Annotated in this window: 98 protein-coding genes, 1 tRNA gene, 1 pseudogene and 1 riboswitch (2 of these 101 only partly in view); of the genes and pseudogenes, 50 read left to right on the plus strand and 50 right to left on the minus strand. The window is 64.6% G+C overall.

Annotated features, from left to right (window positions below; all coding sequences use genetic code 11):
- Both GCT19_RS01800 and GCT19_RS01805 read left to right on the plus strand, forming a co-directional pair.
- Nucleotides 1–379, plus strand: partial view of a 2-hydroxychromene-2-carboxylate isomerase gene (locus GCT19_RS01800; protein WP_013088569.1) — the 3' portion only. 281 nt of this gene lie to the left of the window's left edge; 379 of the gene's 660 nt are visible here — the last part of the coding sequence; the start codon falls outside the window, past its left edge; the stop codon is at nt 377–379.
- Nucleotides 380–581: 202 nt separating this feature from the next.
- Nucleotides 582–1,520 (plus strand): LysR substrate-binding domain-containing protein, encoded by a 939-nt coding sequence (locus tag GCT19_RS01805; RefSeq protein ID WP_018431819.1) that lies wholly within the window; start codon nt 582–584, stop codon nt 1,518–1,520.
- A gap of 251 nt (nt 1,521–1,771) precedes the next feature.
- Here the strand turns inward: GCT19_RS01805 and GCT19_RS01810 are convergent, their stop codons facing one another.
- The 5 genes from GCT19_RS01810 to xdhA form a co-directional block, all read right to left on the minus strand.
- Nucleotides 1,772–2,194, minus strand: a complete 423-nt coding sequence (locus tag GCT19_RS01810) for a hypothetical protein (RefSeq protein WP_084598237.1) — start codon at nt 2,192–2,194, stop codon at nt 1,772–1,774.
- Nucleotides 2,187–2,879 (minus strand): M35 family metallo-endopeptidase, encoded by a 693-nt coding sequence (locus GCT19_RS01815; protein ID WP_152850866.1) that lies wholly within the window; start codon nt 2,877–2,879, stop codon nt 2,187–2,189. The genes GCT19_RS01810 and GCT19_RS01815 overlap by 8 nt, the downstream gene beginning before the upstream one ends.
- Nucleotides 2,880–4,136: 1,257 nt before the next feature.
- A complete protein-coding gene (gene xdhC, locus GCT19_RS01825) occupies nt 4,137–4,748 on the minus strand; it encodes a xanthine dehydrogenase accessory protein XdhC (protein WP_152850931.1) in 612 nt (203 codons plus the stop codon).
- A gap of 30 nt (nt 4,749–4,778) precedes the next feature.
- Complete coding sequence (xdhB, locus tag GCT19_RS01830) at nt 4,779–7,142, minus strand: xanthine dehydrogenase molybdopterin binding subunit (protein ID WP_152850867.1); 2,364 nt, start codon at nt 7,140–7,142, stop codon at nt 4,779–4,781.
- 34 nt (nt 7,143–7,176) lie between these two features.
- Nucleotides 7,177–8,694 (minus strand): xanthine dehydrogenase small subunit, encoded by a 1,518-nt coding sequence (gene xdhA, locus GCT19_RS01835; RefSeq protein ID WP_152850868.1) that lies wholly within the window; start codon nt 8,692–8,694, stop codon nt 7,177–7,179.
- Between the two features lie 387 nt (nt 8,695–9,081).
- Here xdhA and GCT19_RS01840 point away from each other — a divergent pair, with 387 nt between their 5' ends.
- Nucleotides 9,082–10,293: an MFS transporter gene (locus tag GCT19_RS01840; protein WP_018431824.1), complete on the plus strand. Its 1,212-nt coding sequence runs from the start codon at nt 9,082–9,084 to the stop codon at nt 10,291–10,293.
- A 19-nt stretch (nt 10,294–10,312) separates the two neighbouring features.
- On the opposite strand, the gene GCT19_RS01845 is transcribed toward GCT19_RS01840, so the two are convergent.
- The 6 genes from GCT19_RS01845 to GCT19_RS01870 all read right to left on the minus strand — a co-directional run bounded on the left by GCT19_RS01845 (nt 10,313) and on the right by GCT19_RS01870 (nt 19,168).
- Nucleotides 10,313–11,602: an oligosaccharide flippase family protein gene (locus GCT19_RS01845; RefSeq protein ID WP_018431825.1), complete on the minus strand. Its 1,290-nt coding sequence runs from the start codon at nt 11,600–11,602 to the stop codon at nt 10,313–10,315.
- A gap of 24 nt (nt 11,603–11,626) precedes the next feature.
- A complete protein-coding gene (locus tag GCT19_RS01850; RefSeq protein WP_018431826.1) occupies nt 11,627–13,363 on the minus strand; it encodes a hypothetical protein in 1,737 nt (578 codons plus the stop codon).
- A 57-nt stretch (nt 13,364–13,420) separates the two neighbouring features.
- The gene (locus GCT19_RS01855; protein WP_018431827.1) at nt 13,421–14,338 is read right to left on the minus strand and encodes a glycosyltransferase family 2 protein; all 918 of its coding nucleotides are present in this window, start codon (nt 14,336–14,338) and stop codon (nt 13,421–13,423) included.
- Nucleotides 14,339–14,495: 157 nt separating this feature from the next.
- On the minus strand, nt 14,496–15,701 hold the full coding sequence (locus GCT19_RS01860) for a hypothetical protein (protein ID WP_018431828.1): 1,206 nt from the start codon (nt 15,699–15,701) through the stop codon (nt 14,496–14,498).
- Between the two features lie 4 nt (nt 15,702–15,705).
- Nucleotides 15,706–16,806: a glycosyltransferase gene (locus tag GCT19_RS01865; protein ID WP_018431829.1), complete on the minus strand. Its 1,101-nt coding sequence runs from the start codon at nt 16,804–16,806 to the stop codon at nt 15,706–15,708.
- Nucleotides 16,807–16,948: 142 nt separating this feature from the next.
- On the minus strand, nt 16,949–19,168 hold the full coding sequence (locus GCT19_RS01870) for a GNVR domain-containing protein (protein ID WP_013088557.1): 2,220 nt from the start codon (nt 19,166–19,168) through the stop codon (nt 16,949–16,951).
- Nucleotides 19,169–19,388: 220 nt separating this feature from the next.
- On the opposite strand from GCT19_RS01870, the gene GCT19_RS01875 reads away from it, so the two are divergent.
- Nucleotides 19,389–19,772 carry a hypothetical protein gene (locus tag GCT19_RS01875; RefSeq protein WP_013088556.1) on the plus strand — a complete coding sequence of 128 codons (384 nt, stop codon included), beginning with the start codon at nt 19,389–19,391 and terminating at the stop codon, nt 19,770–19,772.
- Nucleotides 19,773–20,221: 449 nt separating this feature from the next.
- Here GCT19_RS01875 and GCT19_RS01880 read toward each other — a convergent pair whose 3' ends face one another.
- The 8 genes from GCT19_RS01880 to aspT (GCT19_RS01915) all read right to left on the minus strand — a co-directional run bounded on the left by GCT19_RS01880 (nt 20,222) and on the right by aspT (GCT19_RS01915) (nt 32,173).
- Entirely contained in the window at nt 20,222–21,466 is a 1,245-nt protein-coding gene (locus GCT19_RS01880; RefSeq protein WP_018431830.1) for a glycosyltransferase, read from the minus strand.
- 92 nt (nt 21,467–21,558) lie between these two features.
- Nucleotides 21,559–22,443 (minus strand): polysaccharide deacetylase family protein, encoded by an 885-nt coding sequence (locus tag GCT19_RS01885; protein WP_018431831.1) that lies wholly within the window; start codon nt 22,441–22,443, stop codon nt 21,559–21,561.
- Between the two features lie 61 nt (nt 22,444–22,504).
- Nucleotides 22,505–23,758: an FAD-dependent oxidoreductase gene (locus GCT19_RS01890; protein ID WP_018431832.1), complete on the minus strand. Its 1,254-nt coding sequence runs from the start codon at nt 23,756–23,758 to the stop codon at nt 22,505–22,507.
- 36 nt (nt 23,759–23,794) lie between these two features.
- Nucleotides 23,795–24,784, minus strand: a complete 990-nt coding sequence (locus GCT19_RS01895) for a carboxylate--amine ligase (protein WP_018431833.1) — start codon at nt 24,782–24,784, stop codon at nt 23,795–23,797.
- Nucleotides 24,785–25,503: 719 nt separating this feature from the next.
- Nucleotides 25,504–26,727, minus strand: coding sequence for a pyridoxal-phosphate-dependent aminotransferase family protein (locus tag GCT19_RS01900; RefSeq protein ID WP_152850869.1), 1,224 nt, complete (start codon nt 26,725–26,727; stop codon nt 25,504–25,506).
- A 159-nt stretch (nt 26,728–26,886) separates the two neighbouring features.
- Nucleotides 26,887–28,551, minus strand: coding sequence for a bifunctional aspartate transaminase/aspartate 4-decarboxylase (locus GCT19_RS01905; RefSeq protein ID WP_018431835.1), 1,665 nt, complete (start codon nt 28,549–28,551; stop codon nt 26,887–26,889).
- Between the two features lie 122 nt (nt 28,552–28,673).
- Entirely contained in the window at nt 28,674–30,356 is a 1,683-nt protein-coding gene (gene aspT, locus GCT19_RS01910; RefSeq protein ID WP_018431836.1) for an aspartate-alanine antiporter, read from the minus strand.
- Nucleotides 30,357–30,490: 134 nt separating this feature from the next.
- On the minus strand, nt 30,491–32,173 hold the full coding sequence (gene aspT, locus GCT19_RS01915) for an aspartate-alanine antiporter (RefSeq protein WP_018431837.1): 1,683 nt from the start codon (nt 32,171–32,173) through the stop codon (nt 30,491–30,493).
- 484 nt (nt 32,174–32,657) lie between these two features.
- Here aspT (GCT19_RS01915) and GCT19_RS01920 point away from each other — a divergent pair, with 484 nt between their 5' ends.
- Nucleotides 32,658–33,653 (plus strand): 2-hydroxyacid dehydrogenase, encoded by a 996-nt coding sequence (locus GCT19_RS01920; protein WP_152850870.1) that lies wholly within the window; start codon nt 32,658–32,660, stop codon nt 33,651–33,653.
- Between the two features lie 44 nt (nt 33,654–33,697).
- On the opposite strand, the gene GCT19_RS01925 is transcribed toward GCT19_RS01920, so the two are convergent.
- On the minus strand, nt 33,698–34,279 hold the full coding sequence (locus tag GCT19_RS01925; RefSeq protein ID WP_176135105.1) for a plasmid fertility inhibition factor family protein: 582 nt from the start codon (nt 34,277–34,279) through the stop codon (nt 33,698–33,700).
- 142 nt (nt 34,280–34,421) lie between these two features.
- Here GCT19_RS01925 and GCT19_RS01930 point away from each other — a divergent pair, with 142 nt between their 5' ends.
- The 5 genes and pseudogenes from GCT19_RS01930 (at nt 34,422) to GCT19_RS01955 (ending at nt 39,762) form a co-directional block, all read left to right on the plus strand.
- Entirely contained in the window at nt 34,422–35,255 is an 834-nt protein-coding gene (locus GCT19_RS01930; RefSeq protein WP_152850872.1) for a crotonase/enoyl-CoA hydratase family protein, read from the plus strand.
- 34 nt (nt 35,256–35,289) lie between these two features.
- Nucleotides 35,290–35,682 carry an SRPBCC family protein gene (locus tag GCT19_RS01935; RefSeq protein WP_018431841.1) on the plus strand — a complete coding sequence of 131 codons (393 nt, stop codon included), beginning with the start codon at nt 35,290–35,292 and terminating at the stop codon, nt 35,680–35,682.
- A gap of 171 nt (nt 35,683–35,853) precedes the next feature.
- On the plus strand, nt 35,854–37,011 hold the full coding sequence (locus GCT19_RS01940) for an MFS transporter (protein WP_152850873.1): 1,158 nt from the start codon (nt 35,854–35,856) through the stop codon (nt 37,009–37,011).
- Nucleotides 37,012–37,453: 442 nt separating this feature from the next.
- Nucleotides 37,454–37,843 (plus strand): annotated as a pseudogene (locus GCT19_RS01950) (MFS transporter); the annotation flags it as partial.
- Between the two features lie 125 nt (nt 37,844–37,968).
- The gene (locus GCT19_RS01955; protein WP_152850874.1) at nt 37,969–39,762 is read left to right on the plus strand and encodes an outer membrane protein assembly factor BamB family protein; all 1,794 of its coding nucleotides are present in this window, start codon (nt 37,969–37,971) and stop codon (nt 39,760–39,762) included.
- A gap of 107 nt (nt 39,763–39,869) precedes the next feature.
- Here GCT19_RS01955 and fahA read toward each other — a convergent pair whose 3' ends face one another.
- From fahA to GCT19_RS01970, 3 genes are all read right to left on the minus strand, one after another.
- A complete protein-coding gene (gene fahA / locus GCT19_RS01960; protein ID WP_152850875.1) occupies nt 39,870–41,168 on the minus strand; it encodes a fumarylacetoacetase in 1,299 nt (432 codons plus the stop codon).
- The gene (gene hmgA, locus GCT19_RS01965; protein WP_152850876.1) at nt 41,165–42,511 is read right to left on the minus strand and encodes a homogentisate 1,2-dioxygenase; all 1,347 of its coding nucleotides are present in this window, start codon (nt 42,509–42,511) and stop codon (nt 41,165–41,167) included. The genes fahA and hmgA overlap by 4 nt, the downstream gene beginning before the upstream one ends.
- Nucleotides 42,512–42,573: 62 nt before the next feature.
- On the minus strand, nt 42,574–43,929 hold the full coding sequence (locus GCT19_RS01970; RefSeq protein ID WP_152850877.1) for an MFS transporter: 1,356 nt from the start codon (nt 43,927–43,929) through the stop codon (nt 42,574–42,576).
- Between the two features lie 264 nt (nt 43,930–44,193).
- Between GCT19_RS01970 and GCT19_RS01975 the strand changes: the two genes are divergently transcribed.
- Nucleotides 44,194–45,027 (plus strand): EAL domain-containing protein, encoded by an 834-nt coding sequence (locus GCT19_RS01975; protein ID WP_013088538.1) that lies wholly within the window; start codon nt 44,194–44,196, stop codon nt 45,025–45,027.
- Nucleotides 45,028–45,069: 42 nt separating this feature from the next.
- Here the strand turns inward: GCT19_RS01975 and GCT19_RS01980 are convergent, their stop codons facing one another.
- Entirely contained in the window at nt 45,070–45,855 is a 786-nt protein-coding gene (locus GCT19_RS01980; protein WP_152850878.1) for an IclR family transcriptional regulator, read from the minus strand.
- 95 nt (nt 45,856–45,950) lie between these two features.
- On the opposite strand from GCT19_RS01980, the gene GCT19_RS01985 reads away from it, so the two are divergent.
- Nucleotides 45,951–47,141 (plus strand): acyl-CoA dehydrogenase, encoded by a 1,191-nt coding sequence (locus GCT19_RS01985; RefSeq protein ID WP_152850879.1) that lies wholly within the window; start codon nt 45,951–45,953, stop codon nt 47,139–47,141.
- Between the two features lie 76 nt (nt 47,142–47,217).
- Here the strand turns inward: GCT19_RS01985 and GCT19_RS01990 are convergent, their stop codons facing one another.
- Nucleotides 47,218–47,856 carry a peroxiredoxin gene (locus GCT19_RS01990; RefSeq protein ID WP_013088535.1) on the minus strand — a complete coding sequence of 213 codons (639 nt, stop codon included), beginning with the start codon at nt 47,854–47,856 and terminating at the stop codon, nt 47,218–47,220.
- A 342-nt stretch (nt 47,857–48,198) separates the two neighbouring features.
- Here GCT19_RS01990 and GCT19_RS01995 point away from each other — a divergent pair, with 342 nt between their 5' ends.
- From GCT19_RS01995 to GCT19_RS02005, 3 genes are all read left to right on the plus strand, one after another.
- On the plus strand, nt 48,199–48,501 hold the full coding sequence (locus GCT19_RS01995; protein ID WP_013088534.1) for a DUF883 family protein: 303 nt from the start codon (nt 48,199–48,201) through the stop codon (nt 48,499–48,501).
- A 133-nt stretch (nt 48,502–48,634) separates the two neighbouring features.
- Complete coding sequence (locus GCT19_RS02000; protein ID WP_013088533.1) at nt 48,635–49,024, plus strand: phage holin family protein; 390 nt, start codon at nt 48,635–48,637, stop codon at nt 49,022–49,024.
- Between the two features lie 57 nt (nt 49,025–49,081).
- Nucleotides 49,082–49,594: a DUF3318 domain-containing protein gene (locus GCT19_RS02005; RefSeq protein WP_018431852.1), complete on the plus strand. Its 513-nt coding sequence runs from the start codon at nt 49,082–49,084 to the stop codon at nt 49,592–49,594.
- Between the two features lie 92 nt (nt 49,595–49,686).
- Here the strand turns inward: GCT19_RS02005 and GCT19_RS02010 are convergent, their stop codons facing one another.
- From GCT19_RS02010 to glyA, 7 genes are all read right to left on the minus strand, one after another.
- Nucleotides 49,687–50,118, minus strand: a complete 432-nt coding sequence (locus tag GCT19_RS02010; protein ID WP_152850880.1) for a type IV pilin protein — start codon at nt 50,116–50,118, stop codon at nt 49,687–49,689.
- Nucleotides 50,119–50,140: 22 nt separating this feature from the next.
- Nucleotides 50,141–50,611: a pilus assembly PilX family protein gene (locus GCT19_RS02015; protein ID WP_018431854.1), complete on the minus strand. Its 471-nt coding sequence runs from the start codon at nt 50,609–50,611 to the stop codon at nt 50,141–50,143.
- Nucleotides 50,612–50,739: 128 nt separating this feature from the next.
- On the minus strand, nt 50,740–51,546 hold the full coding sequence (locus GCT19_RS02020) for a PilW family protein (RefSeq protein WP_152850881.1): 807 nt from the start codon (nt 51,544–51,546) through the stop codon (nt 50,740–50,742).
- Nucleotides 51,543–51,992, minus strand: coding sequence for a type IV pilus modification PilV family protein (locus GCT19_RS02025; protein ID WP_152850882.1), 450 nt, complete (start codon nt 51,990–51,992; stop codon nt 51,543–51,545). Before GCT19_RS02025 ends, GCT19_RS02020 begins: the two co-directional genes overlap by 4 nt.
- Complete coding sequence (locus tag GCT19_RS02030) at nt 51,989–52,549, minus strand: GspH/FimT family pseudopilin (RefSeq protein WP_152850883.1); 561 nt, start codon at nt 52,547–52,549, stop codon at nt 51,989–51,991. Before GCT19_RS02030 ends, GCT19_RS02025 begins: the two co-directional genes overlap by 4 nt.
- A 219-nt stretch (nt 52,550–52,768) precedes the next feature.
- On the minus strand, nt 52,769–53,251 hold the full coding sequence (nrdR, locus tag GCT19_RS02035; RefSeq protein ID WP_008919734.1) for a transcriptional regulator NrdR: 483 nt from the start codon (nt 53,249–53,251) through the stop codon (nt 52,769–52,771).
- A 6-nt stretch (nt 53,252–53,257) separates the two neighbouring features.
- Nucleotides 53,258–54,505 (minus strand): serine hydroxymethyltransferase, encoded by a 1,248-nt coding sequence (gene glyA, locus GCT19_RS02040; RefSeq protein WP_013088526.1) that lies wholly within the window; start codon nt 54,503–54,505, stop codon nt 53,258–53,260.
- A 178-nt stretch (nt 54,506–54,683) separates the two neighbouring features.
- A riboswitch (ZMP/ZTP riboswitch) is annotated at nt 54,684–54,810 on the minus strand.
- A gap of 247 nt (nt 54,811–55,057) precedes the next feature.
- Between glyA and ydfG the strand changes: the two genes are divergently transcribed.
- From ydfG to GCT19_RS02090, 9 genes are all read left to right on the plus strand, one after another.
- Complete coding sequence (gene ydfG, locus GCT19_RS02050) at nt 55,058–55,804, plus strand: bifunctional NADP-dependent 3-hydroxy acid dehydrogenase/3-hydroxypropionate dehydrogenase YdfG (RefSeq protein WP_018431858.1); 747 nt, start codon at nt 55,058–55,060, stop codon at nt 55,802–55,804.
- A 200-nt stretch (nt 55,805–56,004) separates the two neighbouring features.
- Nucleotides 56,005–56,469, plus strand: coding sequence for a tol-pal system-associated acyl-CoA thioesterase (gene ybgC / locus GCT19_RS02055; RefSeq protein WP_152850884.1), 465 nt, complete (start codon nt 56,005–56,007; stop codon nt 56,467–56,469).
- A 187-nt stretch (nt 56,470–56,656) separates the two neighbouring features.
- A complete protein-coding gene (gene tolQ, locus GCT19_RS02060; RefSeq protein ID WP_006047860.1) occupies nt 56,657–57,334 on the plus strand; it encodes a protein TolQ in 678 nt (225 codons plus the stop codon).
- 10 nt (nt 57,335–57,344) lie between these two features.
- The gene (gene tolR, locus GCT19_RS02065) at nt 57,345–57,791 is read left to right on the plus strand and encodes a protein TolR (RefSeq protein ID WP_013088523.1); all 447 of its coding nucleotides are present in this window, start codon (nt 57,345–57,347) and stop codon (nt 57,789–57,791) included.
- Nucleotides 57,788–58,831 carry a cell envelope integrity protein TolA gene (tolA, locus tag GCT19_RS02070; RefSeq protein ID WP_152850885.1) on the plus strand — a complete coding sequence of 348 codons (1,044 nt, stop codon included), beginning with the start codon at nt 57,788–57,790 and terminating at the stop codon, nt 58,829–58,831. Before tolR ends, tolA begins: the two co-directional genes overlap by 4 nt.
- A gap of 137 nt (nt 58,832–58,968) precedes the next feature.
- Nucleotides 58,969–60,261: a Tol-Pal system beta propeller repeat protein TolB gene (gene tolB, locus GCT19_RS02075; RefSeq protein WP_152850886.1), complete on the plus strand. Its 1,293-nt coding sequence runs from the start codon at nt 58,969–58,971 to the stop codon at nt 60,259–60,261.
- Between the two features lie 32 nt (nt 60,262–60,293).
- The gene (gene pal, locus GCT19_RS02080) at nt 60,294–60,800 is read left to right on the plus strand and encodes a peptidoglycan-associated lipoprotein Pal (RefSeq protein WP_013088520.1); all 507 of its coding nucleotides are present in this window, start codon (nt 60,294–60,296) and stop codon (nt 60,798–60,800) included.
- Between the two features lie 20 nt (nt 60,801–60,820).
- On the plus strand, nt 60,821–61,570 hold the full coding sequence (gene ybgF, locus GCT19_RS02085) for a tol-pal system protein YbgF (RefSeq protein ID WP_013088519.1): 750 nt from the start codon (nt 60,821–60,823) through the stop codon (nt 61,568–61,570).
- 187 nt (nt 61,571–61,757) lie between these two features.
- Nucleotides 61,758–61,833 (plus strand) — tRNA-Lys (locus GCT19_RS02090).
- Between the two features lie 163 nt (nt 61,834–61,996).
- Here GCT19_RS02090 and GCT19_RS02095 read toward each other — a convergent pair.
- Nucleotides 61,997–62,320: a hypothetical protein gene (locus GCT19_RS02095; protein ID WP_152850887.1), complete on the minus strand. Its 324-nt coding sequence runs from the start codon at nt 62,318–62,320 to the stop codon at nt 61,997–61,999.
- 403 nt (nt 62,321–62,723) lie between these two features.
- Between GCT19_RS02095 and GCT19_RS02100 the strand changes: the two genes are divergently transcribed.
- The 3 genes from GCT19_RS02100 to GCT19_RS02110 all read left to right on the plus strand — a co-directional run bounded on the left by GCT19_RS02100 (nt 62,724) and on the right by GCT19_RS02110 (nt 64,987).
- The gene (locus GCT19_RS02100; RefSeq protein WP_026227989.1) at nt 62,724–63,383 is read left to right on the plus strand and encodes a hypothetical protein; all 660 of its coding nucleotides are present in this window, start codon (nt 62,724–62,726) and stop codon (nt 63,381–63,383) included.
- 234 nt (nt 63,384–63,617) lie between these two features.
- Nucleotides 63,618–63,992 (plus strand): hypothetical protein, encoded by a 375-nt coding sequence (locus GCT19_RS02105; RefSeq protein ID WP_152850888.1) that lies wholly within the window; start codon nt 63,618–63,620, stop codon nt 63,990–63,992.
- 176 nt (nt 63,993–64,168) lie between these two features.
- On the plus strand, nt 64,169–64,987 hold the full coding sequence (locus GCT19_RS02110) for a mechanosensitive ion channel family protein (RefSeq protein ID WP_018431865.1): 819 nt from the start codon (nt 64,169–64,171) through the stop codon (nt 64,985–64,987).
- Nucleotides 64,988–65,108: 121 nt separating this feature from the next.
- On the opposite strand, the gene GCT19_RS02115 is transcribed toward GCT19_RS02110, so the two are convergent.
- Complete coding sequence (locus tag GCT19_RS02115) at nt 65,109–65,780, minus strand: VTT domain-containing protein (RefSeq protein WP_013088514.1); 672 nt, start codon at nt 65,778–65,780, stop codon at nt 65,109–65,111.
- A gap of 192 nt (nt 65,781–65,972) precedes the next feature.
- Between GCT19_RS02115 and mutL the strand changes: the two genes are divergently transcribed.
- Nucleotides 65,973–68,069, plus strand: coding sequence for a DNA mismatch repair endonuclease MutL (mutL, locus tag GCT19_RS02120; RefSeq protein WP_152850889.1), 2,097 nt, complete (start codon nt 65,973–65,975; stop codon nt 68,067–68,069).
- Nucleotides 68,070–68,114: 45 nt separating this feature from the next.
- A complete protein-coding gene (miaA, locus tag GCT19_RS02125; protein ID WP_152850890.1) occupies nt 68,115–69,059 on the plus strand; it encodes a tRNA (adenosine(37)-N6)-dimethylallyltransferase MiaA in 945 nt (314 codons plus the stop codon).
- A 127-nt stretch (nt 69,060–69,186) separates the two neighbouring features.
- On the opposite strand, the gene purM is transcribed toward miaA, so the two are convergent.
- Entirely contained in the window at nt 69,187–70,254 is a 1,068-nt protein-coding gene (purM, locus tag GCT19_RS02130; protein WP_018431868.1) for a phosphoribosylformylglycinamidine cyclo-ligase, read from the minus strand.
- 276 nt (nt 70,255–70,530) lie between these two features.
- Here purM and hda point away from each other — a divergent pair, with 276 nt between their 5' ends.
- Genes hda through panB form a run of 6 tightly spaced genes read left to right on the plus strand, consistent with a single transcriptional unit; the run spans nt 70,531 to nt 75,678 of the window.
- Nucleotides 70,531–71,283, plus strand: a complete 753-nt coding sequence (gene hda / locus GCT19_RS02135; protein ID WP_018431870.1) for a DnaA regulatory inactivator Hda — start codon at nt 70,531–70,533, stop codon at nt 71,281–71,283.
- Nucleotides 71,276–71,962, plus strand: coding sequence for a histidinol-phosphatase (locus GCT19_RS02140; RefSeq protein WP_152850891.1), 687 nt, complete (start codon nt 71,276–71,278; stop codon nt 71,960–71,962). The genes hda and GCT19_RS02140 overlap by 8 nt, the downstream gene beginning before the upstream one ends.
- Nucleotides 71,959–73,554, plus strand: a complete 1,596-nt coding sequence (pcnB, locus tag GCT19_RS02145) for a polynucleotide adenylyltransferase PcnB (RefSeq protein WP_321576736.1) — start codon at nt 71,959–71,961, stop codon at nt 73,552–73,554. Before GCT19_RS02140 ends, pcnB begins: the two co-directional genes overlap by 4 nt.
- Nucleotides 73,555–73,605: 51 nt before the next feature.
- Nucleotides 73,606–74,148, plus strand: coding sequence for a 2-amino-4-hydroxy-6-hydroxymethyldihydropteridine diphosphokinase (gene folK, locus GCT19_RS02150; RefSeq protein ID WP_013088507.1), 543 nt, complete (start codon nt 73,606–73,608; stop codon nt 74,146–74,148).
- Complete coding sequence (locus GCT19_RS02155) at nt 74,145–74,825, plus strand: deoxynucleoside kinase (protein ID WP_018431873.1); 681 nt, start codon at nt 74,145–74,147, stop codon at nt 74,823–74,825. The genes folK and GCT19_RS02155 overlap by 4 nt, the downstream gene beginning before the upstream one ends.
- 37 nt (nt 74,826–74,862) lie before the next feature.
- Nucleotides 74,863–75,678, plus strand: coding sequence for a 3-methyl-2-oxobutanoate hydroxymethyltransferase (gene panB / locus GCT19_RS02160; RefSeq protein WP_152850893.1), 816 nt, complete (start codon nt 74,863–74,865; stop codon nt 75,676–75,678).
- 50 nt (nt 75,679–75,728) lie between these two features.
- Here panB and pabB read toward each other — a convergent pair whose 3' ends face one another.
- From pabB to grpE, 4 genes are all read right to left on the minus strand, one after another.
- Nucleotides 75,729–77,615 (minus strand): aminodeoxychorismate synthase component I, encoded by a 1,887-nt coding sequence (gene pabB, locus GCT19_RS02165; protein WP_152850894.1) that lies wholly within the window; start codon nt 77,613–77,615, stop codon nt 75,729–75,731.
- Between the two features lie 18 nt (nt 77,616–77,633).
- Nucleotides 77,634–78,773 carry a molecular chaperone DnaJ gene (dnaJ, locus tag GCT19_RS02170; protein WP_018431876.1) on the minus strand — a complete coding sequence of 380 codons (1,140 nt, stop codon included), beginning with the start codon at nt 78,771–78,773 and terminating at the stop codon, nt 77,634–77,636.
- Nucleotides 78,774–79,041: 268 nt separating this feature from the next.
- A complete protein-coding gene (gene dnaK / locus GCT19_RS02175; RefSeq protein ID WP_013088502.1) occupies nt 79,042–80,991 on the minus strand; it encodes a molecular chaperone DnaK in 1,950 nt (649 codons plus the stop codon).
- Between the two features lie 332 nt (nt 80,992–81,323).
- Nucleotides 81,324–81,911, minus strand: coding sequence for a nucleotide exchange factor GrpE (gene grpE / locus GCT19_RS02180; protein ID WP_018431877.1), 588 nt, complete (start codon nt 81,909–81,911; stop codon nt 81,324–81,326).
- A gap of 363 nt (nt 81,912–82,274) precedes the next feature.
- Between grpE and GCT19_RS42545 the strand changes: the two genes are divergently transcribed.
- A complete protein-coding gene (locus GCT19_RS42545; RefSeq protein WP_176109498.1) occupies nt 82,275–82,436 on the plus strand; it encodes a hypothetical protein in 162 nt (53 codons plus the stop codon).
- Here the strand turns inward: GCT19_RS42545 and GCT19_RS02185 are convergent.
- From GCT19_RS02185 to hrcA, 3 genes are all read right to left on the minus strand, one after another.
- Nucleotides 82,408–82,815, minus strand: coding sequence for an RNA-binding S4 domain-containing protein (locus GCT19_RS02185; protein ID WP_152850935.1), 408 nt, complete (start codon nt 82,813–82,815; stop codon nt 82,408–82,410). The two genes, GCT19_RS42545 and GCT19_RS02185, sit on opposite strands and share 29 nt — an antisense overlap.
- A gap of 8 nt (nt 82,816–82,823) precedes the next feature.
- Complete coding sequence (gene hemH, locus GCT19_RS02190; protein WP_018431879.1) at nt 82,824–83,894, minus strand: ferrochelatase; 1,071 nt, start codon at nt 83,892–83,894, stop codon at nt 82,824–82,826.
- Between the two features lie 178 nt (nt 83,895–84,072).
- On the minus strand, nt 84,073–85,092 hold the full coding sequence (gene hrcA / locus GCT19_RS02195; RefSeq protein ID WP_026227992.1) for a heat-inducible transcriptional repressor HrcA: 1,020 nt from the start codon (nt 85,090–85,092) through the stop codon (nt 84,073–84,075).
- Nucleotides 85,093–85,302: 210 nt separating this feature from the next.
- Here hrcA and GCT19_RS02200 point away from each other — a divergent pair, with 210 nt between their 5' ends.
- Together GCT19_RS02200 and recN are read left to right on the plus strand one after the other, a co-directional pair.
- The gene (locus GCT19_RS02200; RefSeq protein ID WP_013088497.1) at nt 85,303–86,217 is read left to right on the plus strand and encodes an NAD kinase; all 915 of its coding nucleotides are present in this window, start codon (nt 85,303–85,305) and stop codon (nt 86,215–86,217) included.
- Nucleotides 86,218–86,271: 54 nt separating this feature from the next.
- The gene (gene recN, locus GCT19_RS02205) at nt 86,272–87,939 is read left to right on the plus strand and encodes a DNA repair protein RecN (RefSeq protein WP_152850895.1); all 1,668 of its coding nucleotides are present in this window, start codon (nt 86,272–86,274) and stop codon (nt 87,937–87,939) included.
- A 112-nt stretch (nt 87,940–88,051) separates the two neighbouring features.
- On the opposite strand, the gene glnE is transcribed toward recN, so the two are convergent.
- Nucleotides 88,052–90,847, minus strand: a complete 2,796-nt coding sequence (gene glnE / locus GCT19_RS02210) for a bifunctional [glutamate--ammonia ligase]-adenylyl-L-tyrosine phosphorylase/[glutamate--ammonia-ligase] adenylyltransferase (RefSeq protein ID WP_018431882.1) — start codon at nt 90,845–90,847, stop codon at nt 88,052–88,054.
- A gap of 265 nt (nt 90,848–91,112) precedes the next feature.
- On the opposite strand from glnE, the gene GCT19_RS02215 reads away from it, so the two are divergent.
- The 6 genes from GCT19_RS02215 to GCT19_RS02240 all read left to right on the plus strand — a co-directional run bounded on the left by GCT19_RS02215 (nt 91,113) and on the right by GCT19_RS02240 (nt 100,237).
- Complete coding sequence (locus tag GCT19_RS02215; protein WP_152850896.1) at nt 91,113–95,381, plus strand: YhdP family phospholipid transporter; 4,269 nt, start codon at nt 91,113–91,115, stop codon at nt 95,379–95,381.
- 149 nt (nt 95,382–95,530) lie between these two features.
- Complete coding sequence (locus GCT19_RS02220) at nt 95,531–96,394, plus strand: carbon-nitrogen hydrolase family protein (RefSeq protein WP_026227993.1); 864 nt, start codon at nt 95,531–95,533, stop codon at nt 96,392–96,394.
- Between the two features lie 87 nt (nt 96,395–96,481).
- The gene (tldD, locus tag GCT19_RS02225; RefSeq protein WP_018431885.1) at nt 96,482–97,948 is read left to right on the plus strand and encodes a metalloprotease TldD; all 1,467 of its coding nucleotides are present in this window, start codon (nt 96,482–96,484) and stop codon (nt 97,946–97,948) included.
- 340 nt (nt 97,949–98,288) lie between these two features.
- Nucleotides 98,289–99,362, plus strand: coding sequence for a 3-deoxy-7-phosphoheptulonate synthase AroG (aroG, locus tag GCT19_RS02230; protein ID WP_018431886.1), 1,074 nt, complete (start codon nt 98,289–98,291; stop codon nt 99,360–99,362).
- Nucleotides 99,363–99,563: 201 nt separating this feature from the next.
- On the plus strand, nt 99,564–99,908 hold the full coding sequence (locus GCT19_RS02235; RefSeq protein WP_152850897.1) for a type II toxin-antitoxin system RelE/ParE family toxin: 345 nt from the start codon (nt 99,564–99,566) through the stop codon (nt 99,906–99,908).
- The gene (locus GCT19_RS02240) at nt 99,905–100,237 is read left to right on the plus strand and encodes a helix-turn-helix domain-containing protein (protein ID WP_008923434.1); all 333 of its coding nucleotides are present in this window, start codon (nt 99,905–99,907) and stop codon (nt 100,235–100,237) included. Before GCT19_RS02235 ends, GCT19_RS02240 begins: the two co-directional genes overlap by 4 nt.
- A 54-nt stretch (nt 100,238–100,291) precedes the next feature.
- Here GCT19_RS02240 and GCT19_RS02245 read toward each other — a convergent pair whose 3' ends face one another.
- Nucleotides 100,292–100,846 (minus strand): cob(I)yrinic acid a,c-diamide adenosyltransferase, encoded by a 555-nt coding sequence (locus GCT19_RS02245; protein WP_026227994.1) that lies wholly within the window; start codon nt 100,844–100,846, stop codon nt 100,292–100,294.
- Between the two features lie 225 nt (nt 100,847–101,071).
- On the opposite strand from GCT19_RS02245, the gene GCT19_RS02250 reads away from it, so the two are divergent.
- The 6 genes from GCT19_RS02250 (at nt 101,072) to proC (ending at nt 108,266) form a co-directional block, all read left to right on the plus strand.
- Complete coding sequence (locus tag GCT19_RS02250; protein ID WP_321576737.1) at nt 101,072–102,490, plus strand: FAD-linked oxidase C-terminal domain-containing protein; 1,419 nt, start codon at nt 101,072–101,074, stop codon at nt 102,488–102,490.
- 132 nt (nt 102,491–102,622) lie between these two features.
- Nucleotides 102,623–104,116, plus strand: coding sequence for an FAD-linked oxidase C-terminal domain-containing protein (locus GCT19_RS02255; RefSeq protein ID WP_013088487.1), 1,494 nt, complete (start codon nt 102,623–102,625; stop codon nt 104,114–104,116).
- A 175-nt stretch (nt 104,117–104,291) separates the two neighbouring features.
- Nucleotides 104,292–105,380 (plus strand): glycolate oxidase subunit GlcE, encoded by a 1,089-nt coding sequence (glcE, locus tag GCT19_RS02260; protein WP_018431890.1) that lies wholly within the window; start codon nt 104,292–104,294, stop codon nt 105,378–105,380.
- 8 nt (nt 105,381–105,388) lie between these two features.
- Complete coding sequence (gene glcF / locus GCT19_RS02265; RefSeq protein WP_013088485.1) at nt 105,389–106,615, plus strand: glycolate oxidase subunit GlcF; 1,227 nt, start codon at nt 105,389–105,391, stop codon at nt 106,613–106,615.
- 36 nt (nt 106,616–106,651) lie between these two features.
- Complete coding sequence (locus tag GCT19_RS02270; protein WP_152850898.1) at nt 106,652–107,374, plus strand: YggS family pyridoxal phosphate-dependent enzyme; 723 nt, start codon at nt 106,652–106,654, stop codon at nt 107,372–107,374.
- Between the two features lie 76 nt (nt 107,375–107,450).
- On the plus strand, nt 107,451–108,266 hold the full coding sequence (gene proC, locus GCT19_RS02275; RefSeq protein WP_152850899.1) for a pyrroline-5-carboxylate reductase: 816 nt from the start codon (nt 107,451–107,453) through the stop codon (nt 108,264–108,266).
- A 131-nt stretch (nt 108,267–108,397) separates the two neighbouring features.
- On the opposite strand, the gene ubiA is transcribed toward proC, so the two are convergent.
- The 6 genes from ubiA to recG all read right to left on the minus strand — a co-directional run.
- Nucleotides 108,398–109,261: a 4-hydroxybenzoate octaprenyltransferase gene (gene ubiA, locus GCT19_RS02280; RefSeq protein ID WP_152850900.1), complete on the minus strand. Its 864-nt coding sequence runs from the start codon at nt 109,259–109,261 to the stop codon at nt 108,398–108,400.
- Nucleotides 109,262–109,498: 237 nt separating this feature from the next.
- The gene (locus GCT19_RS02285) at nt 109,499–109,996 is read right to left on the minus strand and encodes a Dps family protein (RefSeq protein WP_018431894.1); all 498 of its coding nucleotides are present in this window, start codon (nt 109,994–109,996) and stop codon (nt 109,499–109,501) included.
- 155 nt (nt 109,997–110,151) lie between these two features.
- Nucleotides 110,152–110,316 carry a hypothetical protein gene (locus GCT19_RS42550; RefSeq protein ID WP_184131500.1) on the minus strand — a complete coding sequence of 55 codons (165 nt, stop codon included), beginning with the start codon at nt 110,314–110,316 and terminating at the stop codon, nt 110,152–110,154.
- 95 nt (nt 110,317–110,411) lie between these two features.
- Nucleotides 110,412–111,866 (minus strand): catalase, encoded by a 1,455-nt coding sequence (locus GCT19_RS02290; protein WP_018431896.1) that lies wholly within the window; start codon nt 111,864–111,866, stop codon nt 110,412–110,414.
- Between the two features lie 411 nt (nt 111,867–112,277).
- Nucleotides 112,278–113,237, minus strand: coding sequence for a LysR substrate-binding domain-containing protein (locus GCT19_RS02295; protein ID WP_018431898.1), 960 nt, complete (start codon nt 113,235–113,237; stop codon nt 112,278–112,280).
- Nucleotides 113,238–113,341: 104 nt separating this feature from the next.
- Nucleotides 113,342–115,343 carry the 3' portion of an ATP-dependent DNA helicase RecG gene (gene recG / locus GCT19_RS02300; protein ID WP_152850901.1) on the minus strand. 287 nt of this gene lie beyond the right edge of the window, so the window shows 2,002 of its 2,289 coding nt (coding positions 288–2,289); the start codon falls outside the window, past its right edge; its stop codon occupies nt 113,342–113,344.

The raw sequence follows: 115,343 nt of genomic DNA on the forward strand, positions 1-115,343 counted from the left end.
GCTGCTCGCGACCGCCGCGAACGGCGACGTGCAATTCGTGCGCGAGATTTTCCGCTTCATCTGGCGCGATGGGCGCGACCCATCGAGCGACGAAGCGTTCGCCGAGCTGTGCGAGCGCGTCGGCAGGCCGGACGGCCCGGAGCTGATCCAGGACGAAGCGGTGAAGGCGCAACTGCAGCGCAATACCGCCGATGCGATCGACCTCGGCGTCTATGGCGTGCCGACGTTTCGTCTGAACGATCAGCTGTTCTGGGGCGAGGACGCGCTACCGATGGTGCTGTACTGCGCGCGCACGCCGAACTGGCTCGAATCGCGCGAAGTGAAGCGGATCAGTTCGCTGCCATGGGGTCTGGCGGACAAGCCGGCATCGGCGCCATAACACGGCGGCGGCAGCGCGCCGCGCCTGGGAGGCGGCGTCGGCCCGAACGAAGCGACGCCGGCACGCGCCGCGCTGATGCCGGCCATACCGCGCCCGCTATGCCGCCGAAGCGCAAACGGGCCTAAGGTTATAAGCTTTCGCACCCCACGCGCGCACCGCGCGGCGAGCCGATCGGCTGCGCCCGCGTCACCACGCTTCGACCATGGACGACACCGCCGCCTCACTCGATATCTGGCTCGTGCGCGTGCTGCGCACGCTGCTCGTCGAGCGCAGCGTCACGCAGACCGCGATGCGGCTGAACCAGACCCAGCCCGCGATCAGCACCGCGCTGCGCAAGCTGCGCGAAACGCTCGGCGATCCGATCCTGGTGCGCGGCAAGTCGGGCATGGTGCCGACCGAATACGGCGAGTCGCTGCTCGCCGCCGCGCAGCGCGTGCTGCGCGATGTCGATTTCGTCGCGACGCCGCACGGCGATTTCGACCCGGGCCGCTCGCGCCGCACGTTTCGCGTCGCCGCGCCCGACTATCTGAACGACTTCTTCATGCCGACCGTGATCGCGCGATTTCGCGAAGCGGCGCCGCATGCGCGGCTCGAAATCGAATCGCTGGGGCCGCTGCTCGATCATTCGGCCGCACTCGACGCCGGTGAACTCGATCTCGTGATCGGCAACTGGCCGAAGCCCGATCCGCGCTTCGAGCGCAGCGACCTGTTCGCCGATACGGTCGTCTGCATGATGCGCGCGGACCATCCGCTGACGCGCGAACCGCTGACGCGCGACGCCTATCTGGCCGCGCCGCATCTGGCGCCGACACCGTACAGCGGCACGCGCGGCGGCGCCATCGACACCGGCTTCGCGCGTGCGAAGGCAAGCCGGCGCATCGTCGCGACGCTGCCCTACTTCGGGCTCGTCGCGCAGACGCTTTTGCAATCCGATCTGATCTTCACGACCACGCGGCGCTTCGCGATGCACTACGCGAGCATGTTGCCGCTCGCGGTCGTCGACGTGCCGATCGCGTTTCCGCGCATCCGCTGCTATCAGTTGTGGCATCCGCAGCCGGATCGGCCGAGTGATATCGGTTGGCTGAGGACGTTGATGTCCGAGGTGTCGGATGAGTTGGTGGCGCGCAAGCGCCGCGCGTGAAAGGGCAATGGCGGACACCTCATCGATGGAATTGAAAGTATCCGTGAAATGGGTGCATTCGTGAATCAACGTCGTGATCTTGCACTCACGAAACAATTCGCCATGTGAAATACTGCAAAACTTCGAATAGATAGCGATAACGCCCTGTTGGAATCGGGCTTACCCATTCCGTGTCGCGCATGAAAATGCCCCGCCGAAGCGGGGCAAACCTCATGCGGACAGAATCGACTCAATCACGACTTGTCGCAGGTTTAATGTAGCGTCTCCTGCCCCGTACAGCACTTGTTAGGACAATCAGGCTCAAACGATATTTCGACACGGCGACCGTTTTCGACATCGTTCTTCGAGTAGACACGTGAACTTGTTTTTACCGCTCCACGCAAGAAATCAAATTGCTCCAACACCGCTTCACCCGCCATTAGGCGAGCTCGAGCCAATTCGGTTGGATTCTGCTCGCTTTCCTCTGCATGTCCGCTTACTAGCGTTGTCTCTTTAGTTTTGTGGTGCGCGTAGGTAATCTTTTGGTCAGCTACCCAGTTGGCGAGTCGCAAGACCTCATCAACGGGGATAGCCGCACTATTTGGTGGAAAGTAGATGTCGAAATCCTCTCCAGGCATACATGCGAAAACATGTCCTGATATCAGAATCGAAACGATGGCATAGAACTTACGCATTGTAGATGACGTATCCGGCGATGCTATCAGCGTTATCGATTGCCTGTTCGGAGTTCGTCTTGCCCCACGACAGGCACTCGTCCATAAAGTATTTCCAGTCCTTGGTTCCCATGGTGTCCTGAAAGTGACTTGCCTCATGAATGAGCGTGGAAACAATGGAATCCTTGTCCCATGAGAAATCACGCATTGAACAGAAATCTACGTGAATAGCGATCGTGTGCGTTTTAGTGTCCGGCGCGCATACTTCGGCGACCACGCCGGATTTTACGGGGTTGGGTACGCATCCCAGGTATCTTGCCGTACCCGGTTCCCATCGGACGAAATTGTCACCGGTCAGCCCTCGCAACACACGACAAATTGACGCTAAGCCACTCGCGAGCCGGCTTCTTACCGACTCGTCGCAATAGCCAAACCATGCTAGTACCCGTTCCTGATCTGACGCAGACCAGCGTGCCAAATCCTTTAAGCGTGTCTCCAGGAATCCTACGGCACGATCCCTGCACTTCAAAACCATCGCGCGAAAGTCTTTGTTTGACATGTTCGGGCATATCTTGTCCGTGTTGATTACGACATCTACCATTGACGCCGGGTTTGTATTAGTGACTGCGCCAGAATGAACCAAGAACCACTCTTCATTTTCTTTCACCTGAAAACTGTATTTATTCTTTTCGCCAAAATCATTCATTTTCGATTGCTCATGAAGTGTAAATTTTCAGACCCGATGCAACGTAGCTCCGTACACGCAGAGTCCTTCCTACCGCGTCGGTTGTGCCGGTAATAAACCTGCCTTCGCCTGTGTCGATCCGGTAATGGACGTTTGCGAGCGCGCGCCCGTTGCGGTCCTTCAGCCTGAATTGTTCATCGAAACGCTTCTGCGGGCGTCCGCGTCAGTTGCACGCCCATTCGTAGCCCAAGGCTTCGGCCATGGCATAACCGGATTTCAGCTTACGAACCTCTCAAACGGAAAAAACTCGCCGGTTTCGACATTCAAGGCTTGTACCGACGGCATCGGCGGGAACTTTGAATAAATCGAATAGGTAATGCGGCAAAGTACGCACACTTCCTCAACTGTCCAGTCCGTCCCTCTGTTTTCCTGCCTCTGCTGTTCCATTGAACTCAAGAGTTGTTTGGCAATGCCACGATAATTGACCATCAACACGGACCGCGGTCAACCGCTTTAAATCGAGATAAGGCCGTTTTGACAAAACATGACGATGATGTCGCACATCTCAATTTCTATTGCATATTCTTGCTGGCGCTGGATGAAAGAAATGGCAATGACCCGCCGGGATTTATCGTGGAAACTGATGTCGGTTAGTGGCTGTGCCTATTCGATGTACGTTTGCACTGAACAACAGCACGACTTAACCTCGTACTGCTCTGGCTTTGGCACGGTCACGGCCTATTCGGGCCAGATGTGGGAAGCGACAATCCAACGGCACCGGCGATCCCGGATATTCGCTCGCATAAGGCTGGCTTGCCGGTCCCGGGTTCCGCGTTGCGCGCCTATGGAACGGTGGGTGTTCGATGAAAGGACGACTTCGGCGCATTGCGTGCATGCTCGCGTATATCGCTGCATCGCTTATCGGCGGTTGGTTCCTCGGGGCGTGTATCTCTCGCACGTCGCTTTCGATTCCAGGTTCGCTATGGAACGCGATGCGTGCCGCCGTTCGGACAAGTGGCATCGTCGCTATCTACAACGAAGACGACGCTGAAACGCCTGGTCTCTTGCCCTAACAATCGCGTCCTGAGTACTGGTCGCGCTTGCGTTGGACGTCGCATGGTTTGCTGTTATCCGTATCCTTCGAAAGCGGCGGGCATAACAACGCGTTGAGCGAGACAAGGCCGTGCAGAGATGTGAACTGCCTCTTCCAACAGAGAGTGGCCGGCGCATGAGCCCCACGCCCTCGAACACTCGCGCACGCCCTTCGCGCCGTGTGGCCTAAACCGTGATCTGCTCCGTTGCGCGGGCAAGGCTCGCGGCCTGCCGTGTCCTCAATCGCAGCAGTTGCGCGCACACCGCAATCGCGATCGCGGCGGGCGCCTTGTCGACGATGCCTTCGACGCCGATCGGGCAGGTCATCTCGGCGAGCCGCTCCAGTTCCACGCCTCGTTCGAGCAGACGCCGTTCGAACTTCACGCGCTTCGTCTTCGAGCCGATCATGCCGAAGTAGCTGAAATCACGCCGTCGCATGATGCGCGCGGCTAGCGAAAAATCGAGCGCATGGTTGTGCGTCATGACCAGAAACCACGCGCCGGGCGGCGCCGCGTCGACGATCGCGTCCGGTGTGTCGGTCGCTTCGACCTGCACGTTGGGCGGCGTTTCGTCGGGAAACAGTTCGTCGCGTTCATCGACCCACTGGACCACGCACGGCAGACTGCCGAGCAGATGCACGAGCGCATGGCCGACATGCCCCGCGCCGAACAGCACGAGATGCATCGGCGCCGGCCGCGGTGCCAGTTCGGACGCGGCGCTACGCCGGCCGATCCGCACCGGCGCGCCATCGTCAATGGCGCTAACGCCGTTCAGACAATTGTTCAGGCGTGCTTCCATATCGCGCTCCCACTCGTCCGTCATTCGCCATCACGCCTGCCGCGCTGTCGCGGCCCGCACCGCTCCGACCGCCTTCAGGATTTCCTCGCTGGTCGCGGGCGCATTGAGCGGCGGATTGACCTGGTGGCCGCCCACCGCCGACACCGCGTCGCGCACCGCGAAGAACACCGAGAACGGCAGCAGCAGCGGCGGCTCGCCGGTCGCCTTCGAACGGTGGATGCTGTCCTCGACATTGCGGTTCTTGAACAGCTTCACGTTGAACACCGGCGGCACGTCGTTGACGGTCGGGATCTTGTACGTCGACGGCGCGTGCGTCATCAGCTTGCCGCCCGCGTTCCACCACAGTTCCTCGGTGGTGAGCCAGCCCATGCCCTGGATGAACGCGCCCTCCACCTGGCCGACGTCGAGCGCCGGATTCAGCGAGGCGCCCACGTCGTGCAGCGCATCGGCGCGCAGCACGCGCATTTCGCCGGTCAGCGTGTCGATCACGACTTCCGATACCGCCGCGCCATACGAGTAGTAATAGAACGGCCGCCCTTGCAGCTTCGACTGATCCCAGTAGAGCTTCGGCGTCGCGTAGAAACCGTCGGACCATAGCTGGATACGCGCGAGATAAGCCTTCGCGATCACTTCCTCGAACGGCACTGCGACGTCGCCGACCACCACGCGATCATGCGCGAAGCGTACGTCCCGCGCGGTCACGCTGCCCGCGCCGTAGCGCTCGGCCGCGAAAGCGGCGAGCCGCTCGCGCAACTGGCGCGCGGCGTCCTGCGCCGCTTTGCCGTTCAGATCGGAGCCGGTCGAGGCGGCCGTCGCCGACGTATTGGCGACCTTGCTGGTATCGGTCGCGGTCACGCGAATGCGCTTGAAGCCGACGCCGAGTTCATGCGCGACGACCTGCGCGACCTTCGTGTTCAGCCCCTGGCCCATTTCGGTACCGCCATGATTCACGAGCACCGAACCGTCGGTGTAGATATGCACGAGCGCGCCGGCCTGGTTGAAGTGCGTGACGTTGAACGCGATGCCGAACTTGACCGGCGTCAGCGCGAGGCCCTTCTTCAGGATCTCGTTGTTCGCGTTGAATGCGTCGATCTCCTTGCGGCGCGCGCGATAGTCGCTGGTCGCTTCGAGTTCGTCGATCAGCTCGTGAATCACGTTGTCTTCGACCACCTGGCCGTACGGTGTCTGGTTGCGCTCGGTCTTGCCGTACAGATTGCGGCGGCGCACGTCGAGCGCATCGATGCCGCACGAGCGCGCGACGTTGTCGAGGATGTACTCGATCGCGAACGCGCCCTGCGGGCCGCCGAAGCCGCGAAACGCGGTGTTCGACTGCGTGTTGGTCTTGCCGCAGAAGCCGTCGATCGATACGTCCGACAGCCAGTAGGCGTTGTCGAAGTGGCACAGCGCGCGCGTCATCACCGGGCCCGACAGGTCCGCGGAAAAGCCGCAGCGCGAGGTCATGTCGACGGCGACGCCTTCGATCACGCCTTCTTCGTCGTAGCCGACTTCATACGTGTAGTGAAAATCGTGGCGCTTGCCCGTCACCATCATGTCGTCGTCGCGATCCGGGCGCAGCTTCACCGGGCACAGCAGCTTCCATGCCGCGAGCGCGGCGCAGCAGGCGAACAGCGCCGACTGCGATTCCTTGCCGCCGAACCCACCGCCCATGCGACGACATTCGATCAACACGTTATGCGACGCAACGCCGAGCGTGTGCGCGACGAGGTGCTGCATTTCGGTCGGATGCTGGGTCGAGCAGTAGACGTGCATGCCGTCGTCATCCTTCGGCACCGCGTACGAGATCTGCCCTTCCAGATAGAACTGCTCCTGGCCGCCGAGCAGCATTTCGCCGGCCTCGCGATGCGCGGCGCGCGCGATCTTCGTGCCGGCGTCGCCGCGCGCGAGCTTCAACGGCGGCAGCACGTACTGGTTCGCGGCGCGCGCCTGCTGCGCGGTCAATACCGCCGGCAGTTCCTCATAGACGACCTCGGCGCGCCGCGCGCCGAGCCGCGCCGCTTCGTGCGAGCTCGCGACCACGATGAACATCGGCTGGCCGACGTATTGCACGACGCCGTCGGCGAGGATCGGATCGTCGCCATGAACGATCGGGCCGACGTCGTTGACGCCGGGGATGTCGTCGGCGGTGAAGACCGCGACCACGCCAGGCGTCGCGCGCACCTGGTCGAGCCCGATCGACACGATCTTCGCGTGCGCCTTCGACGACAGCCCCAGCGCCGCGTGCAGCGTGCCGGCGAGTTCGGGGATGTCGTCGGTGTAGGTCGCGCGGCCGCTTACGTGCAGATGCGCGGACTCGTGCGGACGCGACACGTGCACCTGGGTGAAGTCGTCGAGATCCTGAAGCTCTTTCAGGAACGGTTCGGCTTGCTGGTTCATTGTTGGGTTCTCCGTATCCGTGGACGCGCGACGCTCAAACGCTCGCGCCGGCCGGCGCGACCGCGCGCACGTCGAGCGCGCTCTTCGGCAGCGGCTCCCGCGCGCGCGTTTCGAGCCAGAAGCGGTACAGCGTGTTCTTCGCCGCTTCGAGGCGGTAATCGCTGGTCGCGCGCATGTCGGTGAGCGGCGCGTAGTCGTTGCCGAGCGCGAGCATCGCGGCCTGCGCGGTCGCCTCGTGCCAATCGGCGTCGCGCAGCACGGCTTCGGCATGGATCGCGCGCTTCGGCGTCGCGGCCATGCCGCCGAAGGCGATGCGCGGCTCGCGGATCACGTCGCCGTCGGCGATGAACGAGAACGCGGCGCAGACGGCCGAGATATCCGAATCGAAGCGCTTCGACAGCTTGTAGGTGCGAAAGCGCAGGTTCTTGCGCGCGCCGCCGCGCGCGGGCACCTTCAGGCCGACGACGAACTCGTGCTCGGCCATGTCCTTCTTCTGATACGCGAGGTACAGGTCTTCGAGCGGCATCTCGCGCTCGATGTCGCCGCCGCGCACGATCACCCGCGCGCCGAGCGCGATCAGCCCCGGCATCGAATCGCCGATCGGCGAGCCGTTCGCGATATTGCCGCCGAGCGTGCCGGCGTTGCGGATCGGCAGCGATGCGAAGCGCTGCCACATTTCGGTCAGCTCCGGGTACTGCTTCGCGATCTCGGCATACGCTCTCTCGACGCTGACGCCGGCGCCGATCTCGATCCAGTCGTCACTGGCTTCTAGCATTTGCAACTCGGCGATCTGCCCGACATAGACGAGGTTGCCGAGTTCGCGCATCTGCTTGGTGACCCACAGGCCGATATCGGTGCTGCCCGCGAGGATGCGCGCGGCCGGTTCCTGCTCCTTGATCTGCGCGAGCGCCGCGACCGTGCGCGGCGCGGCGAAGCGCTGGCCGCCGTGCTCGTACTGGAACGTGTCCCCGCGTTCGAGCGTCGCGAGCGTGTCGGCCAGCGCCTTCACGTCGAGCGGTGCTTGCGGCGCGGGCGCGTCGAACATGCGCTCGGCCGCATCGACGATCGGCCGGTAGCCGGTGCAGCGGCACAGGTTGCCGGTCAGCGCATTGCCGATCGCCTCGCGCGACGGCACCGTGCGGTTCGCGCAGCCATGCTCGTGGCCGTGCTTCTCGTAGAGCGCCCACATCGACATGATGAAGCCCGGCGTGCAGAAGCCGCACTGCGAGCCGTGGCAATCGACCATCGCCTGCTGCACCGGATGCAGCGAGCCGCCCGGCTGGCGCAGGTCTTCGACCGTGAAGAGCGCGCGGCCGTCGAGGGTCGGCACGAACTGGATGCAGGCGTTGACCGCCTTGAAGTCGACACCGCCCGCCGCGTTGCGCTCGCCGATCACGACGGTGCAGGCGCCGCAGTCGCCCTCGGCGCAGCCTTCCTTGGTACCGGTGCAATGCGCGTCCTCGCGCAGATACTGCAGCACCGTGCGGGTGACGGGCGCGTCCTGAATCTCGCGGATCGCGTTGCGGTGATAGAAGCGAATCGGCTCGGTCATGTTTCGGTGCTCTCGTCTGTTCTGTGTTCGCGCGGACCCGCCGCGTCGATGGTTTGAAAGCTATCACCGTCAATAAACGCAACCCATAGCCTGAATCGCATGGGGGACATATTCGTCGCGCGATATAGAGATGGATTTGCGCGTCGCAACGCTTATGTTGATCGGACGCTTTTGCCGTTTTTTTAGATGTTTTGCAGGTGGAATGACATACGCTACCTCGGCAGCCCCGTCGTCTCGCCAGAAATCACGCGGTCAGGGCGCGAAAACGGATCTTTATCGAGTCCCGGCCCGCCATTTATTCGTCCCATTTTTTAAGCAAGCCCTGCAAGGGAATCGGTTCCATGGGAGAATCACGCCTCCTCGCCGATTTCAAGTCTCGTTTTCCCGATGTCCACCGACTCCGCGCCCGCCCGCAGCGAATTTGCGACGACCCTGCAGATCATTCCAGTCGTCTTTTTCACCTTTCTTTGCTACCTCGCGATCGGTATTCCGCTCGCGGTGCTGCCCGGCTACGTGCACGGCGACCTCGGCTACAGCGCGGTGCTGGCCGGCGCCGCGATCAGCGTGCAGTACCTCGCGACGCTCGCGTCGCGGCCGCTCGCGGGCCGCTCCGCCGATACGCTCGGGCCGAAGCGCACGGTATCGATCGGTCTGCTCGGCTGCGGCGCGAGTGGCGTGCTGCTGCTGCTCGCCGCGCTGACCGGCCACTGGCCGGTGCTGAGCCTCGCGCTGCTGGTGTGCAGCCGCCTCGTGCTCGGTTTCGGCGAGAGTCTGTGCGGCACCGGCGCGATCCTGTGGGGGATCGGCCGGGTCGGCACGTCGAACAACGCAAGGGTCATTTCGTGGAACGGCATCGCAACCTACGGCGCGCTCGCGATCGGCGCGCCGCTCGGCGTGATGATCTCGCGCTCGATCGGCTTTACCGCGCTCGGCATCCTGGTGATCGCGCTGGCGGGGCTCGGCTATTACCTCGCGCGTCTGATCGCGCCGGTGCCGGTCGTGCACGGCGAGCGGATGTCGTATCGCAGCGTGTTTACGCGCGTGCTGCCGCACGGCATGGGTCTCGCGCTCGGCTCGGCCGGCTTCGGCTCGATCGCGACCTTCATCACGCTGTTCTATGCGGCGAAGCACTGGCCGAACGCGGCGCTGTCGCTGACGCTGTTCGGCACGCTATTCATCGGCGCACGCTTGCTGTTCGCGAACACGATCAAGACTTACGGCGGCTTTCGCGTCGCGATCGCGTCGTTCTCGTTCGAATGCGCGGGTCTGTTGATGCTGTGGCTCGCGCCCGAACCGCATATCGCGCTCGCGGGCGCCGCGCTGACCGGCTTCGGCTTCGCGCTGGTGTTTCCGGCGCTCGGCGTCGAGGCGGTCGGGCTGGTGCCGCCGGCGAGCCGCGGCGCGGCACTGTCCGCGTACTCGGTGTTTCTCGATCTGTCGCTGGGTATTACCGGGCCGCTGGCGGGGTACATCGCCGGCGAGTTCGGTTACGGCTCGGTGTTCCTGTTTGCCGCGCTCGCGGCTGCCGCGGCAGTCGTGCTGTCGACGGTGCTGTATCTGCGCAACGCGAAAGTGGCCAATCTGTCCACCGCGCAGTAAGCACCGCCCGCCCGGGCGGCTAATCCCGCTCCGCCGCCATCTCCTGCTTGATCGTCGTTTGCGAGCGCACCGCGATCTGGCCGTGATTGATCCGGCTCGCCACGTTGTACACGCCGATCAGCATGAACAGTTCGGTCGCGGCCACCGAGCACGCGGTGCCGACACCGCCCCAGAAGTAGATGCTGATCGGTGCCTGCACCAGATGGAACAGCGCGCCGTAGATATAGATCCGCTTCAGCAACGACTGATTGCCCGACGCGATCACCGTCAGCATCACCTGGGTCGTCGTCATGCCGACGATCGCCGGCACGAACACGAGGATGCGCAATATGCGGAACGTCTCGCCGAACGCCTCGCCGAGAAAACGTCCGACGAACCATTCGCCGAGCACCGTGAAGCCGACCAGGATCAGCACCGCCGACGCCGCGAACGCGAGCATGAAGCCGCGGTTGACCTTGTGGATATAGCCGAAGTCGTTGCGCTCGTATGCGACGCAGATCTTCGGAAAGAACGCCTGGATGGCCGGCGCCGTGCACGCGCGTAGCGCGTTGGTGAGTCGCTCGGCCGCCACGTAATAGCCGACCGCGCCCGGCCCGCTGATCATGCGCAGCATGATCACGTTCGCGTACATGTACACGGACGTCAGCGCCGAGCCGAGAAAGATGTGATACGCCTCTTTCGCCTCGGCCATCACGTCGGCCCAACTGACCCGCACCGTCAGCAGAATCTCGCGCTTCCAGATCAGCGCGCCCATCAGGATCAAACCGCACACGAAGGTCGGCGCATATTGCAGCGCGGCCGCGAGCATCACGTCGTCGCGAGTATTCACGAACAGGAACAGTGGAATCAGCAGACCCACGCGCGTGGCGAGCAGCGTGCCCGCGAGCACCGGCAGGCGCTGCGTGCCTTCGTAGAAGCAGCCGGGCGTCAGCACGCCGCCCCAGATCACGAGCGAGCCGAGCAGCGTCGCACCGCGCTCCTGCGGCGACATGTGCGCGGCGAACGCCCAGACGACCAGCACCAGCGAGCACAGCAACGCGAGAATCGCGCGGCCGATCGTGGTCGACCAGTAGATGCGGTTCACGACTTGCGGATTGCCAATGTGCACCGCCACCTTGCGCGCGCTCGACAGGCCGAAGCCGAAGTCGACGATGACGAGAAGAATCTGCGAAATCGATTGCGCGTAACCGATCACACCCAACCCGGCCGGCCCAAGTACGTGCGACAGATACGGCAACGTAACGAGCGGCAGCACGTAGTTCAGCGCGTACACCGAATACAGCGCGATGATGACGTTTCTCGTCGACACAATCGTCCTGTTTGCAGTTGAAACTCAAGTCGAAAAAACAGAATACGACACGAAAGCAGGTTCACTTAGTGCGATATCGATCTTGTTGTAGCGATCGTCTTCACTATTGGCGTTCAACACCGCGCTCTTCACCGCATTGCCGATCAGATTGCTTACCACGGTCTTGTAGTTGGCATCGCTTGCGTCGGTTGCGAACAGGATTTCGGCGAGTAGAGCATGGCCGCGTGTGGCCGCACGCAACACCACGCGGCCCGAGGTCGAGCGCAGCACGTTGATCGAGATGCGCGTCGTCTCCTGCGATACCGTCTGGTTTCCGCAATGCAGTGCCGCCGCGACGCCGCCGCGTTCATAGCCGACGCCGAGATTCAGCGCATGCACGAGGCTCGCGTCCTTGCCGCCCGCGATCGCGCCGCCGCCCGGATACGCCTTCGCGTAACCGACGATCGAATCGCCGGCGCGATCGCCGAAATTGCCCTGAATCGTGATGCCGTCGAGCGGCGTGCTGCCGGGCGCGGTCGAACTGCCGTACACGAACTGCGGGCCGTCACAGCCGGCGTTCTCGTCATCCTGGCCGGGACGGTAGCGATTGCCGACGATCGTCGCGCCCTGCTGGTAGTCGATCTGGATGTGGCAGCTCTGACCGGGCGGCACATCGAGGTACGACGGATGACCGCGCGTCGAGAACTTCCAGCGGCCGATCTTGCCGTCGCCGCCGCAACCGTTGCGCGAGAAGTAGTTGCCGTTCACCACCTTGCCCCAGTTGCCGCTCTTCATATAGACGCCGGCAAAGCCATTGCGATCGAACACCGCGCCGACGATCAGCGACTCCGCGCCGAGAATCACGCCGTGACGCGCGTTCCATTCCCAGCGTCCGCCGATCACCTGCCAGAAGTTGTCGACGATATCCGCGCCGGCCGTATGGCAGAACATGCCGATGCAGTTGATCAGCGAGCCGTCGGTGTGCTCGGTCGCGTAGAAGCCGCGCTCGCACATGTACGCATAGCAGCGCTCGAGCGTCGACGTGACGCCGAGTTCGTAGCCCGCGCGCGAAAAACCGATCGCCGTGCAACGACTCGCTCCGGCCGACGTGCCGAAGTGGATGCCGATTGCCGTGTTGCCGGTGTGCGCCGGATAGTTGGCGAGGTAGTAGATGACCTTGTCGTAATGCGCGGGCCGCACCTGCACATGCTCGACGAACGCCGAATCGCCGAGCTTCAGCGCCGCCGACGTCGGGCCGCCAGCATCCTGTCTCTCCAGCACGGTCGCCCCCATCGCGATGTCGGTGATCACCACGTATTCGCCGCCGCCGTCGCCGCGCAGTCTCGAACCGTTCGCGGTGGTCAAGTCGCCGGTGTAACGCCAGATGCCGCGCGGCAGATACAACCCGCGCGCGCCGCTCGCGAACGCTTCCCGGAGTTCGGCGCCGACATCGTAGCCGGACGCGCCGCGCTGGATCGCCGCCAGCCTGCGCGGATCGACGAAGCGCGCGACGCTCACCTCGAGTCCCGCGACGATGTCGCTGAGCGTCTTCAAGTAGCTCGGCGCCACCGGTTCCGATGCGGCGCGCTCGGGCACGGACGCGGCGACGCGCAGGATGCCGCCCGCGCCGTCGTCCGCGCCGTTACCCAGAGTCGCGAAGGCGTCGGGCGCGCGCGGCGCGTGCCCCGTCGCGCGCGCGATGCCGAGATCGGCTGCGCTTGCACTGGCCCCGGCCAGGCCACCGAGCAGGAACGTCTTGAGCGCCTGTCGCCGGGTTTTCATCTACCCCTCCCCCATTGCGTTACTCCTTCTTTTTTCACGTCGATACGGCGCGAGGCGTCACTCGACCGTGATGCTTTGCGCCTGCTCCGCGGCCGCCGGACGCGCGCTTACGGCGGGCACGGGGACCGGCAGCGCACGCGCCTTCGCGCCGCGCATCAGCCCCTGCACGCCTGGCGGTCTGAACAGCGGCACACGGTACTTGCGGCTGAAGCGCCACAAGCTGTTCATATGCCGGCGTCCCGCCTTGCTGAGGAAGCCCGCTGCCGACGCACGCTGATGCTCGTGCGTGAGTCGCGCGCCCGGCACGCACAGCACGCGGTAGCCCGCCTGCCAGATGCGCGCGCAAAAATCGACGTCCTCCATATAGAGGAAGAAGTGCTCGTCCATGCCGCCGAGTTCGCCGAATAACGAACGCCGCACGATAAAGCCCGTGCCCAGCACCCAGTCGGCTTCGAACGGCGTGCCCGCGGCCCACGCTTCGCGCATCATGTGGATGTCGATGCGGCGCTTGAATACGCCGAGCCGCCCGAGCGGCGAACGCCGGCCGAGTATGTCGAGCACCGAATAGAAGCGCCGCGCGGAAAACTGCCGCTCGCCATCCGGATAGACCAGATCGAGACCGACGAGGCCGACATCCTTCTCCGTCTTGAACAACTGCACCGCGTTTTCGAGCGATGTATCGACGAAATAGGTGTCCGGGTTCAGCACGAGCACGAGTTCGCGCAGACAACCGACCATGCCGAAATTGACGCCGGCTCCGAAGCCGCGATTGATCGACGTTTTGACGAGTCTCACTCCTGTCGGAAGCGTCTCCCTCAGATAGGAAAATGAATTGTCAGGTGAAGCGTTGTCCACTACGACGATGTCCTCCTTATCCGCAATCGAAAGTTCCAGCACGGAGCGCACGCAATTTCCGACCAGTTTCGGCGTGTTGTAATTGACGATCACCACGCTAAACATTCCCTTCAGGTTCATCCCCACCTCCTGCTTTGCATCAGGTGTTCGTGGAATTACCCCCAAACACGGCTTTCCAGCTCCTCCACCATGCTTCGCGCTCGTCGCGCGCACTATCGACTACCCACTACTCGTCCGCGCGATGCGGACGATCTGGCATGCACTGCCTTCCGGTTCGCTACGCGCTGTTTCGACGCGGTCCGTCCACGTAATCGAACACCGGCAATGTCATCAGGATGAAGACAAACGGAATCACTTCGATCGATTGATAGAAGAGCGTTTGAAATAAAGCGGCCCATATACACAGCGAAATCCGGCTTGCGCTGCTCACGAGTTTCGTCACCGAGATCAGCACGCCGTAATAGAAGATCGCGCCCAACAGGCCGATATTCAGAATCTGCTGCAGCACGCTCGATTCGACGACGCCGAACTCCTGTTTCACCGGTTCGGGTGCCGAGTTCGTGACGAGCCCGAAGTAGGTGCCGGCGATCACGTTGACAGGCAATGCGAGCGACTCGGCCTTGTCCCATGCTTCGGTGCGGCCATCGTTGCCCTCGGACTGCAGATCGGTCGCACCCATCATCCGTTCAGTGCCGACGTTGACGACACTATCGTTCTGACTGCTCACCGCGACGCCAAAGATCATGATCGCCATCGTCGCAAACACGGTGGCGACGATCAGTTTCGCGTTTCTCGTGACGAACTGGATCGGCGCCTGCACGAACGCGAGCCCGAACGTGCCGAGAATGATCAGCATGCCGCTGCGCGACAGCGCGGAGAAAATTGCGAAGCTGAGTACCGCGCACGCGAGGCCCGACAGCACGTTCTTGCGCACCAGATAATCGAGGCCGCACAGCGACGCGCCAATCGCGACGAACAGCGGGTAGTGCAGATAGCTGCCGGTCAGCGACGGCGCGCGCAGATTGTCGAAGCCGTAAGTCGCGCCGGGCAAATCGATCGGAAACACGTTCTGCTGCTGCGCGAGCGCGACGCCCGCCTCGATCAGCGCGATCAGCACCAGTCCCACATAGGCGACGCGCGGCCGCACGAAGCGCTTCTGATAGTTCGAGATCGCGTAGAAATAGATGAACAGCGTGAAGATGAAGACGAACAGATAGGACAGCCCGAGCTGATCGGTGACCGCGAGCGTCGCGACGAGCGACAGCCCGATCGAGAACAGCATGCCCACGAGGAAGCCGAATGACAGGCGTCCTTCGTCGCGGAAGTAAGCGGCGATCGCGGTCGGCGAGATGTACCACACCAGCAGCCCGACGATGCCGCCGACCTGGATCAGATAGGCGGCGTCCTTGCCGATCAGGTACTCCAGCACGCCGCGCGACGCGCACAGCACGACGGCCAGCAGATAGGCGATGGTGGCGATCATGGCGTCAGGCCTGATACGCCACGGAGGCGTTGAGGTTGACCGGTTCCCCGCGGTAGATGCGCTCGATCACGTGCTGGAACTCATCGATTTCGCAGACGTTGAGCAAGGTGCCGTCGTGCTCGACGCCTTCCGCGCCGAGCGGCGTCGACACGACCGGCAGTTTCGCCGCGAGCATTTCGAGCGTCTTCAGCTTGACGCCGGCGCCCGACAGCAGCGGCACGACGCCGATATCGGCGGACTCGAAGTACTTGCCCGGATTTTCGACGAAGCCGGTCACGCAGATATCGTCGCTATTCAAGCGCTTCACGCGCTCGCTCGGATCGGAGCCGACCACGAACAGCTTCAGTTGCAGACCGCGCCGGCGCAGCGGCAGAAAAATCGTGTCGATGAAATTGAGTAGCGCCTCTTCGTTTTCGCGGCGCTGCATCGCCCCCCAGAACAGGATGTTGCCTTTCTCGATCGTGTCTTTCGTGCGCCGTACTTCCTTCAGGAATGCCGGCAGTGAGATCGGCACGACCTGCAACGTGCCGACCCCGGGGTACAGGCCGTTGATCAGCTGCGCGTCCTTGCTCGACAGCACGAGCACCTTGTCGGCCAGCTTCAGCAGACGCTGCTCGAGCATGAAGGTCTGCCGCGTAAACAGCCATCCTTCGATGGACTTGATGCGCAGCATGACCTGGATCTGCACGTCATGCGCGCACATCACGATCTTCACGCCGTCGCGGAAACGCTCGCGCAGATTCTGTGCATATGTGAAGCATTGCGAGAACTCGAGCCGCACCGTGTCGTAACGGTGCCTGTCGACGAGCTCGCAGAGGAACTTGCCGATCGCGGGTTTATAGCGCGAGAACAGCCGCGGTGAAAATGTCAGCGGATTCGCGAGGAACGACGGAATCAGGTCGAACCGGCTCACGTACTGGATGTAGACGTTGCGCACGTTCGCGCGAAACTCGATGTCTTTTTCGTCGACCGGCACGCGCGACACGATCAGCACGTCGAGTTCCGATTCCGCGCTCAGTTTGATCAGGTAGTCGTAGGCCAACCGGTGGCCAGCTTGCGGCGCGTTTTTCTGAGGCAGAAAAGGCGTGACAAATAGCTGTTTCATCCGAGTAGTCCCTTGCCTGTACGGTGTGCGCTCGGCAAGCGCGGCCGTAAGATCCCTTCGCATTGCTATGTTGGTTTTCTGATCGGTCCATTCGGGCGCTACGCCCCGCACCGCGGCAGCGTCGCGAATCACGCGCCCGGGCTTATCGGTCGTACGGTTTGTAGATGTAGGCCGCGTAGCGATAGCGTCCGTAGCCGTAGCTGTAGCGCCCCGGCCGCATCCGCAGTCCGTTCATGATCACGCCGCGCACCGGCAGGCCGACCTTCTGCATCTGGCGAACCGACTCACGCAGCTCGCCGATGCCCGTGACACCCTGACGTGCGACGAAGAACGTCGTACCTGCCACGCAGGCGAGCCGCACCGCATCGGCGGCGAGCAGCACCGGCGGTCCGTCGAGCAGCACGACGTCGTAGCCGGTCGCGACCTGGCGCAGCACCGACTCGAGCCGGACGTTCGACAGCACGTCGCTCGGGCTCGCAACCTGGCGGCCGCTCGCGATGAAATCGACACCCTGGAAGCGGGTCGCACGAATCAGCTCTTCGGGGCGGTACGCGCCCTGGATCAGATCGGACAGGCCGGGACCGCGATCGCCGCCGAGATGCCGATGCAGAAAGCCGCGGCGCAGGTCGCCGTCGACCAGCAGCACGCGCTTGCCGGTCGCACCGATGACCGCGGCCAGATTCAGCGACACGAACGACTTGCCGATGCCCGGCGTCGGGCCCGTGATCAGCACGATGTGGTTGCGCGCCTTGGTCATCGTGAATTCGAGCGCGGTGCGAAAGCCACGCAGACTTTCGATCGCCGGATCGATCACCGCTTCGCCGGCGAGCACGAGCGCCTTCGATTCCGGCCGGCGACGGCTGTGCGCGAACCGCTCTTCCTGACGGCTGAACGGCACGCTCGCGTAGACCGGCAGACCGGTGCGCAGCTCGACTTCGTACGGATCGTCGATCGCGTCGAACAAGCGCTGACGCACGAGCGCGATCACCGAGCCGACGAACACGCCGAGCATCAGCGCGCCGATGATGATCAGGAGCGGCTTGGGCCGCACCGGCGTATCAGGCGCGACGGCGCCGTCGACGATGCGCACGTTGCCGGCCTTGCCCGCCTTGATCAGCTTCAGTTGTTCGAGCGTATTGCGCAGCGACGTGTCGAGTTCGGTGCCGACCTGCACGTCGCGCTGCAGGCGCAGCACGTTCTGTTCGAGCGGCGGCAGCGATTGCGTCCGGCTCGCGAGATCCTTCGCTTCCTGTTGCGCCGCACGCAACTGCGCGTTGATCGACTGCACGGCCGGATGCTGGTCGGTGAAGCGCGACAGCAGTTCATTGCGCTTCTGTTGCAGTTCCGCGAGCCGCGTCTGCGCCTGAACCGACAGCTGCAGCAGGTTGGTCGCTTCCTCGCCGAGATCGACGGTGCCATGCTTCGCGCGGAAGTCGTTGAAGCGCGTTTCCGAATCGGAAAGCTGCTGGCGCATTTCCGGAAGCTGCATTTCGAGGAAACGGATCGAACGCTCCGCTTCCTCGGACTTGCGCTTCAGATTCTGGCTCACGTATTCGCCCGCGATGGTCGCCAGAATCGCGCTGATCTTCTTCGGATCGCTGCCTTCCAGCGACACGCCGAGGATGTCCGATTCCTTGCCCTTCTCGGAGATCGACAACTCCTTGCGCAGCTTTTCGGTCGTCGTCAGCGCGGACTGGCGCCGCACTTCGAAGGTCGCGCCGGGCTTCGCGTCGATCCGGTCGACGACGAGCGTGAGCGGCCCGTAGTTGGTCGTCGCGTTCAGCGGTTGGCCGACCGTGCCGTCGAGCTTCAGCTTGCCGTATTGCAGCTCGTAGCTCGATCCCTCGCCCATTCTCAGCACGAACGGACGGTCGAACAGCTCTTCCGGCACGTCGAATTTCGACACCGTGATGCGCTCGTTGCCGTACACGTAGCCGTGCGGTCCCGGCGTCGACAGATGATCGGAATGACGGCCGAGCCAGCGGCCGAACAGCGGGAAGTAGCGCGGCGCCGCTTCGATGTCGAGATTGAGTTTGTCCACCGCGCGGCCCACCACCATGCGCGAGCCGATCACCTGGGCCTCGCCGGACGTGGCGGTCTTCACGTCGAACATCGCGGACACGTCGCCGATCACGCTCTTGGACGAGGTACCTGCGTTCTCCTCGACCTGCACCAGAATGTCCGCGCGATAGACGGGTTGGGAGAACACCGAATAACCGATGCCGAGCGCGACCGCGATGGCCGTCGTGAGGGCAATCAGCTTGCGGTTGTCATACAGCGCATCCAGATAATTCGCGAAGCCCGCCGGCGGATGTTCGCTGTTGTTGTTCCGGCTATCGAATGGTGCACTGCTTTGGTTCATGCGAGTTCTCCCAAAGTCTCGACGGTTTGCCACTTCTTCCCGGCGCCCGGACCGGCACGTCGCCGCATCCAGTCACGCCTGTGTCCGTCGAGCTGAGCGCCTCGAATCGGACGGGGTAGCTGATTTGCGCCACATCGGCTACCTTTGTGTGTAACAGCACCTATGCGAGCTCGGCTCTTTTCCCTAACATCGCACCACCCCTTTTCTTACGGTGACCGAAATGAAAAAACTTCTTGCCGCCGTATTACCGGTATTACTGACTGCCCAGGCGGGATACGCGCAGAGCATCGTGTCCGCCTCCTCTTCCGCTTATGCGCCGCGTTATGTCGCCAAGCACTCGCAACTCGAAGCGATGACGCCTCATGCGGCCAGTTCCACGACGCTCTACGGCTCCCCGTCGGATTTCGCGTACGCTAAAAAGAACCGCTATGTCGCGCCCAACGTGTACACCCAAACGAAAAACAGCCTTCCAAAGCAGAAACGTACAAGCGTTGCACAGCCTGTCCGCGGCAAGAACTCAGCGGACCCCTACGGCAGCGATTTATGGAATTCAGACCAGACCTACGCGTCTCCCGAGACCTCCGATCCGTACAGCGTGCGCTGAGCTGTAGCGCATCACCGTCTGGATCCCCCGTATCGCTGATGTGGTCGCTTGCGGCCACATTCCTGTTTGGGTTGAGCTGACTGCCGGGCCCGGTAGCGATATTTCCCCGATTAGCCGCGTCTCGTCCGCCGTTTTTCCACGCAAACGCTCACGACATGCACATGCTCTTGTTCTGATGAGTCTGGCGTTTCGTCGGCCCTTGAGCCGATCACCGCCAGCTCCGCGCCCTCGTTTACCCTGTCGAGCCGCGCGCTTCAACGCTCGATAAAAGCCTTTCCTTGGCAATCATAATATTCAGAGAGCCCGTCCTTACAACGTTCGGCAGCGCACACAAAAGCCGATTGCTACAGGATTGCTTCAGACCAATCGCGCAATAAAATCCGGGTGTTTAAAACGACGATAACCGCGCGGATATACACGCCGTTTGCCACAATCAGCGCCGACTATTTTCAGGGTGCTGGACGCGGATTATCTGCATAGCGCGCGCGCCGGCGCGAAGGCGCGATGGGCGCCGAACTTTCGCCGATATGCATGATTTCGGCCAGACGCTGCGCATAATGCTCGGGCAGATATTCTCCGACGTCGTACTTTCTGTGCTCATCGGCCAGATGAACGGCCAACTCGGCGAGCGCCTGTTTCAGACTGCCCGGATCGAATTTGAACTTGATCTTGTTGCCGACCGATTCCGCGGTCACCGCCATGCTGCCGCCATCGCGAATCAGCACCGGCAGGCCGAGCATCGCCGCCTCGACCACCACAAGGGGTGCGTTCTCCGCGCCCACCGACGGCACGACCACCGCATCGGCGAACTCGCGCATCGCGGGAAACAGCTGCTGCTGCGGCATCGTGCCGAACAGGATCAGCTTGCGCTGGGCGATCAGCGACGCGTAGCGCTGTTCGATCGCCGCGCGGTCCGGGCCGTCGCCGTACACGCCGATGCTATTGATGCGCTCGAAGCCCGCCGCCTCGCAGAGCGTCAGAAATTGCAGCAAGCCTTTCTCCGGCGAGATCCTTCCGACGAACGCGATGTTGAAGCGCTCCTTGTTACGCACCGTGACGATCGGCATCGCGCTCGGCACCGCCGACGGGTTGTGCACGATGACCGTGTTCTCGATGCCCACGCGATGCAGTGCCTGCTGCATGAACAGGCTCGGGCACAAGATCCTGTCGAACACGCGCGCGGGTTGATAGGCCGCGCGGACCGCGTGCCACCACGCCTTCGTCATCAGATCGTGCACGAGGCCCTTCGGCGTCGGCCGCAACGTGAGGACCGCGCGGGTGCGCAGCACGTCGAGCGGCAGAATGATCGGCCGCTTGTCCTTGTCGAAGTACTGCAGCGACGGGTTGTAGTAGACGAGGTGATAGTCGTGGCAGGTGTGATATGCGCGGTAACCGAACTGACGCTGGTTGCGCGCGATCACGCTGAGAATCGAAGGCGACAGCACGTTGTGGTAGTTGTGCACCATCAGCCGATGCGGCCGGAAACGGTGCAGCGTCTTTTCGAGCGCGCGCGCGGCGGTCGTGTTCCAGGAGCGCGTCAGCATCGTCGAGCGGCCGGAAAACTGGCTATCGTCGAAACGCTCGACCTCGACGCCGCGCAGCGTGCCCAATAGCTCGGCCGATTGTTGATAGACCACTTCCGCGCCGCCCATGTGCGCGTAATCGTTGATCACCAGTACCCTGCAGCGCTGCATGTTCCCCTCCTGTTGTCTGCCTGTCGTGCCGTCTCGCGAAGAACCCGGACGGCTTGCCCGGACCAATCGCCTGGTCCGGGCGCTCCCCCTGTTCAAAACTGCGGAAACTTGCCGCGCCAGCCGCCCCCCTCGCGCAGGTAGCGCAGAAACAGCGCAATGCCGCTCAATTGCGCCGCGAAGCGCAGCGTCGACGCCGCATCGTCGATGATGATCGTGCGCAGCCGGTACGGATCGGTATGCTGATCGTTCCAGCCGATGTCGCAGGTACGCGCGGTTTTGAAGCCCGCCGCGCGCACGAACTCCACTTCGCGCTCGCCGTAATTGCCGTTCGGATACGCGAAGTGCTCGCACGGCTGTTGCAGCAGCGTCGCGATCTCATGGCGGCTGTCGCTGATTTCGGCCTTGCTTTCAGCGTCGCTGCAATGCGTGAGGATCGGATGGAAGCGCGTATGCGCCTGGAAGTCGACGTGCTCGCGCATCGCCTGCATCTGTTCGATCGACAGGCCGGTCGGCCGGTCGTCGCCGTCCTGCTGGTAGCCTTGGGCGGCCAGTGCGGCGAGGCGTTCGTCGTTCGTCATGCGCTTCAGACGTTCATGGCCGACCCGTAGCGAACCCGGATGCAGCCACCAGTGACTGCGCGGCCGTCCGACGATGCGGCTGCACAGGAAGATCGTCGGGCGCACCTTGTGCTTGATGAACACCGGCAATAGCTTCGCGTTGCCCGCGTGGCCGTCGTCGAGCGTGATCGCCACGCGTGGCCGGCCGCGGCCGGGCGCGCTGACGTCGGTCAAAGGCACGAACTCGCACAGCTTGCCCAGATAAGTCAGATGACGGTCGAGCGTGTCCGGATCGGGATCGTGATAAAGCAGCACGGCCACGCGATCGCGCCACAGCAGCTTGCGCGTGCACCACGCGAGACCCGACATCAACACGAAGCCCGCGAGCATCTCCTTCACGAGCGCCTTGTAGCGCTTCATGCGGGGCCCGCGGTAGCTGTCTGACAGGCGCGAGCGCATCGACGCGCCCGTTGTTTGGGTCTTATTCACCTGAGCGCTCCGGCATGGGTGCATGGGTGACCGGCCACGCGCGTTGCCGCGAACCCGCTTTCAACGAGCCGATAAGATGCCGCGCCACGGTCGGCGACGCGTGCTTGGTTCCATAGACGAAGCGCATCACCGGCCCGAAGCTATGCGCGGACGCGGGTCCGATCACATAGAGGCCGCGCACGCGCGTTTCGTAGTGCGAGTTCAGGTCGGGCATGCCGCCCTGATTCGAAATCGCGTCGGCCAGATCTTTAGACAGGAACGCGTGCTGCCGCATGTCGGTCTTGAAACCGGTCGCGGCGATCACGTGATCGGCGCTCACGCGCGCTTCCTTGCCGTCGGTCAGCACGTTGAGGACGACGCGGTCGTTTTCGATCGCCGCGGAACGCACCACGGTTCGATGCGAAATCTGTACCTTGCCCACCACGCGATCGTGCAGCCACCACGCGCCGGACGCGCCATAGGTGTGCTCCATGATCAGCTTGCGGCGTCGCGGGTCGAGCATGTGGAACACGCCGGGAAACTCGGACAGGAACAGCGAGCGCCAGCCGCGCCCGAGCCCCGCGTCGGGCCCCTTGATGCGCGACAGGATGTTGCGCCCGCCGTGCGGCCGCTCGTGCCACACCACGCTGCTCTCGCGCATCAGCACGTGCGCGCGTGCGCCGAGTTCGTTGAGCAGCGCGGACAGTCCGAGCGCCGACTGCCCGCCACCGACGATCGCAATGTCCTTGCCGCGCGCCCACTCGAGGTTCCCGTACAACTCCGAATGCGACGCATACTGCGGCGGCAACTCCTGCAGCGCCGTCGGAGTTTGCGCGAAGCCTTTCAGGCCGAGCGCGATCACGACCCGGCGGGCGGCGAGCGAACGGCCGTCGCTCAGCGACAGCTGGAACTGATCGCCGACGCGGCGCAATGCGAGCACGTCGACCGGCTGGATTTCGCCGACCAGATTCTTCTGGAACCACAGCCCGTACTCGACGAAGGTTTCGAGCGGCAGCGCCATGCCGAGCGGCCGGTATGGCAGCCCTTTCAGGCGGCAGTAGTCTTCGACGGTAAAGCCGCTGCGCGGCGCATGCATGCTCGACGCGAAAGCCTCCGAGCGCAGCAGCATGCCGGGCGGCATGTAGTTGCGCCACGCTCCCATCGGTTCCCCGAGGATCTGGTGATCCACGCCGGCGGCCTTCAGATGCGCGGCAAGAGACGACCCGTAGGGCCCCGCGCCAATGATGATGGTATCGGTCAAAGACATTGCTGGTCTCCTGGGGAGGGGCTGTCGTCGCCAGCGTCAGGCTTTGGCCTGACGCGACTCGGGCGCCCTGATCGCTTTTTTCCAGCTGCGCTTCATGCGTCGGAGCGGATTCATCACCACGTAGTGCTGCAACGCTGGGAACGGATCGTTCCAGCGGAAATAGCCATCGAAAATTTTGGTGCGCTCGCTCAGCAGTTCGGGCGGCGGCCGGTCGGAAAACGTCGCGCGCCACGCAACCGGTAGCCGGCTCAGGCGCTCGACGGGCAACGGCAGGCCGAGTTCATGGCGGTACGCGGCAAGGGGAATGTTGACGCCGCACAGCGTCGCGATCTCCTCCTGCCAGTCCGTGCGGCCGACCGTCGGCTCGACCATCACGAACTCGTTGTAGTTGTCGTCCCATTTGTACTCGATGCTGCCCATGCCGTCGAAACCGGCCGCCTCGGCGAAGCGCCGCGTCAGCGGTTCGAGTGTGCCCCGCGCTTCGGGCGCGGCGACGCAGATCGCGGTGTTGCCGACGCCCGGCGGCGAGCTCAACACCTTGCGGCCGGTGAACATGCTGACCATGTTGCCGTCGGCGCCGCGATAGAACAGCGTGAAGTGAATGTTGCTGTCGGGCCCCTCGATCCACTCCTGCGCGATGATGCCGCCCGGCGTCGCGAGCATCGCGATCGCGCGATCGCGTGCCTGCTGCAGCGTGTCGACGCGCACCGCGCGTTCTTTCTCGCCGCGCAGCACGTTGCGCTTGTCGTCTGGTTTCAGCACGCACGGGTAGCGCAATTCGGCCAGCCGTTCGACGTCGGCAAGCTTGTCGAGCACGACCGAGCGTGGCACCGGAAAGCCATGACTCTGCGCGAATTCGTGAAAGCGTGCCTTGCTCGACAACATCTTGACGGTGTCGTCGGCCGGCAAACGGAATCGATACCAGTGCGCCAAAGCCAGCCGATTTTCCGATACCGCATGCACTGCGTCTTCGTCGGTCAGAATCAGAACCGGCAGACGATCGAACCGTTTGCCGAGTTCGATCATGTCGTCAACGAATATTTTTCCAACAAAACTTTTTACCTGATGCGCATGAACGTGTCGGCACCACGTCGCCGCGCGGCTCCTCGTATCGACTGCGACAACCGGAACGCGGGCCTGCGCGAGCGATCGCGCTACCCCTAGTCCGTTCAGCTCTGCTCCAACAATAACCCCTGCCGATTGACCTGAGTCGTATGCGCTCGCCATAGTGTCGATTTCCTTGCTTCGTACGTGCATGGGCCCTCGAAGACATGCTTCGAGACTCCACGCGATCGAACTATCGAATCGGATAGACATCCTTTTTTATCGCCTCGCGGGGGCGCTTCGGCGTTAAAGCTATGTTTCGGCGGAAAGCATGCATGAGCGCGGCAGGCGCGTCCTGGCACGCGCCGTGTGTCGAATCATGGTCTAGCGATTTACCGCAGCGAGAGCATTGCGCTGCGCTCGCCGTGACCTACTTTACGTTTCCGCCTGATCTCGATACGTGCGCCGGCGCACAGAGGACAATAGAAAGTAAGAAGAGAAAAAAACCCTTTCGAAAGGCGCGGAGCCTTATTCCGTAAGGGTCTCAGCGATGTCGCAATTGTTATGTAAAAACGTTGCGAAGCATTAATTTAATGCAACGCGATAATGGCGGAAAACAACTTTGTAATGGGACTATAAAGTGCTGGATCAAACAAAAAATACGCGCTACGAATGCTGTTCGCAGCGCGTCCCAAAATTCATTATTTACCTTCGCTCAATCCGCGCTCGAGCGCCGCGACACCCGCCGGCAAATCGACCTTGACGCCGAGCTCGACCATCGTGCGGCCGAGCGCATGCACGGTGCGAAACAGGTTGTGCTCGCGGCACTGCTCGCCCATCTGGCCGATCCGTACGATCGGCAAACCGAACGAGCCGGCGATCTCCACCTGATGCTGCCGCGAGATATGCGCGCAGACGTCGGCGGGACTCAGGCCGTCCGGCACCTCGATACCGATCACCGAATTGAGCCGGCAATTCTCCGGCGCATACAGCTGCAGGCCCATCGCGGTGACGCCCTGCTGCAACGCGAGCGAGCATTTCAAATGGCGCGCGAAGCGCTTCTCCAGCGTTTCCGCGCAGACGAGCCGCAGCGCCTCGTGCAGCGCGAGTACGCCCGACACCGGCGCCGTATAGTGATAGCCGGCGTTGTGCCAGAAGTTTTCCGCCAGCGACGCATCGAGGCACCAGTGCGTGTTGGGCACCGTGCGGCCCTTGACGCGCGCCCACGCCGCGTCTGAGAACGCGATCAGCGACACGCCCGGAATCGACGACAAGCCCTTCTGGCCGCCGGTAATCACTGCATCGATGCCCCAGTTGTCCATTTCGAGCGGCATCGTGCTCAGCGTGCAGACGGCGTCGACGATCACGAGCGCACCCGCTTCCTTCGCGAGCGCGACGATGTCTTTCAGATGATGGTTCCACACGGTGTTCGAGGTCTCGCCCTGCACGACCGTGACGACTTCCGGACGCTCGCGGCGCAGCGCGTCGGCGATCTGATCGAGACTCGCGACCGTGCGATCCGCGACTTCGAGCACGCTCACGCGCGCGCCGACGCGGCGGCCCATTTCGCCCATGCGGTCGCTGAAGAAGCCGTTCTTGATGCACAGCATGCGCGTGCCTTCCCACGCGAGATTGGAGACCGCCATCTCCATCGCGCCCGATCCCGGTCCCGCGACCCCCAGCACCCACTTCGACTGCGTCTGGAACACATAGCGCGCCATCGTCTTCACCTGGTTCACCACCTTCGCCATCGTGCCGCCCAGATGGTTGATCACGATGGCATTGGCCTTCGCGACCGCGGCGGGAATCGGCACGGGGCCGGCGCCCATCATCAGCAGCGGTTCTTCGGGAAGGATGGCGTCGAGCGATTCGACAACCGGACAGGGGACGGACGAAGCAACGGTAGTAGGGGTTGAAGTCGGCATGATCGGTGTGTGAATGTGAAGCGCAAAGGAACGAACGGCCTCGCCGCAGATACGCCGCTCGAGGCCGTTCGTCCGATCATTCACCGAACCGCGCGATTGCGCAAGTTTTTTGGCCGGGGTAGCGGGCCGCGAAGCGCGCGTCCGGTACACCCGCGCGAGTCACTTCATCACCTTGCTCTTGTCGAGCTTGCTGCCGGTTGCCGCGTTATAGCGCTCGACATACTCCTCGATCAGCTTGCGCATCGCGCGACCGATCTTGCGATAGTCGGACTCGTTCAGATTGGCGAGCGACACGCGCCCCGACGGATGCTGGGTGCCGAAGCCGCGGCCAGGCAGCAGCACCACGCGCGCCTCGCGCGCGAGCCGGAACAGCAGCTCGGACGGCTCGGTGTTCTTCAGCAGCCAGTCGACGAACTCGCGCCCGTAGGCTCTTTCACCGAGGAACTCGATGTCGACGATCGTGTAGTAGTCGACCTGGTTCGGATCGTCGTCCTCGAACGCGATGCCCACTTCCTCGTACAGCGCCTGCTTGCGCTTGCGGATCAGGCGCTTGAGCGCGTTCTTGTACGCGTCGGGCGTGTCCATCAAAGAGAACAGCGAGAACAGCACCATCTGCACCTGCTGCGGCGTCGACAACCCGGCCGTGTGATTGAGCGCGACGGTGCGGCTGTCGGCCACCAGCCGGTCGATAAACTTTAGCTTGTCGGGCTCGGTCGTGATCGACTCGTAGCGACGATGCAGTTCCTTCTTCACATCGGCCGGCAGTTTGCCGATCAGCTTGTCGAGCACGTTGTCGCGATGCGTGGCCACCGCGCCGAGACGCCAGCCGGTCGCGCCGAAATACTTCGAGTACGAGTAGACGAGGATCGTGTTCTTTGGCGCGAGCGCGAACAGCGACACGAAGTTGTCGGCGAACGTGCCGTACACGTCGTCGGTCAGCAGGATCAGATCGGGCCGATCCTTGACGATGTCCGCGACGTGCTCGAGGCTCGCATCGTCGATCTTCACCGACGGCGGATTGCTCGGGTTGACGAGGAAGAACGCCTTCACTTTCGGATCGCGCAGCTTGTCGAGCTCCTGCTTCGAGTACTGCCAGCCGTGCGCGACGTCGGCATTGATATGCACGACTTTGAGCTGATAGTCGTTTAGCGCCGGGATTTCGATGTAGGGCGTAAAGATCGGCATGCCGAGCGCGATCGAGTCGCCCGCCTCGATCAGATGGTTCTCGCGCATCGTGTTGAAGATGTAGGTCATCGCCGCGGTGCCCCCTTCGACCGCGAAGATGTCGAACTCGCCGATGAACGGATGCTTGCCGATCATCTCGCGGCGCAGATACTGGCCGACGATGATTTCCGACAGCTTCAGCATGCGGTCGGGCACCGGGTAGTTCGACGCGAGAATGCCCTCGCACATCTCATACAGAAAGTCGGTCCCGGACAGCCCGAGCTGATCGCGCACGTACGACACGGCGCCGCGTAGAAAGTCGATGCCGGGCACGCCGCGGTTCTCGCGTATGAACAGGTCGAAGCGCTCCGCGAGTCCGTCGCGGCGCGGAAAACCGCCGACGCCTTCCGGCATGTACGCGAACGAGCGCTCGGACTCGCGCATCGCGAACAGGCCGAGTTGCCAGAAGCCGTGGCGGGGGATCGTCGCGAGAAAGTTCGGGTTGCCACGGCCGGCGTTGAGCATCGCGATGTTGGCGGCCCGCTCGACCGCGCCGCCGCCGGCGGCCTTGATCAGTTCGTCCTTCAGTTCGAACGGGCTCAGCGCGGCAAGACCCGCGTCCACGCCCGAGCGTTTCTTGTCGCCCTTCTCTTTAGCCATGATGCGTTCTCCAGTGAAGAGATGAAACACGCCGGCGTGGCGAGGAGTCCCGGTTGCGGCCGGCTACAGGGATCGATACGCAACGGCGTTCGATAACCGTGCGATCAACGTTGGTGAGCGCGCTACACGAGCCCGACCACCAGCGGCCCGAGCAGCGTCAGCGCGACGTTCGCGATCGCATAGGTGATCGCGAACGGCACGGTCGGCACCGCGCTTTCGGCCTTGTCGAGCACGCCGCCGAACGCCGGGTTGGCGCTGCGCGAACCGGACAGCGCGCCGGCCAGAATTGCCGCGTTGTTGTAGCGCAGCACGTAGCGGCCGAACAGCATCGTCAGCAGCAGTGGGAACAGCGTGACGAACACACCGAGCAGGAAGATGGTCACGCCGCTTTGCTTGACCGTGACGACCGCCTGCAGGCCCGAGTTCAGACCGACCACCGCGACGAACGCGGCGAGCCCGAAGTCCTTCAGCAGTTGCGAGGCGGCCGACGGCATCACGCCGTACATCGGATGCTTGCCGCGCATCCAGCCGAACAGCAGGCCCGCCAGCAGACAGCCGCCGCCCGAGCCGAGCGTAAGCGGCACACCGCCCACGTTGATGACGATCAGCCCGATCAGCAGACCGATCACGAGGCCGACGCCCATGTAGATGAAGTCGGTCTTGTTGCTGTACGGCAACTCGTAGCCGGCGGCTTCGACCGCGCGCTTGGTATCTTTCGGCGAGCCGTAGAAGGTGATCACGTCGCCGTGCTGCAGCTCGGTTTCGGGCAGCACCGGCAGCGGCTGCCCGACGCGCGTGATGCTCTGGACGTAGACGCCGTGCCGCATGTCGCGATCGATCATCTGGCGCGCGGCCGCGATCGTCGTGTGATTCATGCCCTTGCGCGTGAACACGCCTTCGCGCGTCTGCATCACGACGCCGATGTCCTCGGCGTCGCCGACCTCGTTGCCTTTCGCGCCGAACGCGACGACCGCCTCGCGGCGGCCCACGACGAGCACGATGTCGTCGGGTTGCAGCACGAAGTCGGGCTTCGGCTCGATCTGCTGATTGCCGCGCTTGACGCGCTCGATCGTCAGGCCTTCGCCGTGCAGCGACTCGACCGCCTGCACGCTCTTGCCGGCGCTGAAGTCGATCCGGTATGCGCGCCCAACCAGTTCGGGCAGCGCCGCCACCTGCCCCGGTCCGCGCGTCGGCGCGCCCGACGACAGCTCGCGTTCCGCCTCGATCGACGCTTCGCGCAGGCCCTGGCCCATGAACTTCGGCAGGATGTTCACGCACACGATGATCGCGCCGAGCGAGCCGAACACGTACGTGACCGCGTACGCGATCGCGACGTCCGATTGCAGCGATCTGACCTGATCGGCGGGCAGGCCGAGCCGCGCGATTGCGTCGCCCGCGGTGCCGATGATCGCCGACTGCGTGAGCGCGCCGCCCGCCAGTCCGGCCGCGAGCCCCTTGTTCAGATGGAACAGCTTCGCGCACACCACCACCGTGATCAGCGCGGTGACCGCGAGAAACACGGCCATCGCGATCTCGCGCAGCGTCTTGCGGTTCAGCGAGTTGAAGAAGCCGGGCCCGGAGTCGTAGCCGACCGCGTAGATGAACACCGCGAACATCACTGCCTTGACGCCGTTGTCGACCGTCACGCCCGCCTGGCTGATCACGACCGCCGCCAGCAGCGAGCCGCCCACGCCGCCCAGCTGGAATTTGCCGAAATTGATCTGACCGATGAAATAGCCGACCGCGAGCGACAGGAACAGCGCCATCTCCGGTGACTTGTGAAAGATGTTGTGTAACCAGTCCATCGCGCCCTCGCTGAGTAGTTGTCGGGTTCGTTGGCGATACCCGCCACGGGTGCGGCGCGCGCCTGTGCCGCGCGAGCGCCTGATTCGCCGCGCAGTGCGAAGCGCCGCGCGGCATGCGGCTTCGGCAAGTCCGGCTAGCCGAGCTTGCCGGCGAGGCCCACCACCACGGGCCCCATCAAAGGCAACAGGATGTTGGAGAGCGCATAGGTGATCGTGTAGCCGATCACCGGCGTCGAATTACCGGTCACGCCGACGAGCGCGCTGATCGCCGGCGTACTGCACTGCTGGCCCGCGATCGCGCCGAGCAGCATCGGCGCTTCGAGCTTCAACAGCGCATGGCCGACCCACAGCGACAGCAGGCCCGGCACCAGCACCATCAGGATGCCGGCGAGCGGCAGCGCGAGCCCGTATTCGCGCACGAGCTTGATCGCGTCGGGACCGGCCGACAGCCCGACCGCGGCGATGAACGTCGCGAGTCCGAAGTCCTTGAGGATCTGCGCGGCCGCCGACGGCAGCGAGCCGACCAGCGGATGGCGCGAGCGGACCCAGCCAAACAGCAGCCCGGACAGCAGACAGCCGCCGCCCGTGCCGAGCGCGAGCGTCACGCCGCCGATCGTGCCGCCGAGCCGCCCGATCGCCATCCCGACCAGCACGCCGAGGCCGAGATAGACAAAGTCGGTCTTTTCGGTCGGCGGCAATACGTAGCCGAGCCGCTTCGCGCCGCGCTCGACGTCGGCTTTCGCGCCGACCAGCGTCAGCACGTCGCCGCGATGCAGCTCGGTGCCGGGCAGTGCGGGAATCGTCGATTCGAGCCGCGTGATAGCCGCGATATAAACGCCGCGCGCGTTTTCCGGCTTCGCCTGCGCGCGCAGCTGCGCGACCGTCATCCCATCGACGTCGGGTCGCGTCAGCACCACGTTGAGCCGTTGCCCGAACACCTGGCCGAAATCGGCGCCCGACACCTCCTCGCCGAGGCCGGCCGACGCCGCGACGACCGCGGCGCGCCGTCCGGCGACGAGCACGACATCGCCGGTCGCGAGCCGCGTTTCCATGGCGACCGGCAAGTCCGCGCCATGGCGCTCGATCTGCTCGACGGTCAGGTTGTAGCCGTGTTGCTCCTCGAGCGCGCGCACGGTGACGCCGGCCGCGTTGCCGATTCGAAACGCGCGGCCGACGAGCGCCGGCGCGGCCGCGCTCTGTCCTTCGCTGAAAGCGCCCGCGCCGCCGAGCTTGCGCCACACGCGCTCGGCTTCTTCGCGCAGATTGACGCGCAGCAGCAGCGGCGCGAACTGGCTTGTAAACAGCACGATCGTGATCAGGCCGAACAGGTAGCTGACGCTGTAAGCGGTCACGATATTGGCCTGCAGACGCTGCGTTGCCGCGTCGCCGAGACCGAGCCTCGCGATCGCCTCGGACGCGGTGCCGATCACCGCCGACTCGGTCGCCGCGCCCGCGAGCAGCCCAGACGCGGTGCCGACGTCGAGCCGCATCACGCTGACCGCGATCATGATCAGCACCAGCACGGAGACGATTTCGATCAGCGACAGCAGCCCATAGCGCCAGCCGCGCCCGATGTTCGCGAAGAACTGCGGCCCGCCGGTAAAGCCGAGCGCGAAGATGAACAGTGCGAACGCGATGTTCTTCAGGTCGGGCGCGATGCGCGCACCGCTCTGCCCGAGCACGAGCGCGACGATCAGCGTGCCGCACACGCCGCCGAGCTGGATCGGGCCGATATGAAACGAGCCAATGAAATAACCAATCGCGAGACATGCGAAAAGCGCGATCTCTGGTTGCGATCTGAGCAATTCACCGATCATGTTGGCTCGCCGATCTAGAGTTGATTAACGAAACACGGAACACCAACCGTCTGAAAATCGAATCGAACCGTCTGACAAAGGTGACGCAATGGTGACGTCGCGCGGGTCACGGGCGCGATGCACGGCACATCAAATGGCCGATAGCTGGAAGCAGAAAAACGCTGTGATGACAGGAGAACGACGCAATGGATGCCGGAAGCGCCGCACAGCGGGCAACCGCACACCTGGACGAACGCACCGCCTGGCCATGCCGGCGGTGAAACGATTTCCCGAACGCCCGACAGTTACTCTTTCATCGCGAAGTCGCCTAACATCGTGAAAAAGATAATCTGCTGTTTGGCCAGTTTCTTGCCGCATGTTTGTACATGCTTTGTTCGGAATGCTCGTTATTTGATATTGCAGTTCGGCACCCCTGTCAACGTTATTTTTTACGAAAAACCGACTTCGCAAATCACGTCTAAAGCACGCTTCTTCGGAGCCTGATATGCGCACGATCCTGTTCAGCAGTCGTCAATACGACGTCGATACATTCACCGAAGCCAATGCGGCGCATGGCTATGAGCTGCATTTCCAGGAATCGCCTCTCGACACAGAGACCGCGATCCTCGCCCATGGCTACGACGTGGTGTGCCCGTTCGTCAACGACAACGTCGACGCCGCCACGCTCGAGCGGCTCCATGCGGGCGGCACGCGGATGATCGCGCTGCGCTCGGCGGGCTTCAATCACGTCGACCTCGCGGCGGCAGAGCGGCTCGGCATGCCGGTCGCACGTGTGCCGGCCTACTCGCCGTATGCGGTCGCCGAACATGCGGTCGGGCTGATTCTCGCGCTGAACCGGCGCCTGCCGCGCGCGGTCGCGCGCACGCGCGAAGGCGACTTCTCGCTGCATGGGCTGCTCGGCTTCGATCTGCACGGCAAGACGGTCGGCGTGATCGGCACCGGCATCATCGGCCGGGTATTCGGGCGCATCATGGCGGGCTTCGGCATGCAGGTACTCGCCTACGACCCGGGGCCGCACGCCGACGAACTGATCGCGCTCGGCGCGCGCTACGTGCCACTCGATACCTTGCTCGCCGAATCGGACATCGTCAGTCTGCATTGCCCGCTGCTGCCCGACACCTATCATCTGATCAACCGCGCCGCGCTCGCGAAGATGAAGCGCGGCGCGATGCTGATCAACACCGGGCGCGGCGGGCTCGTCGAGGCGAACGCCCTGATCGGCGCGTTGAAGGACGGCCAGCTAGGCCATCTCGGGCTCGATGTGTACGAGGAAGAAGGCGGCATCTTCTTCGAGGATCATTCGAATCTGCCGTTGCAGGATGACGTGCTCGCGCGTCTGTTGATGTTCCCGAACGTGATCGTCACCGCGCACCAGGCATTCTTCACGCGCGAGGCGATGACCGAGATCGCGCAGACCACGCTCGCGAACATCGCGGCGTGGCAAGCGGGCACGCCGCGCAACGTCGTGCAGGCGGGGTAGCGGTGATAACCGGGGCGTATGCGAATTGCCGCGGACCGCGAAAGTTAGACGTCGCTGTCGCCGCCCAGGTGGGTCGCGCGAATCTCGGTGCGGGCATCATCGGCCGCACCGCACAGCTCACGCAGCAATGCCGCCTCGCGCTCGTGCACTTCGACCGGACACCAGCGCGCGCCCGCCTCGGCCAGGTAGCGCGCGCGATGCTGGCCGTTGCGAAACGCCACCACCCCCTCGCGCTCGATGCCTATCCAGCCGAGCAGTCCCGGCGCGCGACGCGTGGAGATCGTGACGTAGGGCATCTGCGGAATGCGCGCGCTGTCGGGATCGAGAAACTCGCGAATGCCGCGGACCTTGCCCGCGTGCCATTCGGCGACCGGCTTCAGCACGTAATCGGTGTTGTCGCGATTCGCGCACACGAGCAGCTTGCGCAGATCGACGAGCACCACCTGGTGACGTGTGCCGTCGGTGACGAATACGCGTTTCAGACGCACGTGGTCGTACCACGAGTGCTCGCGCAACGGCACGATCCAGACTGTTTCGGCGCTGGTCGGCGCGGCGGCCGGCGATGAATTGGGCAAAGGCAGGGACAAAGGCACACTCGGCAAGCTGGCGGCAGGACGCCAGCGCATTAATAGAGCGCTAACGCTACGAGCCGGATGTGACGGAAACATGACGGCCTACCGGATTAACTACGCTGCATGAACGGTTGGCAACATTGCCTGATCAACAGGCGAGCACGGCGCTTCAGATACCCTTCAGGTATACATAACGATGATAGCCACCGAATATTTCAATAACCATGTTCGAATCGAGTCGGATGACGTCGCCGGCGTCGCGACGATCGTGCTGGACCGGCCCGCGCGGCGCAACGCGGTCGATCGGCAGGTGGCCGACGCGTTGAGCGCCGCGTTCAGCCGCTTCGAGGCCGAGCCCGCATGGCGTGCGGCCGTGCTGTTCGGCGCCGGCGGCACGTTTTGCGCGGGCGCCGACCTGACCGCGCTCGCCGATGACACCCGCCGCAACGAGCTGCACGCCGACGGCAGCGGCCCGGGTCCGATGGGACCGACACGCACACGCTTCAGCAAGCCGGTGATCGCCGCGATCGCCGGCTATGCGGTCGCGGGTGGACTCGAGCTTGCCGCGATGTGCGATCTGCGCGTCGTCGAGGAAGACGCGGTGCTCGGCGTGTTCTGCCGGCGCGTCGGCATTCCGCTGATCGACGGCGGCACGATCCGGCTGCCGCGACTGATCGGTTTGTCGCGCGCGCTCGATCTGATCCTGACCGGCCGCGCGGTCGATGCGCGCGAGGCGCTCGCGTTCGGGCTCGCCAACCGCGTGGTGCCGAAGGGCGAAGCGCGCGCGGCCGCCGAGCAACTGGCCGCGGAACTTGCCGCGTTTCCGCAGGCAGCGCTGCTCGCCGATCGCCGTTCCGTGCTCGAGAACAGCATGCTGGACGATCTCGCCGAGGCGTTGCGGCGCGAAGGCGCGGGCGGCTACGCGGCGGTGTTCGCCGAGGGCGTGGCGGGCGCGGCGCGCTTTGCGTCGGGTGCGGGCCGCCATGGCGACACGTTGGACGCGGACCAGCCGGCGCCACCCAGCAGTTGAGACGCGCTCACCTGAAACGAAAAGAGGAACTGCGATGGCTACGATCTACCGGGAAATCGCCGTGGAAATCGCCGCGGCCGATGCATGGGCGGCGCTGCGCGATCCCGCCGACGTCGCTCGCGTGTTCGCGGGTGTGCTGACCGAGGCGCGCATGGACGGCGAACTGCGCTGGGTCACGTTCGCCGACGGCACCGTGGTCGAGGAACGCGTGATCGCCGTCGACGATGCGCACCTGCGGCTCGCCTACTCGGTAGGCGGCGGACGCTTCGAGCATCATCACTCGACGTTGCAGGTCGTCGCCGACACGCCCGCGCGCTGCCGCGTGATCTGGATCAGCGACTTCAAGCCCGACGAGCGCGCCAACGTGGTCGAAATGCTGGTGGATGCGGGCTGCGCGGCGCTGCAGCGCAACCTCGCGCGACACTGAGCGCCGCCTTCCACAAAAACAACAGCTTTCCCGACGGCCTGCAAGGCAGATTTGACTTAGGTAGAATCCCCTACTGTTTTCCCCTATCCGGCGACAGCGTTTCCGCCTTCGGAAACGCCCGCCCGGCGCCCGATTTTCGCGCCGCTTCACGTATCACACCCCATCGTCGCCATGCCTTTGCCCCTGCTTGCTCTTGCCGTTGCCGCGTTTGGAATCGGTACCACCGAGTTCGTCATCATGGGGCTGTTGCCCGACGTCGCGCGCGATCTGTCGGTGTCGATTCCGGCGGCTGGCATGCTGGTGTCCGCGTATGCGCTCGGCGTGACGATCGGCGCGCCGATCGTCGCGATCGCGGTCGCCAACATGCCGCGCAAGAAAGCGTTGATGAGCCTGATCGGCGTGTTCATCGTCGGCAATCTGCTGTGTGCGATCGCGCCGGGTTACGCGGTGCTGATGGCCGCGCGCATCGTCACCGCGTTCTGCCACGGCGCGTTTTTCGGCATCGGCTCGGTGGTCGCGGCCGGGCTCGTCGCGCCGAATCGCCGCGCGCAGGCGATCGCGCTGATGTTCACCGGCCTCACGCTCGCCAATGTGCTGGGCGTGCCGCTCGGCACCGCGCTCGGCCAGGCGGTCGGCTGGCGCGCCACATTCTGGGCCGTGACCGGCATCGGCGTGCTGGCGGCGGCCGCCCTCGCGGTGTGCCTGCCCGCGAAGATCGAGATGCACAAGGCGAGCCTCGTGCGCGAATTCAGCGTGCTGAAGAACCCGCAGGTGCTGATGGTGCTCGGCATCAGCGTGCTCGCGTCGGCGAGCCTGTTTTCGACCTTCACCTACATCACGCCGATTCTCGAAGACGTGACCGGTTTCACGCCGCACGCAGTCACGCTGGTGCTGCTGCTGTTCGGCCTCGGGCTGACGGTCGGCAGCACGCTCGGCGGCAAGCTCGCGGACTGGCGGCTGATGCCGTCGCTGGTCGCGTTCCTGATGGCGATCGTCGTGATCCTGTGCGTATTCGCGGGCACGATGCACGCGCGCATTCCGGCGATGCTGACCGTGTTCGTGTGGGGTGTGCTCGCATTCGCGATCGTGCCGCCGCTGCAGATGCTGATCGTCGATCGTGCTAGCCACGCGCCGAATCTTGCGTCGACGCTGAATCAGGGCGCGTTCAACCTCGGCAATGCGACCGGTGCGTGGCTCGGCGGCATGGCGATCGGCGCCGGCGCGCCGCTGACGACGCTGCCGTGGGTCGGCGTCGCGACCGCGTTGGGTGCGCTGTTGTTGACGTTGTGGTCGGTGTCGATCGAGCGGCGGGTGGCGGTGGCGGGGTGAGCTTGCCGGCCGAACTCGTGGTTCGAGAACGCGATCACACCGTTCTGCACTTTGCCTATAAACCTCTTCGATGAAGCATCCCACCGTCTACACGACTACCCCTGCCACTGGCGTTTCCGCCGTCGTGCGGTGGGATGAACAAACGATGCTTGTCGATCAGCATCACCGGTTGACCGGATTGGACTTTTACACCAATCCCGAGCGATGGACCGTCCGCACGTCCGCATTCGCAGACCCAAGCGAAGAAATTCCGCACATCGATTCAGAATTCGACGCACACGGACATGCAGACGACATGGGCGCGCCGGAGGTCTTTACGAGCCTCGCGACGGCACCCTTTATCTGTCGTGGGGTGACGTGTCTCACTGGTACGGTCTTGCGCCAACGCTCGCGATCGGCGTCGATGACGACAAGCGTCTCACGCAAATCCGTCTGAGCGGTCTGGCTCGCCGACCGGCTCGGCCGCGAACGCGTGCATATCGGCTGCGGCATCGTGGTCGTCGCGTTGTTGCCGCTGCTGCCGTGGGCAGTCGGCTCGCCGTGGCTGCGCTGGCCGCTGCTGTACGTGCTCGGCGCGGCCGCGGGAGCGATCTACACGCTGTCGCTGGTGGCCTGCGGCGAGCGCTTTCGCGGGGTCGCGCTGGTGTCGGCGAGTTCGCTGGTCGGCGCGTCGTGGAGCGCGGCGAGCTTCGGCGGCCCGCTCGTCGCCGGCGCGTTGATGAAAACGGTCGGTCACGATGCGGTGGTCGGCGTGCTGTTGTGCGCGGCGCTCGCGTTTCTGGTGGCGGCGTGGTGGGAGCGTCGGCGGATCACGCTGCGGGTGGCGAGTTGACGATTAGACGCTAGTTGCTGGCTTTTACGATCTATACGCCGGGTGATAATCTTCAACCCACGTTGCGCGGGCACTCGACACGGCCCATATTTTGTGGTGCCACCGCAAGCAACGGGGAGTCCGCCATGGTCTCGATGCGCCTGTTGCTCCGTGCCACCCTGTTGGGCACGGCGATCGCGGTAGCCGCGGTCGTCGCCGCAAACTGTGGAGGCGGCGGAGGCGGAAACAGCAGTGCCCCGACGGGCACGAGCGCCGGCGGCAGCGCCGCATCGGGCGCATCGACGCCAGCCGCGGCAAGCGGCGGCAGCACCACCACTGGTGGCACCACGAGCGGCGGCACCGGCACCGGTAGCGCCGGCACCTCGGGCAGCGGTTCGGGCACGTCGATGGGCGGCACCTCGGCGGCAGCCGTGCAGGACGTGCTCACCTATCACAACGACATCGCGCGCACCGGCCAGAACCTCGGCGAAACCACGCTGACGCCCGCCAACGTGACGGCCGCGACGTTCGGCAAAGTCGGCTTCTTTAGTGTCGACGGCAAGGTCGACGCGCAACCGCTATTCGTCACTTCGCTGGCGATCGAGGGCGGCACGCACAACGTGCTGTACGTCGCGACCGAGAACGATAGCGTCTACGCATTCGATGCCGACACCGGCGCGACCCTGTGGCAGGTGCGCACGCTCGGCAGCGGCGAAACCCCGAGTGACGACCTCGGCTGCAGCCAGATCGTGAACACGATCGGCATCACCTCGACACCGGTGATTGACCGTTCGCGCGGCACGCACGGCACGATCTATGTCGTCGCGATGTCGAAGGACGCGGCCGGTGGCTACCATCATCGCATTCACGCGCTCGACCTCGCGACCGGCGCCGAACTGCTGAACGGCCCCACCGAAGTCGCCGTCGCCTCTTACCCGGGCACCGGCGCGGGCAATACGAACGGCGTCCTGCCGTTCACCACGCCGTTGTACGCGGAGCGCGCGGGGCTGCTATTGCTCGGCAGCACGCTTTACACGTCATGGACCTCGCACTGCGACCACGGCGGCTACACGGGCTGGATCATGGGCTACGGCGCCGACACGTTGCAGCAGACCACCGTGCTCAACGTGACACCTAACGGCATCGGCGGCGCGATCTGGATGAGCGGCGCGGGACCGGCGTCGGACGGCTCGTCGATCTATCTGCTCGATGCCAACGGCACCTTCGAAACGACGATGACCTCGAGCGGCTTTCCGGCCAACAACGATTTCGGCAATACGTTCCTGAAGCTCGGCACGTCGGGCGGCCTGTCGGTCGCGGACTATTTCGCGATGACGAACGTCGTGCAGGAGGCCAACGACGACATCGACCTCGGCTCCGGCGGCGCACTGGTGCTGCCGGACCTGACCGACGCGAACGGCGTCGTGCAGCATCTGACGCTCGGCGCGGGCAAGGACAGCACCATCTACGTGCTGAATCGCGATTCGATGGGCAAGTTCAACCCGACGACCAACAACATCTATCAGGAGATTCCCGCGCAGCTGGCCGGCGGCGAGTTCGGCATGCCCGCCTATTTCAACGGGCGCGTGTATTTCGGCTCGGTCGGCGATCATCTGAAGGCGTTCACCGTGACCAACGCGAAGCTGTCGATCACACCGACCGCGCAAAGCGCGATGACGTTCGCCTATCCCGGCACGACGCCGAGCATCTCGGCGAATGGCACGACGAATGGCATCGTATGGGCCGCCGAAAACGGCAACGTCGCGGCACTGCATGCATTCGACCCGGCCACGCTCAACGAGCTGTACAACAGCAACCAGATGGGCACGCGCGATCAGTTCGGCACCGGCAACAAGTTCATCACACCGATGATCGCGAACGGCAAGGTGTATGTCGGCACGACGAATGGCGTGGCCGTGTTCGGGCTGCTGGGCGGCTGAACCGGACGACGCGCCGAGTCATTGCGACGCGACACGCCCGTGGTCTCGCACCAACGACGAGGGCCGGCATTCGCTGCCGGCCCTCGCTGATCGTGACTGCCGCGCGCTCACTCTCGCGCCGGCAGAAGCTCTCCGGCACACGCGCCGAACCCCACGCGATACCCGTCGCCCTGGCACCAGCCGACCAGCGTCAACTCATCGCCGTCCTCGATGAACGTGCGCGTACCGCCCTCCTGCAACTCCAGCGGCTTCTTGCCGTTCCACGTCAGTTCGAGCAGGCTGCCGTACGAATCCTCGGTCGGACCGCTGATCGTCCCGGAGCCCATCAGGTCGCCCACCCGCGTATTGCAGCCCGCCACCGTGTGATGCGCGAGCTGCTGCGCCATCGTCCAGTACATGTATTTGAAGTTGGTCCGCGCGATCGTGCTCGCTTGCCGCGCGTGTGGCGCGCGCAAGCTCACTTCGAGATGAATGTCGAATGCATGCTTCCCTTGATGCCGCAGATACGCGAGCGGCTCCGGCTCCTGCACCGGCTGCGCGACGCGGAATGGTTCGAGCGCATCGAGCGTGACGACCCACGGCGAGATTGTCGTCGCGAAGGTCTTAGCGTTGAACGGGCCGAGCGGCACGTATTCCCATTGCTGGATGTCGCGCGCGCTCCAGTCGTTCAGCAGCACCATGCCGAAGATGTGCGCCTCCGCGTCCTCGCACGCGATCGGCTCGCCCAGCGCATTGCCGCCGCCGATAATGAAACCCGTCTCCAGTTCGATATCGAGCTTGCGGCACGCGCCGAACACCGGGCGCTCCTGATCGGGCAGCTTGAGTTGACCATTGGGGCGACGCACCGGCGTACCGCTCACGACGACCGACGACGCCCGTCCGTTGTAACCGATCGGCATCTCCGACCAGTTCGGCAGCAGCGCATTCTTCGGATCGCGGAACATCGCGCCGACATTGGTCGCGTGTTCCTTCGATGAATAGAAATCCGTGTAGCCCGGAATCTGCACCGGCAGATGCAAACGCGCGTCGGCCGCACGCACGAGCACCTTCGCGCGCAACGCGGCAGCGTCGCGCAGCGTCGCGGTGTCGCGCGCGAGCAGTTGGCTCAACTGGATTCGAACGCCGCGCCATGCGTCGCGGCCGAGCGCGATGAAATCGTTCAGCGCATCGCGCGCGAACACATTCTGCGGCGGCGCGTTCAGCAGACCTGCTTCCTGCAACGCGGCGAGATCGACGATCTGATCGCCGATCGCGACGCCCACGCGCCGCGCGTCGTTGCCACGGTCGCTGAAAATGCCGAACGGCAGATTCTGGATCGGGAAGTCGCTGGCCGGCTCGTTGGCCGACTCGATCCAGCTCTTGCGCGACGCATCGAGCGTCGCCTGGAGATCGTTCACCGCGTTCATCGTTGCTCCGGATTGAAGTGTTTCTCGAGGCCTTGCCAGCACTCGTAGTAATGCGCCTGCAGTTGCGTGGATTCGAGCGCGAAGCGCGTCGGCCTGATCAGCGTGCGCGTCTCGAACATGAAGGCCATCGTGTCGTCGACCTTCTTCGGCACCGAGGTATCGATATGCGACGCTTTCTCGAACGTGTCCGCGTCCGGGCCGTGACCGGTCATGCAGTTGTGCAGGCTCGCGCCGCCTGGCACGAAGCCCTCGGCCTTCGCGTCGTAGACGCCATGCACGAGCCCCATGAACTCGCTCGCGACGTTGCGATGGAACCAGGGCGGGCGGAATGTATCTTCGGCGGCGAGCCAGCGCGGCGGGAAGATCACGAAGTCGAGCGTATCGACGCCCGGCGTGTCGCTTTGCGATTGCAGCACGAGGAAGATCGACGGGTCCGGATGGTCGAAGCTGATCGAGCCGATCGTGTTGAAGCGGCGCAGGTCGTACTTGTACGGCGCGTAGTTGCCGTGCCATGCGACCACGTCGAGCGGCGAATGGCCGATGTCGGCGCGCCACAGCTTGCCGTTCATCTTTGCGACGAGTTCGAATGCACCTTCACGGTCTTCGTACGCGGCGTGCGGCGTCAGGAAATCGCGCGGATTCGCGAGACCGTTGGAGCCGATCGGCCCCAGCTCCGGCAGACGCAGCAGCGCGCCGAAGTTCTCGCAGATATAGCCGCGCGCGCTGCCGTCCGGCAGGCTGACCGCGAAGCGCACGCCGCGCGGAATCACCGCGATCTCGAACGGCTCGATATCGATGCGGCCCATTTCGGTCGCGATGTGCAGGCGGCCTTGTTGCGGCACGATCAATAGTTCACCGTCGGCGCTGTAGAAGAAGCGCTCGTGCATCGAACGGTTCGCCGCATATAGATGGATCGCGCAACCGCTCATTGCTTCGGCCGAGCCGTTGCCCGCCATCGTGGCCCAGCCGTCGATGAAATCGGTCGGTTCGGACGGCATCGGCAGCGGGTCCCAGCGCAGCTGGTTCGGCGGCGTCGGCGGCACCTCGGCGAAGTTCGCGACGAGGCGCTCCGACGGCATCAACGTGAACGGCTTGTGCATGGCCGCCGGGCGAATCCGGTACAGCCACGAGCGACGGTTGTGACCGCGTGGCGCCGTAAATGCCGTGCCCGAAATCTGCTCGGCATACAAACCATAGGCCGCGCGCTGCGGCGAGTTGCGGCCGGTCGGCAGCGCGCCCGGCAACGCCTCGGTCGCAAATTCGTTCCCGAAACCCGACTGATAGCCGGGCTCGATTTCAGGCCGCAGACGTTGGTCGGCCGGCGTACGTGTTGAGGTATCCATACAAGGTTCTCCGCGAGTTGCTCGATTCTTTCCCGGGTGATACGTGATCTTTGCCGTCAGGCTCAGGCCGGCTCCGCTTCGGACGCGCGGTTGGGTTGCCGCGTTGCGCCCGCGAGCACGACCACCAGCAGCGCCGAGCACAGCACCGGCACCGCCGCCGCATGAAACAGCGCGGCATTCGACCAGTTCAGCGCGATCAGCTGTCCGCCGACGAGCGGTCCGATCACCGAACCGATCCGGCCGATGCCGAGACTCCAGCCGATGCCGGTCGAGCGCAGCGCGGTCGGATAGAAATGCCCGGCGAGCGCATTGACCGCCGGCTGTCCGCCGACCACGCAGAAGCCGCCCGCGAACACGACGATGAGCAGCCACGGCAGGACATGCGCGACCGCGCCAATCGTGGCGACCGCGACCGTGGCTACCGCGAAGCACGCGAACAGCACGCGCACGAAGCCCATGCGCTCGATAAACCAGCCGAGCAGCAGCGTGCCGATCACGCCCCCCGTCTGCAGCACCGTGCCGACGATCACCGCTGTGCCCGGCGTGTAGCCGGCGTCGCGCATCACGGTGGGCAGCCAGTTCGACAGAAAGTACAGCACGATCAGGTTCATGAAGCTGATCGCCCACAGGATCAGCGTGACCGGAGTGCGTCCCGCGCGGAACAACTCGGCGACCGGCGCGCCGTCGCTGCGTTTTTCGCTGACGACGAGGCGCGTGTTCGCGTCGATCCGCAAAGCCGGGTCGAATTTCGCCAGCCAACTCATCGCGCGCTCGCTGCGCCCTTTCAGCACCAGAAATTGCAGCGACTCCGGCAGCGTCGCCAGCATCGCGAACGCGAGCAGCAACGGCACCGCGCCACCGACCCAGAACACCGCGCGCCAGCCGTAGGCCGGAATCAGCGCGGCGCTGACGAAGCCGCCGACCGCCGCGCCGAGCGTGAAGCCGCACGACACCAACATCATGCGCTTGACGCGATGCGCGGGCGTCGAGAATTCGCCGACCAGCGCCATCGCGTTCGGCATGATGCAGCCGAGCCCGAGACCCGTGATGAAGCGCAGCGCGATCAGCGCGGGAATCGTCGCGACGAACGGCGTGGCGAGCATCGACAGCGAGAAGAAGAACGTCGCGCCGATCAGCACCGGCCGGCGGCCGATGCGGTCGGCCAGCACCGACAGCCCGAGCGCGCCCAGCAGCATGCCGAACAGGCTTGCGCTGAAGACGGGGCCGAGCGCGGTTTTCGCGACGTGCCATTCGGCGATCACGCTGGGCGCGACATAGCCCATCGCCTGCGCGTCGAAGCCGTCGATCAGCAGACACAGTCCGCACAGCGCGAGCAGCATCGCCTGAAAAGTCGGGCGATGCGTTTCGGCGAGCACGCGCTCGACTTCGATCACATTGGCGGCGGGTTGGTCACTCATAGGGCGTCCCTCGAACTCGGTGAAATCGCGTTTTACGGATAGTAAAACTAATTACGAATAGTGAAACTAACGTATACCCCTGGAAACGCGCGCGTCAAGCTCGCCATTCCGCGCTGAGCCCCGGCCAATAAGCTTGAGGCCCATAACGTTATGAGCATTTTGTTAATCTGCGCAGGGCGCGTACTGCTACCATCAATGGATGCGGCCATCGCGTCGCGCTGCCACGCGCCCGGTGCGCGTTCATCGTCGCCTTTCATTCCCTTCATGATTTCGCCAACCATCCCCGATCTGATCGCCCGCGCCGCTCATCACCCGTTTCTCGGCGAGCATCTGGCAATGGGACAAGGCGCGCACGCCGGCATCGCGCTCGCGCATTTCGACGGCATCGAGCTCACCAGCGCCTACGAGCCGATCTTCGACATCAGCGTGCATGGGCTCGCGCAGTCGCTGTCATGCGGCGCGGAAGGGGTGGACCGCTTCGGTGACGAGCTCGGCTTTCAGGCGGTCACGCACCGGCTCGGCGCACCGCCGTTCGACGTGTTCGATCCGTTCGACAACATCGCCGACGATCAGCAGCTGGTCGCGCTGGATCGCATGTCGCGCGCGCTGCATGCAATCAACTTCTTCGGCCCGCAGCGGCATGGGCTGCTGTTTCTGCGCGTGCACGAGAGGTTGTTGAAGAGTGTGAAGTACGACCACGGCCTACATTTTTCGAACGTGCTGACGTCGTTCAATCTGAGTCCGGCGCGCATCGTCATCGAGCTGCCGGCGGCGGCAGTCGCGCACAAGACGTTTCTGGGCTATCTGACGCGCAGCTATCAGCACTACGGCTTCAAGGTGGCGGGCAATCTGTCGAACGCGGGGCAGATCCTGTCGGTATCGGAAACCGCGCGGCTCGACTTCATCAAGATGGATGCGTCGGTCGCATTGCGCGACGCGACCGTGAAGCCGCTCGTCGGCTACGCGGGCCGGCTAAAGGTGCCGCTGATTTTCAATCGCGTGATGGACGAGACGCAGTTCTCCGCACTACAGCAGTACGACGTGCGGTTCGTGCAAGGACCATTGTTCAACGCGCATTATCACGACCGGGCGGCGTGACACGGTGTGGGCCCGATTGGCCGGGGCGCCCCGGCATGACCTTCAGCCCGGCTCTCCCAGCCGCGCGGCGAGCGCCTTCAGACGCGGCGCGACGTTCTCGCGAAACACCTCCTCCCCCATCGACGACGCCGGCCCGCTGCAGCTGAGCACGAGCCAGCGGTTTTCGCGCGGCTCGCGAAACGGCACCGCGACCGCGTTCACGTCGTCATGCCACGCACGAAACGAGTAGCAGCACCGCTCGGTCGCGAACGCGGCGATCTCCTGTTCGGCTTCGGCGACCAGCATCGCCCCCGCCCTGCCAGCCGCTTTTTTCAGTTCCGCGAGTAACGCGGTTCGCGCGTCGGGCGGCTGCACGGCGAGATAGGCGCGGCCCATCGAACTCGTCAGCATCGACAGTTTCGAGCCGGAGGCGAGGCCGAGCGTCAGCGCTGTTTCGCTGCGGATCGTCTCCAGATACACCATGTCGAGCCCGTCCCGGCACCCGAGCGAGACCGCCGCGCCGACCTCGCGCGCCAGGCTGCGCAGGTGCGGGCGAGCAAGCTCGAGCATGTCGCTGCCCGACAGCAGCGCGAAGCCGAGCGACAGCACCCCCGCGTCGAGCGCATATTTGCCGTGTCTTTCGTCGAGCCGCAGATAGCCGAGCACCGTCAGCGTGTAGGCGAGCCGGTTCACGGTTGCCTTCGGCAAACCCGTGCGTTCGACGAAATCGCGATTGCCGAGCATCGTGTCGCCCGGCTGGAAAGCGCGCAACAGGTCCAGCCCGCGAGCAAGGGCGACGACGAATTTGCGTTCGTCGAGCGGAGCGGAGAAAGTGGATGGCAGCGTCATAGGGTGCTAAACTCGGGCGTCGTTTGCAAAACATTGTTTCGCAAGGCGGAACTCAAGTCAAGCTCGTTCTGAGCGTGAAATCAGGGAGATACGTCATGGCCGTAGCCGCGCAGTTTCATTGGGAAGACCCGTTGCTGCTGGATCAGCAGTTGACCGAAGACGAACGCATGGTGCGCGACGCCGCCGCGGCATACTCGCAGGACAAGCTGCTGCCGCGCGTGCTGGAGGCGTTCCGCCATGAAAAGACCGATCTCGGCATCTTTCGCGAAATGGGCGAGCTCGGCCTGCTCGGCCCGACGATTCCCGAACAGTACGGCGGCCCCGGTCTGAACTATGTCGCGTACGGGCTGATCGCGCGTGAAGTCGAACGCGTCGACTCCGGCTATCGCTCGATGATGTCGGTGCAGTCATCATTGGTGATGGTGCCGATCTACGAATTCGGCTCGGACGCGCAGAAGGAAAAATATCTGCCGAAGCTCGCGCGCGGCGAGTGGATCGGCTGCTTTGGCCTGACCGAGCCGAACCACGGCTCCGATCCGGGCAGCATGGTCACGCGCGCGAAGAAGGTCGATGGCGGCTATTCACTGTCGGGCTCGAAGATGTGGATCACCAATTCGCCGATCGCCGACGTGTTCGTCGTGTGGGCAAAGCTCGAGGAAAACGGCAAGGACCACATCCGCGGCTTTATTCTCGAGAAGGGCTGGAAGGGTCTGTCGGCGCCGGCGATCCACGGCAAGGTGGGTCTGCGGGCGTCGATCACCGGTGAAATCGTGCTCGACGAAGTGTTCGTGCCGGAAGAGAACATCATGCCGGGCGTCAGCGGCCTGCGCGGTCCGTTCACGTGTCTGAACTCGGCGCGCTACGGCATCGCCTGGGGCGCGCTCGGCGCGGCGGAAGCATGCTGGCACATCGCGCGTCAGTACGTGCTCGACCGCAAGCAGTTCGGCCGGCCGCTCGCTGCGAACCAGCTGATCCAGAAGAAGCTCGCCGACATGCAGACCGAAATCACGCTCGGGCTGCAAGGCGTACTGCGCCTCGGCCGCATGAAGGACGAAGGCACGGCCGCCACCGAAATCACGTCGATCATGAAGCGCAATTCGTGCGGCAAAGCGCTCGACATCGCCCGCCTCGCGCGCGACATGCTCGGTGGCAACGGCATTTCGGACGAGTTCGGCGTGGCCCGCCATCTGGTGAACCTCGAGGTCGTCAACACCTACGAGGGCACCCACGACGTTCATGCGCTGATCCTCGGCCGCGCGCAGACGGGTATTCAGGCGTTCTTCTGATGCCGATGCTGGTGTTCTGCTAGTGCAAAAAAAGCCGGTTCATTCGAACCGGCTTTTCTGTTTGATGCCGCGCAGCTTACCGGTTCGGCTGCGGCGTCATGCGAAGGTACGGACGCAGCGCCTTGTAGCCCTTCGGGAATTTCTGCTTGATCACTTCTTCGTCCTTCAGCGACGGCACGATCACGACGTCATCGCCCTGCTTCCAGTTGCCCGGCGTCGCGACCGAGTGACTGTCGGTCAGTTGCAGCGAATCGATCACGCGCAGCACTTCGTCGAAGTTGCGGCCGGTACTCGCCGGATACGTGATGATCAGACGCACCTTCTTGTTCGGATCGATGATGAACAGCGAACGCACGGTGAACGTTTCGTTCGCGTTCGGATGAATCATGTCGTAAAGCTGGGAGACCTTGCGATCGCCGTCCGCGAGAATCGGAAAACCCACGCTGGCGGCCTGCGTCTCATTGATGTCCTTGATCCACTCCTTGTGCGACTCCGCGCTGTCGACCGACAACGCGATCGTCTTCACGTTGCGCTTTTCGAACTCGCTTGCAAGCTTCGCGGTCAAGCCAAGCTCAGTCGTGCAGACCGGCGTGAAGTCGGCGGGATGCGAGAACAGCACGCCCCAGCTATTGCCGAGCCAGTCGTGAAAACTGATACGGCCAATGCTCGACTCCTGTTCGAAATCCGGCGCAATGTCGCCAAGACGTAGACTCATAGTGCATCTCCTGTAGGTATTCGGAACGTATCCAGATAAGGTCGCGGGCGTGTGCCCGCGACGGCCCGTCACGATAAAGCATAAGGCCGCCGTGGTACATCGCGAACCAACATCGCGTCAGTACTTTATGCGTTTTTGTAATTTTCTCCCGTTTGATGGAAACTTTGCGGGACAGATCAACTCAATCCGATACCGGTCTGGAGCAAAGTGCCCTCAAGCGGCTGTCTCCACGCGCTGCCGGGAACGGATCGTGCGTCGGCGGCCTGCAACCGGCACTAGGCTCGCCAGCGACCGTTTCTTTGGTTACGATTCACGCGTAGCGTGAGACAAAGGGAGCTGTCAATGTCGGAAGTCAACAAGGAGAGATTGATGTCGGATATCAAAACCGTCCTCGCGGACGCTGAAGACCTGCTGAAACAGGCCGCGAGCGCTACCGGCGAACGCGCGTCCGAACTGCGCGAGACTGCGCTGACGCGACTGAAGCAGGCGAAAGAAAAAGCAGCCGACGTTCAGGTCGTGGTCGTCGAAAAAGGCAAGAAGGCCGCCCGTGCTACCGACGACTACGTGCACGAACATCCGTGGGCGTCCATCGGCATCGCCGCCGGCATCGGCGTGATGGTCGGTCTGCTGATCAATCGCAAGTAAAGGCCGGTGAGGCCGCCGGAGCAGGCACGTCCGGCGCACCGGCGATACGGGCGGACCGGCGCGAGCCTCGCCGGTCCCCTTCTGCTGGCGTGCGTGCGCGCCGGCCAGGCCCTCACGCGCAACGCCCACAGCCATGACGACCGAAACACACTCGCAGCGCGCAGGACACAGCCCGTTGCGCCGTATTCTCAGTTCCGTGTTTGCAATCCTGCAGACGCGGCTCGAACTGGTGGGCATCGAACTCGCCGAGGAAAAAGACCGCCTGCTCGGCGTGCTGTTTCTCGGTCTTGCCGCGATGATGCTCGCCACGATGGCCTTGATCGCATTAACCGCACTCGTCGCCATTGCCTTCTGGGACACTTATCGATGGCAGGCGCTTGCCGGCATCACCGCGGTCTACGCGATTGCCGGGCTCGCCTGCGCGCTGAAGGCGCGCAGCGGTTTGCGCAACGCGCCGCTGGTATTCGAAGCGACCATCGCCGAATTCGAAAAGGATCGCGAAGCGTTTCGCAGCCGCGACTGATGGGCAACTTTGTCTGCATCCGACCCATCGCCTCACCTCCATTCCCGCCGACACGCCATGAGCCCATCCCGTCCCGATACAGCCTTTCGTAACAAGCGCCATCCGTCGAAGGATCTGAGCGCGCCGCATCTGCGGGCGCTACGCAAGGAATTGCTGCTCGTGCGCGCGGACGTCGAACGCGTGGAGCTCGCGCAGGCCGCGTTCGAACTGCGCCAGGCCGTCACGCATTTCAGCTGGCTCAAGTTCGTGATTCCCGGCTTCGGCGGCGTGCGCGTCGGCAAAGGGTCGAAGGCGCGCGTGCTCAACGCGGGCACGATCGGCGCATTGCTCAAGCAGTACCCGTTCATCAGCTCGGTCGTTTCGCTGTTGCTCGCCAAACCGCTGCGCGCAACGGTCGTCAGGAGCGCGAGGCCCGCGCTCAAGTGGGGCAGCCTTGCGCTCGGCGCGTGGGAAGCGTTCCGGATCTGGCAACAGATGAAGAACGAGTCGGCGGCGGCACGGGCGGCGGCGGCTTCCGCTACTGCGCAGTCGGCAGCTGAGCAGGCTGACTCGACGCGAAGCGGCTATTGAAGTCGTGGCCGCTGCGAGGGGCTGCAATCCGCGATCTATCGGATGTCGCGATCACATGGCCGCGCCCGTCGGTTTCGATTGACCCGCTCCCGCTAGCCCGTATTCCAGCATTCGTTGCTCGTGGGCGTCGCGCCGCTCGCGTCGTTTCTATTGCCCCGCTGGCCTGTCGCATCTAGCGTGAACGTGCCGCAGGGGTCATCGCGCATCGGGCCCGCTTCCGCGGGTGCCGCTTCGATCGAATAGCCGCCGTTCGTGTCGTCCGCGGGCAGCACCCGCACGCGATACACCGGCGCGCCGAACTGCGGCGCCTGATCGATGCCCGGTGGCAAGGCCGGCACGCCATCGCTCGCCGCGGCCTCGACGAATTGCGCAGCCCGATATAGCGCCGACGCCGCGTCGATGCGATGAGTGCGCGCGATGTGGCTTCGATACGAAGGGATCGCAAACGCGGCGAGCGTGGCGGCAATCGCGAGCGCGATCACGAGTTCGAGCAGCGTGAATGCGGTTGTGTTCGGGCTTTTCATACGTGTCCAGTCGGTGCGTTCGTCAGAATGGTCTCGCGGCAACGCGCCGCCAATGACGCTCGATCGCGCCATCCTCGGTCACCAGCTCCAGCTGCAACCAGACCTGTGACTCGCTGCTCTGCCCGAAGCCGCGCGCGCTCAGCAGATAAGCGCTGGCGTTGGGCCGACTCGCGAGACGCCAGCGCTCGATCAGGCATTGCGGCGCACGCGACGATCCCGGCCATTGAGGCACAGGTGTGAGGGCGCCTGCGTCGAACGCAGTTTCAAGCCTCCATTGAGCCGGCTCGCCGGATGTGAGCGGCGGATTTGGCGCGTCGCCAGTTGCCGATAGCACGTTGCGCTCGCACAAGCCGAGCGCCGAATCCGCCGCGTGGAAAGCCTGCAGATAGTCGCGCGCATTGGTCGCCGCGCGAGCGGCCGCGAGCGATGTTTCGAACCATATCGCGGAAGTGGCGAGCATCATGGCCGCGATCAACAGCACGATGGCTAGCACGACACCGCGTTGATGTGCGCGTCGGGCACCGTCCCGACAACTTCGCCTAACCAGGTGTTTCGCTTTTGCGCCCACTCCGCCGCACATGTCGAACGTGCGGCAGCGTTTCGTTGCTGCGTCGCGGTCCATCACGACGACGCCCCAGCGCGATTGCGCAGCGCAACCCTGCGCGAAAATACCTGTCGAGGTCGCAAGTCTGTGCCGAGCGTACTCACGCCATCGCAATCGATGTACTTCGAGCGTCGTCCTTGCGGCGCGCCGCGCACGAGCACGCAGACATCTACGGCGACGACGTTCATCCATTGATCCGCCGCGACGGCCGACGCATTCACCGCATCGGCCGCACCGTCCAGCCAGTAGCGCAACCGCACACGCTCGACGCCCTCGACCAGCGGCTGCGCGGACCCCGCATTGCCGCTGCCGACGCAGTAGAGTTCCGGCTCGCCGGTCGAGCCGCTGATGTTGGCAAAGTACCGATTGACCACCGGCGCGCCCTGATCGCCAAGGACTGCGTCGCTGCTCTTGACTGCCTGGCCGACACAATCGGTGGCCTGCCCACTCGACGATGGCCATGTCGATACGAGGTCTGCGACGTAACGGATCGCGACGCCGTCGGAGCCGGTGCTCAACGTGGTGCAAGCCAGGCTGTCGTCGGCACCGGTCGGGCGACCGCCCGAGCAGCCGAACAGCGCAGGCGCCGCGTTATAGCCCACGACGTCGGCAGGGACGAAGCCCGCCATCTGCAATTGCTGGCCGATCAGCATCAGCGCGGTCAAGCCGGCTTCGCGAATCCGGTTCGCGTTGCTCGCCTGCACGAATACGTTGCGCTGTGCCGTGTAAAGGGACACGGCGCCCGCGGTCACGATCAGCCCGAGCGCCATCGCGATCAGGAATTCGACCAGGGTGTGACCGCGTGGGCAATGTGGCCGCTTCATTTCGCGAACGCCAACGCGACACACGACGATCCGGCCGGTGCATCGACGTCGCCGCAAGGCTCCGCCGGCGGGCCGATCCCATCGCCCGCAGCGGGCCTGTCCCGCACGGACGCCCACGTCACGCGCGCCGCCGCGACCGCGCCGCTCCCGCCGATCGATGCGTCGCCGTGCGGCAGCAGAACGCTCGCCCATGCGTTCCATTGATTGACTGCGGCATCGCCCGCGGAAGGCGTGCGCGTCGCTTCGGCGATCGAGTCGGCTATCCACGCGGCGCTCTCGCGCAGCGACATCGCGCGCGCTTCGCGTGCGGCCCACACCTGAGCCGCGATCAACCCCAGCGCGCTCACCGCGACCAACGCGACCGCCAGCATCACCTCGATCAACGAGCTGCCGCCACACGCCGACGCACGCACACGCACACCGGTGTCGAATGTGTGCCGTCTCATGACGCCGCTCCACACGCACCCTCCGTGATCCGCGCGCGACCTCCTGCCGCGACACTGATGCAGCGCCGCCACGGGTTCCCCTGCACCGACTTCGATGGGCTCCGCGGGGCGATATCGAAACTTCGAAACGCGCCGATTAGTTGCCCTGCGGGCGGCGTGAACGTCATATCCGTCTGCACGCCGGTGATGCTCACCGCCGCGAGCGCCGGCTGCGCGCGCAACAACGACGGCTTGCCGCCGCGTTCGGCGAATACGGCCCAGCCGCACGCCCAGTCGGCGATGCCGTCGGCGCAAGCTTGGCCCGACGCGAGACAGACGCGCGCGGCGTCGACGCGACACACCGTGATGCGCGCGCCGCGCCGCAGCGCCTCGCTGCGCGCGTAGGCGAACGTGGACAGCAGCGCCTTCGAGCGCGCGTCGATCTGATCGCGCATATGCCATGCCGTGAACGACGGCATCGCCATCACGGCCATCAGCATCACGAGCGCTATCACCGCCAGCGTTTCGACGAGCGTGAAACCGGCGCGCGATGGCCGGCGAGTTCCCTTGATTTCCATCTGTATCCCTGAGCGAATCGAACGGATGCAGCCAATCTAGCGATTCGCGAGCGCGCCGACCATCGTCCGAATGGCCAGGTGGCATTCAGACGTCAGCGCGCGCAACAATGCACGTGACGATCCATCAAGGAGGCGGGAGAAGCGATGCGTGAAGAAAAGCGCGAAATGCGCGAGGCGATGGATGCGAATGACCGCAGCACAGGTGCGGCGTGCGTGCGCTCAGCGCTTGCGGGAAGGCTTGGGCGGGGAAGAGGCGCGGCGGAATTCCTCGATCACGTCCTCGAATTCGGAGACGTCTTCGAAGCGCCGGTACACGGAGGCGAAGCGGACATAGGCAATCGTGTCGAGCGCGCGCAACTCGTTCATCACGAGTTCGCCGAGGCGCTCGCTACGCACCTCGCGCTCGCCGCTACCGAGCAGCTGGTACTCGATGCGGGCGACCGCCGCTTCGATCGCGTCCACCGCAACCGGGCGCTTGCGCAGCGCCAGTTGCATGCTCGCGACGATCTTGCGGCGATCGAATTCCGTGCGCGTGCCGTCCTTCTTGACGACCGACGGCAACGCCAGTTCGACCCGCTCATACGTCGTGAAACGCTTGTCGCAGGCCGGGCAGCGGCGGCGCCGGCGAATCGTCGCGCCGTCTTCGGATACGCGCGAGTCGACGACCTGCGTATCGGCGTGGCGGCAGAAGGGGCAATGCATGACGGCTTAGCCGTAAACCGGGAAGCGCTGGGTCAGCTCGGCGACTTGCGCGCGCACGCGCTCGATCGTCGCGGCGTCTTCCGGGTTGTCCAGCACGTCGGCGATCAGGTTGCCGACTTGCTCGGCTTCCTTCACGCCGAAGCCGCGCGTGGTCATCGCCGGCGAACCCAGACGGATGCCCGAGGTCACGAACGGCTTTTCCGGATCGTTCGGGATCGCGTTCTTGTTGACCGTGATGTGCGCCGCGCCGAGTGCCGCTTCCGCAGCCTTGCCGGTGATCTTCTTCGCACGCAGGTCGACCAGCATCACGTGGCTTTCCGTGCGGCCCGACACGATGCGCAGACCGCGCTTGACCAGCGTTTCAGCGAGCACGCGCGCGTTCTCGACGACCTGCTGCTGATACGCCTTGAATTCCGGCGACAACGCTTCCTTGAACGCGACGGCCTTCGCGGCGATCACGTGCATCAGCGGACCGCCCTGGATGCCCGGGAAAATCGCCGAGTTGATCGGCTTCTCGTACTCGGCCTTCATCAGGATCACGCCGCCGCGCGGGCCGCGCAGGCTCTTGTGCGTGGTGGTGGTGACGAAGTCGGCGTGCGGCACCGGGTTCGGATAAACGCCCGCGGCGACGAGACCCGCGTAGTGCGCCATGTCGACCATGAAGTAGGCGCCAACCGACTTCGCGATCTTCGACAGGCGTTCGAAGTCGATGCGCAGCGCAAACGCGGATGCGCCCGCCACGATCAGCTTCGGCTTGTGTTCTTGCGCGAGCTTTTCAGCCGCGTCGTAGTCGATGTCTTCGGCTTCGTTCAGACCGTAGCTGACCACGTTGAACCACTTGCCCGACATGTTGACCGGCGAGCCGTGCGTGAGGTGGCCGCCGTGCGCGAGGCTCATGCCCATGATCGTGTCGCCCGGCTTGAGCATCGCGAAGAACACGCCCTGGTTCGCCTGCGAGCCCGAGTTCGGCTGCACGTTCGCGGCTTCGGCGCCGAACAGCTGCTTCACGCGGTCGATCGCCAGCTGCTCGGCGACGTCGACGTATTCGCAGCCGCCGTAATAGCGCTTGCCCGGATAACCTTCGGCGTACTTGTTCGTGAGTTGCGAGCCTTGCGCGGCCATCACGGCCGGGCTCGTGTAGTTTTCCGACGCGATCAGTTCGATGTGCTCTTCCTGACGGCGGTTTTCCTGCTCGATAACCTTCCAGAGTTCAGGGTCGACGTTGGCGATGGTGCTTTGGGCTCTGTCAAACATACGGGTTCCGTTGAGTGTTTTCAGGTTGACCGGATCGTGCGCCGAATCCTGCGTAGAGGGTACACAGCGGGGTACGCAGCGCTGTGGGCGGCGAGGCTTGCCCTGACGTGGCGAGTGGAGAGTCGCCGCACACGCGAGGCACGCCAGCCACCGTCAGCGCAGATTAATGCGCGCGGTTCACGGCTGCCCAGGCGAACGGCAAAACGGCACCCTGCGCTTCACGGTGGGTTGTTCCACCTTGAACCCGATTGGTTGAATCGGCTGAGTCGGACGACTCGGTTCTATCGCCAGTCACGCAGGGTCGAGCGCGTTAGTGTATTGGAAGAGGCCCGAATAGGCAACCGACTTCCGGGCGCTCCGACGCCCGCTGGCGGGGCCTGCCGGCGGTCCGGTGACCCCGCGGCGCAACCATCCGACGAAAGCGCGCCGGCCGCGCCGCGCACCCGTTGCGCGCCGCTGCGGCAGACCCCGATCCGGCTCGTGCATCCTTGCCGCAGCGCGGCATTGGAAGTAGGCTTGGGGCCTTTGTCTCTTACCGACCAGGGAACTGCAATGATCGTGTTTGTCACAGGAGCGTCGGCCGGCTTCGGCGCTGCCATCGCCCGCTCGTTCGTCAAGGGCGGCCATCGTGTCGTCGCCACTGCTCGCCGCAAGGACCGCCTTCAGGCACTCGCCGACGAACTCGGCGACGCGCTGCTGCCGTACGAACTCGACGTGCGCGACCGCGCCGCCGTCGATGCAGTGCCGGCCTCGTTGCCGGCCGACTTCGCCGCGATCGACGTGCTCGTCAACAACGCCGGCCTCGCGCTCGGCACCGAGCCGGCGCACAAGGCAAGCCTCGACGAATGGAACACCATGATCGAGACCAATTGCACGGGTCTCGTGCAGGTCACGCATGCGCTGCTGCCCGGCATGGTCGAGCGCAATCGCGGACATATCTTCAATCTGGGTTCGGTGGCCGGCCGCTGGCCGTACGCGGGCGGTAACGTGTACGGCGCGACCAAGGCGTTCGTGCGCCAGTTCAGCCTGAACCTGCGCGCCGACCTCGCCGGTACCGCGCTGCGCGTGACCGACATCGAGCCGGGTCTGTGCGGCGGCACCGAGTTCTCGAACGTGCGCTATCGCGGCGATGACGACAAGGCCGCCAAGGTCTACGAAAACGTGCAACCGCTGACGGCCGAAGACATTGCCGATTCCATCTATTGGATCGCCACGCGCCCGGCCCATGTCAACATCAACACGATCGAGCTGATGCCGGTCGCGCAGTCGTTCGCCGGTCTGTCCGTGCATCGCGGCTGAGTTTGAAGGCGGCCGGCGACGGCCACTGCTACCATTGGTCGCGCCGCCGCCCACCACCATGCCGGCTTTTTCTCGCGGCGCGCCGATAACCCGCTCCCCCGGTCCCGGCGCGGCCGACAAAGCCGGCCTTCATCGCCGCCGACACCCGCCCCACGCAACTCACACTTCGAAACAGACCCCGAAGTTTGCGTTCCGGTAGAATGCGCCGCATGAATATGTCGACCAGCCAGCCAGGCACGGAAATCGGCTATACGTGGTCCATCCGCGTGTATTACGAAGATACCGACGCCGGCGGCATCGTGTTTTACGCCAATTACCTGAAGTTTTTCGAACGGGCTCGCACCGAATGGCTACGCGCGTGCGGCGTCGACCAGCATCGGCTTGCGGAAGAAAACGACGCGATTTTCATCGTGCGCAGTACCGCGGTCGATTACCGGGCTCCGGCCCGGCTCGACGATCTCGTGAAAATTATCAGCCGGATCGAGCGTCTTGGCCGAGCTTCGGTAGACTTCGTGCAGGAAGCCTGGCGCGAAGGCACGTTGCTTGCTACCGGGTCGGTCCGGGTTGGCTGTGTGGACCGCGCGACGCTGCGGCCAGCCGCGATCCCGCCTTCGGTTCTCGCCGCGCTGCGGCAGGGACCCGGCGTCGGCGACAGCGCGGACTGAACAACGGCGGCATGTCAACGGACGATACCTGAGCCTCGTTGTTACGAGGCCAGTGAACTCATACCGGTCAGGTAGCACAAAGCATGGTTCGGCTTCGATATCGCCGATGCTTCCGTTTTGTCCACGGCAAGCTTGAAGCGGCTTTGCAGCCGGACGCCCCCTTCCCGGGACGTTAAAACGAACCTTTATGAACACTACACAAGATCTGTCGATCGTTTCACTCGTACTCAACGCGAGCCTGCTGGCCCAGGCCGTCATGGCTCTGCTGCTGTTGCTGTCGCTACTCTCCTGGACTTTCATCTTCCGCAAGTGGTTTGCGATTCGCCGGGCGCGCGCGCAAACTGAACGCTTCGAGCGCGATTTCTGGTCGGGCGGCGACCTGCAGGCGCTGTATCAGAGCGCCGCGAACAACCGCCACACGATCGGCGCGCTGGAGCGGATTTTCGAGTCCGGCATGCGTGAATTCCTGAAAGGCAAAGAGAAACGCCTGAACGATCCCGGCGCGATTCTCGACGGCGCCCGGCGCGCGATGCGCGCGGCATTCCAGCGTGAAATGGACGTGCTCGAAGCGAACCTCGCGTTTCTCGCGTCGGTCGGTTCGGTCAGCCCGTATATCGGTCTGTTCGGCACGGTGTGGGGGATCATGAATGCGTTCCGTGGCCTCGCCAACGTGCAGCAGGCCACCCTCGCGAACGTCGCTCCGGGCATCGCCGAGGCGCTGACCGCCACCGCGATCGGCCTGTTCGCCGCGATTCCGGCCGTGGTCGCCTACAACCGCTACGCGCACGACATCGATCGTCTGGCGATCCGCTTCGAAACCTTCATCGAAGAGTTCTCGAACATCCTGCAGCGCCAGGCACACTAAGGAGGCCCCGATGGCAGGCTCCCGCTCCTCCAGCATGCGCGGCTCGCGCTCGCGTCGCGCGATGGCCGACATCAACGTCGTGCCGTACATCGACGTGATGCTCGTGCTGCTCGTGATCTTCATGGTCACGGCGCCGCTCGTCGCACCGTCGATCGTCAATCTGCCGACCGTCGGCGGCGCCGCCCCGCAGCAGCAGACGCCGCCCGTGATCGTCAATATCCGCGCTGACGGCAACATGAGCGTCAAGTACAAGGACGACTCCGGCACGCAGCAGCAGGAAGACATGACGAAAGCTGGCCTCAAAGGTTTCATCGCCGATCGGGCACAATCGCACCCGGATCAGCCCGTCGTGATCGCCGCCGACAAAACCGTGAAGTACGAAGTCGTGATGAATGTGATGTCCGAGTTGAAGGCTCAGGGCGTCAAGCGCGTTGGATTGCTTGTCAAATCGCAATGATCCGCAAGAACACCGAATATCCGCTTCAGCCACCGCGTGAACGCGGCACCGGGCGAGCTTTTCTGTTCGCGCTGGTGATGCATGCGCTGCTCGGATTCTTTCTTTATCACGGCATCCAGTGGCAAAACAGCACGCCCGAGGGCGAGCAGGCGGAACTATGGACCGAGGTGCCGGACTCGGCGATCCCGCATCCCGTCGTCACGCCGCCGCCCGCGCCGGTCGCCCCTGCCCCGCCCGTGCGCGACGAGCAGGCCGACATCGCGCTGCAGGAAAAGAAGCGTCAGCAGCAGGAAGCGGCTCGCGCCGCGCAACTGGCCGAGCAACAGCGCCAGCAGAAGCTGAAAGAGCAGCAGGAAGCGGAAGCGAAGCGTCAGCAGCAACTGGCGGCCGAACAGGCGGCCCAGCTCGCGGCGCAGAAGGCCGCGAAGCTCAAGCAGCAACAGGCGCAGCAGCAACAACAGCAACAGCAGCAGGCCGAGAAGCTCAAGCAACAGCAACTCGCCGAGCAGCAAAAGCAGCAGCAACTGAAAGAACAGCAGGAGCAGCAGCAAAAACAGGCACAGGCGGAAGCGCAAAAGAAGGCTGATGCCGAGAAAGCGGCGAAGGCGAAGGCGCAAGCCGAAGCGGCCGCGCAGGCGAAGAAGCAGCTCGACAACGAACGTCGCGCGCGGCTCGCGCAGATGCAGGGTCTTGCTGGCGGCGTGGGCGGCAGCAGTTCGAGCAGCAACGGACTGGGCAAGAGCGGAACGGGTAGCGGCTCCGGAGGCACGGCCGCGTCGCCGGGCTACGCGGACAAGGTGCGACGGCTGGTGCTTCAGCATGTGAACTGGGGCGGCGAAACGGAAGGTCTCGAAACCGTGATCGCCGTGCGGTGTTCGCCGGACGGCAATCAGCTGAGCGCAAACATTACCCACAGCAGCGGCAACGCCGCGTGGGACGCCGCCGCGTTGCGAGCGGTGAAAGCCTCCGATCCGATGCCGCGGGACGTGAATGGCAAGACGCCTGACTACTTCACTATCACGCTGCGTCCGGCAGCTTGATGTGCAGGCTGACAGCCGACTGACATCCAACGCCGTGCCCCACCAGGCCGGCGTTGCGCGGGAACGAAATAGCCGTTTACCGGTCTGTCTGCTGTCTTCGAGTATTAAGTAAAACCGTTTTGAGGAACCCATACAGCATGAGTTTGATGACCAAGCTAGGCCTGCGAACACTCGTGGCAACGTGCCTGATCGCCGTCGGCGGCGCCGCCAACGCACAACTCAACGTCCTCGTGACGGGCGTCGGATCCACCCAGTTTCCGATCGCAACGGCGAATTTCGCCAATGAAGCGAACTCCCCGCAGCAGGTCAGCACGATCGTGCGTCAGGATCTGCAACGCAGCGGCAAATTCACGAATGTCGACGCAGGCGCGACGCCGGTGTCCGAGACCGATTCCGTCGACCTCGGCGCATGGAAGGCGAAGGGCGCCAACGCGTTCGTCGCGGGCAGCGTGAACCGCCTGCCGAACGGCCAGTACGAAGTGCGTTTCAAGCTGTACGACACGGTCAAGGGCGAAAGCCTCGGCGGCCTCGTGCTGGTGAGCCCGGAAAGCGGTCTGCGCATGAGCGCGCACAAGGTCGCGGACTACATTTACGCCAAGCTGATGGGCAACCGCGGCGTGTTCGCGACGCGCCTGTCGTACGTGATCAAGTCGGGCAACCGCTACCAGCTGCAGATCTCGGATTCGGACGGCCAGGACGCGCATATCGCGCTGTCGAGCCCCGAGCCGATCATCTCGCCGGCCTGGTCGCCGGACGGCACCAAGGTCGCGTACGTGTCGTTCGAGAAGAAGAAGCCGATCGTCTATATCCACGATCTGCCCACGGGCCGGCGCATCGTCGTATCGGACCAGAAGGGCAACAACAGCGCGCCGGCGTGGTCGCCGGATGGCCGCACGCTCGCCGTCGCGCTGTCGCGTACCGGCAATACGCAGATTTTCGCGGTCAACGCGGACGGCAGCGGTCTGCGTCGTCTGACGCAGGGCAGCTCGATCGACACCGAGCCGACCTACTCTCCTGACGGTCAGTGGATCTATTTCACGAGCGACCGCGGCGGCGCTCCGCAGATCTACAAGATGCCGGCGCAAGGTGAAAGCGCGGGCAACGCGCAACGCGTCACGTTTACGGGCAGCTACAACACCAGCCCGCGTGTGAGTCCTGACGGCAAGGAGCTTGCCTACATCTCGCGCGTCGGTGGTGGATTCAAGCTGTACATCCAGGACCTGCAAGGCGGAACCGCCACGGGCCTGACGGACACCTCACATGACGAATCGCCGAGCTTCGCGGCGAACGGTCAGTACATTCTTTACGCCACTCAGGTGAACGGCCGTGGCGTGTTGGCCGCAGTATCGACCGATGGTCGCACTCGGCAGGTCCTGTCCGTTCAGGGGGGCAGCGTACGCGAGCCATCCTGGGGCCCGTTTATGCAATAACGTTGATGCAATAACACAAGGAGAGTAATCAAATGATGTCCAAACTTCGTTTCGCATTCGCCGTCGTGATGGTCGGTGCATTGGCCGCATGTCACTCTGGCGTCAAGCTCGACGAAAACGCCGGCAAGGGCGCAGGCTCGGGTCAACCGAATCCGAACGACGTCGCGACGGTCAACGTCGACCCGCTGAACGATCCGAACAGCCCGCTCGCAAAGCGCAGCATCTACTTCGACTTCGACAGCTACTCGGTCAAGGACGACTATCAACCGCTGCTGCAACAACACGCGCAATATCTGAAGGGTCACCCGCAGCGTCACGTGCTGATCCAGGGCAACACCGACGAGCGCGGCACCAGCGAATACAACCTCGCACTCGGCCAGAAGCGTGCTGAAGCGGTGCGTCGTTCGCTGTCGCTGATGGGCGTGTCGGATTCGCAAATGGAAGCCGTGAGCCTCGGCAAGGAAAAGCCGCTGGCAACGGGTCATGACGAAGCGTCGTGGGCACAGAACCGCCGCGCCGACCTCGCGTATCAACAGTAAGTCAACGGGTGATAAGCCGAATGACGCATCGTTTCTCCTGGCTGCGGGTTGCCGCAGCGGCCTGCGTCGCAGGCACGGCCCTCGCGGCCGTGCCCGCCCATGCGGGCATGTTCGACGACGATCAGGCCCGCCAGGCCATTCTCGACCTGCGCTCGAAGACCGATAGTCTGTCGAGCCAGCTGTCGGCGGCGCAACGCACGATCCTCGATCAGTCCAACCGTCTCGACCAGCTGAACCAGCAGGTCGCGACGCTGCGCGGACAGAACGAGGACATGGCGAACCAGCTCACGACGCTGCAAAAGCAGCAGAAGGACTACTACACCGATCTCGACACGCGCCTGAAGAAATTCGAGCCGCAGCAGCAGACGGTGGATGGCGTCCAGGGCGAGGTGCAGCCGGGTGAAACCGAGGCGTTCAACGCGGCTTCACAGCAGTTCCGCAGCGGAGATTTCAAGAGCGCGGCGGCATCGTTCCGCAGCTTCATCTCGAAATATCCGAGCAGCCCCTATCAGCCGACCGCGCAGTACTGGCTCGGCAACGCGCTGTATGCACTGCGCGACTACAAGGGTTCGACGGCGGTCTGGCAAGGTATCGTGGCCAAGTACCCGCAGCATCCGCGCGCGCCGGAAGCGCTGCTCGCAATCGCGAACAATCAGCTCGAACAAGGCCAGAAGGCCGCGGCGAAAAAGACGCTCGAGCAGATCGTCGCGCAATACGCCGGCTCGGACGTCGCGCAGTCGGCACAGAGCAAGCTGTCGCAGATCAAGTAGTTCGTGGTGACGGATTGATCACGTTTTGATGGAGTTGTCGGCAGTAACGCGCAGTGTCCGAAGTGATAGCCACGCGCGCCTCTCGCTGGAAAGCCCGGGTAGTGATGCCCGGGCTTTTCATCTTGGTCCGATGGCATTGCAGTGTTGACAGGCCATCGGCTCGCCGATATAATTTCGCTTCTCTTTTGGGTCGTTAGCTCAGCTGGTAGAGCAGCGGACTTTTAATCCGTTGGTCACAGGTTCGAATCCCGTACGGCCTACCAAAAGATTCGAGGGCTGACATGCGAATGCATGTCGGCCCTTTTCTTTTTCTGCCCGCGCGTGCCATCGACGAAAGCGATGGTGCTCGGCGCGCAGCAGCATCGGATCTATCTGGTGTCATCGAAGTTCGGCACGGACGAAGCAGTTACCGCCGCCAATCCTCGCCTAGATAAGCCCATGCGCGATGCCGCTCGGCCTCGCCCAACGCTCGCTGTCGTTCGACACGCCGAAATCGGCGGGTTGTAATGAAACGGTTGTCGAGCTAGCTGTCGCACGCTTTGCGCTGGCGCGCGCGAGAATGCGCTGCTCGTGCACATAGAAGAATTCGAGTTGGCGTGCGTCGGACGCTTTTCGCTCGAGTTCGAACACATCCTCGAGCACGCGCCGCGACACGTGAAAGCGCTGAAGTCCGCGGCCAAGTTGGATCTGAAAGACAACACCGTCGCTGTTATGCGGCACCGCTGCCCAGATAAGCGGAATGCTACTCATGGAGCCCCCGTAACTGGATCTTCACGTCAGGAACATTGACATTTGATCCTCGCACGGAAAAACGCGTGGCGCGACCTGTCAAAATTTAAACAACGTTGATTTGGTGTTTTCGCCACAGTGCCGGTCCCGAGTTTGCAACGCATCATTGATTGCACATGCACCGGTCTGGAGCGAATCGTTACGCTCCCCGAGCTTAAAGACTTCTTCTGCTTCATCACCCCTCCGACCCTATTCATTGGATCGCATGGTTCGGCACCTCACAGACCGTCTACGCCTTCCGCTCGCATGATCGCTTCACGACGCCTTCGAGCGTTCGACAACGAAGAAAGCAACAAAGAAGAGACGACGAAACGGCGCGCGTGTCCTGCAACGATCGGACTGCCCCGCCGCTCAGGGGGTGCCCATGAAAGCTGGAAAGGTAATCTGGGTATTGGCTTTGCCGTGTCTGATCGAAACGTCGCATGCGCAGGAGGTCTATCTGCAAGGCGGCACGCTGGGCATCGGGGTCGGTGCGGCGTGGAGCGTCACGTCGTGGTTCGGCGTACATGCGGACTTCAACGCGATCAATCTGTCGCACAACTTCGAGGTCGGCGGCAATCGCTACGAAGATGACATACGGCTACGACAGGGCGGTCTCTACGGCGATTTCTTTCCGTGGGCCGGCACCGGCTTTCGCGTGACCGCGGGCCTGCGTCTGACCGACAACGAAGTCAGCGGCAACTCGGTTCCGACCAACGGCATGTACGTATTCGAGGGCAAAGCCTCGCCGGCCTTTCCCGGCGAATACGCGACGGCGACCGCCCGATACCCGACTGCGATGCCCTATCTCGGCATCGGCTACGGCTTACACCCGAGAGGAAAAGGCTGGGGGCTCGTGGTCGATGTCGGTGTCGCCTATGGCATTCCGAAGACCTCGTACACGCTGTCGCCGGCACTATCGCAGGCGGCGGGACCGGAGATGAGTCAGCGGATCATCAACACTGGATTGCAGCAACTACGCGATAAGGTCTCGCCTTATCGATGGTATCCGACGTTGCAGATCGGCATTTCTTATCGCTTCTGACGCGCGGCGCTCGGAGTCCGTCGCAGCACCATAAATTTGCAAAGAACTTTTCACATTCCAATTGCCAATAAAAGCGCTTGGAAGAAAGAGCGACATGACTCTCGCTTTTTCTGGTTATTTATCGAGATGAAAAGATATGCAATGATCGCCGCCAAATCAGCGGGGCATGTGTGAACCCTGCGTGAGCATACGTTCCGGCAACCCACGGCGCATTGCTTTTTCATTGAACCGATAATGACCAACTTTCTGTTCGATCTGCTATCGAACCTCGCCTTGCTCGCCATCGTATCGATGACCTGTCGACTGTATAACCGGCTCGGGTCGGGCGCCACGTTGAGCGGCCCGGTGATTTTCATCGTGCTCGCGCTGGTCGCGAGCGTGCTCGACGGCTCGTTGACGTTTGTCGTATTCGCCGACGCGCAGCGTCGCTATGGACAATTCGTCCGGCCGACATTATTTTTTCAGCGCGCTGGCGCATATGCACTCGCAATCGTGATCGCGTTCTCGTGGCATCGCATGTTAAAGCGCAGGCGAGCCGTAAAAAGCGACCTGGACGACGCGGTTGTCATCCGAACGTCACCGTATTCCGAATCGCGGCTGCGCATGTAGTCCCGGTCCACTCCGATCGGCCATTTTTCGTCTCTCAATTGCCGCCCGCGAGCAGTGCAGGAACGGTCCTTGCGAATGCGGGCGCCGTCGGCTATAACTCCCGAAGACCGCGCGTTGTGGGTCATGGCACCACCGTCGTTCAATCCGTTGATGACAACTTATAACGAGGAAACATCTTGGATATCGAAACCGCACGTGCATTCATCATGACCCGGGGCATCGACATCGGCACCAAGGTGATCGGCGCAATCGTGCTGTGGATCGTCGGCCGCTGGGTCATCGGGCTGATCTCCAACCTGTTGCGCAAGGTGCTCGCACGCAACGGCAAGGTCGATCCGACGCTCGCGCACTACCTCGCGTCGATTCTCGGCGCGTTGCTGAACCTGCTGCTGGTCCTTGCGATCCTGCAAATCTTCGGTGTGCAGACAACGTCGTTCGCCGCGTTGCTCGCCGGTCTCGGCCTCGCCATCGGTACGGCGTGGGGCGGCTTGCTCGCGCACTTCGCGGCCGGCGTGTTCATGCAGGTGCTGCGACCGTTCAAGGTCGGCGATTTCGTCACGGCCGCGGGAGTCACAGGCACCGTCACCGAGTTGGGCCTGTTCGGCACGACGATCGTCACACCGGACAACGTGATGACCATCGTCGGCAACAACAAGATTTTTTCCGACACGATCTCGAACTACAGCGTGCTGCCGTTCCGGCGCGTCGAGCTGACCGCGAAGATCGCCAACGGCGTCGATCCGACCGATGCGATCGCGCGTCTGAAAGCCGCCGTCGCGAAGATTCCGAACGTGTCCGAAAACCCCGCGCCGGACATCGAGGTCTTGAGCTTCACGCCGGAAGGACCGTTGCTGTGCGTGCGCCCTTACTCGTCCAACCAGAACTACTGGCAGGTCTACTTCGATACCAATCGCGCGATCGTGCAGACCTTTAAGGAAGCCGGCTATCCGACGCCGGAAACGCCGCTCGCACCGCGCGCGATCACGCGCGATTGATGTGATCTAACGTGCTCGCGAAGCCCGCACGCGTCGTCGGCACCGCGGATGAAAAAAGGCGTCGCGAGATTCGCGACGCCTTCTGGTTTTCCAAGCCCGAACTACAGCCGGCAACAGTCCGTCAACGCGTACTCGCGTTCGCGTCATTCTTGCGCAGCATCTTCCACAACGCGGCGAGCACGACCGGCACGATTGCCGCGCCGATACCGACCAGCACGATCACATTCAGATACTGACGGATGAACGGGATGTTGCCGAAGAAATAGCCGAGCAGCACGAGCAGCAGCACCCATGACAGCGCGCCGACGACGTTGAACATCTGGAAGCGGCTCCAGGTCATCGACGACGCACCGGCGACGAACGGCGCAAAGGTCCGCACGACCGGGATGAAACGCGCGAGTACGATCGTCTTGCCGCCGTGTTTCTCATAGAAATCGTGAGTCTTCTGCAGCGCGGCACGATCGAGAAAGCGCTCGAGCACCGGAATGTGGGAATTGAACACGCGCGGTCCGATCGCACGGCCGATCAGATAGTTGACCGTATTGCCGCCGATCGCCGCCACCAGCAGCAACAGGATCAGCAGCCCGAGATGCATCTGCCCGGCCGCGCAGAACGCGCCGCCGATGAACAGCAGCGAGTCGCCCGGCAGAAACGGCAGAACCACGAGCCCAGTTTCTGCGAACACGATTGCGAATAGCACCGCGTACACCCACGTGCCATACACCTGGATGAAGTCCCCGAGGAACTTGTCGATGTGTAGGACAAGGTTGGCGAAATGTAGCAACGTATCCAAGGAGTGTCCTTATAAGCCATTGTTTGCGTAGAGGGAAACGGCCAACGCGCGACCCAATAACAGGTCAGCAAGCGGCGGGCCGACCGCTGCGAATTGACCGCGACATGATACAGAAAGTGCCTCGGGTCGATTAAAAAACTGCGGATTGGGCACAGGCGCGGGCGGCATGCGCCGAGTCGCTATAATTTCGCCATGTCCGAATTCTCCGAAACGCCTGCGGGCACCGCGGCCGCGGCCGCACCCTCCGACGCCTCCCGCGCGGCGCCCGCGCCGCGTCCGCTGCGCGCGATCCAGCCGCTCCCCGATCAACTGATCAGCCAGATCGCCGCCGGCGAAGTGGTCGAGCGGCCGGCGTCGGTGGTCAAGGAGCTGCTCGAGAATGCGCTCGACGCGGGCGCGCAAACGCTGCGCATCCTGCTCGACGAAGGCGGAGTCAAACGCATCTCCATCACCGACGACGGCTGCGGCATCCCCGAGAACGAACTCGTGCTCGCACTGACGCGCCACGCGACCAGCAAGATCCGCTCGCTTGCCGAGCTCGAAGCGGTCGCGACGCTCGGATTCCGAGGTGAGGCGCTCGCGTCGATTGCGTCGGTCGCGCAGATGAGCATCACGAGCCGCACCGCCGACGTGCCGCACGCGGTGCGCATCGATGCGGAAACCGGCGTGCTGAGTCCCGCCGCCGGCACGCAAGGCACGACGATCGAAGTCCGCGAGCTGTACTTCAACACGCCCGCGCGCCGCAAATTCCTGAAAAGCGAACAGACCGAACTCGGCCACTGTCTCGAACAGATCCGCCGCGCCGCTCTCGCGCGGCCGGACGTCGCGATCTCGGTGCTGCACAACGGCAAGGCCGTCGAACACTGGAACGCGAGCGAGCCGCCCGCACGCGTCGCGAAGATTCTCGGCGATACGTTCGCGACCGCCCATCTGCCGCTCGACGAATCCGCTGGTCCGCTCGCGATCTACGGCTGCGCCGGTCTGCCGACCGCGAGCCGCGGCCGCGCCGATCAACAGTATTTCTTCGTCAACGGCCGCTTCGTGCGGGACAAGCTGCTCACGCACGCGGTACGCGCCGCGTATGAAGACGTGCTGCACGGTGAGCGTTATCCGTCGTACGTTCTGTTCCTCGATCTGCCGCCCGAGGGCGTCGACGTGAACGTGCATCCGTCGAAAATCGAGGTGCGTTTCCGTGATTCGCGCTCGATCCACCAGTTCGTGTTCCATGCGGTGCAGCGCGCGCTCGCGCGGCACGCGGGCGCGTCGCCGGAAACGACGGCGGGCGGGCATGCGGCGCATCTGGAGCCGTCGGCCGGTGGACCGGCTTCATTTGGTTCGACGCCGCTGGGTAGCACAAGCGGCGTAGGCGACGGCATTGGCGCGGGCGCCGGTGTTTCGAGTGGCGCGGGCTTCGACGCCGGAAGCCGTGGCAGCTTTGGCGGCGGCAGCGGCTTCAGCAGCTTCGGCGCCTCGCAGCCCGGCAACACGTGGATGCGCCAGGCGCGCATGACGCAAGGCACGCTGCCGGTCGCGCAACCGCTCGCCGGTTACGACGCGCTGTTCGGCCGCAAAGACCCGCTCGCGGGCCGGGTCGAAGGCGCGTCGCTGTTCGAAGCGCGCGACTCGGCGAGCGAAACGACGTCGCCGTACGACGCGGCATCGTTCGCGTCGCGTCCGGCTTCTCCCGCATTCGACGCCACCGACGACCAGCCGCTCGGCTTCGCGCTCGGCCAGATCCACGGCATCTACGTGCTGGCGCAGAACCGCCACGGGCTCGTGATCGTCGACATGCATGCCGCGCACGAGCGCATCCTGTACGAGCAGTTCAAGAACGCGCTCGCCGACCACGCGATCGCCGTGCAGCCGCTGCTGATTCCGCAGACGATGCAGGCCGATCCGGTCGAAATCGGCACGGTCGAGGAAGAGCGCGACACACTCGATGCGCTCGGCTTCGACCTCGCGGTGCTGTCACCGACCACGCTCGCGATCCGCGCGGTCCCGGCGTTGCTGAAGGACGCCGACCTGCAAGCGCTCGCGCGTGCGGTGCTGTCCGACCTGCACGCGTTCGGCGGCTCGCGGGTGCTGACCGAGCGTCAGCACGAACTACTCGGCACGCTCGCGTGCCATCACGCGGTGCGCGCGAACCGGCGTCTGACGCTCGACGAAATGAACGCGCTGTTGCGCCAGATGGAAGCGACCGAGCGCGCCGACCAGTGCAACCACGGGCGTCCGACCTGGTATCAGCTGACGCTGGCCGATCTCGATCGGCTGTTCATGCGCGGCCAGTAACGCGCCGCGTTCGATCACACCGTTGCGCCGCGCGCCCGCTTTCCCATGACGTCACGCCCTACCCTCATCCCGTGCCTGCTCGGCCCGACCGCGTCCGGCAAGACTGCAGCGGCGCTCGCCCTCGCCGCGCGGCGGCCGGTCGAAATCATCAGCGTGGATTCGGCACTCGTCTATCGCGAGATGGACATCGGCACCGCGAAACCGACCGCGGAAGAACGCGCGGTCGCGCCGCATCATCTGATCGATATCGTCGATCCGGCCGACTCGTACTCTGCCGCGCAGTTTCGCGCCGATACGCTGCGGCTCGTCGGTGAGATTCACGCGCGCGGGCGGCTGCCGCTGCTGGTCGGCGGCACGATGCTGTACTACAAGGCGCTCACGCAGGGGCTCAACGACCTGCCCGGAGCCAATGCCGAAGTACGCGCGACGCTCGACGCCGACGCCGCCCGTGACGGCTGGCCCGCGCTTCACGCGCGGCTCGCCGCGCTCGACCCGGTCACGGCCGCGCGCCTCGCGCCGAACGACTCGCAGCGCATCCAGCGCGCGCTGGAGGTGTTCATGCTGACCGGCCAGCCGATGTCGGCGCTGCTGGCCGCGCCTGCGCGCACCGACGACGCCGCGTCGGCATGGCGCTTCGTGCCGGTCGCGCTGGAGCCGTCCGAGCGTGGCGTGCTGCACGCGCGCATCGAGCAGCGCTTCGATGCGATGCTCTCGCACGGGTTCATCGATGAAGTGGTGAAGCTGCGCGCGCGCGGCGACCTGCTGCCCGAGATGTCGTCGATGCGCTGCGTCGGCTATCGGCAGGTGTGGGAATACCTCGATGGCGCGGTCGATTATCGGACCATGCGCGACAAGGGCATCTTCGCGACGCGGCAACTCTGCAAGCGGCAACTCACGTGGCTGCGCAGCATGCCGGAGAGACAGGTGGTGGATTGCTGCGATCCGCACGCGACGGCGCGGGTGGTGGAGTTGATCGAGACGCTGGTTTGAGGCGACGATCAGCGTGAGGGAAGCGGAGGGATGTAAAGCGGGGATTTGAAGTGGAAGTTGTGAAGCAAAGGATTCGAAGCCCGCGCGGCGCGCCGTTGCGGCACGCCACGCGAACCCGCGTCAATCGTTAGACCACGACCGTCTGCGCTTCACCTGCCGCGCTTTCACGGACCGTGCCGATCTTCCAGACCTGCTCGCCCGCCGCGGACAGCAGACCGATCGCCGCTTGGGCATCCGCCGCCGACACGATCACCGCCATCCCGATACCGCAGTTGAATACGCGGTGCATTTCCGCATCGGCGACACCGCCGTGCTTCTGCAGCCACGAGAACAGCGGCGGCAGCGGCCACGCGCGATGATCGAGCTCGGCCGTCAGACCCTCGCGCAGCACGCGCGGAATGTTCTCGACCAAGCCGCCGCCCGTGATGTGCGCCATGCCCTTCACCTCGAGCTGCTGCATCAGCGCGAGCAGCGGCTTCACGTAGATGCGCGTCGGCGCCATCAGCGCGTCGGCGAGCGAGCGGCCGTCGAAGTCCGCGTTCAGATCGGGATTGGCGCGCTCGATGATCTTGCGCACCAGCGAAAAGCCGTTCGAATGGATGCCGCTCGACGCGAGCCCGAGCACCACGTCGCCCGGGGCGATCTTGCTGCCGTCGATGATCTTGCTCTTTTCGACCGCGCCGACCGCGAAACCAGCCAGATCGTATTCGCCGTCCGGATACATGCCCGGCATCTCCGCGGTTTCGCCGCCGATCAACGCGCAGCCCGACAGCTCGCAGCCCTGCGCAATGCCCTTCACGACGGTCGCCGCCGTGCCGACATCGAGCTTGCCGCACGCGAAATAGTCGAGGAAGAACAGCGGCTCGGCGCCTTGCACGAGGATGTCGTTGACGCTCATCGCGACCAGATCCTGGCCTACCGTGTCGTGCTTGTTCAGCTGGAACGCGAGACGCAGCTTGGTGCCGACGCCGTCGGTGCCGGACACGAGCACCGGTTCCTTGTACTTCTTCGGCACTTCGAACAGCGCGCCGAATCCACCGATGCCGCCCAGCACGCCGTCGCGCAGGGTCTTCTTGGCAAAGGGCTTGATGGCGTCGACGAGGGCGTCGCCCGCATCGATGTCCACGCCGGCGTCGCGATACGACAAACCTTGGGCCGAATCGGTTGAAGGCTGGGCGGATTTCGGTTGATTCATGGGGAAAAGCTCGAAGGTCGGTAAAATGCGATTTTACCCGATGCTGGCCGCCTGGCTGGAATTCGCGCGTTCCGACGAAATCCTGGAAACGACTTTGCCACACGACACCCCGATTCCAGCGCTGCCGCCCCGCGCAATTCCGTCCGCCGCGCTTCGCGACGCTCGGCCTCACGACCCGGCGAGCACGCTTCACGACAACTAAGCGCCTGGCAACGTTCCAGGCCCCGAGGTCCGGGCCACTCGCGGCTCGAGCCTCATTTTCGGCATTAACCTACTGTGCTTCGTCAACTGACGCTCGATCTCGGCACCCCGCCGCCATCGACATTCGACAATTTCTTCGCCGGCGCGAACGCCGAGCTGGTCACGCGTCTGCGTGAGCTCGACGACGCGCTCGCCTCCGGACCGGTCGCCGATCGCACCTTCTACATCTGGGGCGAAGCGGGCAGCGGCCGCACGCACCTGCTGCAGGCGCTCGTGCACGAAGCGCCGCCGGGACATGCGCGCTTCGCCGGTCCGCAAAGCAGCCTCGCCGCCTTCAGCTTCGATCCGCGCGTCGCGCTCTACGCGATCGACGACTGCGACGCGCTGTCGGCCGCACAGCAGATCGCCGTGTTCAACCTGTTCAACGAAGTGCGCGCGCATCCGACCAGCGCGCTCGTCGCCGCGGGCAACGCGGCGCCGATCGGCATGACGGTGCGCGAGGATTTGCGCACGCGGCTCGGCTGGGGTCTCGTGTTTCACCTCGCGCCGCTGCCCGACGACGCGAAGGCCGCGGTACTGAAACGCGCGGCGCGCGAGCGCGGCATCATGCTCGCCGACGACGTGCCGGCCTACCTGCTCACGCACTTTCGCCGCGACATGCCGAGCCTGATGGCGCTGCTCGACGCGCTCGACCGCTTCTCGCTCGAACAGAAACGCGCGGTCACGCTGCCGCTGTTGCGCACGATGCTCGCGTCGCCCGACCCCGCCACCACGCCGGGTTCACACGCCGCTCTTCCGGCTTCAAGTAAAATAGGCCCCCATGGCTAATCTCGCACTCTTCGATCTCGACCACACGCTCATTCCCACCGACAGCGACCACGAATGGGGCCGCTTCATGGTGAAAAAAGGTATGGTCGACGCCGAAAATTTCGCCCGTGAAAACGACCGCTTCTACGCCGACTACAAGACCGGCAAGCTCGACATTCACGCTTATCTGATCGCCATGCTGACGCCGCTCGCGAAGTACACGCGCGCGCAGCTCGCCGACTTTCACGCGCAGTACATGCACGAAGTCATCACGCCGGCCATTCAGCCGGTGGCGATCGAGCTCGTGAAACAGCATCGCGAAGCGGGCGACCTGTGCTGCGTCGTCACGGCGACCAACGAATTCATCACGCGTCCCATCGCCCAGGCGTTCGGCGTCGATACGCTGATCGCGTGCGAGGCGGAGACCGTCGGCGGCGATCCGCACGGCGCGTACACCGGCCGCCCGACCGGTACGCCGAGCTACAAGGAAGGCAAGATCGTGCGCACCGAAATGTGGCTCGCGTCGCTCGGCAAGACGTGGAGCGACTTCGAGCACAGCTATTTCTATAGCGACTCGCACAACGACATCCCGCTGCTCGAAAAAGTCACCGATCCCATCGCGACCAATCCGGACGACACGTTGCGCGCCCATGCGCAGGCCAAAGGCTGGCGCATCCTCGAACTCTTCCAACCCTCGTGATCAAGAAACTCATCCGCAAGCTCTTCGGCCAGGACGCGGCGAGCGCTGACGACACGCTCTCCGCCGCCAGCGTCGACGGCAACGCCAATGACAAGCCGCCGGCGCGCGGCAAGTCCGCTTCCGGCACGGCCGCGCGGCCGCGTCGCAAATCCACCGCCGCTGCCGCCGCACAAGCGCCGCGCGAACCGGACGTACCCGTCATCATTCCGCACGACGTGCATGGCATCGACCCCACGCTGATCTCGCGCAATGCGATCCGCGTGACCGAGGGCTTGCAACAGGCGGGCTTTCGCGCGTTCATCGTCGGCGGAGCGGTGCGCGACCTGCTGCTCGGCGTGAAGCCGAAAGACTTCGACGTCGCGACCGACGCGACGCCCGAACAGGTGCAGAAGCTGTTCCGCCGCGCGCGCATCATCGGCCGGCGCTTCCAGATCGTGCACGTGCAGTTCGGCCAGGAAATCATCGAGACCTCGACGTTCCGCGCGCTGGTCGATCCGCCCGCGGCCGACGCGGCGCCGCCGAAGCGTCTTAAGCGCGACGAGCTCGACCGCCGCACCCACGCAGTGGACGCGAGCGGCCGCGTGCTGCGCGACAACGTGTGGGGCGAACAGCACGAGGACGCCACCCGCCGCGACTTCACGATCAACGCGATGTACTACGATCCGGCCACGCAAACCGTGCTGGATTACCACAACGGCATGGCCGACATGCGCACGCGCCTGTTGCGCATGATCGGCGACCCGGCCACGCGCTATCGCGAGGACCCGGTGCGCATGCTGCGCGTTGTGCGCTTCGCTGCCAAGCTCGACTTCGACATCGACGACGCCACGCGCGCGCCGATCGAGAAGATGGCCGATCTGATCAACAACGTGCCCGCCGCGCGTCTGTTCGACGAAATGCTGAAGCTGATGCTGTCGGGTCACGCGCTCGCGTGCCTGAAGCGGCTGCGCCAGGAAGGCCTGCATCACGGGCTGCTGCCGCTGCTCGACGTGGTGCTCGAACAGCCGACCGGCGAAAAATTCATTTCTCTGGCACTCTCTAATACAGATGCACGCGTGCTGGCCGGCAAGCCGGTGTCGCCGGGCTTCCTGTTCGCGACACTGTTGTGGCACGACGTGCAGCAGCGCTGGCAGAAGTTCGAGGCCGAAGGCGAGTATCCGGTGCCCGCGCTGCATCGCGCGATGGACGAAGTGCTCGACATGCAGACCGAAAAGCTCGCGATCCACAAGCGCTTCTCGGCCGACATGCGCGAGATCTGGGGTCTGCAGCTGCGCCTCGAAAAGCGCTCGGGCCGCAGCGCGCTGAAGCTGCTGGAACACCAAAGATTTAGAGCGGGGTATGATTTCCTCCTGTTGCGCTGCGCATCGGGCGAACTCGACGAGTCGGTTGGTGCGTGGTGGACGGAGTTCATCGAAGGAGACTCCGCCGCGCGCGAGGCATTGCTCACGCAAGGCGGGAAGGACCGGAGCCCCAGAAAACGACGGCGGCGCGGTGGCGCCAGAAACCGCAAATCGGGTGACGGGGTGGAGGGCGGCTCGTCCGCCGAACGCACGGACAACGACGCAGGCCGCGAAGGCTCGCACGAAGACTGACGCGGCGTTCGCGGAAGAGCCGTCGAAACGATAGTTGCAGGAAGTTATGCCATGACGGTTGCTTATCTTGGCCTCGGCGCGAATCTCGGGGACGCGCGCCAGACCCTGAAAGACGCGGTGGTGTGCCTCGCACAACAGCACACCATCACCGTGCTCGCCAAATCGAGCCTATATCGCACTGCCCCGATCGACGCGGGCGGCGACGACTATTTCAATTGCGTCGTGAAGCTGGAAACGACGCTCCCCGTGCGGCATCTGCTCGCGCTGTGTCACAAGATCGAGCATCAGTTCGGCCGTGAACGGCCGTTCCGCAATGCGCCGCGCACGCTCGATCTCGACATCCTGCTGTACGGCGATCAATCGATCGACGAAGCCGATCTGATCGTGCCGCATCCACGCCTCGTCGAGCGCGCGTTTGCGCTGGTGCCGCTAGTCGAGATCGACGCGGCAATCGTGATTCCGCAACATGGCCGGGCCGCCGCGCTGCTCGACAGCGTCAGCGATCAGCGCATCGAGAAGGTGAAGGGGCCCTGCCAGTGTCCGATGCTCAATGCACTCGCCGGTAATTCCGCCGAGAAAGGCCGTTGCGAATGAGTTCGCCGCCGCTCACGGTCACCGCGCCGCAGCTGCGCCCGCCGTTCGGCTATATCGCGATCGAGGGGCCGATCGGCGTCGGTAAAACCTCACTCGCGCGGCGCCTCGCGCAACGCTGGTCGATGCACGAACTGTTCGAGCGCTCGCAAGACAATCCGTTTCTTGAACGCTTCTATCGCGACACCGCGCGCTACGCACTGCCGGTGCAGCTGCACTTCGCGCTGCAACGCGCGCAGCAGGCGCAGGAAGTGAGCGCCGCGCAGGCGAGCGGCACGCCGCTGATTGCCGACTTCATCACGCAGCGAAACGACATCTTCGCGCGTCTGACCTTGCAGGAAGACGAGTGGCAGCTGTACCGCGCGCTTGCCGCGCGGCTCGACGTCAGTGCACCGGAGCCGGACTTCGTCGTCTATCTGCAGGCGAGCCCCGAGGTGCTGTTCGCGCGCATCCAGAAGCGCGCGGTGCCGATGGAGCTACAGATTTCCGATGCGTATCTGCGCGCGCTGTGCGACGCGTACAACGACTTCTTCTACCACTACGACCGCACGCCCGTGCTGACGGTCAACGCCGAACACCTGAATCCGCTCGACTCCGACGCGGACCTTGCGCTGCTCGCCGAACGCATCGAGACGATGCGCGGACGCAAGGAATTCTTTGTCAAAGCCACGTCGCTGTAAGCGGCGCGGCTAGTTCATTTCTCTCACTGGATTGACCATGACTTATTTGCAGGAAGCGAGCCGGAGCGCGATCACCGTGCCGAAACTGCAGGCAATGCGCGACGCCGGCGAAAAGATCGCGATGCTCACCTGCTACGACGCGAGCTTCGCCGCGCTGCTCGATCGCGCGGGCGTCGACGTGCTGCTGATCGGCGACTCGCTCGGCAACGTGCTGCAAGGCCAGGCGACCACGCTGCCGGTGACGCTTGCGGACATCGCGTATCACACGGCGAGCGTCGCGCGTGCTCGGCCGTCGGCGTTGATCATGGCTGACCTGCCGTTCGGCACCTACGGCACGCGGGAAGATGCGTTCAGGAGTTCGGTCGAACTGATGCGCGCGGGCGCGCAGATGGTCAAGCTCGAAGGCGGCGAATGGCTCGCGGACACGGTGCGGTTTCTGGTCGAACGCTCGATTCCAGTATGCGCGCACGTGGGTCTGACGCCGCAGTCGGTACATGCATTCGGCGGCTTCAAGGTGCAGGGCAAGACCGAAGCGGGCGCGAGCCAGCTGCTGCGAGATTCGCTCGCGATGCAGGCCGCCGGCGCGCAATCATTGTTGATGGAAGCGATCCCCGCTCAACTCGCGGGCGAGGTCACGAGGCAACTGCGCATTCCGACGATCGGCATCGGCGCGGGCCTCGACTGCTCGGGTCAGGTGCTCGTGCTGCACGACATGCTCGGGATTTTCCCCGGCAAGCGGCCGCGCTTCGTGAAAGATTTCATGCAGGGGCAGCCGAACATTCAGGCGGCCGTCGAGGCCTATGTGCGGGCGGTGAAAGACGGCACGTTTCCGGGCGCCGAGCACACGTTCTGATGCTTGTTGGCCGCGCGGGCGCGCGGCATTTTCCGGTTTCTGTCAGCGCTCTAAGCAACAACCCGTGCGGGAATCGCGCCGCGCAACGCGTTGCACACGAGCAGCGCTTCGGCGTTCAGCACATCCTCCTGCGTCAGCACTTTCTCACCTGCCTGCAGACCCGACGCCCCTTCGAGCAACACGCTTCGCATCACGCCAGGAAGCACGCCCGACGCGAGCGGCGGGGTCCACCATCGTCCCGCGAGCTTCACGAACACGTTCGATCTGCCGCCTTCGGTCAGTTCGCCCCGTTCGTTGAAGAACAGCGTATCGAAGGCGCCGTTCGCCTCGGCTTCGCGCCAGCCGCGGTCGTAGTCGGCGCGGCGCGTGGTCTTGTGGCGCAGCAGCGGATCGGCGGCTTGGGTCGGCGCGAACTTAGCTTCGGGGCCGAGCAGAACCCCAACGATCGCATCCGCCAACGGCGTAAGCATCGCAGCGGTGATCTGGGTCACACCGCTTTTGCTCAAAGCAAGCCGCATACGATGCGGCGTCTGTGCCGGCAGCGTGGCGCACCGCGCTGAGATCTCCGCGCGAACGCGCGCTTCATCGAACTCGAAGCCAAGCGTCGCGGCGCTCGACGACAAGCGCCGCAAATGCCGCTCGACATGCCGCACGCCATCTTCCCGCGTCGCGTACATCGTTTCAAACAGTTCGAAGCCCGGCTCGGCGCCGGTCAGAAAACGTGCTTTCAATCGACACTCCTCGTGCTCATCGGCGGCCACACTGTCGAGCACTATGCCCGCGCCGATGCCCATGCTGCCGCGCAGACAGTCCGTGCCGCCCACTTGCGCCGTCGACGAAGTCAATGTCAGCGTGCGGATCGCGACCGACATGCAGAAGTCGCCGCAATCGTGATCACCGTCCGGCGCATCGAGCCAGCCGATCGCGCCGGTATAAAGTCCGCGCGGCGTGCTTTCCAGTTCGTCGATCAACTGCATCGTGCGATGCTTCGGCGCACCGGTAATCGATCCGCAGGGAAACAGCGCGCGCAGGATCGCCGCGAACGAGGTGCGGTCGAGCAACGTCGCCTCCACTGTCGACGTCATCTGCCACACCGACGCATACGGTTCGACCGTAAAAAGCGCCGGCACGTTGACCGAGCCGATCCGCGCGACCCGCGACAGATCGTTGCGCAACAGATCGACGATCATCACGTTCTCCGCGCGGTTCTTCAGATCGGTGGCGAGGAACTCGGCGTTGCCGCGGTCGATGGCAGGATCTTGCGAGCGCGGCGCCGTGCCCTTCATCGGCCGCGCGCGCAACGTCGGGCCGTGCTTCTCGACGAACAGTTCGGGCGAACACGACAGCACCCATGCATCGTCGGGCAACGCGATCAGCGCGCCGAACGACACCGGCTGGCGCGCGCGCAAACGCCGATAGAACGCGAGCGGCGAGCCGAACACGTCGAAGCCGAGGCGGTACGTGTAGTTGACCTGATAGGAATCGCCCGCGCGCAGCGCGGCGTGAATCGCGTCGATCGCCGCGTCGAACTCGGCGCGATCGACGCTCTCGCGCACGTTCGCCGTGCCCGCGACCGACGGCTCCGGCGCACCGTTGTCCCGCGTCATCAGCCACGCGTCGACCTCGTCGCGCGAAAGCTTCGCACAGCGTTCGAACAATAAAAAACGCAGCGTGGCATTGCCACGCTGCGTTTCAGTGGACCGGAGCTTGTCGATACCGACGAGCGCACGGCCAAATTCATAGTCGGCCAGCACGACGGCGTGCAGACCGTTGCGGGTATCGGCCGCGACGCTGTCGCACACGGCTTCGAGCTGCGCCGCCTCGGTGCAGACCCGCTCGAGCACGAAACCCGTGTACAAGCGGCTCGACGGACGCGCCGCCGTTGCACCGCAATCGTCAAGCAGCGCGAACACCGCGCCGCGCCTGTCCACCGTCATGCTGACCGCCAAATCAGATCAATCGAAAAAGCTCTTCACCCGATCGAACCAGCTCTTGCTTTGCGGACTATGCCGCGCACCGCCTTCCACGAGCGCCTTTTCGAACTGCTTGAGCAGATCGCGCTGCGCTTCGGTGAGCTTGACCGGCGTTTCGACCTGCACATGCACGTACAGATCACCGGCGATGCTCGAACGCAGTCCCTTGATGCCCTTGCCGCGCAAGCGGAACGTCTTGCCCGACTGTGTGCCTTCCGGCACGGTGAAGGTCGCGCGACCGGCGAGCGTCGGCACTTCGATATCGCCGCCAAGCGCCGCGGTGGTGAACGGGATCGGCATCTGGCAATGCAGATCGTCGCCGTCACGCTCGAACACCGAGTGCTGCTTGATATGAATCTCGACGTACAGATCGCCCGACGGACCGCCGTTGATGCCCGGCTCGCCGTTGCCGGCCGAGCGGATACGCATGCCGTCGTCGATACCGGCCGGGATCTTCACTTCGAGCGTCTTGGTTTCCTTCACCTTGCCCGCGCCGTGGCAGTGATTGCACGGATCGGGGATGTAGGTGCCGCTGCCGTGGCACTTCGGGCAAGTCTGCTGGATGCTGAAGAAGCCCTGCGACATGCGCACCGAACCCGAGCCGCTACAGGTCGGGCAGGTTTCCGGCTTGGTGCCCGGCTTCGCGCCCGAGCCATGGCAGACTTCGCACGAAACCCAGCTCGGCACGCGGATCTGCGTGTCATAGCCGTGCGCGGCCTGCTCGAGCGTGATTTCCATGCTGTAGCGCAGATCGGCGCCGCGATACACCTGCGGGCCCGCGCGACCGCCTCCGCGTGCGCCGGCGCCGGCCGCCTGGCCGAAGATGTCGCCGAAGATGTCGCCGAATGCGTCGGCAAAGCCGCCGAAACCTTGCGCACCGGCCCCGCCCATGTTCGGATCGACGCCCGCGTGACCGTACTGATCGTACGCGGCGCGCTTTTGCGAATCCGACAGCATTTCATAGGCTTCCTTCACCTCCTTGAAATGCTCTTCCGCATCCTTGTTGCCCGGATTGCGGTCGGGGTGGTGCTTCATCGCGAGCTTGCGATAAGCCTTCTTGATTTCGTCGTCGCTCGCGTTCTTTGCGACGCCCAGAACCTCGTAGTAATCCCGTTTCGCCATATCGGTTCAACGCCGCCGCGCAAAGCGACGCGGTAGCTCCTTGTGAATGCTGTGGAGTCTCACGACTCGTCCGGCCGCTGTCTGCGCCGCGCCAGGGCACGGTTCAAAACAACGCCCTCCATAAAACGAACGTGCCCGGAGAGCCCAAAAGGCTCGCCAGGCGCGAAAAACCGCTCTTGCACTCAAGGCGCCCCAAGGGCGCCGATCTCGTGCAGCCGGGCCGCGCACATCGCTGTACACGGCTTTACGGTCGGATGCCGACCTGGCTTTAGTCCTTCTTCACTTCCTTGAACTCAGCGTCGACCACGTCGTCGGCCTGCTGGCTCGCGCCCGCCGATGCACCGGCACCGCCCGCCGCGCCCGCTGCCGCTTCGGCACCTTGCGCAGCCTGCATGTCGGCGTACATCTTCTCGCCCATCTTCTGCGAGGCCGTGGCCACTGCTTCGATCTTCGCTTCGATCGCAGCCTTGTCGCTCGAGCCGCTCTTCAGCGTGTCCTCGAGTTCCTTCAACGCGGCTTCGATCTTGTCCTTCTCGCCCGCTTCGAGCTTGTCGCCGTACTCGGTCAGCGCCTTCTTCGTGCTGTGGACCAGTGCGTCACCCTGGTTGCGGGCGTCGGCCAGCTCACGCAGCTTGTGATCTTCTTCCGCGTTCGCTTCGGCGTCCTTCACCATCTTCTCGATTTCGGCTTCGGACAGACCCGAGTTCGCCTTGATCGTGATGCGGTTTTCCTTGCCGGTCGCCTTGTCCTTCGCGCCGACGTGGAGAATGCCGTTCGCGTCGATGTCGAAGCTCACTTCGATCTGCGGCACGCCGCGCGGTGCCGGCGGAATGCCTTCGAGGTTGAACTCGCCGAGCAGCTTGTTGCCCGCTGCCATTTCGCGTTCGCCCTGGAACACCTTGATCGTCACGGCGCTCTGGTTGTCGTCAGCCGTCGAGTAGACCTGTGCGTGCTTGGTCGGGATCGTGGTGTTCTTGTTGATCATCTTCGTCATCACGCCGCCGAGCGTTTCGATGCCGAGCGACAGCGGGGTCACGTCGAGCAGCAGCACGTCCTTGCGGTCGCCCGACAGAACCTGGCCCTGGATCGCGGCACCAACGGCCACGGCTTCGTCCGGGTTCACGTCACGGCGCGGGTCCTTGCCGAAGAACTCCTTCACCTTTTCCTGCACCTTCGGCATACGGGTCATACCGCCGACCAGGATCACGTCGTCGATTTCGCCGACCTTCACGCCTGCGTCCTTGATGGCCACGCGGCACGGCTCGATGGTGCGTTCGATCAGTTCTTCAACCAGCGCTTCCAACTTCGCACGCGTAATTTTCAGGTTCAAGTGCTTCGGACCCGACGCGTCGGCCGTGATGTACGGCAGGTTGATTTCGGTCTGCTGGCTCGACGACAGCTCGATCTTGGCCTTTTCAGCCGATTCCTTCAGGCGCTGCAGCGCGAGCACGTCTTTCGACAGATCGACGCCCTGTTCCTTCTTGAACTCGCCGATGATGTAGTCGATGATGCGCTGGTCGAAGTCTTCACCGCCGAGGAACGTATCGCCGTTCGTGGACAGCACTTCGAACTGCATTTCACCGTCGACGTCCGCGATTTCGATGATCGAGATGTCGAACGTGCCGCCGCCGAGGTCGAACACGGCGATCTTGCGGTCGCCCTTTTCAGCCTTGTCCAGGCCGAATGCCAATGCGGCTGCGGTCGGTTCGTTGATGATCCGCTTCACTTCCAGACCGGCGATGCGGCCTGCATCTTTGGTGGCCTGACGCTGGCTGTCGTTGAAGTACGCCGGCACCGTGATCACGGCTTCCGTGACGGTCTCGCCGAGGTAGTCCTCAGCGGTCTTCTTCATCTTGCGCAGCACTTCGGCGGAAATTTGCGGCGGCGCGAGCTTCTGGTCGCGCACTTCGATCCATGCGTCGCCGTTGTCGGCCTTGATGATCTTGTAGGGCATCAGGCCGATGTCCTTCTGCACTTCCTTCTCTTCGAAGCGACGGCCGATCAGGCGCTTGACCGCGAACAGCGTGTTCTTCGGGTTCGTGACCGACTGACGCTTGGCCGGCGCGCCGACCAGGATCTCGCTGTCTTCCATGTAAGCGATGATCGACGGCGTGGTGCGCGCGCCTTCCGAGTTCTCGATGACCTTGACCGAGTTGCCTTCCATGATCGCCACGCACGAGTTGGTCGTGCCGAGGTCGATGCCGATGATTTTGCCCATTTTTACAAATCTCCTGACTTTGATCGCTGCGGAAAGCGCCCGGTTGGCCCATCTGGCGGCGGGACGATCCGCTCTCAATTCCTACCTGCACTCAAAATAAGTGCGGCCACATCGTTTTCAAGACCTCTATTGCGATGCGGTCTTTAATTTTTTTCAATCACGGGGCGGGCTCGCGAATCCTTGCTTGGAGCCCGCTCCGTCAACTTGCACGGCGCCCCCGGCGTGGTTCGCCGGAAGTGCCTGAATCGACTGAATGTTTTGCGGCGCGGGGCGCGGCGAAGCGACGAGCTACACGCCTCCGGCGCAAACGTTCGCGGTGCGCGTCGACGTGCTTACTTCGGCGCGGCGACGGTCACGAGCGCGGGACGCAGCACGCGATCCGCGATCACGAAGCCCTTTTGCAGCACCGCGACGACGGTGTTCGGCTCCTGGTCGGCCGGCACCATCGAAATGGCCTGATGGCGATGCGGGTCGAACTTCTCGCCGACCGGATTGATGGCCACGACGCGGCCCTTCTCGAGCGCGCCGCTCAACTGGCGCAGCGTGAGTTCGACGCCTTCGCGGACCTTCTGCAGGTCGTCGGACGAATGGGCGACGGCCGCCTCGAGACTGTCGACCACCGGCAGCAGATGCTCGGCGAAGTTTTCGATCGCAAACTTGTGCGCCTTGGCGACGTCTTCCTGAGCGCGACGGCGCACGTTTTCGGTTTCGGCCTTCGCGCGCAGGAAGTCTTCCTGCAACTCGGCGATCTTCGCCTGAGCGTCGGCCAGCGCCTGCTCAGCGGCTGCCTGGGCGGATTCAGTGGTGGCGCCGGTGTCCTGCTGTTGAGTAGCGGCCCCGGCCGCCTCGGCGGCCTGGCGCGCGGCTTCGTCGGCGGGCGTGGGATTCTGGCTCGTCGGGTTCTCTTGCGTGTTTTCCATGTCGCTGAAAGTCGTTAAAAAGTAAAAGCAAAGACGGAAAAAGCCGTTCCGACACAGTACGATTCGTGCTTTGCAAAATCGCGACACGTGTCTTCGCGCCGATCCGCCAGACCGGACCCCAGTTGGGGTCTGAAATAGCCGTTTCAAGCGGCTCCGAGGTTTTTTCGCACCAGCGTCGTGCAGGCGAAATGCGCCGTAACAAGCATTCACGTGGCGCAATCAGATAGGGATTGAGTGCAGCCCGCAACTGACCTATTCTCCAGTCATGGAGCGGCAACGCACGTTAACCCTAATTTGACGTAAGCCTTACCGACACCTGACAGTCGTTCCGATAGCCCGTTTCAGCCCATCGAGGGGAGTACCGTGAAACTGACCGTTGCAATCGGGGTGGTCGCACTGGTACTGATCGCGGGCACCACGACAATCTGCATGTCCGGCGCGGTCAACGACCACACCACCGAGTACGGTGGCGCACATGCCACGGTCGAGCAGTTTTTTAGTTCCCACCCGAAAATCTGTCGATAGTGCGCCGGTCGCGTTTGGTCGGTCGCCCGTGCAGCGCGGCGGCCGGCTCGTGATACACCTTGCGACGTTCCTGCTCGGCCTGCCGCTTCTCCTTGCTCTGCGCGGTTTCAACGTAAAGCGTCTGCGCCACGCTCGCCGGGCCGCGCACGTCGCACACACCCAGCACTTCCACCTGCCACACGTAACGCTCGATCTCGATTTCGACCAGATCGCCGACACGCACGTCCTTGGCCGGCTTCACGGCCGCGCCGCCGATCCGCACCCGTCCCTTGTCGACCGCATCCGCGGCCAGCGAACGCGTCTTGAAGAAGCGCGCGGCCCACAGCCATTTGTCGATGCGCAGTTTCGCGCCCGGTTCGGTTGAAATACGGTAGTTCATCTGCGTATTCAAGCTCCTGTCGTGTGCGGCACCGGCACCGCCTGCACCGGCCAGCCCTGCAGATGCTGCGCGACGATTTCGCCGAGCGCGGCAACCCAGGGCTGCGACGCGTTCAGACAGGCGATCCGGTGAAACTCCTTGCCACCCGCCTGCAGAAATTCGTCGCGCACTTCCATGCCGATTTCCTCGATCGTTTCAAGGCAGTCGGCGGTGAAACCCGGACAAAACACGTCAGCACGCCGCACGCCTGCCGCGCCGAGTTCCTTCAACGTCGGCGCTGTATAGGGCTGCAGCCATTCGGCCTTGCCAAAGCGCGACTGGAACGTGATGCGGCATTCGACCGGCGTCAATTCGAGCGCCTGCATCAGCAGCGCGCCGGTCTGCTGGCATTGCTCGTGATATGGGTCGCCGAGGTCGAGTGTGCGCTTGGGAACGCCGTGGAAACTCAGCACGAGCTTGTCGCCCGCCGCGAAATCGGGGCGGCCGTGCAGATGCCAGTGGTGACGCACCTGAGCGGCGAGCGCCGCGATATACGCCGGGTGATCGGCGTACTGGCGCACCGTGCGGATTTCCGGCTGGTTGCGCATGCGCTTGAGCGCGGAAAAGGCTTCGTCGAACGCGGTCGCGGTGGTCGACGCCGAATACTGCGGATACATCGGCATCAGCAGCACGCGCTCGGCGCCCGCGAGCTTCAGCTGGTTCAGCATCGCCGGAATCCCGGGCGTGCCGTAGCGCATCGCGTAGTCGACCAGCACCGTGTAGTCGTTGACTTGCAGCAGATGGCGCAAGCCCTCGACCTGCTTTTCGGTATGGACGCGCAGCGGCGAGCCCTCGGGCATCCACACCGCCGCGTACTTCTTGGCGGAGCTGCGGCCGCGAAACGGCAGGATCAGCAGACGCAGAATCAGCTGCCACAGCAGCGCGGGAATTTCGACCACGCGAGGATCGGAGAGGAACTGCGCGAGATAGCGGCGCACCGCGCGCGGCGTCGGCGCGTCGGGCGTGCCGAGATTGATCAGCAACACGGCGACGCGATGCGACGTGGCGTTCTGTGAGGGCCGCTCGAGGTCGAAGCGCATAGGCAGCAGAGATCACCGCTTCAAGCGGCGAGTCGATTCAATGGAGATTCATTATAGCGGCGCGGGTTCGGCCCGGCGCCGCCGGACCCTGGCCATTCGGACGATTGGCAGACGCCACCCGTTCGCGCATCATGGCCGGCACGGCTGCGATGACGGCAGCGCCGCGCAACGCGAGGGACTACTGCTGGCTGAGTGTCATGGACAACAGCCGCGCGGTGATGTCCACGATCGGAATCACGCGGTTGTAGGCCATGCGGGTCGGTCCGATCACGCCGAGCGTGCCGACGATCTTGCCGTTGACCTCGTACGGCGCGGTGACGACGCTCATTTCCTCGATTGGCACCAGAGTCGATTCGCCGCCAATGAAAATTTGCACGCCCGCCGCGTGACTCGACACGTCGAGCAACTGAAGGAGGCTGGTCTTCTGGTCGAACACATCGAAAAGCTTGCGCAGCCGCGCCATGTCCGACGAAAGATCGGCGACTTCGAGCAGATTGCGCTCGCCCGAGATCAGCACGGTCTCGCCGGTGTCGGATTCGTCGGTGCTCGCGGTGACGGCCGCGTGCATCAGCGAGGTCATGTCGCCACGCAGCTCGTCGATTTCCTCGCGCAGGCGGCGGCGCACTTCGTCGAACGAGAGGCCCGCGAAATGCGCGTTGATGTAATTGGAGGCTTCCACCAGCTGCGAAGGCGAAAAGTCGCGCTGGGTGGCGAGAATACGGTTCTGCACGTCGCCTTCTGGCGTCACGATGATCAGCAGAATGCGCTTGTCGGACAGGCGCATGAATTCGATCTGCTTGAATACGTGGCTGCGGCGCGGTGTGAGCACCACACCGGCGAACTGCGACAGGTTGGACAGCACGCTCGCCGCCGCGGCGACGATTTTCTGCGGCTCGCCCACCTGCAGCGTGGTCTTGACGGCGCGCATCACCGCTTCTTCGTCGGCGGCGGACTCGACCGTCAACATCGTGTCGACGAACAGACGGTAGCCGCGTGGCGTCGGAATGCGCCCTGCCGACGTATGCGGACTGATCACGAGCCCCAGATCCTCGAGGTCCGACATCACGTTGCGGATCGTGGCCGGGCTCAGTTCGAGGCCCGAGTAACGTGACAGCGTGCGCGAGCCGACCGGCTGACCTTCGGCGATGTAGCGCTCAATCAGCGTTTTGAGGAGGGTTTGTGCGCGAGGATCTAGCATGACGAAAAATTTTAGCTCAATGGCATCGCAGCCGCGAGCGCCCGCGGCGCCCGCTCCCAGCGAATGCGCCACCGTCAGCGGGCTCGCATGTCATCGGGTCTTCACCATTCTAACGATAATCGCGACATACGCAGACGCCCCGCGTGCGCCGGCCCGCTACCGGGTTGGCCTGCGGTTCTTTTCAGGCCCTACCTATGGTGTAATGCCGGCATGCAAGTGACCAGCCAGTTCAAGACCGTCGCGCTCGTCGGGCGCAGCAATACGCCAGGCATCGGCGAGCCGCTGACCGCGCTCGCCGCGTGCCTCGCCAAGCTCGGCCTCGAAGTCGTGTTCGAAGCCGACACCGCCGCCGAAATCGGCGTAACCGACTACCCGGCGCTGCGTCCCGCTGAGATCGGCGCGCGCGCCGACGTTGCCGTGGTGCTCGGCGGCGACGGCACGATGCTCGGCATCGGTCGCCAGCTCGCGCCATATCGCACACCCTTGATCGGCATCAACCACGGGCGGCTCGGCTTCATCACCGACATCCCGATCTCCGACATGCTCGAGACCGTGCCGCAAATGCTGTCCGGCACCTTCGAGCGCGAGGAGCGCGTGCTGCTCGAAGCGCGCATCGTGCGCGACGGCACGCCGATCTACCATGCGCTCGCGTTCAACGACGTGGTGGTCAACCGTAGCGGTTTTTCGGGCATGGCGGAGCTGCGCGTGTCGGTCGACGGCCGCTTCATGTACAACCAGCGCTCGGACGGCCTGATCGTCGCGACGCCGACCGGCTCGACCGCGTACGCGCTGTCGTCGCAGGGGCCGATCCTGCATCCGCAATTGCAGGGCTTCGTGCTCGTGCCGATCGCGCCACACGCGCTGTCGAACCGGCCGATCGTGCTGCCGGACGACTCGAAGGTCAGCATCCAGATCGTTTCCGGGCGCGAAGTGAACGTCAATTTCGACATGCAGTCGTTCACGTCGCTGGAGCTCGGCGACACGATCGAGGTGCGCCGTTCGCGTCACACGGTGCCAATGCTGCATCCGGTCGGCTACAGCTATTACGCGACGCTGCGCAAGAAGCTGCACTGGCACGAGTATCCGTCGCACGAAGAAGACCAGAGGCCGCAAGCGGCGCCTTGAAGCGCACACGCCGCCGCGGCCGCCACCCGAATCCCACGCTACCCGACGACCTCCATGCTTCGCCACCTCTCGATACGCGACTTCGTCATCGTCGCCGCGCTCGACCTCGAATTCGACAGCGGCTTTACCGTTTTCTCGGGCGAAACCGGCGCCGGCAAATCGATCCTGATCGACGCGCTCGCGCTGGCACTAGGTGCGCGCGCCGAGGCGAGCGTCGTGCGCACCGGCGAGAGCCGCGCCGACATCACCGCGGAGTTCGAAACCCACGCGCAGGTCGATCAATGGCTCGACGAGCAGGCGCTCGGCGCGGCCGACGACGGCCAGCACGGCGGCACCGTGATGCTGCGGCGGGTGGTCGACGCGAACGGCCGCTCGCGCGCGTTCATCAACGGCACGGCGGCCACGCTCGCGCAGTTGCGCGAGGTCGGCGAAATGCTCGTCGATATTCACGGCCAGCACGCGCACCAGCTGCTGATGCGCCCGGACGCGCAGCGCGAGCTGTTCGACACGCACGCGGGCCTGTCCGACCTGGCCGCCGCGGTCACGCGCGCGTGGCGCACGTGGCGCGACAAGGCCCAGGCGGTCGAGCATGCGCAAACGCGCGATCGCGAGCTGCAACTCGAACGCGAGCGACTCGCGTGGCAACTCACCGAGCTCGACAAGCTCGCGCCGCAGCCGGGCGAATGGGAAGAGGTCAACACCGAGCATCGGCGGCTATCGCATTCCGCGAATCTGATCGACGGCGTGCAGGGTGCGCTCGGTGCACTGTCCGAATCGGACGACGCGATGATCACGCATCTCGGCTCGATCGTGTCGAAGGTGCGCGACCTCGCTGAGATCGACCCGGCGCTGAACGACGTGCTCGCCGCGCTCGAACCCGCCGAAATCCAGTTGCAGGAAGCCGCGTATTCGCTGAGCCACTATGCGCAGAAGCTCGAGCTCGATCCGGAGCGGCTCGCTCAGGTCGAAAAGCGCCTCGACGCGCTGCACTCGGCCGCGCGCAAATTCCGCCTGCAGCCCGAGACGCTGCCGGAAGAACACGAAGCGCGCCGCAAGCAATTGGCCGCGCTCGACGCCGCCGCGGACCTCGACGGCCTGCGCGCCGCCGAGGCGCAAGCGAAGGAAGTGTTCATCGGCGAGGCGAAGAAGCTGTCGAAGGCACGCGCGAAAGCAGGCAAGGCGCTCGGCGAGGCGGTCACGACCGGTATGCAGGAACTGTCGATGAAAGGCGGCAGCTTCGAAGTCGCGCTGGTGCCGTTGCCCGAAGGCGGCGCGCATGGGCTCGAGCAGATCGAGTTTCGCGTCGCCGGTCATGCCGGCGTGCCGCTGCGGCCGCTCGCGAAGGTCGCGTCGGGCGGCGAACTCGCGCGGATCAGTCTGGCGCTCGCAGTGATCGCGAGCGCAGCCAGCCCGACACCGACGCTGATCTTCGACGAAGTGGATACCGGCATCGGCGGCGGCGTGGCTGAAGTGGTCGGGCGGCTATTGCATCAACTCGGCGAAGCGCGCCAGGTGTTGTGCGTGACCCATCTGCCGCAGGTCGCGGCGCGCGGCGATCATCATTTCCAGGTCGCAAAGATGAGCAACGGCACCGGCGGCACGCTCAGCAGCGTGACCTCGCTCGACAAGGCGAGCCGCATCGAGGAAGTCGCGCGCATGCTCGGCGGCCTCGAAATCACCGCGACCACGCGCAAGCACGCGAAGGAAATGCTGGCCGCCTGAGCTTGCGCCGTGCGCAGGTCACCGCACACGGCCTGAGTCGGGTTGGCCGGGACGTCACACCGATCCCGGCCGCGCATGACGCGCTAGCGCTACGCGAAGTGCGCAAGCGCCCTCACCCAAACACTCTCTTCCACAACGCCAGCACCGCCTCGCGCTCGGCCGCGACCAGCGCCGGATCGACCCGCGCCTTCTCCATCCCATCGAGCCGCAGCGTGTGCTGCAGCTTGCGATAGCGCCGATAGGCGGCACCGACCGTCTCCGCTTCCGCCTCGCTCATCAGCCCGAAACGCGACACTTCACGCAGCAGCGCGATATTGCCGGTATTGCGGATCAGCTCGGGATCGCGCGCCGCATGCAGCAGCACCCAGTACTGCACGGTGAACTCGATATCGACCATGCCGCCGCGGTCGTGCTTCAGGTCGAACAGCGCCGGCGTCTGGTTCGGGTGACCCGCCTCGACGCGCGCTCGCATCTCGACGATTTCCTTCGCGAGCGGCGGCGCTTCGCGCGGCGTCGTCAGCACCTGTTCGCGGATCGCCTCGAATTTCGCGCCGATCTCCGGATCGCCCGCGCAGTAGCGTGCCCGTGTCAGCGCCTGATGCTCCCACACCCACGCGGTGTTCGCCGCGTCGCCCTCGCGCAGCTGGTAGCGGCGGAACGCGTCGAGATCGGTGACGAGCAGGCCCGACTCGCCGTTGGGCCGCAGCCGCAGATCGATGTCGAACAAGGTGCCGGCGCCGGTCGCGGTGGTCAGCCATGTGATCAGGCGCCGCGTGAAGGTGGCATAGACGTCGGCCGCGGCATCGTCGGGGTCGTCGTACAGGAAGATCAGGTCGAGGTCCGACGCATAGCCGAGCTCCTTGCCGCCGAGCTTGCCGTAGGCGATCACCGCGAAACGCGGCACGTCGCGGTGACGTTTGGCCAACTGATTCCACACGGCTTCGATCGTCACGTCGAGCACCGCGTCGGCGAGCTCGGACAGCCGGTCGCTGACGTGCTCGACGGACAGCTTGCCGGCAAGATCGATCAGCAGAATGCGGAACACCTCGGCGTGATGCGCGTGGCGCAGCAGATCCATCTGCTGCTCGACGCCGTCGGCGGCGGCGAGCCGCAAACGCAACGTGCGCTTGAATTCGGGCCAGTCGAACGGGCTGTTGATCGCCTCGCCGTCGAGCAGTTCGTCGAGCAGCTGCGGATGGCGAATCAGATAGCCGGCGGCCCAGCGCGAGCCGCCCAGCACCGACAGCACCTGGTGCAGCGCCTGCGGATACTCGGTCAAGAGCGCCAGATAGGCGCCGCGCCGGCTCACCGCTTCGAGCAGATCGAACAGGCGCGCGACCGTGTCGCCGCGCCGCCCGGCCGGCTCCAGCGTGCGCGCGGCTTCGAGCGCGCGCTGCGCGACGATGTCGAAACGCTGCCGGCTGCGCTCGTTCAGCCCCGTGTAGCGCGACGAGCGCCACACCGCCTGCAGTCGCGCGAGCAACTCGCCGGGCTCCGCCACACCGAGTTCGACGAGGCGCGCGCGCAGCGCGTCGTCGGCGCTATCGTCGGCGAGCGCGCTGCTCCACACCCACGCGGCCGCGCCGTCCTCGGGCGCGCCGCAGCCGTCGCGGCCGCCCACCTTGTCGGAGAAAATCTGGTCGAACTGCTGTTCGACGAACTCGCGATGCGCGTCGAGCTTCGTCATCAATTCCGGATAGTCGTCGCAGCCCATCGCGCGCGCGAGCGCCGCGCGGTCTTCTGCATCGACGGGCATCGCGTGAGTCTGCGCGTCGTTGCGATATTGCAAACGATGTTCGAGCTCGCGCAGAAAGCGATACGCCTGCGACAGCTTCACGCACACCGAGGTGTCCATCAACCCATGCGTGGCCGCGTGGCGCAGCACCGCGAGCGTCGGCCGCACGCGAAAGCCGGCGTCCTGGCCGCCGCGGATCAGCTGGAACACCTGCGCGCTGAATTCGATTTCACGGATGCCGCCGCGGCCGAGCTTGATGTCGTCGGCCTTGTCGGGGCGCATCGACGCACGGCGCTGCGCCTCCTGGCGGATCTGCAGATGCAGCGCGCGGATCGCGCTGATCACGCCGAAATCCAGATAGCGTCGATAGACGAACGGCGTGACGATCGCGTCGAGCTGCTTCTGCAGCCGCTGCGCCGAGGCGCTCACTCCTTCGGATACGAGCCGGCCCTTGATCCACGCGTAACGCTCCCACTCGCGGCCCTGCACGTAGAAATACTCTTCCAGCATGCCGAGGCTGCACACCAGCGGGCCCGAATCGCCGTTCGGCCGCAGACGCATATCGACACGAAACACGTAGCCGTCGGCGGTGACCTCCGCGAGCGCGCCGATCAGCCGCTTGCCGAGCCGCGTGAAGAACTCCTGGGTCGCGAGCGGCGAGCGCTGGCCGCCAGTGGTCTCGCCGTCGTCCTCGTAGACGAAGATCAGGTCGATATCCGACGACACGTTCAGCTCGCGCCCGCCGAGCTTGCCCATGCCGACCACGCCCAGCGTGAGCCGCTCGCCCTGCTGGTCGCGCGGCTCGCCATACAGCGCTTCGAGCTCGGCGCTCAGCACCGTCAGCGCTCGCTGGATCGTCGCTTCCGCGAGATCGGTCATCGCGCCGGTGACTTCGGCGATATCGGCCTCGCCGGCGAGGTCGCGCTCCATCACCGCGCAGAATACTTCAGTGCGCAACTGGCGCAGCGCGCGCTTCAGCGCATCTTCGTTGACCGGCGCACCGGCGGGGCCCGCCGCCTCGGCGCACAGTGCGTCGAGGCGCGCGTCGATGCGCTCGCGCGTCAGCGGTTCGTCGGCCAGCGCGCCGACATGCGCGACCAGTTGCGGGCGGGCCGCGGCGGCGCGCGCGGCATAGTGCGAATAGCTGGAACTCAGGAGGGTGGCGTCAGTCATCAAAAATCTGGCTCGCTCGTTGCTTGATCGAATTTGTCCGGCGGTATTCTGACGGTGTCCGGGTGCCGTTCCGGGGTCGCTGTCGTGTCGTTCTATCGTGCGATCGGCACGTGGCGGCAAGCATGCCGAACCCCGTGCCGAACGGCCTCGCGAATCCCCGTCACGGGCTTTCGGACAGGGGTTGCAGGAAGTCCGCCCGACGCTTTCCCGTGTGTTACATTTCGTCGTTAACACGCAAAACTACCATACGCCCAGCCGCCGCAGCATGTCCGAGCGAAACGAATCCGCCGACCCGCAAGCCCCATCGCAGGTCCGGCATGGGAGCGGAAGCGACCACATCGTGCTGCGTCGGACGTTGCGCGTGCTCGCCACGCTCGCACTCGTCGTCTACTTCATCGCGGGCGGAGTGTTTCTGGGCTTGCGCTACGTCGTGCTGCCGCGCATCGACACGTTCCGGCCGCGCATCGAAGCCGCGGTCTCCGACAAGCTGCGCACCCAATTCACGATCGGCCGGCTCGCGCCGCATTGGAGCGGCTTCCAGCCAGGGCTCGACGTCACCAACCTCGTCATTCGCGATCACGACGGCCAACCCGCGCTGACGATTCCGCACGCCACCGCGACGGTATCCTGGCGCTCGCTGTGGGAGTTTCATCCGGCGCTGTCGAGCCTGATCGTCGATCAGCCGGACGTGCTGGTGTCGCGCAGCGACGACGGCGTGCTATCGGTCGCGGGCGTGCCGGTGCCGACGCGCCACAGCGGCAACGACGCGCTGTCCACCTGGTTGTTGCGTCAGCAGGCGATCGTCGTGCGCGGCGGCGTGCTGCGCTGGCGCGACGCGACGCGCCACGAACCCGAACTGGCGCTGCGCGACATCCGCATCGCGATCCTCAACGACGGCCACGACCACCGCATGGCGCTGCAGGCGCCGCCCGACGGCCAGGTGCTGAAGGGCCCGCTCGACTTCCGCACGCACTTTCGCCACGCGCCGCTGTCCGCGATCGGCAAGCCGATCAACTGGACCGGCCAAGTGTATATGTCGACCGGCCCGGTCGATCTGCCGACGCTCGCGCGCTACGTCGAATTCCCGATCGAGACGTTCGCCGGCCGCATCGACAATGCAATCTGGATCGACTTCAGCGAAGGCCGCATGAATCAGGCGACCGGCCAATTGAGCGGCAACGACGTCGCGATGCGGGTGCGTCCGACCCAGCCGAAGCTGCTGGTGCCGATCGCGCACTTTCTGTGGCGCGTCGAGTCAGACGCAGGCGAGTACCGGCTGCAGTTGTCGGACCTGCGTGCCGAGCTCGGCCAGCCGCCGCTCGAAGACGGCACGCCGCTCACGCGTATCCTGCGCTTCCGGACCCTCGACAGCCGCTATCGCACCGCGTCTCAACAGCACGGGCAGCTTCTGAGCATCAGCGGCGATCGCGTCGATCTCGGCATCCTCGCCGAATTCAGTCGCGCGCTGCCGTTGCCGCGACAATTTCTCAATGAACTCGTGCGCATCAATCCGCGCGGACTTGTCGCGAACTACGTGATCGAGGTCGAGCGCGGCAAGCCGGAATCCGGAGAAGTCGGCAGCGACCATCGGCCGACGGGTGCCGAGCCGATCGAGCGTTATCGCTTCAAGGGAGATCTGCAGGGCATCAGCTTCGCCGCCCAGGAGCCGGGGCCGGGCCTGACGCCGCGCGGCCACCCGCGCGCCGGCGTTCCCGGCATCGAGAACCTGTGGGGCACCGTCGACGCCAACGAAAAAGGCGGCCACGCGAACCTCGATACGTCCAACGTGGCGCTCACGCTGCCGGGCGTGTTCGACGATCCGCGTTTGACGCTCGCGCGTCTGCGCGGCCGCGCCGAGTGGACGATGGGCACGAAGGCACCGGGCGACACGCGTCCCGCGTTCGCGGTCAAGCTCAACGATTTCAGCGTATCGAATCCCGACGTCGACGCGAGTGCCACCGCGAGCTACAGCAATCCCGGCCACGGCCGCGGCTCGCTCGACCTGAAAGCCGACTTCCAGCGCGCGCAGGTGACGCGCATCGCCCGCTATCTGCCGACCGCGGTCAGCGAAAGGCTGCGCATTTACCTGGGCCATGGCTTGCAGGCCGGGGTGTCGCGTGGCGGCACGATCGAAGTGCACGGCGACCTGACCAAGTTCCCCTACGCGCGCGACCCCGACGCCGGCATCTTCCACATCGTCGCGCCGTTCACCGGCGGCAAGTTCGATCCGACGCCATTCCCGCCGCGCAACATGCGCAATGGCACGCCGAACGTTTGGCCGCCGCTCGACGGCATCGACGGCGTGTTCGAACTGAAGCAGAACGTGCTGCGCTTCGACATCGACCGCGGCCGTTACAAGCGCGTCGCACTGACCGGCGTGAACGGCCGCATCGACGACCTCGGCACCAAAGGCTCGAACCTCACCATCCAGGGCAACGGCCGCGGTCCGCTCGCCGACATGCTCGACTACGTGAACCGCAGTTCGCTCGGCATCATGGCGCGGCATCAGACCGAAAAGATTCGCGCGGACGGGCCCGCGTCGCTGGCGCTGAAGCTGACGATTCCGCGGACCCCGAAGCCGCATGTCGGCGTCGAAGGCGCGCTCGGCTTCCTGAACAATCGCCTGAGCGTGAGCAATGCGCCGCCGCTGTCGCGGTTGAACGGCCGGGTGCGCTTCACCGAACGCACCGCCGAGGTCGAGCGGCTCTCCGGACAGTTCCTCGGCGGCGACGTGCACGCCAACGGCGGCTTGCGGCAAGACGGCACGTACGCGCTCGCGCTCAACGGCCACATCGCCGTCGATGCCGCGCGCGAGCTGCATCCGCCTGGCGCGGCCGCGCAGGTGCTCACGCATATGAGCGGCAGCGCGCCTTATGCGTTGCGCGTCGCCGGCGCGAGGGGCCGCCTGCCGCAGGTCAGCGCCAACTCGGATCTGAGCGGCCTCGCGCTCGATTTCCCAGCGCCGTTCAAGAAGCAGGCCGGCACTCCGATGCCGCTGCACTTCTCCGTCAATCCGTCGACGGTGCCGGGCGAGGCCGGCCTCGAACGCGCCGACCTGACGTTGGGGCCGGTCGCCGCCGCGTATCTGCTGCGGTACCGGCCGAATGCGCAGCCGCGTACGCCGCCGACCGTCGTGCGTGGCGCGATCGGCGTGAACCGGCCGGTCGAGCTGCCGTCAGAGGGCGTGGTCGCCGCGGTCGACATAAAGGAGTTCAATGCCGACGCCTGGCGCGCGCTCGCCGCGCAACTGCGCGCGGGCGCGGCCGGGGCGAATGGCGTGAACGGCGGCAATAGCGCCAGCAGCGCCAGCAGCGCCACCAACGCCACCAACGCGAATAGAGCAGCCACCCCCGCCGCCGCGCCGAATCCGATGCTCACGCAGTTCCTGCCGAACCGCTTCGCGCTGCACATCGACACGCTGACGCTGCTCAAGCGCCACTGGGACAACGTGATCGTCGGCGCGTCGCATATGGACCGCACGTGGCAGGCGAACATCGCGTCGAACCAGGTGTCCGGCCATGTGTCGTGGCTGCCGGGCGCGACCCGCGAATCACCGGGCGAACTGCAGGCGCGCTTCGCGCGCGTCGTGATTCCGTCGGTCGAGGACAAGGACCTGCTCGGTCCAGCGATGTCGGCGCCCGCGCTGAACATGCCGTCGATCGATCTGGTCGTCAACGAGCTGATCGTGCACGATCGCAACGTCGGACGGCTCGAGGTCGACGCGCACAACTACGACGAGAACGGCGTGCCGGTCTGGCAGCTCGACAAGCTCGACGTGACGAACCCCACCGCGACGCTGACCGCGACCGCGAACTGGCGCACCTCGACCGAGCTGCCCATCTCGGCCGACGAAGCCACGCCGCGTCGCACCGTGTTCGATTTCAAGCTCGACATCAAGGACGCCGGCGCGATGCTCGAGCGCTTCGGTCTGCCGAGGACGCTCAAGGGCGGCATCGGTTCGATCCAGGGCAAGGCCGTGTGGCAGGGCGGCCCGACCACGATCGACTATTCGACGCTGAACGGCAACCTCGCGCTCGATCTGCGCCACGGCCAGATCCTGAAGGTCGATCCGGGCGTCGCGACGCTGCTCGGCGTGCTGAGCCTGCAAAGCCTCGCGCGCATCGCCACGCTCAATTTCCGCGACGTGATCGGCGAGGGCCTGCCGTTCTCGAGCGTGACCGGTACCGCGCAGATTCATGACGGCATCGCCCGCACCGAAAACTTCAGGATGGTGACCGCGCCGGCCCGCGCCGAGATGGTGGGCTCGGTCGACATCGCGCAGAGAACCCAGGACCTGCACCTGCACGTGATACCGACCGTCAGCGCCGGCTCCGCGGTGATCGCCGCGACGATCATCAATCCGCTGATCGGCCTCGGCGCGCTGATCGCCGATGTCGCGTTCTCGCAGGGGATACAGCATGTGTTCGCGCGAGACTACGCGATCACCGGTTCGTGGTCGAAACCGCAGGTTCAGCGGGTGACGGGCGAACGGGGTAAGATTGACGCTCCGGCTTCGACCGTGGAAGCGCACTGAGCTTCGGTTTTCCCGGCGCCGCTGTCTCGTTCCACGCGGCCGCTCGTGCCGGTCTGCCGACTCGATGCGCGAACGGGACCGAGCCAGCCCAGAACCATGCGGCGCCCGCGCTTCATACCGCCGCCCGCCGGGAGTCTTTCGACACGCTCATGAGCGAAACACACGTCACTTCATCCGCATCCGCCGCAACGTCCAGCGGTCCTGTCGCCAGCCCCTTCCGGGTCGCCGCGCTGCAGATGGTCAGCACGCCGGATCGCGATCGCAATCTCGCCGACGCAGAGCGCCTGATCGCCGAAGCCGCGGCCGACGGCGCGCAGCTCGTGCTGCTCCCCGAGTATTTCTGTTTCATGGGCTTCAAGGACACCGACAAGCTCGCCGTCCGCGAGCCGCATCAGGATGGCCCGATCCAGCGCTTTCTCGCCGACGCCGCGCGCCGCCACCAGCTCTGGGTGATCGGCGGCACGCTGCCGCTGAACGCGCCGGAGGCGTCGCGCGTGCTGAACACGACGCTGGTGTTCGATCCGCTCGGCAACGAAGCCGCGCGCTACGACAAGATCCACCTGTTCAACTTCGAAAAAGGCGAAGAATCGTTCGACGAAGCGCGCACGATTCGGCCCGGCACCTCGGTGCAAAGCTTCGAGGCGCCATTCGGCCGGGTCGGCCTGTCGGTCTGCTACGATCTGCGCTTTCCCGAGCTGTACCGGCGCCTGGGCGACTGCGCGCTGATCGTGGTGCCGTCGGCGTTTACCTACACGACCGGCCGCGCGCATTGGGAGCTGCTGCTGCGCACCCGCGCGATCGAAAACCAGTGCTACGTGCTCGCCGCGGCGCAAGGCGGCAAACATGAAAACGGCCGCCGCACCTGGGGCCACAGCATGCTGATCGACCCGTGGGGCGAGATCGTCGCGGTGCGCGACGAGGGCGCCGGCGTGGTCGCGGGCAACCTCGAACGCGCGCGCATCGACGAAGTGCGGCAGAGCCTGCCGGCATGGCGTCATCGCGTGCTGACCTGAAACCGACATTGAAACTGCGGCGCCTGCCACGCATATAAAGATGCAGGCGCTCCCCGACCCCTTCGTATCGAGCAGAACATACTTCGCATGAACATCATCGAACCCGGTATCCGTAATCTCGCCGCCGCCAAGGACATCCTCCTCACGCCCTATGGTCTCGACGAGTCGCTGCTCACGCGCACGCTCGCCGAAATCTTCACGCACCGCGTCGACTACGCGGACCTGTACTTCCAGACCACCCGCAGCGAAGCGTGGAGTCTCGAAGAAGGCATCGTGAAATCGGGCAGCTTCAGCATCGACCAGGGCGTCGGCGTGCGCGCCGTGTCGGGCGACCGCACCGCGTTCGCCTACTCGGACGACTTGTCGCCCGAAGCGATCCGCCAGGCGGCCATCGCCACGCGCGCCATCGCCAAGGCGGGCGGCGGCAAGCAGAAGATCAAGGTGGCCTCGTCGCTGACCGGCATCGCCGGGCGCGATCTGTACCTGCCGTCCGACCCGCTGCATTCGCTCGACGCCACCGCGAAGGTCAAGCTGCTCGAGCGCATCGAACAGATGGCGCGCGGGCGCGACCCGCGCATCCAGCAGGTGATGGCGGGCTTGGCCGGCGAATACGACGTGGTGCTGGTCGCGCGCAGCGACGGTGGCTTCGCGGCCGACATCCGGCCGCTCGTGCGCGTGTCGGTCACCGTGATCGCCGAGCAGAACGGCCGCCGCGAAATCGGCAGCGGCGGCGGCGGCGGGCGTTTCGACTACGGCTATTTCACCGATGAAGTGCTGTCGCGCTACGTCGACGACGCAGTGCACGCGGCCCTCGTCAATCTCGAAGCGCGTCCGGCGCCGGCCGGCGCGATGACCGTCGTGCTCGGACCGGGCTGGCCTGGCGTGCTGCTGCACGAGGCGATCGGTCACGGGCTCGAGGGCGACTTCAACCGCAAGGGCTCGTCGGCATTCGCGGGACGCATCGGCGAGCAGGTCGCCGCGAAGGGCGTCACCGTGGTCGACGACGGCACGCTGCCGAATCGCCGCGGCTCGCTCAATATCGACGACGAAGGCAATCCGACCCAGTGCACGACGCTGATCGAGGACGGCATCCTGAAGGGCTACATCCAGGACACGCTGAACGCGCGCCTGATGAAGATGCCGGTCACCGGCAACGCGCGGCGCGAATCGTACGCGGCGCTGCCGATGCCGCGCATGACCAACACATACATGCTGAATGGCGACAAGGACCCGCAGGAAATCCTCGCGTCCGTGAAGAACGGCCTGTATGCGGTGAACTTCGGCGGCGGTCAGGTCGACATCACGAACGGCAAGTTCGTGTTCTCGGCCTCGGAGGCGTACATGATCGAGAACGGCAAGATCACGTATCCGGTCAAGGGTGCGACGCTGATCGGCAGCGGCCCGGAATCGCTGAAGTACGTCACGATGATCGGCAACGACATGAAGCTCGATTCGGGCGTCGGCGTGTGCGGCAAGGAAGGCCAGAGCGTGCCGGTGGGCGTCGGTCAGCCGACGCTGCGCATCGAGAAGATGACAGTCGGCGGCACGGCCTGATCTCGCGACGAATGCACGCTTCGCGCACCGAAAGTGCCAAGCGTGCGGGTTTTCCGCATTTTTCGACGTCCCGGCTTGTCAGCCGAGCCTGTACCGGGTTATAAAGTCACTCACCCTTTTTTGACCAGCGACGCATTCACTTCGCCATGTCCGCCAAGTTTTATTTTTACTTTTTTTGGTATCTCAGACCGCTGGCGGATCGAGAGGGGTGTTAGTGCACGCAGGACACCGAGAATTCCCGAAAAACCGCCAGCTAGCCTGGCGGTTTTTTTTCGCCTCAAGCTTTTCCATACCTATCTGACCCACGCGAACACGCTACAAACCGATTCAGGAGAATCACATGCCCCCGCACAATACCGATGATGTCCGCATCCGCGAATTGAAGGAACTCACGCCGCCCGCTCACCTGATCCGCGAATTTCCCTGCGACGAGACGGTGTCCAACGTGATCTACGAATCGCGCACCGCGATGCATCGCATTCTGCACGGCATGGACGACCGTCTGATCGTCGTGATCGGCCCCTGTTCGATTCACGATCCAAAGGCCGCGATCGAATATGCGGGGCGTCTGATCGAGCAGCGCAAGCGCTTCGCCGGCGAGCTCGAAGTCGTGATGCGCGTGTACTTCGAAAAGCCGCGCACGACGGTGGGCTGGAAGGGTCTCATCAACGACCCGCATATGGACAACAGCTTCAAGATCAACGAAGGCCTGCGCACCGCGCGCGAGCTGCTGCTGCGCATCAACGAACTGGGTCTGCCGGCCGGCACCGAGTACCTCGACATGATCAGCCCGCAGTACATCGCGGATCTGATCTCGTGGGGGGCGATCGGCGCGCGCACGACCGAATCGCAGGTGCATCGCGAGCTGGCTTCGGGACTGTCGTGCCCGGTCGGCTTCAAGAACGGCACGGACGGCAACGTGAAGATCGCCGTCGACGCAATCAAGGCCGCCTCGCAGCCGCACCACTTCCTGTCGGTCACCAAAGGCGGGCACTCGGCGATCGTATCGACCGCGGGCAATGAGGACTGCCACGTCATTCTGCGCGGCGGCAAAACGCCGAACTACGACGCCGACAGCGTCAATGCGGCCTGCGCGGACATCGGCAAGGCGGGTCTCGCCGCGCGTCTGATGATCGATGCGAGCCATGCGAACAGCTCGAAGAAGCACGAAAACCAGATTCCGGTATGCGCGGACATCGGCCGTCAGATCGCCGCGGGCGATGAGCGGATCGTTGGTGTGATGGTGGAGTCGCACCTCGTCGCGGGTCGCCAGGATCTGAAGGAAGGCTGCCAGCTCACGTACGGCCAGAGTATTACCGATGCATGCATCGGCTGGGATGAAAGCGTCGCCGTGCTCGAAGGCCTTGCCGAAGCGGTCAAGCAACGCCGCGTTGCGCGCGGCAGCGGCAACTGAACGCCTGCCCCGCCGCCACAGCGGGGGCTTGTCGGTAGTCCGTAGAAAACCCGGTTCGATTTCGAACCGGGTTTTTTATTGGCCATTCGGACGAATGGTGCGAAGCCGGACGCCTCGCTATCGTCATAGCTCGTTGCCAGGTCGCTTGCATCACTTGACCGGGCTGGAGAGTACGTATAAGATTTTATACATGAGGTGGCGATGGCGCAGGGAAAAGAAATTCGCTGGTTAGGCTCCAGCTACCGTGATTTGCTTGCTTTTCCCAATGAAGCGCGTCGTCTCGCCGGGTTTCAGCTTCACAAGATTCAGTCAGGACTCGACCCTGACGACTGGAAACCGTTCGAGTCTATCGGCGCGGGAACGCGCGAAATTCGCATCAGAGACGAGGACGGCATTTTTCGCGTGATGTACGTGACCAAATACGCCGAAGCGCTGTACGCGCTGCATTGCTTTCAGAAGAAAACGCAGAAGCTCGGGCCGCGCGACAGAAAAATTGCCGAAACGCGCTATCGCGCCATCACCCATTACAGGACCACCCAGCCATGACGATCGACACCAACATTCGTCACGTAACGCGAGCCGGCGCGAACGTGTTCCTCGAACTCGGTTTTTCCGCCGAGGAAGCGAAGCGCCTTCACGCGGCGTCGCAAAAGCAGATCAACGACACGCGGCTGCTCAAGGAACAATTGATGACCGAGCTGTCCACGTGGATCGAACAGCATCATCTGAAGCAGGCCGAGGCGGCCGAAATTCTGATGGTGTCGCGCCCCCGCGTGTCCGACGTCGTCAACAAGAAAACCACCAAGTTCACGATCGACACACTCGTTGAAATGCTGAGCCGCATCGGCAAGCCGGTCACCCTCGCCGTCGGTTGAGCTTGGGCTCGTGCGAAGCACCGCGCGTGTCTATGCGCGCATGCGCGTCGCCACTCAAGGCGCGCCGCGATCGTGCTGCCACAGCACGTCAGTGCCACCGTCCGCGCGATTGAGCACGCGCGCCAGCACGAACAGCAGATCGGACAGCCGGTTCACGTACTGACGCGGCGCCGCGTTCAGCGCCTCGTGTTCGCCAAGCGCGACGATCGCGCGCTCCGCGCGGCGGCAAACGGTACGGCATACATGGGCGAGCGCAGCCGCGCGCGAACCGCCCGGCAGAATGAATTCCTTCAGCGGCGGCAGCGTGGCGTTGTAGTCGGCGAGCCAGCCGTCGAGCTGAGCGAGATGTCGCTCGGTGATCATCGTGTGACCGGGAATGCACAGTTCGCCACCCAGATCGAACAGGTCGTGCTGGATTGCGACCAACGCTGCGCGTACGTTCTCGGGCAGGTTTTCGCACAACAGCAAGCCGAGATTCGAATTGAGTTCGTCGACGTCGCCGATCGCGGCGATACGCACGCTGTCCTTGCGCACGCGGCGGCCGTCGCCGAGACCGGTGGTGCCGTCGTCGCCGGTGCGAGTGGCGATCTTGCTGAGGCGATTGCCCATGATGTCTCCCTTGCATTCAGTGGCGATGCGGCGGCCACGTTTGTCCATATTGCGCGCATCGCGAAATCGCCGCCATTATATGAGCGGAAGCCCGCCCAGCGCCGCCAGGCGGGCGGGCGAACGGCGTAAAATGAAACAGCTGCTGCAAACAGGCTGTTGCCTAAAGAAACTTTCATGGAACCGGAGAGGCGTTGAAGCGCCAACTCCGCTCGACAGGAGACATGCGTGAACCATCCCGTACCGCCGGCACCGCTACGCCGGCCGTTTCCCGCCGAATTGCTGAACCAGCTCAAAGCCGCTTTCGGCGATCGGGTCTCCGTTGCAGAAGCCGTGCGTGCGCACCACGGCCGCGACGAATCGCCGTTCGATCCGCAACTGCCTGACGCCGTCGTCTTCGCCCGCACGGCCGAAGACGTGCAAACCGCCGTCAAGCTGTGCGGCCGGTACGACGTGCCGATTATTCCGTACGGCAATGGTTCGTCGCTCGAAGGACATCTGCTCGCCGTGCAAGGCGGCGTGTCGATCGATCTGTCGGAGATGAACCGGGTGTTGTCGATCAACGCCGAAGACCTGACCGTCACCGTCGAGCCCGGCATCTCGCGCAAGCAACTGAACGAAGCGCTGCGCGACACCGGCCTGTTCTTCCCGATCGACCCGGGCGCGGACGCGAGCATCGGCGGCATGTCGGCGACCCGCGCGTCGGGTACCAACGCCGTGCGCTACGGCACGATGCGCGAGAACGTGCTCGGCCTGACGGTCGTGCTCGCCGATGGCCGTGTGATCAAGACCGGCTCGCGCGCGCGCAAATCGTCGGCGGGGTACGACCTCACGCGACTGTTCGTCGGCTCGGAAGGCACGCTCGGCGTGATCACCGAAATCACGCTGCGCCTCTATCCGCAGCCGGAGGCGGTGTCGGCCGCGGTGTGCACGTTCCCGTCGATGGGCGATGCGGTGCGCGCGGTCATCGAGACGATCCAGATCGGCGTGCCGATCGCACGGGTCGAGTTCGTCGATTCGCTGGCGATCCGCTCGATCAATCGCCATTCGAATCTGACGCTGCGCGAGGCGCCCACGCTGTTCTTCGAATTTCACGGCACCGAGGCCGGCGTCAAGGAACAGGCCGAACTCGTGCAGGAAATCGCCGCGCAGAATGCCGGCGAAGGCTTCGAATGGGCGACGCGCCCCGAAGACCGCAGCCGCCTGTGGAACGCGCGTCATAACGCCTATTTCGCGATGCTGCAGCTGAAGCCCGGCTCGCGCGCGGTGACCACCGACGTCTGCGTGCCGATCTCGCGTCTGGCGGAGTGCGTGGTCGAAACGGAGCAGGATCTGTTGGCGTCGCCGCTGCCCTGCCCGATCGTCGGCCATGTCGGCGACGGCAACTTCCACGTCGCAATCCTGATCGATCCGGACAAGCCCGAAGAGCTCGAAGAAGCCGAGCGCCTGAACCATCGAATCGTGCAGCGCGCGCTGCGCATGGACGGCACCTGCACCGGCGAGCATGGCGTCGGCCTGCACAAGATGGGCTTTCTGCTCGAGGAGCACGGCGACGTCGCGGTCGACACGATGCGCTCCATCAAGCACGCGCTCGATCCGCGCAATCTGATGAACCCGGGCAAGATCTTCGCCTGGACGGCGGCCTGATCGACATTGCGAAGGCCGGCCGCGGCAAGCCGCCGCCGGCCTGAACACGCAAGTGACGCGAAGCAGGCCGCACGAAACAGCCGGCTCGAACCTGGAAGCCGGACCGGCGCAAGCCACGAGGAGACAACTCACATGAACGCACCCGCTGAACTGTCGGCCGAAGTCCTCGCGCAGCGTCAGCGCGAAGTCGTGCAGGCGCTGATGGCTGTGTTGCCGACCCACTGTCTGCTGTATCGCGAGGAGGATACCGTCGCGTACGAATGCGACGGCCTCGCCGCGTACCGTCGTCTGCCGCTCGCGGTCGCGCTGCCGGAAACCGAATCGCAGGTGCAGCGCATCGTGCAGATCTGCCATCGCCTCGAAGTGCCCATCGTGCCGCGCGGCGCGGGCACCGGGCTGTCCGGCGGCGCAATGCCGATTCGGCACGGCGTCGTGGTGTCGCTCGCGCGCTTTCGCAAGATCGTCGAGGTCGACCCGTATGCGCGCATCGCGACCGTGCAGCCGGGCGTGCGCAACCTCGCGATCTCCGAGGCCGCCGCGCCGTATGGCCTCTACTACGCGCCGGACCCGTCGTCGCAGATTGCCTGCACGATCGGCGGCAACGTGTCCGAGAATTCGGGCGGCGTGCATTGCCTGAAGTACGGCCTCACCGTGCACAACGTGCTGCGGGTGCGCGCAGTGACGATGGACGGCGAGATCGTCGAATTCGGCTCGCTCGCGCCTGACGCGCCGGGGCTCGATTTGCTCGCGGTGCTGATCGGCAGCGAGGGCATGTTCGCGATCGTCACCGAGGTTACCGTCAAGCTGATCCCGAAGCCGCAAACGGCGCAGGTCATCATGGCAAGCTTCGACGACGTCGTCAAAGGCGGCGACGCCGTTGCCGGCATCATCGCTGCGGGCATCATCCCGGCCGGCCTCGAGATGATGGACAAGCCCGCCACGCGCGCGGTCGAGGAGTTCGTCAACGCGGGCTACGACCTCGACGCGGCGGCGATCCTGCTGTGCGAATCGGACGGCACGCCCGAGGAAGTCGCGGCCGAGATCGTGCGCATGACCGCGGTGCTGCGCGAGCACGGCGCGACCCGTATCCAGATTTCGCGCACGGAAGCCGAGCGCCTGCGCTTCTGGTCCGGGCGCAAGAACGCATTTCCGGCGGCCGGCCGCATTTCGCCGGACTACTACTGCATGGACGGCACCGTGCCGCGCCGCAGTATCGGGCCGCTGCTCGCGCGTATCGAGGAGATGGAGAAGACCTACCAGCTGCGCTGCATCAACGTGTTTCATGCCGGCGACGGCAATATGCATCCGCTGATCCTGTTCAATGGCAACGACCAGGACGAGTGGCATCGCGCAGAGTTGTTCGGTAGCGACATCCTCGAAGCTTGCGTCGAACTGGGCGGCACGGTGACGGGCGAGCATGGCGTCGGCATCGAGAAGATCAATTCGATGTGCGTGCAGTTCTCGCCGGAGGAGCGCGACACGTTCCACGCGGTCAAGCGAGCATTCGACGCGCCCGGTCTGTTGAACCCCGACAAGGGAATTCCGACGCGGGCGCGCTGTGCCGAATACGGCAAGATGCACGTGCGCGGCGGTCTGCTGCCCCATCCCGAGCTGCCGCGCTTCTAACGGCTCGCGTTTGCATTGCGCATCCACCGTGCGCCGTGCCCGCGCCGATGCGGGCGCGGCGCTTTGCGCCGCCCCCTTCAGACCGATGCCACGCCCCGTCACATGCGGGTGTGCTCCGGCTTGCCAGCGAGCCACCGCCCGGTACAATCAAACGAAACACAACGAGCAGGACACCATGGAAGAGGACGACATCGTCGCCGTATGGTCCGAACGCGTTCGCTCGGCCAGCGCCGAGGGACGCGCGGTGCGCATCCGTGGCGGGGGCACCAAGGACTGGTATGGCCAGACGCTGGAAGGTGAGATCCTCGACACGCGCGCTTATCGCGGCATCATCGCGTACGATCCGGCCGAGCTCGTGATCACCGCGCGCGCGGGAACACCGCTGCTGGAAATCGAAGCCGCGCTCGCCGAGCACGACCAGATGCTGGCGTTCGAGCCGCCGCACTTCGGTCCGCAGGCCACCTTCGGCGGCTGCATCGCCGCGGGCATTTCGGGGCCGCGCCGGCCGGCCGTGGGCGCCGCGCGCGACTTCGTGCTCGGCGCCGTCGTGATGAACGGCCAGGGCCAGGTGCTGCACTTCGGCGGCCAGGTCGTCAAGAACGTCGCGGGTTACGACGTGTCGCGGCTGCTCGCGGGCTCGCTCGGCACCCTCGGGCTGATCCTCGAGCTGTCGGTCAAAGTGCTGCCGCGCCCGCAGGCCGAAGCCACGCTGAAGTTCGACATGAATGGCACCGACGCGGTACGCAAGCTCAACGAATGGGGCGGCCGGCCGCTGCCGATCACCGCGAGCGCATGGCGCAACGGCACGCTCGCGGTGCGCCTGGGCGGCGCGGAGGCCGCGGTCAAGGCCGCGCGCACCGGGCTCGGCGGCGAAGTCGTCGATGCGGTCGAAGCCGAGCGCTTCTGGGGCGGCCTGCGCGAACAGACCGACTCGTTCTTTGCGAGCATTCCGCCGAAGGCCGCGCTGTGGCGTCTCGCGTTGCCGTCGATCACCGAGCCGCTGCAACTGCCCGGCGCGCAACTGATGGAATGGGGCGGCGGCCAGCGCTGGTGGATCACCGACACCGACGCCCAGACCGTGCGCATCAGCGCGAAGCAGGCCGGCGGCCACGCAACCATTTTCCGCAGCGGCCACGGCTACGACCGCAGCGCCGGCGTATTCACACCGCTGCCCGCACCGCTGATGAAAATCCATCGCGGCCTCAAACATGCATTCGATCCGGCCCGCATCTTCAACCGCGGCCGTCTCTACCCCGACTTCTGAGCGACGCGATGCAAACCAACCTCGCGGACTTCATTCGCAATACGCCCGATGGCAACGAAGCGGACGCCATCCTGCGCAAATGCGTGCATTGCGGTTTCTGCACGGCCACCTGCCCGACCTATCAACTGCTCGGCGACGAGCTCGACGGCCCGCGCGGCCGGATCTACCTGATCAAGCAGATGGTCGAAGGCGCGCCGGTCACGCGCAGCACCCAGGTACACCTCGACCGCTGCCTCACCTGCCGCAACTGCGAAACGACCTGCCCGTCCGGCGTGCAATACGGCCGGCTCGTCGAAATCGGTCGCAAGCTCACCGAAGAGAAGGTCACGCGTCCGCTCAATCAGCGGCTGATGCGGCGGCTGCTCGCGAGCGTGCTGCCGAACAGCGCGATCTTCACCCCCGCAATGCGGCTGGGCCAGCACGTGCGCGGCCTGCTGCCGAAGAAGCTGCGCGACAAGGTGCCCGCGCGTCAACGCCCGCTCGAATGGCCGAGCGCGAAGCACGACCGCAAGGTACTGATGCTCGCCGGCTGCGTGCAACCGTCGATGATGCCGAACGTCAACATCGCGACCGCGCGCGTGTTCGACGCGCTCGGCATCGAGACGCTGATCGCGCCCGAAGCCGGCTGCTGCGGCGCGATCCGCCTGCACCTCGGCTACAACGAAGAAGCGCTCGACGACGTGCGCGCGAACATCGACGCATGGTGGCCCTACGTCGAACAGGGCGTTGAAGCGATCGTGATGAACGCGTCGGGCTGCGGCGCGACGGTCAAGGAATACGCGCACCTGCTGCGCCTCGATCCCGAGTATGCGGAGAAGGCGCGCCGCATCGTCGAGTTGACGCGCGATGTCTCCGAAATCCTGCCCGAGTTCGAAGAACAGCTCGTCGCGATCACGCGCCGCCGTTCCGTGCACACGGTCGCGTTCCATCCGCCCTGCACGCTGCAGCATGGCCAGCAGATCCGCGGCAAGGTCGAGCAACTGCTCGGCGCGCTCGGCCTCGAAGTGCGCCTGCCCGCGGACAGCCATCTGTGCTGCGGCTCGGCCGGCACCTACTCGCTGCTGCAGCCGCGCCTGTCGTACGCGCTGCGCGACCAGAAGCTCGAGCGTTTGCAGGCGCAGGAGCCGCAGGTGATCGTGTCGGCGAACGTCGGTTGCATCGCGCATCTGCAAAGCGGCACGTCGACGCCGGTCGCGCACTGGATCGAATTGGTCGAGCACATGCTGTCCGTATAATCGAGGCATCGTCTTCGCTGAACACCGGTTCGTTCCATGTCCGACCTGCCTCACCGTTTCGCCGATCACTTCGCTCACAATCTCGCCGACGTGCACGAGCGCATCGCCAGTGCCGCGCAAGCTGCCGGCCGCGATGCGCAGTCCGTGACGCTGCTCGCGGTCTCCAAGACGTTTCCGGCCGATGCCGTGCGCGCCGCTCATGCGGCCGGTCAGCGTGCATTCGGCGAAAACTACGTGCAGGAAGCGCTCGACAAGATCCAGACGCTCGCCGATCTGCGCGCGTCGCTCGAATGGCATTTCATCGGGCCGCTGCAATCGAACAAGACGCGGCCCGTCGCCGAGCATTTCGACTGGGTACATTCAATCGATCGGCTGAAGATCGCGCAGCGGCTGTCGGAGCAGCGCCCCGATAATCTGCCGCCGCTCAACGTTTGCCTGCAGGTCAACGTCAGCGGCGAGGCGTCGAAGAGCGGCGTTGCGCCCGACGACGCGGCCGCCATCGCGCACCAGATCGCCGCACTGCCAAAGCTGAAGCTGCGCGGGCTGATGTCGATTCCGGAACCGGCCGGCGATCTCGACGCGCAACGCGCGCCGCATCGCCAATTGCGCGAGTTGTTCGAGCGCTTGCGCAACGACGGGCTCGCGCTCGATACGCTGTCGATGGGCATGTCGGCCGATCTCGAAGCAGCCGTGCTCGAAGGTGCGACGATCGTACGCGTCGGCACCGCGATCTTCGGCGCGCGCGATTACTCGCGTTGAGCTTTTCCACGGGCCTTGCGCGAACCTGGCTGCGCGAAGCCCTCACCGCATCTCATCTGAACCTATCCGGACCATCATGAAAATTGCGTTTATCGGCGGCGGCAACATGGCCGCGGCGTTGATCGGCGGCCTCATCAAGCGGGGCGTCGCGCCCGCGGACCTGTACGCGATCGATCCGAACGAAGACGCGCGCAAGCGCAACGAGCAGCAATTCGGCATCCGCACCGGCGCGGCCGCCGACGGCACGCTCGCCGACTACGACGCGGTCGTGCTTGCGGTGAAGCCGCAGATCCTGAAGAGCGTCGCCGAGACGCTGGCTCCGCATCTGCGCGCATCGCAACTGATCGTCAGCATCGTCGCGGGCATTCGCATCGGCGACATGTCGCGCTGGCTGAATGGTCACGGCCGCATCGTGCGCGTGATGCCGAATACGCCGGCGCTGATCGGTATGGGCGTGACGGGTCTCGTCGCCAGCGGCAGCGTCGACGAAGCGGGCCGTGCGCTCGCGTCGCAAGTGCTCGGCGCGGTCGGCGAAACCGTCTGGTTCGACGACGAAGCGAAGATCGACGCGGTCACCGCGATCTCGGGCAGCGGACCGGCCTACGTGTTCTATTTCATCGAAGCGCTGCAGGAAGCCGCGCGCCAGCTCGGTATGGACGAAGCGCAGGGCCGCGCGCTCGCGGTCGCGACCTTCACGGGCGCCGCGCAACTCGCGGCCAATTCCGACGAGCCGCCGAGCGTGCTGCGTGAACGCGTGACCTCGAAAGGCGGCACGACCGCGGCAGCGCTCGCCTCGTTCGAAGCGAGCGGCATCAAGGACGCGATCGTGCGCGGCGCACTGGCCGCCGATGCCTGGGCGCGCGAGATGGGCGACGAGTTCGGCAAGCAGTAACGCGAACCGGCGTCGCCAGAAATAGCGGAAACAAAAACGCCGTAGCGCGCCTGCCTTTTTCCAATCAGGGCAGGTTGCCTACGGCGTATAGATCCAGCAGCGGTGTGAAGCCCAAAAATCGCTAGCGCGAATTAAAACGAAGTCACCGCGTAGTGCGCGGCGATCCCCGCGAACAACGCGCCGCCGAGCCAGTTGTTGTGACGGAACGCGGCAAAGCACGGCATCCGCTCGCGATTGCGGATCAGCGTGTAGTGATAAATCGCGCAACCCACCGCGGCCGCCCAGCCGAGCCAGTACAACGGGCCAAACCCGAGCGTCAGGCCGATGCCGACGTAAATGCCCAGCGTCACCGCATAACACAGCATGACCGCGGCCACGTCGAAGCGGCCGAAGGTCAGCGCCGATGTGCGGATGCCGATCTTGATGTCGTCGTCGCGATCGACCATCGCATACTCGGTGTCGTACGCAACGGCCCAGAAGATGTTCGCGACCAGCATCACCCATGCGAGCAGCGGCACGTGATCCTGCACCGCTGCAAATGCCATCGGAATGCCGAAGCCGAACGCGATGCCCAGATACGCCTGCGGAATCGCGAAGAAGCGCTTCATGAACGGATACGTGCCGGCGACGAACAGCGCGACCACCGACAGCTCCTTGGTCAACGCATTGAGCGGCTGAATCAGCAGAAACGCGATCAGCGACAGCACGGTGGCCAGCACGACCGCTTCCCACGCATTGATCTTGCCCGACGTGATCGGCCGGTTCTCGGTGCGCTTCACGTGACGGTCGAAATCGCGGTCCGCATAGTCGTTGATCGCACAGCCGGCCGAGCGCATCAGCACCGTGCCGAGCGTGAAGATCACCAGCAATTGCCACGGCGGATGACCGCCGGAAGCGATCCACAGTGCGTTGAGCGTCGGCCACAGCAGCAGCAGGCTGCCGATCGGTTTGTCCATGCGCACGAGGCGCAGATACAGAGGAAGTCGGGCGAACATGGGACGAATTCGGTGAAGTGCGAACACGGTGCGCCTATTTTACGGGAAGCGCACGGCGGCTCTGAATTCACCTGCCCGCGTATCGAGGTGCCGCGCGCTCGCAGCCGTGCATCACGCGGCGGCGGCGGCGCAAAAAAAAAAGCCTCCCGTGTAGGGAGGCTTGTGCGTTTCTGGCACGGCGCGGGTGTTGCCCGCACCTGCATTCGAACCTGACCAGGCCGGCTCAACCGCGTCAAATCACGCGAGCAGCGAGCGCAGCATCCATGCGGTCTTTTCGTGCGTCTGCATGCGTTGCGTGAGCAGGTCGGCGGTCGGCTCGTCGTTGGCGGCTTCCGTCGCCGGGAAGATCGCGCGCGCGGTGCGCACCACCGCTTCCTGACCTTCGACCAGCTGGCGGATCATGTCTTCCGCGGCCGGCACGCCGTCCGCTTCGGGAATCGACGACAGCTTCGCGAAATCCTTGTAGGTGCCCGGCGCATGCACGCCCAATGCGCGGATACGTTCGGCGATCGAGTCGACTGCGAGCGCGAGTTCGTTGTACTGCGTTTCGAACATCAGATGCAGCGTGTTGAACATCGGACCCGTGACGTTCCAGTGGAAGTTGTGGGTCTTCAGGTACAGCGTGTAGGTATCGGCGAGCAAACGCGACAACCCTTCGGCGATCTTCTTGCGATCCTTGTCGCTGATCCCGATGTTGACGTGCTGTACGGCTGCTGCGGCTTCTTTCTTGGCCATGATGACTCCTTCGAAGAGTGATACGAACCGGTCGGCAGATGACGGTCTGCGGAAACACGAATAAAACTGTTCGACAGTGTAGCGTGAATTGCCGCAAGCTTCGCTCGAGACGTGCTCGGGGGCCTTGCTGCGCCGCCATCCTGGCGGTACTGCGCTCAGCCGCCCAGCGCGTGTTGCAACGCCTGCGCGGCGATTACCGCAAAGCCGCTCGCGACGATCGCAACGCCCATCGCCTTGCGCAGCATCAATACCTGCCGTTGCGCCTGCATGCTCGGCGTGGCGGTCGGACCGCCGATGCTTGCCATCATCATCTGAATCATGATCGTACTCCCGGTTCGTCTCGTGACGGCCGCAGCAATGCGCTGCGCCGTCGATTACTCTGCTACTGCCTTGCCATGCGCCGCGTATTGGACGCCTAGCGGTTTCTGCCTTCCTGCAATGCGGCGAGCGCCGCGATCACACCTTCCGCGTAAGCCGGATCGGCGCGGCGGAAATGCTCGATCTGACGCGCGACGATGTCCTGCGGCACGCCGTCGATATGTCGCGCGATATTGCCGAACAGACGCTCACGCTGCGCGTCGTTGAACAGCGCGAACAACATGCGCGGCTGCGTGTAGTAGTCGTCGTCCTCGCGATGCTCGTAACGCGCGACCGCGCCCGCCGCGAGAGGCGGCTCCGATGCGTTCGCGTCCTGCGCGAAGTCGCCGAAGCGATTCGGCTCGTAATTCACGTTGCCGCCGAGATTGCCGTCGGTACGCATCGCGCCGTCGCGATGGAATGAATGCGGGTTCGGCAGGCGCGGCGCATTCACCGGGATCTGGTGATGATTGATGCCGAGCCGGTAACGCTGCGTATCGCCGTACGAGAACAGACGCCCCTGCAACAGACGGTCCGGCGAAAAGCCGATGCCCGGCACCACGTTCGCCGGCGTGAACGCCGCCTGCTCGACGTCCGCGAAATAGTTGGCCGCGTTGCGGTTCAACTCGATCGTGCCGACGTCGATCAACGGATAGTCCTTCTGCGACCACACCTTCGTGATGTCGAACGGATTGAAGCGGTAGTTCGCCGCATCCGCTTCGGGCATCACCTGAATCGCGAAGCGCCACTTCGGGAAGTTGCCCGCGTCGATGCTGGTCACCAGATCGCGCTGCGCGCTTTCACGATCATGGGCGACTACCTGCGCGGCTTCGGCGTCGGTGAAGTTCTCGATACCCTGCTGCGACTTGAAGTGGAACTTGACCCAGAAACGCTCGTTGTTCGCGTTGATGAACGAGTACGTGTGCGAGCCGAAGCCGTGCATCTGCCGGTAGTTCTTCGGGATGCCGCGATCGCTCATCAGAATCGTCACCTGATGCAGCGACTCCGGATGACGCGACCAGAAATCCCACGCCGCGACGTTGTTACGCAGGTTCGTGTACGGATCACGCTTCTGCGTATGAATGAAGTCCGGAAACTTCAGCGGATCGCGGATGAAGAACACCGGCGTGTTGTTGCCGACCACGTCCCAGTTGCCTTCTTCGGTGTAGAACTTGATCGAGAAGCCGCGCACGTCGCGCTCGGCATCGGCCGCGCCACGCTCGCCGGCCACGGTCGAAAAGCGCATGAAAAGCGGCGTTTCCTTGCCGACCTGCGCGAATACCTTCGCCTTCGTGTAGCGCGAGATGTCGTGCGTGACCGTCAGCGTGCCGAACGCACCCGAACCCTTCGCGTGAACGCGACGCTCGGGAATCACTTCGCGATCGAAGTGCGCGAGCTTTTCGAGCAGCCAGACGTCTTGCAGCACGACTGGGCCGCGCGGGCCGGCCGTCATCGAGTTCTGGTTATCGGCGATGGGCGCGCCGGCGGCATTGGTGAGCTTACGTTCGGACATGGGCACTCCTGCGTGGTTTTATTGCATCAGAGGAAATCGCGCGGCATCCGTGCGGGACGGACGCCGTCATGGGTAGGCGCGTCAGGCGGCTAACACCCGGTCGACCAGCAACGACATCGCGACCGTGCGGATACTCGGCGCGGCGGCCGTCATGGTCGGTTGGGTGGGAAAAGCGTGGATGGGCTGTGAAACTGCTTGCATGATGTTTTCCTCCTGGCTTGTCTGACGCCCCGACTGGGGAGTCGGAGGCTGAGCCTTATCGAATCAGGGGATCGGTCGATCCATGGAGGAAACTATAGCAATAGCTATCGAATATTCGTATTTGATTAATTTAATCTATTCGATAGAGCTCGCGCCCTTTTTCGCGGCAGGCCGCGCCGGTATCCGGCGCGGCTGCGGGATGACGGCGCGTCAGTTGACGGCAGTGGGCAGATCGAGTTTTTTGACGCCCGGCAGTTCGCAGGCGGCGATTGCCTCGCAGATCGCATCTATGGCGGGCATGCGCGTGAAGCTCTTGCGCCATGCCAGCACGACGCGGCGATCGGGCACCGGTTCGTCGAACGCGACATAGCTGAGCAGGCCCGCGTCGATACCGCCCGCATGCGGCTTGACCTCGTGCACCGACATGCGCGGCAGCACGGTAATGCCGACGCCGCTCGCGACCATATGACGAATCGTTTCGAGCGACGAACCCTCGAAAGTCTTCTGGATGCCGTCCGCGTTCTGCGAAAAGCGCATCAACTCGGGACATACGCCGAGCACATGATCGCGGAAGCAGTGACCGCTGCCGAGCAGCAGCATGGTTTCCTGCTTCAGATCGTCGGGGTCGATCTTGGAGCGGCCTTCCCACGCGTGACCGGACGGCAGCGCGACGACGAACGGCTCGTCGTACAGCGGGCGCAGCATCAAACCGGTTTCGGGAAACGGCAGCGCCATGATCGCGACGTCGATTTCGCCCTGCTTGAGCAGTTCGATCAGCTTCAGCGTGTAGTTTTCCTGCAGCATCAGCGGCATCTGCGGCACGCGCTGGATCATCTGCTTGACGAGCGTGGGCAGCAGGTACGGTCCGATCGTGTAGATCACGCCGAGGCGCAGCGGACCGACCAGCGGGTCCTTGCCCTGCTTGGCGATTTCCTTGATCGCGAGCGTCTGCTCGAGCACGCGTTGCGCCTGCGTGACGATCTGTTCGCCGATCGGCGTGACGCTGACCTCGCTGGTACCGCGCTCGAAAATCTGCACGTTCAGCTCGTCTTCGAGCTTCTTGATGGCGACGGACAGCGTGGGCTGGCTGACGAAACACGCTTCGGCGGCCCGGCCGAAGTGCCGCTCGCGGGCCACCGCCACGATGTATTTCAATTCGGTGAGCGTCATTCGGGGATCAATCAGTGCGATAGATTCGATAGGTTCTAGTTATACACCTATAGGGTCGGTTCGCCAACCTTTTAGCCATTCCGTTCGTGGCCGAGGCCTCGCGCTCAGGCTTTCAGATATTGCTCGCGTGCGCCGAGCCAGCGCGCCAGATGCTGGAGGACCACGTCCGGATACTGGTCGAGCAGCGTCGCGGCGGCTTCGCGCGCGGGCTCGATCAGGTGCTGATCGTTTTGCAGGTCGGCGAAGCGCAGCATCGCCGCGCCCGACTGCCGCGCGCCGAGGAACTCGCCGGGCCCGCGGATTTCGAGGTCGCGGCGGGCGATCTCGAAGCCGTCGGTGGTTTCGCGCATCGTTTGCAGGCGCGCGCGAGCGGTCATCGACAGCGGTCCGGTGTACAGCAGCACGCAGACCGACGCGGCGCTGCCGCGCCCCACCCGACCGCGCAACTGATGCAGCTGCGCGAGACCGAAGCGCTCGGCGTGCTCGATCACCATCAACGACGCGTTCGGCACGTCGACGCCCACTTCGATCACCGTGGTCGCGACCAGCAACTGGATCTCGTTGCGCGAGAACGCGTCCATCACCGTGGCCTTTTCGGCGGGCGCGAGGCGCCCGTGCACGAGGCCGACCTGCAGCTCGGGCAGCGCGGCCACCAGCGTCTCGTAGGTCTCGACCGCGGTTTGCAGCTGCAGCGTCTCGCTTTCCTCGATCAGCGGACACACCCAGTACACCTGGCGCCCCGTCAGCGCCGCCTCGCGCACGCGGCCGATCACCTCTTCGCGGCGCGCGTCGGACACGAGCTTCGTGAGGATCGGGGTGCGGCCCGGCGGCAGTTCATCGATCGTGGAGACGTCGAGGTCCGCGTAGTAGGTCATCGCGAGCGTGCGCGGAATCGGCGTCGCGGACATCATCAATTGATGCGGCTGGAAGTCGGACGCGCCGTCGGCGGCGCCCTGCGCCTTTGCGCGCAGCGCGAGCCGTTGCGCGACGCCGAAGCGATGCTGTTCATCGACGATCACGAGCCCGAGGCGCGCGAACTCGACCGCGTCCTGGATGATCGCGTGGGTGCCGATCACCAGCTGCGCGGTGCCGAGTGCGGCCGCTTCGATCGCGGCGCGCTTTTCCTTCGTCTTGAGACTGCCCGCGAGCCACGCGACGTTCACGCCGAGCGGCTCGAGCCAGCCGCGCAACTTGCGCGCGTGCTGCTCGGCGAGGATTTCGGTCGGCGCCATCAGCGCGGCCTGGTAGCCGGCGTCGATCGCCTGCGCGGCGGCAAGCGCCGCGACGATCGTCTTGCCGCTGCCGACGTCGCCCTGCAACAGCCGCTGCATCGGATGCGGCTGCGTCAGATCGAGCGCGATCTCGCCGCCGACGCGCTGCTGCGCGGCCGTCAGCGAAAACGGCAGCGCCTTCAGCAGACGCGCGACCAGCGCCGACTCGTCGCCGAGCTTGCGGCGCGGCATCGCCGGCGCGGCGCGGTTGCGCCGCTCGTCGTGCGCACGCTTCAGCGACATCTGCTGCGCGAGTAGTTCTTCGAACTTGATGCGCACCCAAGCCGGATGCGTGCCGTCGATCAACGCCGTTTCGTCGGACTGCGCGCCCGGATGATGCAGCGTGCGCACCGCGTCCATCAGCGCCGGCACGCCGAGCGGTTCGAGAAACGCGCGCGCGACCGGCGCAGGCAGCAGCTCCGGCAGCGAAGTGCGCGCCAGCGCGTTGTCGATCGCCTTGCGCAGATACGCCTGCGACACGCCCGCGGTGCTCGGATAGACCGGTGTCAGCGCCTGCGGCAGCGGCGTGTCTTCATCGACGACGCGCACGGTCGGATGCACCATCTCCATGCCGAAGAAGCCGCCGCGCACGTCGCCACGCACGCGCAGGCGCGCACCGGGCGCCATCTGCTTGACCTGCGAGCCGTAAAAATTCAGAAAACGGAGCACCAGCTCGTCGCCGTCGGCGTCGCGCAGCTTCACGAGCAGTTGCCGGCGCGGGCGATAGGCTATCTCGTTGTCGAACACGACGCCTTCGGTTTGCGCGACGCCGCCGGGCAGCAGGTGACCGATCGGCGTCAGCGAGGTTTCGTCTTCGTAGCGCATCGGCAGATGC

Source organism: Paraburkholderia atlantica, assembly GCF_009362785.1.
Lineage (GTDB): Bacteria > Pseudomonadota > Gammaproteobacteria > Burkholderiales > Burkholderiaceae > Paraburkholderia > Paraburkholderia atlantica.

Bases quoted from the DNA above. Each gene is read 5' to 3' on its own strand.
- GCT19_RS01890 (WP_018431832.1), bottom strand. From the start codon at position 23,758: ATGTCTTTGACCGATACCATCATCATTGGCGCGGGGCCCTACGGGTCG.
- GCT19_RS01850 (WP_018431826.1), bottom strand. From the start codon at position 13,363: ATGAAAACCCGGCGACAGGCGCTCAAGACGTTCCTGCTCGGTGGCCTG.
- GCT19_RS01955 (WP_152850874.1), top strand. From the start codon at position 37,969: ATGGTCTCGATGCGCCTGTTGCTCCGTGCCACCCTGTTGGGCACGGCG.
- GCT19_RS01880 (WP_018431830.1), bottom strand. From the start codon at position 21,466: ATGCAGCGCTGCAGGGTACTGGTGATCAACGATTACGCGCACATGGGC.
- ydfG (WP_018431858.1), top strand. From the start codon at position 55,058: ATGATCGTGTTTGTCACAGGAGCGTCGGCCGGCTTCGGCGCTGCCATC.
- aspT (WP_018431836.1), bottom strand. From the start codon at position 30,356: ATGGACTGGTTACACAACATCTTTCACAAGTCACCGGAGATGGCGCTG.
- GCT19_RS01995 (WP_013088534.1), top strand. From the start codon at position 48,199: ATGTCGGAAGTCAACAAGGAGAGATTGATGTCGGATATCAAAACCGTC.
- GCT19_RS02185 (WP_152850935.1), bottom strand. From the start codon at position 82,815: ATGAACTACCGTATTTCAACCGAACCGGGCGCGAAACTGCGCATCGAC.
- tldD (WP_018431885.1), top strand. From the start codon at position 96,482: ATGAACATCATCGAACCCGGTATCCGTAATCTCGCCGCCGCCAAGGAC.
- GCT19_RS01905 (WP_018431835.1), bottom strand. From the start codon at position 28,551: ATGGCTAAAGAGAAGGGCGACAAGAAACGCTCGGGCGTGGACGCGGGT.
- recN (WP_152850895.1), top strand. From the start codon at position 86,272: ATGCTTCGCCACCTCTCGATACGCGACTTCGTCATCGTCGCCGCGCTC.
- ybgF (WP_013088519.1), top strand. From the start codon at position 60,821: ATGACGCATCGTTTCTCCTGGCTGCGGGTTGCCGCAGCGGCCTGCGTC.
- grpE (WP_018431877.1), bottom strand. From the start codon at position 81,911: ATGGAAAACACGCAAGAGAACCCGACGAGCCAGAATCCCACGCCCGCC.
- GCT19_RS01925 (WP_176135105.1), bottom strand. From the start codon at position 34,279: ATGCGCTGGCGTCCTGCCGCCAGCTTGCCGAGTGTGCCTTTGTCCCTG.
- GCT19_RS01865 (WP_018431829.1), bottom strand. From the start codon at position 16,806: ATGAAACAGCTATTTGTCACGCCTTTTCTGCCTCAGAAAAACGCGCCG.
- GCT19_RS01990 (WP_013088535.1), bottom strand. From the start codon at position 47,856: ATGAGTCTACGTCTTGGCGACATTGCGCCGGATTTCGAACAGGAGTCG.
- GCT19_RS02010 (WP_152850880.1), bottom strand. From the start codon at position 50,118: ATGAAAAGCCCGAACACAACCGCATTCACGCTGCTCGAACTCGTGATC.
- purM (WP_018431868.1), bottom strand. From the start codon at position 70,254: ATGAATCAACCGAAATCCGCCCAGCCTTCAACCGATTCGGCCCAAGGT.
- tolQ (WP_006047860.1), top strand. From the start codon at position 56,657: ATGAACACTACACAAGATCTGTCGATCGTTTCACTCGTACTCAACGCG.
- GCT19_RS01855 (WP_018431827.1), bottom strand. From the start codon at position 14,338: ATGAACCTGAAGGGAATGTTTAGCGTGGTGATCGTCAATTACAACACG.
- GCT19_RS02025 (WP_152850882.1), bottom strand. From the start codon at position 51,992: ATGAGACGGCACACATTCGACACCGGTGTGCGTGTGCGTGCGTCGGCG.
- GCT19_RS02290 (WP_018431896.1), bottom strand. From the start codon at position 111,866: ATGTCCGAACGTAAGCTCACCAATGCCGCCGGCGCGCCCATCGCCGAT.
- GCT19_RS01860 (WP_018431828.1), bottom strand. From the start codon at position 15,701: ATGATCGCCACCATCGCCTATCTGCTGGCCGTCGTGCTGTGCGCGTCG.
- GCT19_RS02100 (WP_026227989.1), top strand. From the start codon at position 62,724: ATGAAAGCTGGAAAGGTAATCTGGGTATTGGCTTTGCCGTGTCTGATC.
- GCT19_RS01875 (WP_013088556.1), top strand. From the start codon at position 19,389: ATGAAAAAACTTCTTGCCGCCGTATTACCGGTATTACTGACTGCCCAG.
- GCT19_RS01900 (WP_152850869.1), bottom strand. From the start codon at position 26,727: ATGCCGACTTCAACCCCTACTACCGTTGCTTCGTCCGTCCCCTGTCCG.
- GCT19_RS01985 (WP_152850879.1), top strand. From the start codon at position 45,951: ATGGCCGTAGCCGCGCAGTTTCATTGGGAAGACCCGTTGCTGCTGGAT.
- GCT19_RS01805 (WP_018431819.1), top strand. From the start codon at position 582: ATGGACGACACCGCCGCCTCACTCGATATCTGGCTCGTGCGCGTGCTG.
- GCT19_RS02140 (WP_152850891.1), top strand. From the start codon at position 71,276: ATGGCTAATCTCGCACTCTTCGATCTCGACCACACGCTCATTCCCACC.
- miaA (WP_152850890.1), top strand. From the start codon at position 68,115: ATGACGTCACGCCCTACCCTCATCCCGTGCCTGCTCGGCCCGACCGCG.
- mutL (WP_152850889.1), top strand. From the start codon at position 65,973: ATGTCCGAATTCTCCGAAACGCCTGCGGGCACCGCGGCCGCGGCCGCA.
- GCT19_RS02240 (WP_008923434.1), top strand. From the start codon at position 99,905: ATGACGATCGACACCAACATTCGTCACGTAACGCGAGCCGGCGCGAAC.
- GCT19_RS01810 (WP_084598237.1), bottom strand. From the start codon at position 2,194: ATGCGTAAGTTCTATGCCATCGTTTCGATTCTGATATCAGGACATGTT.
- GCT19_RS01930 (WP_152850872.1), top strand. From the start codon at position 34,422: ATGATAGCCACCGAATATTTCAATAACCATGTTCGAATCGAGTCGGAT.
- dnaJ (WP_018431876.1), bottom strand. From the start codon at position 78,773: ATGGCGAAACGGGATTACTACGAGGTTCTGGGCGTCGCAAAGAACGCG.
- GCT19_RS02235 (WP_152850897.1), top strand. From the start codon at position 99,564: ATGGCGCAGGGAAAAGAAATTCGCTGGTTAGGCTCCAGCTACCGTGAT.
- glyA (WP_013088526.1), bottom strand. From the start codon at position 54,505: ATGTTTGACAGAGCCCAAAGCACCATCGCCAACGTCGACCCTGAACTC.
- nrdR (WP_008919734.1), bottom strand. From the start codon at position 53,251: ATGCATTGCCCCTTCTGCCGCCACGCCGATACGCAGGTCGTCGACTCG.
- GCT19_RS02155 (WP_018431873.1), top strand. From the start codon at position 74,145: ATGAGTTCGCCGCCGCTCACGGTCACCGCGCCGCAGCTGCGCCCGCCG.
- GCT19_RS01975 (WP_013088538.1), top strand. From the start codon at position 44,194: ATGATTTCGCCAACCATCCCCGATCTGATCGCCCGCGCCGCTCATCAC.
- tolA (WP_152850885.1), top strand. From the start codon at position 57,788: ATGATCCGCAAGAACACCGAATATCCGCTTCAGCCACCGCGTGAACGC.
- hemH (WP_018431879.1), bottom strand. From the start codon at position 83,894: ATGCGCTTCGACCTCGAGCGGCCCTCACAGAACGCCACGTCGCATCGC.
- proC (WP_152850899.1), top strand. From the start codon at position 107,451: ATGAAAATTGCGTTTATCGGCGGCGGCAACATGGCCGCGGCGTTGATC.
- hmgA (WP_152850876.1), bottom strand. From the start codon at position 42,511: ATGGATACCTCAACACGTACGCCGGCCGACCAACGTCTGCGGCCTGAA.
- GCT19_RS01935 (WP_018431841.1), top strand. From the start codon at position 35,290: ATGGCTACGATCTACCGGGAAATCGCCGTGGAAATCGCCGCGGCCGAT.
- glcF (WP_013088485.1), top strand. From the start codon at position 105,389: ATGCAAACCAACCTCGCGGACTTCATTCGCAATACGCCCGATGGCAAC.
- pal (WP_013088520.1), top strand. From the start codon at position 60,294: ATGATGTCCAAACTTCGTTTCGCATTCGCCGTCGTGATGGTCGGTGCA.
- folK (WP_013088507.1), top strand. From the start codon at position 73,606: ATGACGGTTGCTTATCTTGGCCTCGGCGCGAATCTCGGGGACGCGCGC.
- GCT19_RS01895 (WP_018431833.1), bottom strand. From the start codon at position 24,784: ATGATCGAACTCGGCAAACGGTTCGATCGTCTGCCGGTTCTGATTCTG.
- ubiA (WP_152850900.1), bottom strand. From the start codon at position 109,261: ATGTTCGCCCGACTTCCTCTGTATCTGCGCCTCGTGCGCATGGACAAA.
- GCT19_RS01920 (WP_152850870.1), top strand. From the start codon at position 32,658: ATGCGCACGATCCTGTTCAGCAGTCGTCAATACGACGTCGATACATTC.
- GCT19_RS02105 (WP_152850888.1), top strand. From the start codon at position 63,618: ATGACCAACTTTCTGTTCGATCTGCTATCGAACCTCGCCTTGCTCGCC.
- xdhB (WP_152850867.1), bottom strand. From the start codon at position 7,142: ATGAACCAGCAAGCCGAACCGTTCCTGAAAGAGCTTCAGGATCTCGAC.
- aroG (WP_018431886.1), top strand. From the start codon at position 98,289: ATGCCCCCGCACAATACCGATGATGTCCGCATCCGCGAATTGAAGGAA.
- GCT19_RS01980 (WP_152850878.1), bottom strand. From the start codon at position 45,855: ATGACGCTGCCATCCACTTTCTCCGCTCCGCTCGACGAACGCAAATTC.
- pabB (WP_152850894.1), bottom strand. From the start codon at position 77,615: ATGACGGTGGACAGGCGCGGCGCGGTGTTCGCGCTGCTTGACGATTGC.
- GCT19_RS02295 (WP_018431898.1), bottom strand. From the start codon at position 113,237: ATGACGCTCACCGAATTGAAATACATCGTGGCGGTGGCCCGCGAGCGG.
- GCT19_RS02220 (WP_026227993.1), top strand. From the start codon at position 95,531: ATGAGCGAAACACACGTCACTTCATCCGCATCCGCCGCAACGTCCAGC.
- GCT19_RS02200 (WP_013088497.1), top strand. From the start codon at position 85,303: ATGCAAGTGACCAGCCAGTTCAAGACCGTCGCGCTCGTCGGGCGCAGC.
- ybgC (WP_152850884.1), top strand. From the start codon at position 56,005: ATGCGCCGCATGAATATGTCGACCAGCCAGCCAGGCACGGAAATCGGC.
- GCT19_RS01870 (WP_013088557.1), bottom strand. From the start codon at position 19,168: ATGAACCAAAGCAGTGCACCATTCGATAGCCGGAACAACAACAGCGAA.
- tolR (WP_013088523.1), top strand. From the start codon at position 57,345: ATGGCAGGCTCCCGCTCCTCCAGCATGCGCGGCTCGCGCTCGCGTCGC.
- GCT19_RS01970 (WP_152850877.1), bottom strand. From the start codon at position 43,929: ATGAGTGACCAACCCGCCGCCAATGTGATCGAAGTCGAGCGCGTGCTC.
- GCT19_RS02255 (WP_013088487.1), top strand. From the start codon at position 102,623: ATGAACGCACCCGCTGAACTGTCGGCCGAAGTCCTCGCGCAGCGTCAG.
- GCT19_RS02020 (WP_152850881.1), bottom strand. From the start codon at position 51,546: ATGAAGCGGCCACATTGCCCACGCGGTCACACCCTGGTCGAATTCCTG.
- glnE (WP_018431882.1), bottom strand. From the start codon at position 90,847: ATGACTGACGCCACCCTCCTGAGTTCCAGCTATTCGCACTATGCCGCG.
- GCT19_RS02030 (WP_152850883.1), bottom strand. From the start codon at position 52,549: ATGGAAATCAAGGGAACTCGCCGGCCATCGCGCGCCGGTTTCACGCTC.
- dnaK (WP_013088502.1), bottom strand. From the start codon at position 80,991: ATGGGCAAAATCATCGGCATCGACCTCGGCACGACCAACTCGTGCGTG.
- hrcA (WP_026227992.1), bottom strand. From the start codon at position 85,092: ATGCTAGATCCTCGCGCACAAACCCTCCTCAAAACGCTGATTGAGCGC.
- GCT19_RS02005 (WP_018431852.1), top strand. From the start codon at position 49,082: ATGAGCCCATCCCGTCCCGATACAGCCTTTCGTAACAAGCGCCATCCG.
- GCT19_RS42550 (WP_184131500.1), bottom strand. From the start codon at position 110,316: ATGATTCAGATGATGATGGCAAGCATCGGCGGTCCGACCGCCACGCCG.
- glcE (WP_018431890.1), top strand. From the start codon at position 104,292: ATGGAAGAGGACGACATCGTCGCCGTATGGTCCGAACGCGTTCGCTCG.
- panB (WP_152850893.1), top strand. From the start codon at position 74,863: ATGACTTATTTGCAGGAAGCGAGCCGGAGCGCGATCACCGTGCCGAAA.
- GCT19_RS02245 (WP_026227994.1), bottom strand. From the start codon at position 100,846: ATGGGCAATCGCCTCAGCAAGATCGCCACTCGCACCGGCGACGACGGC.
- xdhA (WP_152850868.1), bottom strand. From the start codon at position 8,694: ATGACCGAGCCGATTCGCTTCTATCACCGCAACGCGATCCGCGAGATT.
- GCT19_RS01940 (WP_152850873.1), top strand. From the start codon at position 35,854: ATGCCTTTGCCCCTGCTTGCTCTTGCCGTTGCCGCGTTTGGAATCGGT.
- aspT (WP_018431837.1), bottom strand. From the start codon at position 32,173: ATGATCGGTGAATTGCTCAGATCGCAACCAGAGATCGCGCTTTTCGCA.
- GCT19_RS01885 (WP_018431831.1), bottom strand. From the start codon at position 22,443: ATGAAGCGCTACAAGGCGCTCGTGAAGGAGATGCTCGCGGGCTTCGTG.
- GCT19_RS02000 (WP_013088533.1), top strand. From the start codon at position 48,635: ATGACGACCGAAACACACTCGCAGCGCGCAGGACACAGCCCGTTGCGC.
- GCT19_RS02285 (WP_018431894.1), bottom strand. From the start codon at position 109,996: ATGGCCAAGAAAGAAGCCGCAGCAGCCGTACAGCACGTCAACATCGGG.
- GCT19_RS01840 (WP_018431824.1), top strand. From the start codon at position 9,082: ATGTCCACCGACTCCGCGCCCGCCCGCAGCGAATTTGCGACGACCCTG.
- GCT19_RS02095 (WP_152850887.1), bottom strand. From the start codon at position 62,320: ATGAGTAGCATTCCGCTTATCTGGGCAGCGGTGCCGCATAACAGCGAC.
- GCT19_RS01815 (WP_152850866.1), bottom strand. From the start codon at position 2,879: ATGAATGATTTTGGCGAAAAGAATAAATACAGTTTTCAGGTGAAAGAA.
- xdhC (WP_152850931.1), bottom strand. From the start codon at position 4,748: ATGGAAGCACGCCTGAACAATTGTCTGAACGGCGTTAGCGCCATTGAC.
- fahA (WP_152850875.1), bottom strand. From the start codon at position 41,168: ATGAACGCGGTGAACGATCTCCAGGCGACGCTCGATGCGTCGCGCAAG.
- GCT19_RS02215 (WP_152850896.1), top strand. From the start codon at position 91,113: ATGTCCGAGCGAAACGAATCCGCCGACCCGCAAGCCCCATCGCAGGTC.
- tolB (WP_152850886.1), top strand. From the start codon at position 58,969: ATGAGTTTGATGACCAAGCTAGGCCTGCGAACACTCGTGGCAACGTGC.
- GCT19_RS02270 (WP_152850898.1), top strand. From the start codon at position 106,652: ATGTCCGACCTGCCTCACCGTTTCGCCGATCACTTCGCTCACAATCTC.